Annotated in this window: 74 protein-coding genes and 2 tRNA genes (1 of these 76 cut by a window edge); 19 read left to right on the top strand and 57 right to left on the bottom strand. The window is 46.0% G+C overall.

Translation table 11 applies throughout. The features are described from left to right. Nucleotides 1-985, top strand: partial view of a hypothetical protein gene (locus tag A3C46_05270; protein OGQ22860.1) — the 3' portion only. It extends 1115 nt beyond the left edge of the window; the window shows 985 of its 2100 coding nt (coding positions 1116-2100); its start codon lies beyond the left edge, outside the window; its stop codon occupies nt 983-985. A 7-nt stretch (nt 986-992) separates the two neighbouring features. Here A3C46_05270 and A3C46_05275 read toward each other — a convergent pair. Beyond that, nucleotides 993-1068: transfer RNA gene (locus A3C46_05275), tRNA-Ala, on the bottom strand. Between the two features lie 7 nt (nt 1069-1075). Next, the gene (locus tag A3C46_05280; protein OGQ22861.1) at nt 1076-1321 is read right to left on the bottom strand and encodes a hypothetical protein; all 246 of its coding nucleotides are present in this window, start codon (nt 1319-1321) and stop codon (nt 1076-1078) included. Between the two features lie 59 nt (nt 1322-1380). On the opposite strand from A3C46_05280, the gene A3C46_05285 reads away from it, so the two are divergent. Continuing rightward, a complete protein-coding gene (locus A3C46_05285; GenBank protein OGQ22862.1) occupies nt 1381-3429 on the top strand; it encodes a hypothetical protein in 2049 nt (682 codons plus the stop codon). 216 nt (nt 3430-3645) lie between these two features. On the opposite strand, the gene A3C46_05290 is transcribed toward A3C46_05285, so the two are convergent. The 6 genes from A3C46_05290 to A3C46_05315 all read right to left on the bottom strand — a co-directional run bounded on the left by A3C46_05290 (nt 3646) and on the right by A3C46_05315 (nt 9690). Then, entirely contained in the window at nt 3646-5607 is a 1962-nt protein-coding gene (locus A3C46_05290; protein OGQ22863.1) for a hypothetical protein, read from the bottom strand. A 119-nt stretch (nt 5608-5726) separates the two neighbouring features. Beyond that, entirely contained in the window at nt 5727-6641 is a 915-nt protein-coding gene (locus A3C46_05295) for a hypothetical protein (GenBank protein OGQ22864.1), read from the bottom strand. Next, nucleotides 6638-7531: a hypothetical protein gene (locus A3C46_05300; protein OGQ22865.1), complete on the bottom strand. Its 894-nt coding sequence runs from the start codon at nt 7529-7531 to the stop codon at nt 6638-6640. The genes A3C46_05295 and A3C46_05300 overlap by 4 nt, the downstream gene beginning before the upstream one ends. Next, a complete protein-coding gene (locus A3C46_05305; GenBank protein ID OGQ22866.1) occupies nt 7528-7926 on the bottom strand; it encodes a hypothetical protein in 399 nt (132 codons plus the stop codon). Before A3C46_05305 ends, A3C46_05300 begins: the two co-directional genes overlap by 4 nt. Continuing rightward, nucleotides 7901-8140, bottom strand: a complete 240-nt coding sequence (locus tag A3C46_05310) for a hypothetical protein (protein ID OGQ22867.1) — start codon at nt 8138-8140, stop codon at nt 7901-7903. Before A3C46_05310 ends, A3C46_05305 begins: the two co-directional genes overlap by 26 nt. Nucleotides 8141-8292: 152 nt before the next feature. Continuing rightward, on the bottom strand, nt 8293-9690 hold the full coding sequence (locus tag A3C46_05315) for a hypothetical protein (protein OGQ22868.1): 1398 nt from the start codon (nt 9688-9690) through the stop codon (nt 8293-8295). Nucleotides 9691-9712: 22 nt separating this feature from the next. Here A3C46_05315 and A3C46_05320 point away from each other — a divergent pair, with 22 nt between their 5' ends. The 3 genes from A3C46_05320 (at nt 9713) to A3C46_05330 (ending at nt 12447) form a co-directional block, all read left to right on the top strand. Beyond that, nucleotides 9713-9997, top strand: a complete 285-nt coding sequence (locus tag A3C46_05320) for a hypothetical protein (GenBank protein ID OGQ22869.1) — start codon at nt 9713-9715, stop codon at nt 9995-9997. Between the two features lie 70 nt (nt 9998-10067). After that, nucleotides 10068-11186: a hypothetical protein gene (locus A3C46_05325; GenBank protein ID OGQ22870.1), complete on the top strand. Its 1119-nt coding sequence runs from the start codon at nt 10068-10070 to the stop codon at nt 11184-11186. Between the two features lie 67 nt (nt 11187-11253). Further along, nucleotides 11254-12447: a hypothetical protein gene (locus A3C46_05330; protein ID OGQ22938.1), complete on the top strand. Its 1194-nt coding sequence runs from the start codon at nt 11254-11256 to the stop codon at nt 12445-12447. A 62-nt stretch (nt 12448-12509) separates the two neighbouring features. Here the strand turns inward: A3C46_05330 and A3C46_05335 are convergent. The 3 genes from A3C46_05335 to A3C46_05345 all read right to left on the bottom strand — a co-directional run bounded on the left by A3C46_05335 (nt 12510) and on the right by A3C46_05345 (nt 19792). After that, nucleotides 12510-12584: transfer RNA gene (locus A3C46_05335), tRNA-Val, on the bottom strand. 173 nt (nt 12585-12757) lie between these two features. After that, the gene (locus A3C46_05340) at nt 12758-15394 is read right to left on the bottom strand and encodes a hypothetical protein (protein ID OGQ22871.1); all 2637 of its coding nucleotides are present in this window, start codon (nt 15392-15394) and stop codon (nt 12758-12760) included. A gap of 168 nt (nt 15395-15562) precedes the next feature. Beyond that, nucleotides 15563-19792, bottom strand: coding sequence for a hypothetical protein (locus A3C46_05345; protein OGQ22872.1), 4230 nt, complete (start codon nt 19790-19792; stop codon nt 15563-15565). Between the two features lie 447 nt (nt 19793-20239). On the opposite strand from A3C46_05345, the gene A3C46_05350 reads away from it, so the two are divergent. Together A3C46_05350 and A3C46_05355 are read left to right on the top strand one after the other, a co-directional pair. Then, nucleotides 20240-21058 carry a hypothetical protein gene (locus A3C46_05350; GenBank protein OGQ22873.1) on the top strand — a complete coding sequence of 273 codons (819 nt, stop codon included), beginning with the start codon at nt 20240-20242 and terminating at the stop codon, nt 21056-21058. A 223-nt stretch (nt 21059-21281) separates the two neighbouring features. Continuing rightward, the gene (locus A3C46_05355; GenBank protein ID OGQ22874.1) at nt 21282-22010 is read left to right on the top strand and encodes a hypothetical protein; all 729 of its coding nucleotides are present in this window, start codon (nt 21282-21284) and stop codon (nt 22008-22010) included. On the opposite strand, the gene A3C46_05360 is transcribed toward A3C46_05355, so the two are convergent. Further along, nucleotides 21927-23123 carry a hypothetical protein gene (locus tag A3C46_05360; protein OGQ22875.1) on the bottom strand — a complete coding sequence of 399 codons (1197 nt, stop codon included), beginning with the start codon at nt 23121-23123 and terminating at the stop codon, nt 21927-21929. The two genes, A3C46_05355 and A3C46_05360, sit on opposite strands and share 84 nt — an antisense overlap. Before the next feature lie 202 nt (nt 23124-23325). Continuing rightward, on the bottom strand, nt 23326-24279 hold the full coding sequence (locus tag A3C46_05365) for a hypothetical protein (protein OGQ22876.1): 954 nt from the start codon (nt 24277-24279) through the stop codon (nt 23326-23328). Nucleotides 24280-24317: 38 nt separating this feature from the next. Between A3C46_05365 and A3C46_05370 the strand changes: the two genes are divergently transcribed. Further along, nucleotides 24318-25403 carry a hypothetical protein gene (locus A3C46_05370; protein ID OGQ22877.1) on the top strand — a complete coding sequence of 362 codons (1086 nt, stop codon included), beginning with the start codon at nt 24318-24320 and terminating at the stop codon, nt 25401-25403. 169 nt (nt 25404-25572) lie between these two features. Here the strand turns inward: A3C46_05370 and A3C46_05375 are convergent, their stop codons facing one another. From A3C46_05375 to A3C46_05420, 10 genes are all read right to left on the bottom strand, one after another. Further along, nucleotides 25573-26682 (bottom strand): hypothetical protein, encoded by a 1110-nt coding sequence (locus A3C46_05375; protein OGQ22878.1) that lies wholly within the window; start codon nt 26680-26682, stop codon nt 25573-25575. A 107-nt stretch (nt 26683-26789) separates the two neighbouring features. Continuing rightward, nucleotides 26790-27041, bottom strand: coding sequence for a hypothetical protein (locus tag A3C46_05380; protein OGQ22879.1), 252 nt, complete (start codon nt 27039-27041; stop codon nt 26790-26792). 42 nt (nt 27042-27083) lie between these two features. After that, nucleotides 27084-28226 carry a hypothetical protein gene (locus A3C46_05385; GenBank protein OGQ22880.1) on the bottom strand — a complete coding sequence of 381 codons (1143 nt, stop codon included), beginning with the start codon at nt 28224-28226 and terminating at the stop codon, nt 27084-27086. A 121-nt stretch (nt 28227-28347) separates the two neighbouring features. After that, the gene (locus tag A3C46_05390; GenBank protein ID OGQ22881.1) at nt 28348-29703 is read right to left on the bottom strand and encodes a hypothetical protein; all 1356 of its coding nucleotides are present in this window, start codon (nt 29701-29703) and stop codon (nt 28348-28350) included. 76 nt (nt 29704-29779) lie between these two features. Next, nucleotides 29780-31759 (bottom strand): excinuclease ABC subunit B, encoded by a 1980-nt coding sequence (locus tag A3C46_05395; protein OGQ22882.1) that lies wholly within the window; start codon nt 31757-31759, stop codon nt 29780-29782. Nucleotides 31760-32063: 304 nt separating this feature from the next. After that, entirely contained in the window at nt 32064-39515 is a 7452-nt protein-coding gene (locus tag A3C46_05400) for a hypothetical protein (protein ID OGQ22883.1), read from the bottom strand. 62 nt (nt 39516-39577) lie between these two features. Then, complete coding sequence (locus tag A3C46_05405) at nt 39578-40099, bottom strand: hypothetical protein (protein OGQ22884.1); 522 nt, start codon at nt 40097-40099, stop codon at nt 39578-39580. 146 nt (nt 40100-40245) lie between these two features. After that, nucleotides 40246-41751 (bottom strand): cysteine--tRNA ligase, encoded by a 1506-nt coding sequence (locus A3C46_05410; GenBank protein OGQ22885.1) that lies wholly within the window; start codon nt 41749-41751, stop codon nt 40246-40248. A 181-nt stretch (nt 41752-41932) separates the two neighbouring features. Then, on the bottom strand, nt 41933-42442 hold the full coding sequence (locus A3C46_05415; GenBank protein ID OGQ22886.1) for a 2-C-methyl-D-erythritol 2,4-cyclodiphosphate synthase: 510 nt from the start codon (nt 42440-42442) through the stop codon (nt 41933-41935). Nucleotides 42443-42594: 152 nt separating this feature from the next. Next, nucleotides 42595-43269: a 2-C-methyl-D-erythritol 4-phosphate cytidylyltransferase gene (locus A3C46_05420; protein ID OGQ22887.1), complete on the bottom strand. Its 675-nt coding sequence runs from the start codon at nt 43267-43269 to the stop codon at nt 42595-42597. Between the two features lie 116 nt (nt 43270-43385). On the opposite strand from A3C46_05420, the gene A3C46_05425 reads away from it, so the two are divergent. Beyond that, the gene (locus tag A3C46_05425) at nt 43386-45779 is read left to right on the top strand and encodes a hypothetical protein (GenBank protein ID OGQ22888.1); all 2394 of its coding nucleotides are present in this window, start codon (nt 43386-43388) and stop codon (nt 45777-45779) included. A gap of 58 nt (nt 45780-45837) precedes the next feature. Here A3C46_05425 and A3C46_05430 read toward each other — a convergent pair whose 3' ends face one another. The 13 genes from A3C46_05430 to A3C46_05490 form a co-directional block, all read right to left on the bottom strand. Beyond that, on the bottom strand, nt 45838-47307 hold the full coding sequence (locus tag A3C46_05430; protein OGQ22889.1) for a hypothetical protein: 1470 nt from the start codon (nt 47305-47307) through the stop codon (nt 45838-45840). Then, complete coding sequence (locus tag A3C46_05435) at nt 47304-48965, bottom strand: hypothetical protein (GenBank protein OGQ22890.1); 1662 nt, start codon at nt 48963-48965, stop codon at nt 47304-47306. Before A3C46_05435 ends, A3C46_05430 begins: the two co-directional genes overlap by 4 nt. An 87-nt stretch (nt 48966-49052) precedes the next feature. Next, nucleotides 49053-50999: an NADH-quinone oxidoreductase subunit L gene (locus tag A3C46_05440; GenBank protein OGQ22939.1), complete on the bottom strand. Its 1947-nt coding sequence runs from the start codon at nt 50997-50999 to the stop codon at nt 49053-49055. Between the two features lie 150 nt (nt 51000-51149). Further along, nucleotides 51150-51455 carry an NADH-quinone oxidoreductase subunit K gene (locus tag A3C46_05445; GenBank protein ID OGQ22940.1) on the bottom strand — a complete coding sequence of 102 codons (306 nt, stop codon included), beginning with the start codon at nt 51453-51455 and terminating at the stop codon, nt 51150-51152. Between the two features lie 14 nt (nt 51456-51469). Further along, nucleotides 51470-51973 (bottom strand): hypothetical protein, encoded by a 504-nt coding sequence (locus A3C46_05450; GenBank protein ID OGQ22891.1) that lies wholly within the window; start codon nt 51971-51973, stop codon nt 51470-51472. Between the two features lie 2 nt (nt 51974-51975). Then, entirely contained in the window at nt 51976-53244 is a 1269-nt protein-coding gene (locus A3C46_05455) for a hypothetical protein (protein ID OGQ22892.1), read from the bottom strand. Next, a complete protein-coding gene (locus tag A3C46_05460; protein ID OGQ22893.1) occupies nt 53241-54749 on the bottom strand; it encodes a hypothetical protein in 1509 nt (502 codons plus the stop codon). Before A3C46_05460 ends, A3C46_05455 begins: the two co-directional genes overlap by 4 nt. A 66-nt stretch (nt 54750-54815) precedes the next feature. Next, a complete protein-coding gene (locus tag A3C46_05465; protein ID OGQ22894.1) occupies nt 54816-56168 on the bottom strand; it encodes an NADH oxidoreductase (quinone) subunit F in 1353 nt (450 codons plus the stop codon). A gap of 151 nt (nt 56169-56319) precedes the next feature. Then, on the bottom strand, nt 56320-56805 hold the full coding sequence (locus A3C46_05470) for a hypothetical protein (GenBank protein OGQ22895.1): 486 nt from the start codon (nt 56803-56805) through the stop codon (nt 56320-56322). Between the two features lie 3 nt (nt 56806-56808). Beyond that, complete coding sequence (locus A3C46_05475) at nt 56809-58551, bottom strand: NADH dehydrogenase (quinone) subunit D (protein OGQ22896.1); 1743 nt, start codon at nt 58549-58551, stop codon at nt 56809-56811. Between the two features lie 6 nt (nt 58552-58557). Further along, nucleotides 58558-59529, bottom strand: coding sequence for a hypothetical protein (locus tag A3C46_05480; protein ID OGQ22897.1), 972 nt, complete (start codon nt 59527-59529; stop codon nt 58558-58560). After that, nucleotides 59522-60010 (bottom strand): NADH-quinone oxidoreductase subunit B, encoded by a 489-nt coding sequence (locus A3C46_05485; protein ID OGQ22898.1) that lies wholly within the window; start codon nt 60008-60010, stop codon nt 59522-59524. Before A3C46_05485 ends, A3C46_05480 begins: the two co-directional genes overlap by 8 nt. After that, nucleotides 59992-60372 (bottom strand): hypothetical protein, encoded by a 381-nt coding sequence (locus A3C46_05490; GenBank protein OGQ22899.1) that lies wholly within the window; start codon nt 60370-60372, stop codon nt 59992-59994. Before A3C46_05490 ends, A3C46_05485 begins: the two co-directional genes overlap by 19 nt. 250 nt (nt 60373-60622) lie before the next feature. On the opposite strand from A3C46_05490, the gene A3C46_05495 reads away from it, so the two are divergent. The 3 genes from A3C46_05495 to A3C46_05505 all read left to right on the top strand — a co-directional run bounded on the left by A3C46_05495 (nt 60623) and on the right by A3C46_05505 (nt 64097). Next, entirely contained in the window at nt 60623-62398 is a 1776-nt protein-coding gene (locus A3C46_05495; GenBank protein ID OGQ22900.1) for a hypothetical protein, read from the top strand. 176 nt (nt 62399-62574) lie between these two features. Then, entirely contained in the window at nt 62575-63177 is a 603-nt protein-coding gene (locus A3C46_05500; GenBank protein ID OGQ22901.1) for a hypothetical protein, read from the top strand. Continuing rightward, on the top strand, nt 63177-64097 hold the full coding sequence (locus A3C46_05505) for a hypothetical protein (protein OGQ22902.1): 921 nt from the start codon (nt 63177-63179) through the stop codon (nt 64095-64097). The genes A3C46_05500 and A3C46_05505 overlap by 1 nt, the downstream gene beginning before the upstream one ends. 8 nt (nt 64098-64105) lie before the next feature. Here the strand turns inward: A3C46_05505 and A3C46_05510 are convergent, their stop codons facing one another. The 6 genes from A3C46_05510 to A3C46_05535 form a co-directional block, all read right to left on the bottom strand. Continuing rightward, nucleotides 64106-64501, bottom strand: a complete 396-nt coding sequence (locus tag A3C46_05510; protein ID OGQ22903.1) for a hypothetical protein — start codon at nt 64499-64501, stop codon at nt 64106-64108. Further along, complete coding sequence (locus A3C46_05515; GenBank protein ID OGQ22941.1) at nt 64485-64820, bottom strand: hypothetical protein; 336 nt, start codon at nt 64818-64820, stop codon at nt 64485-64487. The genes A3C46_05510 and A3C46_05515 overlap by 17 nt, the downstream gene beginning before the upstream one ends. Before the next feature lie 290 nt (nt 64821-65110). Next, entirely contained in the window at nt 65111-66367 is a 1257-nt protein-coding gene (locus A3C46_05520; protein OGQ22904.1) for a hypothetical protein, read from the bottom strand. Between the two features lie 14 nt (nt 66368-66381). Further along, nucleotides 66382-67311 carry a 2-oxoisovalerate dehydrogenase gene (locus A3C46_05525; protein OGQ22942.1) on the bottom strand — a complete coding sequence of 310 codons (930 nt, stop codon included), beginning with the start codon at nt 67309-67311 and terminating at the stop codon, nt 66382-66384. 68 nt (nt 67312-67379) lie between these two features. Continuing rightward, the gene (locus tag A3C46_05530) at nt 67380-68471 is read right to left on the bottom strand and encodes a pyruvate dehydrogenase (acetyl-transferring) E1 component subunit alpha (GenBank protein OGQ22905.1); all 1092 of its coding nucleotides are present in this window, start codon (nt 68469-68471) and stop codon (nt 67380-67382) included. A 129-nt stretch (nt 68472-68600) separates the two neighbouring features. Further along, complete coding sequence (locus tag A3C46_05535; GenBank protein ID OGQ22906.1) at nt 68601-69815, bottom strand: hypothetical protein; 1215 nt, start codon at nt 69813-69815, stop codon at nt 68601-68603. 177 nt (nt 69816-69992) lie between these two features. Between A3C46_05535 and A3C46_05540 the strand changes: the two genes are divergently transcribed. Continuing rightward, nucleotides 69993-70895, top strand: coding sequence for a hypothetical protein (locus tag A3C46_05540; protein ID OGQ22907.1), 903 nt, complete (start codon nt 69993-69995; stop codon nt 70893-70895). Between the two features lie 23 nt (nt 70896-70918). On the opposite strand, the gene A3C46_05545 is transcribed toward A3C46_05540, so the two are convergent. Next, nucleotides 70919-71953, bottom strand: a complete 1035-nt coding sequence (locus A3C46_05545; GenBank protein OGQ22908.1) for an alcohol dehydrogenase — start codon at nt 71951-71953, stop codon at nt 70919-70921. A 405-nt stretch (nt 71954-72358) separates the two neighbouring features. Between A3C46_05545 and A3C46_05550 the strand changes: the two genes are divergently transcribed. Together A3C46_05550 and A3C46_05555 are read left to right on the top strand one after the other, a co-directional pair. Next, a complete protein-coding gene (locus A3C46_05550) occupies nt 72359-73321 on the top strand; it encodes a hypothetical protein (GenBank protein ID OGQ22909.1) in 963 nt (320 codons plus the stop codon). Beyond that, a complete protein-coding gene (locus A3C46_05555) occupies nt 73318-73608 on the top strand; it encodes a hypothetical protein (GenBank protein ID OGQ22910.1) in 291 nt (96 codons plus the stop codon). The genes A3C46_05550 and A3C46_05555 overlap by 4 nt, the downstream gene beginning before the upstream one ends. A gap of 1 nt (nt 73609) precedes the next feature. Here the strand turns inward: A3C46_05555 and aspA are convergent, their stop codons facing one another. Next, nucleotides 73610-75001, bottom strand: a complete 1392-nt coding sequence (aspA, locus tag A3C46_05560) for an aspartate ammonia-lyase (GenBank protein OGQ22911.1) — start codon at nt 74999-75001, stop codon at nt 73610-73612. A gap of 253 nt (nt 75002-75254) precedes the next feature. On the opposite strand from aspA, the gene A3C46_05565 reads away from it, so the two are divergent. Beyond that, nucleotides 75255-76118, top strand: a complete 864-nt coding sequence (locus tag A3C46_05565; GenBank protein ID OGQ22912.1) for a hypothetical protein — start codon at nt 75255-75257, stop codon at nt 76116-76118. Between the two features lie 50 nt (nt 76119-76168). Here A3C46_05565 and A3C46_05570 read toward each other — a convergent pair whose 3' ends face one another. From A3C46_05570 to A3C46_05585, 4 genes are all read right to left on the bottom strand, one after another. Continuing rightward, complete coding sequence (locus A3C46_05570) at nt 76169-76615, bottom strand: hypothetical protein (GenBank protein ID OGQ22913.1); 447 nt, start codon at nt 76613-76615, stop codon at nt 76169-76171. 211 nt (nt 76616-76826) lie between these two features. Beyond that, nucleotides 76827-77882, bottom strand: coding sequence for a transcriptional regulator (locus tag A3C46_05575; protein OGQ22914.1), 1056 nt, complete (start codon nt 77880-77882; stop codon nt 76827-76829). Beyond that, complete coding sequence (locus A3C46_05580; protein ID OGQ22943.1) at nt 77879-79129, bottom strand: hypothetical protein; 1251 nt, start codon at nt 79127-79129, stop codon at nt 77879-77881. Before A3C46_05580 ends, A3C46_05575 begins: the two co-directional genes overlap by 4 nt. A gap of 213 nt (nt 79130-79342) precedes the next feature. Next, nucleotides 79343-79732: a hypothetical protein gene (locus A3C46_05585; GenBank protein OGQ22944.1), complete on the bottom strand. Its 390-nt coding sequence runs from the start codon at nt 79730-79732 to the stop codon at nt 79343-79345. A gap of 242 nt (nt 79733-79974) precedes the next feature. On the opposite strand from A3C46_05585, the gene A3C46_05590 reads away from it, so the two are divergent. Continuing rightward, complete coding sequence (locus tag A3C46_05590) at nt 79975-80430, top strand: hypothetical protein (protein ID OGQ22915.1); 456 nt, start codon at nt 79975-79977, stop codon at nt 80428-80430. An 11-nt stretch (nt 80431-80441) separates the two neighbouring features. Here A3C46_05590 and A3C46_05595 read toward each other — a convergent pair whose 3' ends face one another. The 4 genes from A3C46_05595 to A3C46_05610 all read right to left on the bottom strand — a co-directional run bounded on the left by A3C46_05595 (nt 80442) and on the right by A3C46_05610 (nt 84675). Beyond that, nucleotides 80442-81707: a hypothetical protein gene (locus A3C46_05595; protein OGQ22916.1), complete on the bottom strand. Its 1266-nt coding sequence runs from the start codon at nt 81705-81707 to the stop codon at nt 80442-80444. After that, nucleotides 81673-82035, bottom strand: a complete 363-nt coding sequence (locus tag A3C46_05600; protein ID OGQ22917.1) for a hypothetical protein — start codon at nt 82033-82035, stop codon at nt 81673-81675. Before A3C46_05600 ends, A3C46_05595 begins: the two co-directional genes overlap by 35 nt. Nucleotides 82036-82123: 88 nt before the next feature. Further along, nucleotides 82124-83992, bottom strand: a complete 1869-nt coding sequence (locus A3C46_05605) for a bifunctional homocysteine S-methyltransferase/methylenetetrahydrofolate reductase (protein ID OGQ22918.1) — start codon at nt 83990-83992, stop codon at nt 82124-82126. A gap of 95 nt (nt 83993-84087) precedes the next feature. After that, the gene (locus A3C46_05610) at nt 84088-84675 is read right to left on the bottom strand and encodes a hypothetical protein (GenBank protein ID OGQ22945.1); all 588 of its coding nucleotides are present in this window, start codon (nt 84673-84675) and stop codon (nt 84088-84090) included. A gap of 213 nt (nt 84676-84888) precedes the next feature. On the opposite strand from A3C46_05610, the gene A3C46_05615 reads away from it, so the two are divergent. Next, nucleotides 84889-85380 carry a transcription elongation factor GreA gene (locus A3C46_05615; protein ID OGQ22919.1) on the top strand — a complete coding sequence of 164 codons (492 nt, stop codon included), beginning with the start codon at nt 84889-84891 and terminating at the stop codon, nt 85378-85380. Nucleotides 85381-85527: 147 nt separating this feature from the next. After that, entirely contained in the window at nt 85528-88707 is a 3180-nt protein-coding gene (locus A3C46_05620; protein OGQ22920.1) for a hypothetical protein, read from the top strand. A gap of 25 nt (nt 88708-88732) precedes the next feature. Here A3C46_05620 and A3C46_05625 read toward each other — a convergent pair whose 3' ends face one another. From A3C46_05625 to A3C46_05645, 5 genes are all read right to left on the bottom strand, one after another. Next, nucleotides 88733-90016: a C4-dicarboxylate ABC transporter gene (locus tag A3C46_05625; protein OGQ22921.1), complete on the bottom strand. Its 1284-nt coding sequence runs from the start codon at nt 90014-90016 to the stop codon at nt 88733-88735. Beyond that, a complete protein-coding gene (locus tag A3C46_05630) occupies nt 90016-90558 on the bottom strand; it encodes a hypothetical protein (protein ID OGQ22922.1) in 543 nt (180 codons plus the stop codon). Before A3C46_05630 ends, A3C46_05625 begins: the two co-directional genes overlap by 1 nt. A 10-nt stretch (nt 90559-90568) precedes the next feature. Beyond that, nucleotides 90569-91564 (bottom strand): hypothetical protein, encoded by a 996-nt coding sequence (locus A3C46_05635; protein OGQ22923.1) that lies wholly within the window; start codon nt 91562-91564, stop codon nt 90569-90571. Between the two features lie 134 nt (nt 91565-91698). Continuing rightward, nucleotides 91699-92724, bottom strand: coding sequence for a hypothetical protein (locus A3C46_05640; protein OGQ22924.1), 1026 nt, complete (start codon nt 92722-92724; stop codon nt 91699-91701). 62 nt (nt 92725-92786) lie between these two features. Further along, nucleotides 92787-93737 (bottom strand): hypothetical protein, encoded by a 951-nt coding sequence (locus A3C46_05645; protein ID OGQ22925.1) that lies wholly within the window; start codon nt 93735-93737, stop codon nt 92787-92789. Nucleotides 93738-93784: the final 47 nt, after the last annotated feature.

Below are 93784 nucleotides of genomic sequence, written 5' to 3' on the forward strand. Positions count from 1 at the left end.
CTTTGGATATAATCTCTTAGGAACGATGAGTAATACAGCTTGCGCCATCGATACAACATTTGCGTCGACGCCTTCTGGAGATGTGATTGGCACCAACGCGACTCAAATTCGCTTCGCAAGTTTTATAGACAATGGGACGATCCCACCGTTTCGGCTCTTGTCACCAGGAAGCAATGCAATTGATGCAGTCCCACAGTCAGAATGTCGACGCTTTATTTCAAGTCCGCAACATACTCCTTTCAGCCGCAATCAAACCAACTCAGAAGATCAACGTATGGCCACACGTCCTGTTGGAAACAACTGTGATATTGGACCTGTCGAAGGATTTTGTGGTGATACCGTGACACAACCTGGAGAAGCTTGTGATGACGGCAATAGCATTAACACCGATCTTTGCACGAATGCCTGTGCTGCTCCGCGCTGTGGCGATGGATTTACTCAAGCTGGGGAAGCATGCGAGATGGGAGCTATGAATAGCAATACAACACCGAATGCCTGTCGAGTTGATTGCAGCGCGCCACGCTGTGGAGATAATGTGATCGACAATGGAGAAGAATGTGATGATGGCAACGCTCTCAGTGGAGATGGATGCAGTAGCCTCTGTAAAACCGAAACAGCTGGAACAGGAAGTGGGAGTGGTACGGGTGGAGGCGGTTCCGTAAATGGTGGTGGAGGAAACAACAATGCTCCACGCTGTGGCGATCGACGTGTTGACAACGGTGAACAATGTGACGACGGAAATCTCGTCAATGGCGATGGTTGTAGTCGCAGATGTCAGAACGAATCAGAAAATGGAACGGGCGATATTTCTGATCCAGATCTCGATCGCGACATAGATCCAACACTTGCTGCAGATGAAGGTGGTTGTGGATGTCATACTAGTGCCGGACACAATACAGCGCCTCTTTTTGTCAGCTTTTTCATGCTAAGCACCACCATTCTTTGCTTACGCCGCTATGCTGTCATGAAACGGCGAAAAAAATAATGTGAAATGGTGGAGCAGAAGGGATTCGAACCCTCGACCCCCACGTTGCGAACGTGGTGCTCTCCCAACTGAGCTACTGCCCCAAAAAAATTATTTTTGCTCTCCCAATCCCGACGTCCGCATCAATTTTCCTCTAGAAAATTGATTTTCGGCGTCGCGGATCCTCGATTCGGCATGCGTTTTCCTCTTGAAAAACGCGCCGAATCGGGACTGAGCTACTGCCCCAAAAATCATTCTCAAAATCATGCCGAAGTTTTGACGTAGGTTATTGCTCACCCATAACTTCGGTCTCCCTGAGAGAAGTAAATGCGCTATATCACCTTGATCTGTAAACACAATTTTTAAAACAGACCTCTTTCTCGCAATTGGCCTTCGAATTGCAAAAGAGTGTCTCTATGGTGAAACTTTTTTCATCTCCATTTCTTTTCTCTCTCATTATTTTATTCATGTGTAGTGCCTGTTCCCATGAAGAAGGTGACGCACCTCTTACGAGCAATTCAAATACTCCGGCTGTCGTCAGTGATGAACCAAAAGAGGAACCACAGTTAACTCCACAGCTTCAGTCTCCTGCTCAAGAAGAACCTCCTATCATGGAACAAGCACTTCCGTCAGTGCAGGCACCAGTTCAAGATCTGAACCAACTCGCAGTTCAAACACCGATTGATCAGAATCAGACACAACCACCAATAGAACTCCCTGCACCTGCACCTGCACCTGCACCTGCACCTGCACCTGCACCTGCACCTGCGGTCACGCGAACCACTCCCGTGGATAATGCAAGCGGAATTAGCACAAAGGCCCAACTTTTTGTGAATTTCAGTGAAGCCATGGATGCTTCTTCTCTCACCAATGCAACTTTTGTGGTGATCGATGATCTCGGAAACACAGTCCCTGGCCAAATCGTCTATGACGACTATACAGGATGGGACTTAAACCAATATCATACTCTCGAGTTTACCCCCAACGCGGAACTGCTTTATGGAAAACGCTATACCGCCACGATCAGAAACCAAGCAACAAATGTTGCAGACATTCCTCTTGCTGATAATGTTTCATGGTCATTTACGGCGGCACCGGCACCGGCCTTTCAAGGACCGCGTCAGATAATAAGTAATTTGGCAGATGTAGCGCTTACTCTTGCTCTTGACCGAGGAGGAAGCATCTATATCGGTGGCTATACGCATGGCGTTCTCCCGTTTCAACAGAGTCCTGGAGTTCGCACAGGGACAGAAGTCGACTCCGATCCTTTCTTTACGAAATTTGATCCCAGCGGAAGAGCACTATGGACAACACAAATTCGAACCGCAGGAAACAACGATCGCATCACCGATATTGCGTTAGATACGCAGCGCAATATTTACGTTGTGGGAACACAGCAAAGTACCACCAATCGGCTTGAAGGTTTTGTCTGGAAATACAGTCCCGATGGTCGAACTCGTCTTAACTCCTATACCATCTCTTCACCTGATGATGACCAAGTAAAGGCAATTGCAATCGACCCGGTAAATCATTTTGTCTATGTGGTTGGACATTCAGCAAATATGGTATCAGATACAACTCGATTTTCTCCGTCAAACCTTGGAGGACTTGAGGATATTTTTCTTTATAAGTTCGATGAAAATTTAAATGTGGTCGTGGGGCACATGATTGCATCCATTGATGTTAATCCAACTGTGTTTCAGTTCAATCCCACACCACGCAACTACCTTCGCAAGGATTTTGTCAATGATGTTGCCGTTGACAGCACAGGACAAGTACATCTTGTCGGATCTACAACCGGCGTGCTTGGCGCCATAGGAACAATCAGCAGTAATTTAGGAGCAGAAGATAGCTTCTGGATTTCGTTTCGTAATAGCGGAAGCAACAATCAATTTTTAACCCGCGCGGTGGCTCGTCAATTTGGAGGCGTTGGTTCAGATATAGCCACAGGTATTGGCTTTGATGCAAACGGAGATATCTACATCAGTGGTTCCACAAACGGAGCTTTGGGAAATATTCCCGCCCAAGGACAAAATGATCTTTTTGCCGTCAAATATAATCGCGCTGGTACACTTCAATGGATGCAAAAACATGGATCCAGTTCATATGATCACGGGAACGCCATTGTGGTCGATCCGACAGGAGATAATTATATATGTGGTGTAACCGGAGGCGCACTCTCTGCTCCTCAAGCGCGGGGAACCTCTGATGGCGTTGTTTTCAAGTTTGACGCAAACGGAAGCTTCACTCTTCCTGGCGGAAGAGTATGGAGTCGACAAACTGAACTCAGCACCGCGACGATGGACGATTTATGGGCTATCGGCATGGACGAGTCAGGCAATATCTATGTCGCTGGAAGTACTGATGGTCTCCTTCCTGGTGTGATACGACTTGCAAATGCCGTGTCACGAGACATTACTCTTTTCAAGCTCGATCCGAATGGGAATCTGATGCGTTTTCCCTAAGAAAAATTTCAGCGAGCATACAGCGCACACTTCCACCACCTATCTTTTTAATCGTCGTAAGATCGGGAGCCAAAATTTTTCCATGAGCTTCGCGCGATTTTGGAGCAGCGTGGGATCCACGAACGTGGGAGATTTTTCGACGTTGTACACCTGCCACAGCCGAAGGAAACCAAATCTGGGACAGACAATTGTAGAGTCTCTTTTAAACAACATGCATTAAACCGAAAAATTTCTTTTCCTTCGAAGAACGAATAAAAAAAGTGGAACGAGAACGAAAAGTAGTCCCATGAGCGATCTCTTCTTCTGAAAGAAAAGCGCATCAGGATTCAAACTACAACCTGCACCGGAAACAAAACCCTGGTTCAAAAGATTTCCCTGATCCATCTCCTGGGCACGAGAGTTGTCCGCATCCATGGTATCTGGTGCTGCTGGCGGTGGTGAAGGGAGAGATGCTGCTCCAGGTGGAGCAGGTGGTAAAGGAGATGTGCCTGATCCTGCAGGTGGAGCCGGTGGAGTTGGTGAAGGTGCTGGTGTTGAACCAGGTGATCCAGATGTGCTTCGTGGTAAATTGATATCTCGCATACGTGCAAAGGGATCAATTTCTCCAAGACCCGGAGTTACAGGGCTAGAAGAAGGAGTACCCGGGGGAAGTTGAACCTGTGGTTCATTTCGACAGTTGCCACTACAGCCATCCCCATCATTACGATTTCCGTCATCGCATTCTTCAGGTGCTCGAATGACACCGTTCCCACACTCGAATTGCAGTACAATTGTTGCCGTTGTCGCAGCTGGAGTAAAAGGAATTACTTGAGTCAGTTCTTGACACTCATTTGAGCAGGAATCGCTCTCACTGTGATTTTGATCGTCGCACATTTCTGTTGGTTGAACAACACCATCGCCGCAGCTGTGTTCAAACGCTCCCATATCAAGACGGCCGACTTCTCGAGGAAACTGAATTCCTCGCTGATCATACGTGATCACTTCTGAAAGTGTCAGTTGTCCACTTCCGTCGAGTCGAATGGCAAGAGCTAAACTTCGACTGCCAGCATTGCGAGCAGGACTGTTCGCTCGCAGAGCAACTGTGATTTGCGAAATGCCGCCCGGAACGGCATTTGAGACTAGCCCTGAATTATTGGCTGGAAGCATGAGACCAGGGGCTGCCACTCCTTTGATATCTGATCCTGGGGGAATGGGATCGCAGGAGGTTATATTTCCAATAAGATTATTTCCCCGTGAAAGAAAACTTGAACTTGGAATATTACAATCCGGATCTCTACGTGAAATATTGGCTGCAATGATGGTATTATAAATCCAGGTGAGAGGCGGAGACAAACGTGGGTCTCGTTGAAGCGGTTGATAAATACCTCCTGCTTCGCCAAACGTAGCAGCATGGTTGAACGCAATCGTACTGCTTGAAATTGCGAGTAATCCTTCATTATAAATTCCAGCACCACTTCCGTTGTTGATAACGTTTTCAGCAATCGTACTGTTATTGATAAGAACTGTTCCCTGTTCATTATAAATACCAGCCCCGTGAAAACCACCAAAATTTTCATTTCTCCAAATGGAACTATTATCAATCGTCATCGTACCCCGATTGTAAAGAGCTGAGACGACAATGCCTCCAGTCACAACACTGTTTCGGAGCGTCAATTCACCATCATTGGCGATGAGATTGGCACGAACATTGATATCAACTGGATCTTGTCGTTCTCCACGAATCGTCACTCCTTCAAGAGAGAGTCGTCCTCCTTGGTGAATCTGAAAGATTCGATGATCACGCATATTCCATGGACGGCGAATGACGGTCAATGCAGAACCATGACCACGAATCACAACGGGATTCGAACCAAAAACATCCAAGTCGCCGATATTGCCATTTTGTACATCGTCGGCTTCTTGCCCATCGTTTTGAAGGTCATAAACACCCTGAACGAGTTGAATCACGGTCGTTGTACGAGATGTGATTGTACGACCATGTTGAAGCGCTGCACGCAACGTACATTGTCCACCGGCCTGGGCGCTTGAGCAAATACGATCAGTATTGCTTCTGTCATTCCCATCAAGCGTTGTGTTTACCGTAATCACACTTTGAGCTTCTCCCTGTTGGGAGAGAAGAAAAGAGAAGAGCATCACAAAAACAACACTTCCTGAAACAATGATTTTTTGTCGAACCATTATGAAACTCCTTCAAACAAAGAGAGTTGCAAAAATGGCACCAAATAAAAAATCCTATAACCATTTGAATTTTCAGTGTTTATTAAAGATCGTGACAAAATAAACGGTGACTCTACTCCTCAATTTTGTGCACAAAAAATTTCAGCAAGCATGCAGCGAACACTCCCGCCCCCGATTGTTTCAATCGTCGTAATATCGGGAGCGAGAATTTTTCCATGAGTTTCAAGTTTCGCCAAAAGTGTTTTGTTTAATGATTGTTTGGCTATCTGCGACATCGCAATAAAAACTTCTCCCTGTGAGTTTTCCAATTCAAGCATGTTGCCCGCAAAGTTTTCAAGATGTACAAAGGAGAGGTCGAAGACCTCATGAGCACTTGATTCAAGCGCTTGTCTCACTTTTTTTCTCTCAGCTTCATGCGGAATCGATTCGAAGCAAACCGCAGCCCACTTCGTTCCAATGGCCATCATGACGTTCGTATGATAAATACTTTTTCCGGATCGATCGACGGCATCAAAAATAATCGGCTGATATCCAATCTCTGTTGCAAATTGTTTCACGAGTTCTGCGTCTGTTCGTGGAGAGAGCGAAGCAAAAACTTGTCGGCCACTATGATCGAACACCATGCTTCCGGTCCCTTCTAAAAATTTATTTTGATTTTCAAAATGGGTGTAATCGATGATGCGATCAACTGCATAATGTTTTTGCAATATTTCGACAATCATCACTCGTCGTTCTGCACGCCGATTTGGTGTCAGCATCGGAAAAAGTGCGATCCAGTTTTCACCGGTGGCAATCCAGTTATTCGGAAAAATCGCATCCGGTTTTTCAGGATAAAGCGTATCGTCAAAGACCAAAACTTTTATCTGATGTTGCTGAAGCAGTTTTGCGAATTGTTGAAATTCGATGTCGACTTGTTTTTGAATTTTATCGAATGAATCTTTTGATCGTTGCTGAAAGACGTTTGAGAGCGCCGTCTCTTCATTGAAACCAAACGCCTTCGGTCGAATCATGAGAACAGTGTTTGCTGAGGTCATAAATATCCTTTTACCAAAGCTGTTTTATCATCTGCAGAATACCAAATTTTATATTCGTGAAAATAATGTTTTACTAGTCGAATAAACTCATTCTCAGTATAGCGATACGATACAGCCGTAATAACAGTATCTCCCTTTTGTATCGGAAGATGATTGATCATTTTTTTAATCACAAATCGTATTTCGACTCTTTGTTTGCTAAAAATAGGAGTGAAAATCACCTGGTCCTCGCCCAATCCAAGATGACGCAAAGGACCAAATGTAAATGTCTGCATAGCGGGTCCTCTGTATGCCTCAATAATTTTTTCTGGGGGGTTATTGATCGAAATCATCTCACTGGCAAAAATGACAAAGCTGTTTTTGGTTCCAGACAATTTCGTTAAAAGATTAAGGATTGTCTTGGATGGAAAATTCATAAATGTTAACCCGATAAGTGTATAGACCGGACGAGTATAAGCATCTGTTGGGATTTTTTGATGGGCAATTTCAAACAGAGAATGAATTGGGGTGACCCTTTCACAATAAGGAAACATTTCATGTTCAGCAATGCTCAGATATTTCAAACTGACATCGACCGGATAATAAAAGACATTCTGGCCACGTTTTTTTAAAAATTTCGCCATCGGTAATGATTTGTCGGGATACCCTGGTCCCAAATCAATAAGACTTACTTCTGTTTTTTGATTGGGGAAAAGTTCTTCCAGATGATTCTCGATCAAACCTACGGTATCGTTGTGGAATGTTTGTGAATAATTCTGATCCTGCATGACCTGAAGATAATCAGCAGATTGTTTTTCATCCAGATAAAGCAAATGGGGTTCCGTAAGTTCCCATGTCATTGGAGCAACTTTTTTTAAAAAACGCTTCGTTTCTTCAAAACAATGATTCATACCTTTTCTGTAATAATACAGCCTCGGTTATAGCTGATCGTGACATCAAACTGTCTGAAAAAATCCAAACCGATAAGGGCATCAATGCCCCATTCTTTTTCAAATCGAGAAGCGAAGACTTGAAAGTTCTTGATCTCATGTCCACAGATTTCAATGGAAGGGAGAACAATTTTTCCATACTTTTGTGTTTGTAAACCCGGCTTGATTCGAATTTCTTTATTGGAGGATTCGATAAAATTGGCATATTCAAGAAACTCATCAGAAAATTCGGTGCGTGGAGCGCCGGTATCGATAACTCCGTCCAGAGCCCGTTTGATGCCAGAGCGATCAAAAACATAGAACTCTATGTGGATGTGATGTTTCTTTGTATTAAATGTAGTGATCGTGCTCGGCATGGCTTCTGAAACCCATAAAGGTCGATTCTCCTGTGTAACGAAAGGCAGTTGGCGTTGAAAGTGCCGGCTTTTGGTAAATTTCTTTTTTTGATGCGGAATGTTTTACAACCACACCGGAAAGAAGATGTCCTGAATCATCAGTATCAAAATCGGTAATTAAAAGCCATTCATCGGGGAATTGTTGTTTCATCTCTTCCCACGTCATTTTCTGCATGCGCCCTCCTCTTTTGATGTTCCAACCTTATCACTTCTCTACACATTCAACGAACAAAAATTTCATATTCATGGTCATTGCACCACAAAATTAAAATACCGATCCGGAAAGGGAGAGAAGTCTGTTTTTCATCGCATCACTCGTTACTGTTCCTAAAACCAATTTCGTCGAAAATCATGAAACATTTTATCCCAATGCTCACTTAAGGTTTTCGGCGGACGTTTTGGAGGATCGGGGAAATAACGTTCGCCACGAAACCAAGCGGGTCGCTCCAAACATCCGTTGGTTTTCCACCGTTCTTCTTTTGTCATAGAGGTACAGCCGAGATAAAACCGGGCATAGTATCGGAGTTCTCGATAGCTTTGTTGTGTAAACTCCGTCGCTATATCTGGAGGCTCTGGAAGATCTGCCAACATCTGAAGCTGTTCTCTTGCATCCTCAACTCCGCCTTCAAGCCAAGTTCGATAGAGTTCTCGAATATCTTCTTGACCGACATTGTAATCTTTTTCCAGTGCCCGCTTTATACGAGTAGCGTGAATGCGCGCTCGAACATACGGAGGAAGAGCTGAGAAATTTTTTATTTCATACCACTCTATATTCTCTCGCTGATCTCCTTTTTCCAGCATGTAAAGATACGCGCTCGCGAGTTCGATTTCAGCCGACGTTGCTGAGGCAATGCCTTCTTGCGTTTGTTCAAATCCAGAAAGTGTGGTCCGAACAACAAGAGGATACGTATGCGTTCGAAAGTGTTCGGCAGCAATATCGATATACTCTGTCTGACAAAATGCTGTTGCAGAACCACCATGTCCACACCACGAACCAACTGGAGTTCTCATTTGCATTGCCAATAATTGCAACGCTTTCTCGCGATCTGGTTCCATTCTCAGATAAGCACGTGTTGCACGCTCTCGAATGTGATTGTTGATGCCATTTCGCGCGAGATCTAAAAAAGTGGGAAGTACTTCTGGACGGTGACGAAAGAGGGGTGAGTGAAGCGCATCGATTGCCGTAGCAACGTGTCGCCAATCTTTCTCTCTGGTCATCGCCAACAGAGTTTGTGCAACGAGTTCAATCGCTTGAGGAGGAAACCCATCACCCCAATCCGTGTGCCCAGCAATTGCATACTGAATATCTAAATCACGTCCTTTTTTGAGTACATCGACAAAGAGACGATTGCGCTCTTCTCGAAGAGAGGGAGGAAGAGCCGTTGCTGAAGCCAAAGCATAAAGAGCATCCTGTTTTGCTTGTACTGACGCACGAGAATTTCTCACTATTCGAATATAATCACCTACAGCTTTTTGCGTCAGTCGATCGAGGTCAGCCATTTTCGTCCGCGAAATGGGCAAGCCGATTTTCCGCACGTCACTATCGTGAACACATGCGTACCGAGTAAGCTGTGGTGTTGAAACCACATAATGATCAACACGATTCCATCCTTCTTGCGATAGAGGATTGTTTTGACAGGGTTCAAAAAATTCTTGTGTGGACTTTGCAACACACACGGCTATGCGCGGAGAAACGTGGACAGGATTACATCGAGAAGAAACCATAAAAAAACTTCTTAATCTATGGATGTATTTATATCAACATACTCTATTTGACTACGGCATGTGCACCCTGCAGGATTTGAACCTGCGGCTACCTGCTCCGGAGGCAGGTACACTATCTGACTCCGCAAATCCTTCGGATTTGCTGCGCGGATTGGCAAAGCCAATCCTTGCTCCACTGAGCTCTGTGCCCCTGGTAGGAATCGAACCTACGCAGCTAGCTCCGGAGGCTAGTACTCTATTTGACTTCGCACATCCTTCGGATTTGCTGCGCGGATTGGCAAAGCCAATCCTTGCTCCACTGAGCTAAGGGTGTATCTTCACTGTCCATATCAAACACTTTACTTGAGGCAAATAAAGAATGTAGAAACCGCCGTATTATGCGAGCGGAATGGAAAAAGCATACCCTTGAATTTGTGAAGCCAATGGGAACATCGCGAGGAGTGATGCAGACGCATGATGTTTACATCCTCTCGCTCCATGATGAAACAACGGGTTGCACTGGTCTTGGGGAATGCTCTCCCCTTCCCGGCTTAAGCATCGATGCTCGTCCCGATTTTACTGAAAAACTTTCAGAAGTTTGTGACCATATCAATTCACATCTGGGGTCAAGTCTTGACTTTTCACTTTCATCACTAACACAAACAACTTTGTTGAATCGAAAAGTAAAAAGTCAAGACTTGACCCCTTTTGTGCTTGATACAGATTTAGAGAGCTGGCCAAGCATTCGCTTCGCACTTGAATCAGCTCATCGCGATCTGGAAACTGGAGGCAAACAACTTCTTTTTGAAAGTGACTTTACGCGAGGAAAACTTTCCATTCCCATCAATGGGCTTGTCGTCATGAACGATACAGAAACCATGCTTCGCGAAGCGATTGCCAAAGTTGAATCTGGTTTTGATTGCATCAAAATCAAAATCGGTGCTCTCGATTTTGAAAAGGAATGTAAACTCCTTGCTGAAATTCGAAAGCGCTGCGCGCCAGACAAAGTTCAACTCAGACTTGACGCTAATGGCGCATTCGCACCAGATGAGGCATTCGAAAAATTAGAACGACTGAGCTCTTTTCACATTCACTCGATCGAACAACCTATTAAAACTGGCGCTTTTTCTGTCATGGAAAAACTTTGTTGTGAATCCCCTATTCCTATCGCACTTGATGAAGAACTTATTGGTATTCATGATCGAGATGAAAAAGAAAAACTGATCACCACGATTCGTCCGCATTATCTGATTTTGAAACCAACACTCCTCGGTGGCATCGCTGCATGCGAAGAATGGATCACTCTCGCAAAGAAACATCACATTGGTTACTGGATTACATCAGCACTTGAATCGAATGTTGGACTGAATGTCATCGCGCAGTGGACAGCAACACTGAATCCCACGATCCATCAAGGCTTAGGGACTGGTTTGTTGTACAAAAATAATTTTGAAAATTCTTTGAAGATCAAGGAAGGCAAACTTTGGTATGTTTCCACGTCGTCCGGGCCAAAATAAAACGTAAACTTGACTTTGCATAATATATCTCTTATCGTAAAGTCAAATTTACGGAGATATTATGGATCTGGATCAACTTTTTGCTTTTCATGAAAATAGCTTAAAAAAAGTACCGCTCACACGTCGCTATCTCTACTCTCGTCTTGACTGGACACAACGAGCAATTTGTCTGTGGGGAGCCAGAGGGGTTGGGAAGACAACGCTCTTACAACAATATTTTTTAGAAAAATATAATGATGTAGAAAAGGGCCTCTATATCTCTGCTGACAATATTCAGGTCGCTTCACTCGGATTATTTTCCATTGCTGAAGAGTATTTCAAATATGGTGGAGAACTTCTCATGATCGATGAAGTCCACAAATATCCAAACTGGTCGCAAGAAATTAAAAATATTATTGATACCTATAAACAGAAACAGATTTTCTTTAGCGGCAGTTCTGCCATTGCCTTGAACCAAGGACTTGCAGATCTCTCCAGACGCATCGCAGCATATACCTTACGCGGTCTCTCATTTCGCGAGTTTCTGGAGCTGCAGCATGGTATCCATTTTCAACCGTTCACCCTCAATGATATTTTGAAAAATCATATTAAAATTGCCACAAAAATAATACGGCAGACAAATATTCTCAAAAGCTTTCGGGAATATGTATCGTGGGGCTATTATCCTTTCTTTTTGGAAAGCCAAGAGTTGTATCATCAGCGTTTATTGCGAGTTATCGAAAGGGTTTTGACAGAAGACATTCCAGCAATAAGTAACATTACTCCTCCCAAGATTCTCTCTTTAAAAAAATTGCTTTGGCTCATCGCTTCTTCCCAACCCTTTATCCCTCATATCGAAAAAATGAGCAGCGCCATTCAACTCTCTAAAGAGTATACATACCATTTTGTTGAGTACCTGGAAAAAGCAGGCCTGCTGCATAGCCTTTTTTCTCCTGCAAAAGGATACAAACGCATTCGAAAACCAGGTAAGATTTTTTTGGAGAATACAAACATGCTTGAAGCAATTAACGGCTCATTAAAACTTACAGGAGAAACAGGAACCATCAGAGAAACTTTTTTTGTAAATCAACTCAAAGAGTTGCCGATTTTTTTAGGAGATCGTGCTGACTTTATCGTTGATAAAATAACTTTTGAAATTGGCGGCAAGAGCAAAAAAGAAACACAATTAGAAAAGGTACAGGACGGATATTTGGTTTTGGATAATATTGAAATAGGGAATCAAAAGAGAATTCCTCTCTATTTATTTGGATTTCTTTATTAACAAACTGTGGGCATGACAGGGTTCGAACCTGTGACTTCCACTCCCGATGTGGCGCAGATTTTTTGTGGGCATGACAGGGTTCGAACCTGTGACTTCCACCGTGTGAGGATGGCACTCTTCCACTGAGTTACATGCCCACAAAAAACTGCACGCCACATCGAGGATCCTCGATGTCGCAAATGATTTTTGCAATACAAAAATCATGCGAACATCGGGACGTGTGAGGATGGCACTCTTCCACTGAGTTACATGCCCAAAAGAGGGATGGACGCTACTAACGTAAGTCAGGATGAATTTCAAGCAGAAGAAATCACGGCATATTGAGAAGATAAGCCTCTCCGCGACCTAAATTATTCCCCGAACAGTGAGCAGCTCCGAAATCAGAGGCAAAGATCGCGTAGCGACCATCGCGTGAAATACTGGCACGCGGTTGCACCCAGTAACCGCAACTTGTAGAACGATGATGAGCGAGTCTTCTGACACGACCATCGACATATTGAAGGAAAATTTCTCCTTCGAGTGCATTCCATCCGTTACTCTGATCAACGCTTGTCGTGACAAGACAACTCCCTGCTGGGCCACGACAGGAGATATGTCCTCCATGTCCCCAACTCATCTGCTGCACATAGGATGGTGCACTTGCAGTTGCTGATCCTGGAAGATCGCGCACGCCTAGGGAAAGCTGGCCGCTTGGATGATAGAGTTCAAAGACCATAAAAAATTCACTTCCATCAGCGCGTATTCCGAGATCCCCGTGTTGATGGCCATCATACACGCGGCCGACAAAGGTCCCTGTTGAAATGTCAAAACTCTCAAGTCCACTGCATCGGCTTGTTCCGTCACGTTTCCACTGCACCATTAAATATCTGCCAGCGGGCGAGACGCCGACCCAATCGGGCTCAAGGTTTCCCCACTGCGGATCTGGAGCGCAAATCGCGCTGTTGTATAAACCATTGAGTGAAATCGAAGCTCCAAGAGATTGCGTTTGAAGATTAAGCGCAAAAAGATGTTGATCGCCGTTTTGCATCGATGCCATGCCAGCCATCCACATTCCATTTTCGGAAAGTTCATCGAAGGATTGATTGCTACGAATTCGTTGATACGATGAAGGAAACGTAAAATGCGGCGTCACACTTCCACTATCGACATCAATATAAAGAACACCGAGCGATGTATCGCCGTTACTGTCATATGCCACGATCGTATGCGCAAGCATTGGATGCCAACGTGGAGCATTGATATTTGTTAAGTTCACGGACATCGCTGCAAGCGTATCACGACGACGGACCACATACGTATCATCTTCAATAAGAAGAAGGTACTGATTATCTGTAGAAAACGCTTGCAGTTGAGAATAGATCTGCGTTCCAAATCCTCCCTGACTTACACGATTGGTTACACGACGAAGTGACGTGCCAAAGACCGGATCGACAAAAAGAGAATCATAAGAAGGAAGTGAAAATGTTGATTGCTGTGCAATCACACTCGGATCATCGATCACATTCCCGGTTCCTGGAGCTGGCGATGGCGCTGGAGTTGGTTGTGGTATGGGAGATGGCGTTGGCGATGGATTTATCACTGGACCTGGTAATCCTGCGATCCCTTGAAGAGGGGCGACAGCCCCAGCAGCACTATGGACACCAACAGGAACTGTTATACTTTCAGAAAAATCAGCTTTGCTGACACGTAAAATAATATCGGTTGGAACTGTAATTCCCGCGACTTCCACAAGCACGCCGGTAATCGAACACCAGTCATACGTAAATGTAGCGCTTGGTGTTGTTGTTGCATCGATGCGTGTCCAACAACCACTTCCCGCTGGCGAAGCATAGACCTGATACGTCGCATAGCTCGTATCACACTCCGGTCGGAGATAATTATTAAAACTAAATTTGAAATGAGTTTGACCAAGCACACTCGGATACCACTGACTATCGGCTGGTGCTGAAACCACGAGACTACTTGCTGCAAGATTCCCCATATTCTGTGGCCATGGATTGCACACAGGTGCAGGAGCCGGCGGTACTGGCACTGGCGCAGGAGCTGGTAGCGGAGGTTCAGGAACTGGTTCAGGTTCAGGTTCTGGCTCAGGCAACGATGGCAATGCAATCGGTACAGGTCCAGTTGTCATCTCTTCAATCGGAGCACTGCAATCAGTTTGAGCATCATCAGCAGTGCTTGCGCACACGACCATACGATAGCGTGTGCCAGGAGTGAGGTACGTGAGCAAAAATCGAAAATTATTATTGGCAATGCTTCCAAAAATTCTTCCACGTGGAACTGTATCATTTTTTAGTTCCACACAATTGCCACCATCAAGCGCACATTGATAAAGTTTATAACTTCTATAGGACGGAAGCGCATTTGTATTTCGCGTCATTGAAAATTCGAGCAGATGATCCGCAGCAATCGTGCGAGTGATGTCAAAAGGGAAACTTAGCGCAGCAAGAGGAAGAGCGATAGCCCCATCGCTTGGATTGAGAGGAGCACTCCCCTGCGTCGTCGCCACAAAGATCGGATAGGTAAATCGCTGTACGCCGTTATTTCCCGTCACTTCGAAGTGATACGTTGTTCCGGGAATAAGTCGTTGCGCCTGTAATCGAAACGAACTCGTATAGGGTTCACTGAGAATATAGACCTGCGGTGTGGTCGTGCGATCGATGGAGAAAAATTGAGACGATCCTTCGTACGCAAATTTCACCGAAAAATGTCGTGTGCGATAGGTGCTTATTGGAAGTACTGAACTGTCGAGAGGGACGACGATCGAGTGATAGCCCGTTGTAGTAGAAGCTGTTGCAGAACTCTCGGCTTTCGTCAGAAGTGAATCGAGACTCAGCTCACTAAAATCTTCGTCAACCAGTTCATGTTCTGGGAATTCGCTCTCTGTCGCAGATCCGCATCCCGAAACGATCATACTGCAAAGAAGGATCACATAAAGACGCTTCATATTTTCCTCCATACTGCATCGTGACCAAAACTTTATGTCATTGCGAGGAGTCTCCCAAGATTCGTGGGGGACGACGAAGCAATCTCCTGCAGACAGTGTGCTCAGGAGATCGCCACGCCCGCCAGTGAACTATTGGCGGGCTCGCGATGACACCACTTGAAACAGACCTTAAAACCAGATTGGATTCTCATCGATAAAATCCATCACAGCATTGTACTTGGCGCTGCCTGGTTGATCCTGATATTCGAGCAATCCCCAATATCCGTGTTTTCCATAGGTGCCGACGCTGTCAAAAAGGACAAAGAGTTCTCCGCCGCGCGCCTTCCATCCGTTGAGATATTGTGTATAGAGTTGACCCATGCGCGGATCGCGATTCACATTGGCAAGCAGATCGTGAACATCTTTGTACTGATCGTCAAGAATAGCTCCGCGAACAACAAGATGCTGACCCCCTTCATACGCAAGAAGATCAACACCGTGCGCAGCAGCAACTTGAAAACTGCGGTCCATATATTGAAACGCAACCTGAAGTGTTGCAGGAATACCGCCTGGAGGAACCGGCGCTTGCGCACTATTCAGTAAACCTCCGGCAAAAAGTTCCTGGAAAACTTTATCAACACCGCCATCAGCATCAGCCATCCACGACCGCACAGCAGCAACGTTGCCAGTATCAACCATGAATCCAAAATAAGGAGCGATCGCGAGCGCGTCGATTTGGCTCCCACATGTCTTTCCGCCATTTTCTGCGGCATAGAGAGGACAGGAGAGTTCTTGATTGCTCACCCCAATACTCGCCGCCTGCGAACCCATCACGCAAACAACACGACTCTCTTCTCCTGTAAAAACCTGCTTCCAGATGTTGCACATTTCAACCGTCCGTTTTGCAAACCAGTTGAGCTTTGCGATATTCGGATCGGTCTGCTGTGGCCACTGTTGTAAACCCTTTTGCGTCATATAATTTCCACCGATGCTATAGGGATAAGCTCCGTTCCAGACTTCGTTTCCATATTCGAGATAAACTTTCTGCTGACTTCCGAGTAGTGATTTGGTGAGCAGCGCATACTGACGAACGAAATCATCTGACGCCGCATGTTGCATTTCAATCCAAGGATCAGCCCCAGTTTTGTTCGCCATTTCAATCATCACTTCTGGCGGAGCACCTTTATATGAGTCGCTCCAACGCGCATCGCTGATGAGCGTCCGCTGATCCCATTCTTGAATGAACATTTCATTCACTTGCGTGAAATGTAAAAATCGAAGCGTTTTAAATTTTGCTATCTTCTGTAAAAACAGAGGATGAAAAATTTGCGTTGCATAATTTTCTTCAAAACTGCTGAAGACTCCGGAGCAGCTGCTGGCATCTGCATGGAAGCTTAAAGAATCACCATCACAGGTGCCGCCTGGCGGAAGGACGCGAATATTTCGAATGTAATTTCCGGTATGATTCGGATCGGTCTTCCTGATACGAAGTAAAATGCCTGCATTGGGTCGCACATCGATCACATCGCGACCAAGTGAAGAAGCCGCAACATTTTTCACGGCATCCATCTCGTACTCGATCACTCCCTCACCATCATAGAGAACAATATATTGACCACCGGGATAGTGAGCTCCCTTGATATGGCCATGAATGAACGCTGATGCATATCGATACGCTGCATTTGCGTCATCGATTGCAGGAAGCGATTTCACCCAACCATCTGCATCGAGATCGAGTTTCGCTTGTTCTTTCGTATCCCATCCAGACGCAGGACAGGATGATGGATTTCCATCGGGACGATATTTATTGCACTGCGTATACCACCCGCCCGAAGATTTCATTCCATCAAGCACCACCCACTCCGGACTCCAATATCCAAAAGTTCCAAGGTTCACACCGAGCGGTGACGATGCGTTCACATAGGATGGATGAGGTGGTTGTGGAGTCGGCGTTGGCTCAGGATCAGGAGCAGGTTCTGGTTGAGGTTCTGGAGTTGGGGCTGGCGACGGCTCTGGAACAGGCGCCGGTATTGGTTTAGGTGACGGGACGGGTGTCGGCTCTGGTTGTGGAACTGGTGGTGGTTCTGGAACCGGAGTCGTCTCTGGTGGCAAACCTTGTCCCGGCACAACATCGCTTACAAGTCGGAACGAATCAGCGATATTCCCATCAATATCTTTGAAGTAACAAGCAGCTTCGTTCGCAACACCATCTTTATTGAATTCGCAAAAGAGCGCTCCAAAATTTCCATTTTGTAGCGTGCCATAGTTGGCAGCAAACCACGCCTCTTGGCCGAGCCATTGATTCTTGAGAAACTCGACACTTCTTCCGCCAAGACCTGAGATAAATCCAAATGTCTGGCCATAGTCGATATGCATCGTGTTGTTCGTAGAAACAACATGACGTGCTGCAAGATTATCAAAGAGATACGAGCGCGCATAAACGTGATTATGCGCTGTGGCGAGAATCGCGCCAGCGTTGCGACATTCTTCCTGAGGCAGATTGATCGACGCTTTGTAACTATCCAAATTGTTATGCATCGAACAAATTCTCCACATCGAAGCGCTGGCAGCAAATGCATTTCGGATATAGCTTGTATGATCGGTTCCAGCGATTCCGGCTCCTGAAAGAACAAATCTCATTCCACGATAATCACAGGTTTGATTCACCCCGAGACCTCCACTACACGTGAGGCCACTGATGCGACTGATGCGTGACTGCATTTTACTGAAATACGTATCCCACGGCACATCATGATGACCCATCGAAATGAGAAGCGGAAAATCACTTCCAAGATATTGGTCGATCAATCGTTCCCATTCGCCAGGATCATTATTGTAATTGAGATCGCCCTGAATCATCAGAAGATCAGTCCCTTCGTCATGGATCAATTGAAGGAGAGCTTCACCACCAACGGTGCCATTCATGTCCCCCGTAAAGGCGATCTTGAAATTGACAGGCGTTGCATTTGGATCAGGCGCTGGAGGTGGAGGAGGAGGCGGTGGAGAAGATACAGGAGGCGATTCAATCGTGCCGCGTCCATGCAGAAAACCGACAAGCTGTGTCCCATCACCGAGTTCTCCGTTGGTGCAATCGAGTCCAGCATTGAGACACTTCGTCACAAAGGTTCGAACGATCTCATCATCCCATCCGTTAAACCAATCTGCGTGACCAGTCATCCCACCAGGTGAGAGAGGATCAACGTCAGAAGAGATCCTCCATCCTGTTGTTCCTTCTGGAACGGTGACAGGAAATTTAAACTGAAACGTAATGCGCGGAAGCGGTACCGGATGAGATGCAGGACAAATTGATATTTTTGTGATTGGATCATGGACTGGCTGCGCCATATGACTCTTGTGATCAGCAGAGTCGAGATTCACTCCATCCCAACACTGCGGGAAAATAACGCTCCACATGAGCGTATCCCCTTGAGCACATGAGGGAATAAAGGATGAAAAATCTTTAGAACTCGTAATCGGTTTTGAGAGACAATTAAACTGATTGATTCCGACACTCTGCGGTTCAGTCGCTTTTCCATTTCCAGAAATCATTCGAAGTCCAACTGGCATGGCTTCAATCAAACGATGATCCACGGCACCATGTTTATAATAAATATTCGCCGGCTTGGGATGCACAACATTGCCATCGGCATCAAAAAGAGCAGGGACCCAATAGGACGAACGGTTCAGTGTTCCACCCTGACAGGTCGAGCCACCACTGGTGCGAATACTGACATTGGTCGAAAATTCGTCGATCGCATCATTGCCGAAAAAAAGGTGAAGATGCGAATGACCTCCTTGTCCCGGAAAAACAATGGGATCGTTGTAGCTCCCATGTGAAAAGGCGCAGATCGTTCGAAAGTTTGCGCCAAACGGCGCTGCGGGAACAAAGGGTCGATCGGCTTTGCGAAGGCCTTGTCTTAAGTTCAGACTATTATCGACATCGATTTTGCGCGACGCACTTGTCGTTTCATTTCCGGATGTATCGCGCGCTTTGACGATGACCAGATGCGAGGTTCGATCCACAAATATTTTTGTATCGAGTGATATTTCGTAAGGAGCAGTGGTGTCAGTATCGATGACCTGTCCATCGACGAGAAAACTCACACTCTCAACACCAACATCGTCGAGAGCTTTTGCCTGAAGCAGGATCGTATTGGAAACATCTTCTCCATGATACGAAGGTGAAAGTATAAAGACGATCGGCGCAACGATATCTGGGCCAGAGACTGGAGGATTGAGTGGTGACGGTGGCGCTTCCGGTTGAAATTCTTTAACGAGAAACCCATCAATCGGATCGATCGCTATGGCTTTGTGATCAACATCATTCTCGAAAAAATCGATTCCCCCTTCTCCTAATGAACCACACGATGTGTTTAGACAAAACGACACCCATAGGGCAAGCCCCAAAATCCTCTTCATACTCCCCCCTCTCCCTTTTCTCGAAAACAGTAGCTCCTCGTGCTACCAAGAGAGAAAGTCGAGCAACACCCATGCCAATAAATTTTATAAGTGCTTATTTAAAAAGTGGAATGATAAACAGAGGTTCATTCGGCTCAAAAAAAACCCAGATGATCAACCGATCAATGTGAGAATAAAAAAAACGTCAAACTTCTCATATTGAAAGAGAAAAATCGTTGGCAGACCAAAAGGTGCCTGACATCTTTTTGGCACGGTATGAGTGCAAAAAAGTGTCTGGCACTGCTTTTGGTCTGCAACGATCGCCAAAAGAAGTGTCAGGCAGTTTCTTGCATAAACCCCATGCCAGAAATCACCCAGACACCTTTTGACTCACAGAAAGTCGCTTGACCAGCTAGATGAGATTCTCTATGTACGCCAGACCGCGCGCGAAGAAGCATCATCTCGTTCATGCTGAGCTTGTCGAAGCATGGGCCCACCCTTCGACAAGCTCAGGGTGAGCGGAATCTAAAAAGAGGAGCCATTGTGACTCAAACATTTGACCATCTTTTACTTTTAGGCCGCCCGGCTGCGGGAAAAAGCGAATTCATCGATTTCATGAAAAAAACGTCAGATAATGATCGTGCTCGCGATTTTCACATCGGAAACTTCGAAGAGCTCGACGATTTTGTCTGGCTTTGGGAAAAATTTGTCGAAGACGATCTCTGGCAAGCAGCTGGGTTTCCGCGCCTTTACTCCGATAAATTCGATGGAGGTCGCAATTGTGGTCTCAAATCAAACAAAGGCGAACTTTTCGACTTCATGTTTGCTCGTTTTAATCATGAGGCCAAAAAGCATTTTCTCAATCGCTCTGATTTTTACCACGATGGCACGCTCGTGATTGAATTCGCACGTGGCGGCAAAGATGGCTACACTCGTGCACTCCCACGACTCTCCAATGAAATCCTGGAACGAGCCGCGATTCTCTACGTAAAAGTTTCCTACGAAGAATCGTGTCGTCGCAATGAAGCTCGTTACCGAGAAAAATTGGCTCATTCGGTGTTAGCACACAAAGTTCCAGATGAAACACTCGACCATTTTTATCGTTTGGATGATTGGGACACACTCACTCAAGAACGAAAAGAAGGAGTGCTCGACATCAAAGGCATTCACATTCCTTTTGTCACGATGCTGAACGAACCTGAACTGACAGAACGCGAACCCCTTGCGAAGCGCTATGGTTCTGCACTCCAAAAGTTATGGCAATTGTACAAGCATTCCCCCTCTTAGGATAAGAGGGGGTAAGAGGGCGTTACGATCTCGATCGTATTCGATCTTTTGCGAGCCAAAAGGTGTCTGGCAGATTTCTGGCATGATGTTAATGCCAGAAACTGCCTGACACTTCTTTTGGCGATGAAAGTACAGACCAAAAGAAGTGCCAGACGCTTTCTGAAACAACAAACGTTCCAGAAAGTCGTCAGGCACCTTTTGGTCTGTGCGAGAAAGGAATATTGTGACCCGAACATTTGACCGTCTCTTTGTGCTTGGCCGTCCTGCTTCAGGAAAATCAGAATTTCTCGATTTCATGAAAAAAATTTCAGATGCCGAACGTGCTGAGCGTTTTCATATCGGCAAAATGAAGATCCTTGACGACTTCGTTTGGCTTTGGGAACATTTTGAAGAAGACGATATGTGGGAAGAGCTCATCGGAAAACGTTTTCATTCAGAGCGATTGGAACATGGCTATATGAATTCACCTGAAATTTTCGATCTCACGATGAAAAAATTTAATCATCTTATTTCACGTGATTTTCTCGACAAAGAGGATTTCTACAAAGACCATACACTTCTCATTGAATTTGCGCGTGGGGGCGAAAAACCTTACAAAAATGCGCTTTCTCTTTTGCTCCCCGAAATTTTTCAGAGAGCTGCCATCCTTTATATTGAAGTCCGCGGAGAGGAATCGGTTCGGCGAAATAATGCTCGTTACAAGGAAAAGTTAAAACATTCTATTTTGGCGCATAAAGTTCCTGACGAAGTCATGGCTCGTTATTATAAAGAAGATGATTGGAAAATGTTAACGGAAAAAAGGGATGATGGATTCTTAACATTGAAAGGAGCGAAGCTCCCTTTCGTTACGATGAACAATGAACCTGAATCAGTTGACCCGAGCGTCCTCGGTTGCCGCTACGAAGCTGCGCTTTCCCATTTGTGGGGTCTCTTCTCGGGAATGAGAACCTAACCCAACTCCTTTTTGAGACGATGCGTTCATGGCAGGATTCGTGATTTTTCCTTGTCGAGCCTTTGCTCTTTTCTCTACGACAGCACGCCATGCAAGGAAGAAAATAGCTCCAAGAATCAACGCCACTCCCGCGAGTTGAGAGACATCGGGGCTTTTGGATCCGAAATAAAATGCCAATAAATAGGTTGAAATCACCCCCGAAACCACACTTGACGCGCGATTGGCAGGAACCGTAAAGGTATTCTCGCGTTTATCGAGGAAAATAAGGCTTCCAAAGAGACCAGTCCCATATGAAAAAAAGCCGATGAAGAAAATCGGCCAGAAGTATTGCGTCAAAGGAATGGCACTAAAACCGTACCAGAGCATTCCTGGAACCGTATCGGCATTCATGTTCCTGCCAAAAAGTGCGATGACAAGAAGAGAGCCAAAGAGGACGATATTGGCTGTTAACTGCTCTTCCGTAAAGTAACGACGACGTTCAATGGAATCATCACTCTTCGCGCGATTACTCATAAAGAGAATGCGAATAAAATAGGAAAAAAGATAAAGACCGATGTTGATCCCTGCCGCAACGGTGAGCGCCGCTCCTGCCTTGCTTAAAAACGAAACCAAAAGGGCTGCAAAACTTAATCCCGCCGCAACCCATGAAGGCCAATAGATGTGGCGTTTTCTCTTCCGTGCGAGAAAATCAATCATCGGCGCCATCACCAGCACGCCTCCACGCATGAGGAGCATGGCAAAGACAATCGAAATCCCGTCAAAAGTATAGGCAAGGGTTGTCGTCATAATCACGCCTGCAGTACAGAGACCGGAAATAAACGTGAACCATTGTGGACGAGGAAGGGTGAGATGACCCACGCGAAATTTTGTCGTGTATTTCCACCAACCAGCAAGCGTAATAAACATCAGCATCCCAAAGCTGCTGGCAAAAACAACGACGGGTTGAATTTGAAAACCGGTGAAACCAACTCCATTCATCCCTTCAAACATGCCCTTCGTAATCATTTTCGTCATCATGGAATAAGGAATGTAGGAAGCGAAATAGCCAAAACAGAGGCCGAAGATGCCGATCGCTGCAAGGCGTTTAGCCCAGGTTGATGTCTGTTGATTCATATTTTCTCCTTCATGTTTAAGCCTGTTTCAAGGAATGTCATCGCGAGCTTCCGTAGGAAGCGTGGCGATCTGACCGAAGGTCATCCTGAGGCAAAGCCGAAGGATCTCCCGGAGATCCCTCGCTTCCGCTCGGGACGACACCTTGTGTCGGATTGCTTCGTCGCTGACGCTCCTCGCAATGACAAACGAAGTAAAACAGACCTTACTCTAATCCTGCAATAATCGATGTTTTATAATACGGTTCACCACCAGGAATCATTTCCTGAACGGTCTTCCCATTTTTTGAAACAATACGACGCACTTCATCATAATCTTCATCGCTTGTCGGGATGAATCCTTCTATATTATAAAGTTCGCGAAGCGATGTTTTCCCGAGATCTGTCGTTGCAAATTCCTGCAACGCGGTCACAAGTTTCGTCTTCACTTCAGGTGAAAGATTTCGTCGTAGAGCTATAGCGCCTGTCGGCATCTGCTTCGTAATATCCAGAATCGCAACCTTCCTCACTACATCAGGATAAAGATCGACCACGCCGATACGAGCATCTGTGGCACTACCATCAGGAGCTGGTGATGCATAATAAACAAAAGCAGCATCGGCTTTTCCGGTGTAGACATCGGCAGCAGCTTGATAGTGACTCCCCGCAAAATATTTTTCCTTCAGTTTAATTCCCTTTTCCTTCAAATAGTCGAGGGCATAGAGATAACCGGTAGTTGAGTAGACATCGACAAACGCAATCTTTTTTCCATTCAGGTCTGCTGGAGTTTTGATGTGAGCATCAGCACGAACAAGCACTTCTCCTTGATAATAGCTCTGCTGCGGAGCATAGACATAACGAAGACTTGCTTCGACCTTGGCATAATCACGGGCAAGAAGATAGCCAAGCGTATTCATAAAAGCCACATCAGTTTTTTTCTGACCAAAGTCTTTGACGATCGTCACAAAATCAGCCGTTGGAACGGTTTCAATCACCAGACCAGTTTTTTCTTGAAGAAAATTTTTCAGCAGAAATGCATTTTTTTCGACGGTTTCATTACTTTTCAATGGCATGAGATAGAAGCGAACAGGATTTGCGCTCGTTCCAACTTCTCCCTTTCGTCCTGAACAACCCGCAGCAAGAAAGAGAAGAAGGATAAGAGAAATATTCTTTAAACGCATAGCGCCTCCGAAATGTGGGAAAGTGAAGATGACCTATCATGCAAACGCTTTTTTGCAAGCTTTCTTGCTCTCATCATCTTCCATTGATACAAGCGCTCATGACCTCTCTACAACGAACCTTTCGGGCATTTCGCCATTATAATTTTCGACTTTATTTCGGTGGACAATTTATTTCTCTCATCGGCAGTTGGGCACACTCAACTGCTCTTTCATGGCTTATCTGGAGAATGACGCAATCCTCGCTTCTCCTCGGCGTTATCGGTTTTTCGAGCCAATTCCCCATTCTTCTTTTGGGATTGTTTGGGGGCGTCATTGCTGATCGTTGGAATCGACATCGTATTCTTCTCGTCGCCCAAACGCTCGCCATGATCGCCTCTTTTCTTCTCGTTTTTTTAATGGTCACGCATAAACTTAATCTCTGGAATGTGGCCATCATCAGTTTTTTTCTCGGCATCGTCTTTGCCTTCGAATTTCCAGCGCGACTCACCTTTCTCATGGATGTCGTAGGTCGCGGCGATCTTCTCAATGCTATATCGCTTCACTCAGCAATGTTTCATATCTCTCGTATGATTGGACCTGTGGCTGCAGGATTTATTGTTGCTTGGAAAGATGAAAGTCTCTGTTTTCTTTTCGATGGTTTTACCTTTCTCATTTTCATCGTGACTCTTCTCATGATGCGTCGCAGCGATCTGATGCCGATGGAAATAAAACAGGAACAGAAACACGTCATGGAATCCATTTGTGAGGGAATTCGCTATGCGTGGAGAGATCCCACCACGCGCCTTGAAATATTTCTCGTGATCATTATGGGTTCAGCAGGATTTTCATTTATAGCGCTCATGCCTGTCTTTGCCGATCATATCTACGGAGGTTCAAGTATCGAATTTGGCGGCCTCATGGCAGCTTCAGGCATGGGCGCGATGGTGAGCGCACTGAGTCTTGCACGTCGTGAACACTCTTCTCATCTTCTTTCCGTTGCAACGAAATCGATGATTCTCTTTTCTCTTCTTCTTTTGGTGTTCTCTCAGATAAAAATTTTATGGATGGGGATCTCGCTTCTTTTCATCCTCGGTTTTTTTATGAATCGCGTTGTTGCACATCAAAAACTACGTATAGTGAATTAACTTTTAGTATGTCATCCTCGCGAAAGCGGGGATCCAGAAAAGCTGATGCTACCTGGATTCCTGCTTTCGCAGGAATGACACCGTACTCATGAAAAAAAATGAATTCACTATAGAAAAATAAAAGGCGACCAGGTGGTCGCCTTGAGTAAAACATCTCTATAACTTTTCCTTAGAACTTTGCTTCTAACTGAATAAGCGCTCGATGATGATTATCGTTATTTGCGCCGCTGATATTATCGTAATCTTCTGTCCAGAAATAAGCGACCTGAGCCTTCAGTCCTTTCACGATAAACCAATTCAAACCACCACCAAACTGATTTGCATTATTATCTGCTCCTTCACGAAAAATTTGTCCCACTTGCACCGCAACCTGCAACTTTTCCGGAAGAAGATAAAACGAAGGAACAATATGATATCCAAAATCCGTGAGACGCGCTTCACGCAATTCAACTGGCAACGCTCCAAAACTTTGGAAATCGGTCCATCTCCAATAGACATCACTTCCAACTGCAAATCGTTTCCAGGTAAAAAGAAGTCCGGTTGACGTCTGAACAATCCAATCAATGACAGGAGGATTATTGTTAAAAGCATCCGGGTCATCAGTTCGTTTTCCGGAATAATTAATACCGGCAGAAGCTGCAAGAGATGGGGTCTCCTGAAGAATATTTACTCCCGCTTTCGCACCATAAGAAAATTTATAACTATCATTAAATGTATATTGATCTTCATTGGAGTTAATCGCTGCAACATCGTAGAAAAATCTTCCGACTTCACCGGCAAGATCGACTCCAAGTCCCGCTGGATTACCGAAGCTTGCGCGCGTAACGGTTAACTGGGTTGCCGTATCATATTGTGTAACAGTAACGGGTGGTTCAGGAAGGACTTGATTTTCTTCCATTCCGAGAGGGAGCCCCACAAAACCGACACTTAATTCAAACTCGGGACGGAAAGTATAGGTAATTGCTCCGCCGCTAATATTGACCGTTCTGAAATTTGCAGATTGTGTGGAATGTGCCAGTTTGATCGTAAATTTAAGTTTTTCATACATCGTTGCTTTAAAACTGACGTATGCCGTGCGAAGACGAAAGCCGAGCTTTGGTTCTTCTGTCGTGCTGTCAGTGAATTCTAAACGAGGAGTAACACCACCTCGAATCGTTAATTGAAAATTTTCGTCATCACTTTTGAGGTAAAAACCATCTTTATATCCAACTGATGCTTGCACAGGGAGTGCAAAGAGTATGACGACACACAGCGTTCCCCACGAGACAATCCGCTTCATAATGACAAGCTCCTTTCAACTTTTTGAACGAGAAATGGTGACAACACCTTATCGGAGAGGTTTAAGGGAAGTTGCGTGGTTTTTTGTAAGACTGTAACTATTTGTTTTTATTTGGAAATAAAAGGTTTTAATTCCAATGAAGGTCCCAATTCGATGGCATTTTTCTCCATTCGTCTTAACGATTCTTCAGTAGAAAAAATCCAGTTGGTTACATTTTCGAGTTGATTCAACCAAAAGCCGCGTTGTTCCTCATCCTCACTTTTTTCCACAAAAATAATCAATGCTGACTTTGGACGCTTCCACAGCTCCTGGATCCATGGATAATGCGGTTTCGAAAGTTTGATTTTTGCAGAAGTCACATTACTGTATCGATAGAACGAGGGAAAAGTTTCCCGAAAATTTTATGATATTTGCTGGTGGAGAACTTTCTGAATTTGATCAAGGGGAAGAGCTGTTATTTTTTGATGCAAGGGATAGGAATCTCCTTTTGGATAAATGACCCAGAGATGTTCCAGAGGTAATGCTTCAATTGCAGAAAGCATCGACCGCGTACGTCGGGGAGCGTCGGAATATTTGACTTCGATTCCCCAAAGCTTCCCCTTTGCTTTCCAGAAAAGATCAACCTCAGATCCTCCGTGTGTTTTCCAAAAAAAACATTCATCGGACGAAAGCCGCAAGCATCGAATCGCCATTTCGAGCGCAAAGCCTTCCCAAGATGCACCGAGCTTGGGATGAGCTGTAAGCTCTTCAAAATTTTCGATATTTTGCAGCGTGTGAAAAATACCAGAATCCTGAAAGTAAAGACGCGGTTGCTTCACCACTCGCTTTCCGACATTGGTAAACCATGGCTGAAGAAGTCTCACCATAAAAGTCCCTGCAAGGATATCAATGTACTTCCGAGCCGTCATATCAGAAACGCCGAATGAACGACCAATTTCGGAAACATTCAAAATTTGTCCATGATAGTGACTCAGCATCATCCAAAATCGTCGAAGCGTTTCAGATGGAATACTAATACCAAGTTGTGGGATATCACGTTCAAGAAAATCCCGAATGAAATCACGCCGCCACTGAAAACTGACACGATCATCAGACGCAAGAAAGGATCGAGGGAAACCACCTCTGATCCAAAGTTTCGTGAGGTGATCCATCCCAACTTCTTCGAGATCAAATCCATGAAGCGATACATAGGAGATACGACCAGCAAGCGATTCAGAACTTTGTCGAATAAGATCGCGAGAGGCGCTCCCAAGAATGAGATATCGTTGATCGGAGCGATAGTCGACAAGATGCCGAAGGAGCGGAAACAAATCAGGCTTTCGTTGAATTTCATCAATCACGATAGTTCCGCGAAGTGGTTCGAGACAGAGCTTTGGTTCATCAAGCTTTGCGAGATCGACTGGATTCTCCAGATCAAGAAAGTGTTCAGCCGAAATCTGCCGCGCAAGCGTTGTCTTTCCGCATTGACGTGGTCCAAGCAGTCCAACGACACGAAAATGCTTCAGCCGCTCTTCGACCTCTTTTTGAGCATGTCTTGAAATCATGCATTAAGGATAAAGAATAACTATGAAATTTCAAATGATTTGTTTGAAATTTCCTTGATATAGAATAAGCCATTGAATTTAATAGATATTTTTAACAGATCGCTATGCCATTCAAACCTATTTAGGGTTTAGGAGTGAGCTGCAAGGTACCGCCGCCGTTTAAGAAGGTGATGTTGCCGCCGGCGAGGGCTGATGGAGTTAAGGCCGATGTCTCGGCAAGTGTGGTTGGGGTTTTCGCAAGCGCTGCGGGGCATTTCAGACCATCGGTTCGCTCAAGAAGTTTAACTGTCACTTGCTTCCAACCAAAAAGTTCTTTTTGTCCTGTGGATGCCACAAGTGAAGCATTGAGATTCGAATAATTTGCAGGAGTGTTGACCGAAGTGAGTCCCTGTTCTGCACCAGAGCATGCGAAAGAATACGAAGCATTATCGCCAAAAAAATGAACTTCGACGGTCGCATTTGCAGATGGCGCTAAAGAATAGGTCAAGCTCCTCACCTGATAGCTTGTGACATCTGCAAGACGCACAACACTTGTTTCAAATGCTTTGGTGGCAATAGACTGAAAACTGATAAATCCTTTTCCGTTTTTAAAAGAGAGGCGCTCGCCAATCATCTCTCCAATAGGCTTTGTTTCTGTCTCCGCCACAAGTTCCGGTCCTTGTGTTTTCTGGATAAAGAGACTGAGTTTCGCGATCATATTTGAAAACTCAGGATCAGTAGAAGAAAAACATTCGATCGGAATATGCAGACCTGCATAGAGAATATTCCCGAATTTTACCGGCAACAAATATTTGTCATCGACTTGACAGTTCTGAACCGCATTTCCACTACTGTCTATTCGCGTGGCAAAAAGAAAATAGCGATGTTCAGTACGCGCATCAGCGCCACTGTCAAAGAAAAGTTTGTCGATAAAAAGTCCCGTCGTAAGCGAAGGGGCTAAAGCAGGAATCGAAATCTCTTCTTCGCTATGAACACGGAGAGTAACGCTCGAAAGACCGTTCGCTGTCCAAATGGGAGCGTTGGTGAGTTCTTCAAACGTAAGTTCTTCAGACATGCCAACGATATCATCATCTCGTGAAATCGGTTCAGGACAATTTTCACTATCTTTTTCCACAACGACAATTTGAAAACGGGCGGCACTGTCAGGCTTGTCATCATTCACCGCTTGCATCGGAATATCGAGCATGCCGTAATAAACGCCGGGCGTGGCAAGTTGACTGATGCCATCTGTCCCACTTGCACAGGTGAGATCCTTTCCCTCTCCGCCAACATCTCGAAGATAAATTGCAAACTCCCCTTGAGAACTGAACTCGTCATCAAGACCACCATTGACATAAAAGTGATCCACGACAAGCGCTTTAGCTTCATTGATATCCAGAACAGGACCTTCGATCGAAGAAGGAAACCCTCCATCGCTGCCACAAGAGAGAAAAAGAGCATATATGATACACACAAGGAATCCTGTTTTCTCTCTCATGCTCTTCTCTCCTTAAAATAATGCCAAAAATTCGAGGTATCATAGCAAAAGGAGAAAGAGGTGGCGACAGAAAACCCTAGCCTCCGACGATTTTTTTCTCAAGGCGGAGAAGGCGATCGCGGATATTGGCCGCTTCTTCGAATTCGAGTTTTTTTGCATATTTCATCATTTGCCGCTTGAGGGATGCGATTTCCTTATCGAGTTTCTCAAGAGGAATCTCTTCTTCTTCAAGAGGAGGAGTGACGTAATCAAGCTCATAAATGGAATGCATCACATTACTAATCTCTTTTTGAATCGATTGAGGGGTGAGGCCATGCTGAAGATTATACGCTCCCTGCTTTTGACGGCGCCGATCCGTCTCATCGATCGCTCGTTTCATCGAAGCGGTCATAACATCGGCATAAAGAATCGCTCGGCCATGGACATTTCGTGCTGCACGACCAAACGTTTGTATGAGCGAGCGTGTCGAACGCAAAAACCCTTCGCGATCTGCATCAAGAATGGCAACCAGCGCCACTTCAGGAAGATCAAGCCCTTCGCGTAATAAGTTGATACCAACCAAAACATCAAACTCACCCAGTCGAAGGCTCCGCAAAATCTCCATACGCTCAAAGGATTCGATATCAGAATGAAGATAACGAACACGAATTCCTTTTTCGCGAAAATGTTCTGAAAGATCTTCTGCCATCCGTTTGGTAAGCGTCGTCACTAACACCCGCCGCCCTACACTTGTCTCTTTCTGAATTTCTCCGATCAGATTGTCGACTTGGCCTTTGGTCGGACGAACTTCAATTTCAGGATCCATCAGTCCGGTGGGACGAATCACTTGTTCGACCACTTCACCGTGTGAATTTTTTAATTCATAATCCGCAGGCGTTGCAGAAACATAGACAACTTGCTCCACAAGTTTTTCAAATTCATCGAAGCGAAGGGGACGATTGTCGAGCGCTGATGGGAGACGAAAACCGTATTCCACAAGCGTTGTCTTCCGCGATCGGTCGCCATGATACATTCCGCCGATCTGCGGCACGGTGACATGACTCTCATCGATGACCAGCAAAAAATCGCGCGGAAAATATTCAATCAGTGTTGGAGGAGCTTCGCCCTCTTTACGTCCCGTCAGATGCCGTGAATAATTTTCAATCCCCTTACAAAAACCCATCTCTTCAATCATCTCGAGATCAAATTTTGTTCGCTGCTCGATGCGCGCTCTTTCAAGAGGTTTGTTCAGCTCATGTAATTCTTTGAGTCGCGCTTCAAGTTCGAGTTTGATATTGACCACCGCTGTTTTTCTGCGTTCTTCTTCCGTCACAAAATGGCTTCCGGGATAAACATCAATCTTCTCCATATCACGTTGTACTTGACCCGTAAGCGCATCGATTTCCACGATTCTTTCGAGATCATCCCCAAAAAATTCAAATCGAAGCGCGCGCGCATCTTCATACGCCGGAAAAACTTCCACCACATCACCGCGAACGCGAAACGTTCCACGATGAAAATCATAATCGTTTCGTTGGTATTGAATATCGACTAACTCATGCAAAAACTTTTGCCGCTCGAGGGCTGCGCCCTTCTTCAATTCAATGTGCATACCCTTATAAGATTCTGCAGAACCTAATCCATAAATACAGGAGACACTCGCCACAATAATCACATCGCGACGGGTGAGGAGTGAATGGGTTGCCGAATGGCGCAACTTATCAATACGTTCATTGATGGCGGAATCTTTTTCGATAAACAGATCTTGCGCAGGCATATACGCTTCGGGCTGATAATAATCGTAGTAACTGACAAAATATTCGACCGCATTTTCAGGAAAGAGCTCTTTGAACTCAGCATAGAGTTGTGCCGCGAGCGTTTTATTGGGCGCCATCACCAGTGTAGGCTTCTCGATGTTAGCGATCACGTGCGCAATCGTAAATGTTTTTCCCGAACCAGTCACCCCCATGAGTGTCTGATGTTTTTTTCCTTCGCGAACCCCTTGCGTAAGCTTGGCAATGGCTTCCGGCTGATCGCCTTTAGGAGTGAAGCTTGTGGTAAGTTTAAAAAGAGACATACGTCAAACCCATAAGTGACCGGCAGATATTGGTCAAGAAGGGCAAACACAAGAAAAAATAGAAAGTTTTTCTTTCCTCGACCTTGTTTATCTGTCGCTCATTCCACGATCGCAGCTCGCGATGCCTCATCGACGCGGGAAACGATGGTTGCTCAATAAAAAAAGATTGAGAGAGTTCGGGAAGAAACTCAATTACCCCCCCTTGCTCGACAAACTCACGACATTGGGGATGTGAGGAGCAGGAAGTGTGCAATGCAAAAGGAAAGGGTCCCTTTGAGCCCTTCTTTTCCCAGAAGCATTTTATTTATTTTCCTCCAAGCTCGAGGAACTTCTGCCACTCATCGGGACTGAGGGTGTGAATTCCACCTTCCTCAACGTCGCCCCAACTCGCCCCTCCACCTTGCTCAGACTGCAACGGCTTTGTCGGCGTTCGATCAAGTGGAATACGCATTGTTGGATACTCATCCGCCGCCATAATTTGCCGTCCCACTACCTCATCGGCAGGTGTCCGTTCAACGCCTCGAGTTGTAACTTTTACCCCTGGTTCATGAACTAAATAACTTTCTTCAAAAAGACGCGTTTCATTTGCAGCGCGCTTATCCATTTCTCGCCTAAGGGCCCTGACATCAACTATTCCAGCACGAGCTGAGCGATCCATCATAATAGGAGGTAGCTCAGGAATTCGAATTCTTATAGTTTCTTCTGCTATCAGAGCTACCTTTTCTTGTACTCGTCTTGTGGCTGCTCGCGCTAAGCTCGTGGCCCCTAACGGTGAAATCGGAATCGGAATGCCTGTGCCTGCAGAAAATGCTTCCATCGCAAGGGTTTCTCCTGCCGCTGCCATTCCTTCGGTAGCTGCCATGCCAACATTTTGAACTATGGTCATTGCCTGGAGTGCATATCCCGCCACCTTCATTCCGACATAGGTCTGCGGAGCCATGAGTCCCTGTCGATTTCCCGGACCAAAAGTCCCTGCACCAAACGCCCGTTCACCCGGGACCATGATCGGGATGATCGGTTCTTTCGGTGCATGCCCTGTCGGATCATTGTATTTGATCGGATTATTAAAGGTATACGCATACCGATTCCAGGCCTGGGCATTCGTTGGAGAGGGCAAGACACTATCAGCCTGTGTAAACCGCCCCATCACTGGATCATACATCCGCGCCCCGTAGTCATAGAGCCCCGTTTCTTCATCCAGCTTCTGCCCCGTATACCGCTGCGCGATCACCACTGATCCCTCACTCCCCGCCATAAACGTTTCCCCAAACGGGAAGTGCGCTTCCTTTGTCACCGCCTCTCCATCGGTTCCCGATGTAATCACCTCGCTCGATCCCAAGTGATTGGGCCACACAAAGTACCACTGCGCATTCGGCGATCCATACTGCGATGTCCCGCTCAGCCGCTGCTGTTTGTTTGCCGTGACCTGCATCCCAGTCGGCTGGCCGGCCATGCTCCCAAATCCGTACCACCCCAGCCTTCCCACCCCCGGCGCCGAGACAAATCGCGTCTCTGCCTGAGCACCATCGCGTCTTCGAATTTCATGCCCAGCAACGAAAAACGTCCTCACCGGACTTCCCGATGTCGGATACATCATTTTCCGAATGCGTGTTCCTCCAAAGTCATAGAGATACTCCGCTACCTTTCGATTCGCGACATCGTCCCACACTTCGGTCAGTTTGTTCTCTCCATTGTAGACATACCGGAATTTCTTCCCTCCGTTCTCCGCACGATGGGTCATGTTTCCCGCATCGTCAAAAATCGCTCCCATCGCAATCCCCGGCGTCGTCACCGCCTGCATCAGTCGTTGCAAACGTTGCTGCTGGGACGAACCCTGCTTTCCGCCACCAAACAACGAATGCAGGATGGATCCGACCACTCCGCTCTCTTTCTTCGAAGCTCCCAGCGGGTTTGCTCCGGTGGCGGCCATCCCACCTGTCATCACCTGCCCCGTACCCCCTGCCGTTTTCCCCCCTGTCGTCTTCCCCTTGCCGTTGTTTCCTCCGCTGTCCATGACCTCCATCCCTGGATCCGCTTTCACCTGTTGTTGCTTTCCCCCCTCGTTATTCCCCGAAACCGTCCCCACGATCACATGCCCGTTGTCTTCGTAGCGAAATCCCCTCGGCCCTTTCTTTTGGATATTCCCGATTTCATCGTAGTCGTACTCCTCTCTTCCGTAGATCCCGCTCGCCGTCTTCAACCGACTGAGCGCATCATAGGTCATGCCCTGCGTCTTCCTCGCATCCAGCTTGTCTTCAATCCGATCGATGTTCCCGATCGGATCGTAGGTATATTTCACCTCCTGCAACTTGGTTCCTCGCTGATTCGTCGTCTGCAGCGTGTCCAAAAAATGTTCCTCAGTATACGTATACGTCGCCGTCGCCTTCCCCATCACTTTCCGTTTCATCTGCCCTAACGCATTGTGGTCCTCAAACAGCGCAAAAGGAACCCCTCCCACAAGCACGCTCGCCAGATGTGATCCTTCCGCGGAGTACTGATACTCCACGTCACGCGACCCCTGCACGCGCACCTTCTGCAGTCGATTGAGACGGTCGAATTCTCTCTCTTCCGCCCATTGAGCAAAACGCCCCCCCACATCCTCGATCTTCGTCGTCTCCTTCTTTACGTTCCCCATCACGTCATACTCAAACCACCACTGCCGCTCCTTCGGAAGCATCCGCACACTCGTCAACCTCCCCTTCGCATGCGGTTCATTCGGCTGCGTTCCATCGTAAAAGTAATACGTCACTTCCAACGGTTTTCCCGGAGCCGCCACCTCCTTCTGCTGCAACCGATGAATCTGATCATAGAAATGCGTCGTCACATTGCCCAGCGCGTCGGTCACCTGGGACAGCCGGTCGACATCCGTATACGTATAGTTCGTCGTTCCTGTCTGCGAATCGGTCCCACTCACAACTCTTCCGCGACTGTCGTAAATAAACGTCAATTCTTCGTTATTGGGAAGGACCACTCGCTTCACCCGATATCCCGCATCATAATCGTAACGCAGCGGTTGATTCGCCGCATCGAAGATCACTTCCAACATACCCTTGGCATTAAATTGTGCCGTCGTTTGCTGCTGCTTTGCATCGGTCATGCTCACTTCCTTGCCATCATACGTGATCGTTCGAATCGTCTTCGGTCCGCTTGCCAATAACTTGACTACCTGCACAGGTCTCCCTTGACTGTCGTGAGTCACCTCAATCCACGTCGGCGTACTGCCGCTCCAATGCGGTTCCGTATACCGCAGGACTTTCCTCCGGCTCCGATAGACCTCCTCGTAGAGGGTGACAACCTGTTTGCCACCATCGTCCGATTTCTCCGTCTTATAGACCCTCCCCAATCCATCCAAGTACTTCCGCTGCCACGGGCTCGCCTCAATCGTTGCCGCAGACCCGCCTGTTCCTCCGCTTCCTGCAAGGGACGCGCCTCCGACTCCCCCCGTCGGCGAGCCCAAACCTCCAACTCCTGGTGCCGGCGCAAGAACAGATCCAAAAGCCCGCTCTTCAAGATATTGCCCCTGCACATCCCCCAAATGCTTGTACTCCACACGAACCTCTCCGCCGCTGGGAAGGATCGTCTTCTTCAACCGCCCGAGAGGATCGTATTCCAATCGCGTCTCTTCTCCATTCGCCCCTCTTTTCTTCACCGCTCTCCCCGCATGGTCGTACTCCGTCGTCTCCGTCAACCGATGCACCACTCCTCGCTTCCGATACACCCGCGTCACCGACCTCGGATACACCCCAAAATCCGGATCATACTCAATCTCCGTCTGATACCCGTATGCATCCTGGCGCTGAACCACCCCTCCCCGATCATTATAGAATTGATTCTGCACTACCGTCACCCACCGCGCATTCCCGCCTGTCACCGCACACCAACTCCCCCCGTTTGCCCCCTGGCACTGCGCTGCATCAGCGCACAAAAGCTCCTCGCTCTTCACGATCCACCACTGATCCGCGTGCTTCACATTGGCCGGATGATATGTGTGTTTGCTGCAGCTTAAAAGAAGCCCGTTCCCCTTCGACACCTTCACTCCATCCACCCTCCCAAAGAGCCAGTTCTGATCATCCGCCGGCCCATACTGCGTCGTCGTCACCACACAGTCATTGTCCGTACATGTCCGGATATCGGTCGGCAGGCCATGTGCATCATAGGCCTTTGTCACCGTCGTTTGATACAAGAGCTCACCGCTTCCATCCCCGTCAAAGATCATTGCCGTCTCCGTCGTCGGCCGAACATCGGTCACCCCCGCAATCGTCGTTACCGCCTCGTACCGACGGCTCGTCTCCGAAACCATGAATCCCTCTCCATTCAATATCTCCACCTTCGCAATGGCCCCATCAAACGGCTCATCCTGATAATACGTCGTCCTCACCTTCTCCCCCGTCTCTTCATTCGTCACCTCGTGCTCCTCAAACCCAAGATCGCGCGAACGCTGCCCCGCAAAAAGATACCGGGCATTCTTATAGCTATGCGTCTCCTTCCACTCTTGTCCCCGCCCGTTGCTCCTCACAATCTCCGTCACCACCGGCACGTACTGCGTCCGCACTCCCCCGCAGCCCCCGCTCGACTCATGCTTCGTGCACGTCGTCCGCAAAGGATCGATCGCCCCCGTTGCCACAATCGCCTCGTGCGTCACCACGATCCGACCGCCAAGGCTCGTATGAACCTCTTTGATGAGGTCGGGACGCTCTCCCTGTGACAGCATCACTTTCATCCCATGGTGTGGAAATCGTCCTCCACCAAACACATCGTCTAAACCATCTCCGTTAAAATCTCCCACCGTCATCGACATCAGATCCCCTTGATCACTCCACGACACCTCTGGCCGTTCCACAAGACCCTGCGGACCTCCCATCAATACCCGCAGATAAGCATCACCACTGTTCCAACCCGTGCTCCCCAGCACCACATCCATCGCCCGATCCCCGTTCAGATCTGCCAATTCCATCAACCACTGCGGCTCATGAATCCGCCGCCAGCCGCCATGCAGGGACAACTGGGGCAACTGCGTCTGGGAAAAACCGGCTACCCCTCCAAAAGCGATCTCAAGAGGACGATCGCCGTTGGACTCGTGAAACAGAACCTGGTCTCCGACCCCATCTCCATTGACATCTCCGATTCGATGCTGCCAGCGCTGGGCAGGATAGATCGATTCACGATAGATAAAGCGATCATTGGAATGGGTACAGTCGCGCGCGCCGCTCTCGTCGCCTTCGTGGCGAAGGCAAATAACATTGGTCCTCGGTTGAACATAAGCTCCCCAAGACTGCTGCACTTGCCACGATGGATCTTGTCCGCTTGATATTCCTCGCCATGGATCGCCGTTAAAACGCAAAATCTCCCGCCCTTCGGTGTGCGATGACCAAGTCCAGGGAATCTGATAGGTGACACCTGACCTCGCATTCCAGTTCCCTCGCGTGCTCTCCACCTCATAATGTCCCAGGTTCATCAAAAAAATCTCGTTCAAACCATCTCCCGTCACATCCCCTACTGCCATCTCAAAGCTCTTTTCCACATCGAGATACCGCCATCTTCTTTGTCCTTCTCGCCCCACAAGATACAAAGGGTTTACATCGCGCCACTCCAATGCTGTGTGGTACCCCTGCTCACTTCCAAGAAGATAAGTCATCGCTGCCACATTGTCCCCGGGTGGACTTCCTTGAGGAGATGGATTCACATACTGGGCATAGTGCCACATCAACAGATCCGTCTTCCCGTCGTTGTTCACATCGGCTGGGACGACTGCCAGGGCCGGCGGCAATAGCCTTCCTGCAGGAGGCGCCCAGGAAGGAGTTTGTTCCACTATTGGTCCCAGTCCACTAGCACCACCTGTCATCAAATACAGTTGATGGGTTGTACCGTTGACGATCGCCAAGTCCACACGACCATCCCCATTAAAGTCCACCGGCATCGTCTGCCAATGCAGAAGATTATTATTATAGTTTGTAAACGCGGGGAAAACAGGATTGATCCTTCTCATCTCCTGCATCAACCCAAGTCCAGAGCTTCCTCCCATTGCTCCCGATATCGTCACCTCTGACTCGGGCCTCCCCACATCTCGGTGCTTCATCACGACTTCTATCAGATCGCTCAACCCATCCCCATTGATATCCAGTACCATTGCTTGCCGTGAGTATGGCGATGCCTGCTCCCGCCACCGTGAAAAGAGTTGAGGTGCTTGAAGGCCAGTCGCACTCCCCATCAACATGTAGATCAACCTCTCTTGGTCTTGACCAGCTCCTCCCTCAATATCTGTTTCGTAGCTCGATCCCACATGTTGAAGATTGTAATATGCCAGGACATCGTCAAAACCGTCTCCATTGAAGTCTCCACTAAAGAATCTCTCTGGATGGGTCACAAGGCGGAGATTATAAGTGCGGACTGTTTCAACCGGTACCTGCCAATTTACATCGAGAACGGTCGTCGTGTAAGGCACTAGCAAAGGCTCTTGTAGACTCTTTTGCGGACGATCGGTTGGCGTAAAAGATGCAAACGATGTCGACGTCATCGGATTCACCGCCCCATCGCTCCATACAAATAACTCCGCTGGCATCACATTCCCATTGGAACAACTCACGTCGCTATTCGCCGGCAAGATCTCCGGCAGTGACACCCGATTCGTCTGCGACGAAAAACAATCGGCCCCCTGCTGCTGCACTGACACAAGTCGACTTCGACCGCTGGTACCTTGTTCATAGGTGAACACGTACCGATGGATCGGCAAGAATCCCCCCGTCGTCTCCCCGTAGAATCGGATCTCCTTCACTCTCAAATCAAACTGGTTCGGATAGGGACTCGTGTCCGGCCGCGCCTCATACACAAACTTTGCAAGCTGTTTCTTCCGCGGTTGGCTGGTATGTTTTGGTGAGACGATCTGCAGAGGATAGGATATCCCGTCCTGCACAAAATAATCGACTTGCGTCGTATTTCCATTCACATCCACGAGTTTATAGAGGTGCCATCGATAGATTCCTCGAGGTCTCCCTGTCTGCTGCGCCTGCATCTTGTCCCACGTCACCGCCCCCCATTCTTCCCCCTGATTCCACGGATTGCCATCATAACGACATGCCGGATTATTCAGATAATATCCGCTCCCCCCTGTATCCGCGTTGCAACTCGCATCTCCCCCATAGTAGATCTTCGTCCCGTCCTTCAACGACTTCACGATGTAACTTCCCCTGAACTCATACGTTGCCCACGTCTCGCTCTTTGTCCGATAGAGATAATTCGGCAATCGCACCAGATGCAGGCTCGGGCTCGCCGGCACATCCCACCCTGCGGGATTGAATGCGAACGTGTCGCTCGCCGTGTAGGTGATCCCCATTCCGGCATCGACACGCTGGATCGACGACACCCCCGCCCCCGACATCCGGGCACCCATCCCGAACAACCCGTTTCCCACCTGCGAATCGTACGTGAGAGAGAGGCTCAACGCCTGTGATGGGCCCGTCAACGGAAGATTGTACACAAACGACCCACTGGGACCGGCTGAAGCGCTCCCCGAAGAAACAGAGGCCATCGTCGGTTCTGCATTCTTGATTTCACCGTTTTGAACGACGCTCTCGCGATCTGCCACTTTCGGTTGCGCCGTCGATTGCGCCTGCGGCTGCCCTGAAGTCCCTGAACCACTTCCATCGTAGTTTGTCGTCCCGGTTCCACCCCCCTGCGCCAAAACTTCAAGGGGAAAGGCGAGCATGACAGAAAGCATGATCGCCAAGAATTGTCGGGGCAAATCGCTACCGCGTGACATTGTCTACTCCTTCTCGCCTCATACCTCACCCAACTCTCTGCTGCTGTTCGGTATGTATATTGCTAATCCCGCACGAACCAACTGCTCGGCCCAGGGGGAACATCCCAAACAGAACTGACCCCAAACACATCTTCACTCCAATAGGTGATCCCCTTCCCCGTATTCACCCGCTCGATGACCGTCGTCGCCAATCCGTTCAGCCGAAATCCCATCCCCACAATGCTGTTCCCCGCATGCGAACTGTACGCCAACGACAGCCCAAACGACGATGAAGGAGAGGCCAACGGAACATTGTAGACAAACTCTCCATTGTGACCGACCGACTCCTCCCCCACTCGCGACATCGCAACTGCAGGCTCCGCCCCCTTCACCAACCCATCCTGGACCACGCTCTCTCGCGTGACCGCACCAGCCTTCACCGCCTCCCGACCTGCACTCCCATCTCCTCTGTAGCTTTGAGATGAACTCTCCGATGAACTGACCGCACTCCCTCCTCCTGCCTCACCAAACACCTCAACAGGGAGCGCAATCAACAGCGCAAGCGTGAAAGCTAAGAAACGATGGAAGAATGTAAAATAAAACATCGGGGTCGCTCCTGAGAAAAGATAAACGATGGATAATAAGCAAAAAGAGTGCCAAAAAAATGAACGTATAAATAGTTCATATTGAAAGATATCGATGTTCATTCACTCAATAAGTCGTCAAATATATGACGGGAAAAAGTTTTATTTTACCCCTGCGTTTTCCACTCGGTCGTACCATTAGGACGGTCTTTGAGTTCAACACCCATTTTTTGGAGTTGGTCGCGTATTTCATCGGAACGTTGAAAGTTTTTTTGGTGACGCGCGAGCCTACGTTCTTCCAAAAGTCGTTCGATTTCTTTGGGATCAATGTGTAATTGAGTCATTGCTAACACATCGCTTTGCTCGCGATATTTTTTTGGATCTGAACCAAAAAAACCGAGAACATTGCCGAGAAGTTTTTGCATTTGGTGAAAACCATCGATCAATTCTGTAGGGGCGTGTGGCACACGCCCGGGCGAACGCCGTTCGCCCCTACTTTCGTTTTCATCGAGCATTTTATTTGTAAGCCGCACGATTTCGAAAACATTTCCGACAACAGCTGCAGTGTTAAAGTCATCGTTCATTGCTGATTGAAAATCGTTTTCAAAAGAGCTCAATCGTTCCAAAAGTTTTGATTGATGAGTAGAATTTGAAAGCGGGCAGCTGCGATGGTCCTCGTCAGCACCCGCTGAGGAAACACGCGACACTGTTTCATAAAATCGATCAAGCGCTGTTTTGGCTTCGCTCATCGCTTGCTCACTATAATCAAGCGGCGAGCGATAGTGATTGGAAAACATAAAGAGACGAAGCACTTCAGGATGATATCGTTTTAACAACTCGGAAATATTGGCAACATTTCCAAGACTCTTACTCATCTTTTGATCATTGAGAGTAATAAGTCCATTGTGCATCCAATAGCGTGCAAACTCTTTTCCGTGAGCGCCTTCGCTCTGCGCAATTTCATTTTCATGATGCGGAAAAATGAGATCCCGACCCCCGCCATGAATATCAAAGGTTTCACCTAAATATTTTGTACTCATCGCGGAACATTCGATGTGCCACCCAGGACGACCCTCTCCCCATGGACTTTTCCACGAAGGTTCTCCCGGCTTCGCTTTTTTCCATAACGCAAAATCCAAAGGATCTCGTTTTTGTTCATCGATCTCAACACGCGCTCCGCTTTCGAGTTCTTCGATGTTGCGATTGGAAAGTTTTCCGTATGAAGGAAAGGCGCGCACCGAAAAGAAAACATTACTCTCAACTGCATACGCCATTTTCTTTTTGATCAGCGTTTCAATCATCGCAGTCATCTCTTTGATATGCTTTGTCGCTTTCGGTTTTTTTGTTTCTGTGTCGATACCAAGCGCTTTCATATCCCGTTCATATTCGTCGATATAACGCTGGGCAATATCATCTGCGCTGACACCTTCTTTGTTGGCGCGAAGAATAATCTTGTCATCCACATCGGTATAGTTGCGAACAAAGGTCACCTCATAATCGAGATAACGTAAGTATCGCACAACAACATCATAGGTCAGCGCCGCCCGGCCATGGCCGATGTGGCTTGAATCGTAGACCGTCACACCGCAAGCATAGATACCAACTTTTCCTTTTTTGAGAGGAATAAATTCCTCTTTTTTGCGATGAAGGGTATTGTGAATTTTAAGAGTCATAATTTTATACCAAACTGATCTCGCATTTTCTCTCGGGGTACAGACGCTGCGGTTCTGCTCCTCGCGTCTTCTGTTTTCCTCGGCGCGATCTTTTAAATTGCATCGACGCGCCTCAGTCAAAGGCCCCCTGCGAGAAAATCCTCGTCAGTTTGGTTCAGCATCTAGGGTCTTCATATAATAGTTATGTAATCGAAAATGGATGTTTCGATCGCGGTCGCAGTTCCAAGAGCACGACTACTTGCGCGGCAATCGCTTCGCCGCGACCGATTTCACCGCATTCTTCGTTTGTCCCTGCCTTGATATTCACATCCATTTTTTCCATTTGTAAAATGTTTGCGAGATGTTCGCGCATGGCAGGAATATATTTTTTCAACTTTGGTTGTTCTGTCAAAATTGTTGCGTCCAAATTATTCACCGCCCATTCACGTTCGTAAATTGGCTTGAAGACTTGCACGAGCATGTCGGTGCTCTTTGCATCTTTCCATTTTGCATCGGTGTCGGGGAAATGCTGACCGATATCACCTTTGCCCGTTGCTCCAAGAAGCGCGTCGATGAGCGCGTGGAGTAAAACATCACCATCAGAGTGAGCCTTTGGCCCTTTCGTGAACGGAATTTCGATTCCGCCAAGTTTCAGTGGTCGTCCGATAATTAACTTATGAATGTCATACCCCATACCGATTTTAAATTGCATGAGTTTACTCCTTGTTGAGTCGTTATTTTAAAACAGATGGGATACGGGTGACGCCGGAGCGTGTTCCGGGAGGTCTCCGCGTTTAGTGGAGGGCCGGAATACCGCAGGCGGCAGGACCCGCATCATTATTAATAAAGTTTTAAAATAATGACTCATCGTTGACTCAACCAAAACTCAGCTAAACGTAAATCCTCAGGTGTTGTGATCTTAATGTTTCTTTCACTTCCTGGAACAATTGCCACTTTCTCTCCGATACGTTCAATCAGACTTGCTTCATCAGTTCCATAAAAATTGTCGCGATATGCTGCATCAAACGCTTTTTTCAAAAGTGAATATCGTGCAGTCTGCGGTGTTTGCGCTCGCCAGAGCTGCGCTCTTTCTATTGTCTGTAAAATATTTTTTATTTCATCGACGTGCTTAATCGTATCATTGACCGGGACAGCAACAATAGCTGCACCGACCTCAGCAGCCTTCGAAATGCATTGTTCAATCAACTCATGCGTTACAAAAGGTCTCACTCCATCGTGGACAACAACGATTTCAGTATCAGATGAAAGAGCGTTCAAACCATTTCGTACAGAATCTTGTCGCTTCTCTCCCCCTTCGATCACACTCCACTGAGGAAAATCGTAGTGCTGCAAAATATCTGTTTGAAATGAATCGACTCTTTCAGGTGCAACCACAATCACCACCTGGTGGAATGAGCGAAAGCGCTCCAGGGTATGACAAATTAAGGGTTTACCAGCAATGTCCAAATACTGCTTGGGACAGTTTTTTTTCATCCGGGTGCCAATACCCGCGGCGGGAATGATAATCGCTATCTTCATGAAACCACGGCAATAATCGAGGCTGCGCCTCTAAAGCAAGATGTTTTCACCATGTTGATGATCAAAATCATAAAATCTTTGGCAACTGAACACCTCTTCATGCCGATATAACAACCATGTCAGCTATTGCAAAAAAACCTGGGTATTGGGCACCCCCTCCAAAGTCCCTTATTCCTTTATCAGAGCATATTGCTGAACTCATGGCGGAACACTCGAAATTGCGCCCAAATACATCGGTCCAAGTAGGACTCGCAGACCTTCTCAATTATGTTGTGGTTCTTGAAGAAGGAGAGAATATCGCGCTCGCTCTTCCGAAAAAGAATCCTGAATTTCTGAGTGGCATTTCAAATTTACAAGTTATCTTAAGTGGAAATGCTGCTCGCCAATTTGCAGAAGAACATCAAGGATGGATGAACCATGTTCGGCATTCATATCAATTTATTCCTATCAGTGATGGTGAAATTACAGCCGCACGTCAGCCAACAATTGGTCCTGCATCTGAAGAAGAAATGATTGAACACTTTGTCTCTGAAGAGCTCACAAACTGGGGTCGCTTTTCATCGGCATTCACCTGTGGTGTCGGTTCGGGTATTTGGACGATTGCATACGGTGGCATACAATACTTTGTCATCCAAGCAGGAGTTGCTTGGGGAAGCATTCCTGAAGCTGCTGTAGGAACATCCGTCCTTCCAGGACTATTATGGATTGGAGGAACTTCTTTATTTGTAAGCAGTACCAAAATAGCAACTCAAGCTGTACAAGGAGAGATACCCGAAGAAATGGCGTGGTGCCAAATCGGCGCAATTGCGGGAACTCTTGCAGCAGCCAAAGTCGCAAGAGCAAGAACTCCGAATGCTCCTCCCATCAAGTGGGACTTTGGATCACAAAGAGGATTTCTCGCACCACTTGGAGCTCCCACAGATACGACATATATTTCTCCCACGTGGATGATGGCTCTTCATCGTCTTCCTCCGATCATTCCTTCACTCCATCCTGATTGGATAGAAAATGCAGTTCGTGGTTACATGAGCGAGCTTCGTACTGCGCGCGGAGAAATTTTATCGCTGCGCGACGATGTCGTGACTCCTCTTCCAACACCATCGCCAATCGATCGACTTCGACAGATACTTCAGGATTTCGTTGATCCGCTTCTGCTCGACGATTTCCTTGCAGAGCTTGATCTTGTTACTGCTGAAGAAATTCTCAAAAATCTCGATATCGACGCTTTGGTGGGGGAACTCAATCGTTTGCAGGTGCCAACAGAACTGCGTGCGACTATTATCACCATCGCCGTCTTATCTCCGAACACCATTCTCACAGATCTTCGCATCTTACAAAATCTTGCAAATCTCGGTCGGTGGATTATGAATCGATTTACCGTTCCTCTATTTTCTATTCTCGGCGCTGCTTCTGTTGAAACAGAAGAAGAAAATCGGGATTTGCATAACGCGGTCCAGCAAACGCGTCGCATTTTTTCCCTGTTAGATCAGCTTGTTCAGACTTCGCCGAGCTCTCCCATTTTAATCAATTTTCTTTCTCAGGGTTCCCCCCAACTATGGAGAGAGGTTGCTCAGGTTCTCTCTCATCTCAATTTAGCCGGCTATCATTTCCCTCACTTAAATCGATTTTTTATCGAACATCTTCGAACTACTTATCCCGGAAACGCTACAACGCCCATCATTAAGGAGCTTGAAAAACTTCGGCCACAAGCGCTCACACCAAAAGAACAACTTGGAAATAAACTCCGAGATCTTTTTTCTTCATCAGCAGCACTGGATGAGTTCCTCGCAGGCATCACTGAGGAAATGGCAACTGAGCTTTTAAAATATGATGTTTCATACCTGAAAGCTCTTTTCAACGGACTGAATATTCCTAACAGCGATCGTGGCATCATCATTCTCGCAGCACTGATTGGGATTATGGACGCAAGCGAGGTTGAAGAAACAAAATCGCGACAACTCAGAACTGAATACGATATTGGCGTTTGGTTAAAAGATCATTGGGCTCAGCGTGCAAACCGCGTTTCTTTTTCTCCTTCCATGAGTCCAGGAGAACAGGTACGACTTGGGCTCACTGATCTTTTTATGACGCGACTGATGCAATTTCTGGATCGGCTGAACACATCCACAGAAGCATCTCCCACACTGACTGGTTTTATCAATGCACTTAATAGGGACCAATGGGGCCGCTTCTCTCGTTCTATCGCACATCAATTCCCAAATTTACAACGTTTCTGTCGAGAGGGGAATGAACGTTTACAGCGCAATGAAGGAGAGATTGGCTCTGAGGAAGATTCACGCTTGCAAATGTCGGTCGTCGTAGCACTTTTGAATAGAGATTTCAGTGGTCCTTATCTCGCATTCTTACTCCCTCTTCTTCGTCGACTAGATCTGGTCACCAATGGAAGAAAACCTTCAGATGCAGCAAGACAAATTCTCGATGAAAACACAGGAGACCCCAACGCTGAAACAGTTGCAAATGCTATTCGCACCTCCACCACAACTCGATAATCTTTCTATAAGATGTACCAATAACTAACTGTCAGTTATTGATAAATGCGTAGAGCAGCTAAAAAGATTTTTCCACAATGGCGAGAAGTTCGGCAGGGAAAATACCAAAGAGAATCACGATGAGCGCGGTTACGGTCACGACCGCAACAAGGCCTGAGGGAAGAGTTTCAAATTGTTCTCTGTCGGATTGCCCCCCACTCAAGCTTTGGGGGGCATGATGGAAATACATCACCACCACGGGACGCAGATAGTAGTAGGCTGAAAGAACAGAATTCAGAAGCGCAATCACCACGAGCCATACAGAACCTGCTTTGATCGCTCCATAAAAAAGAGAGTACTTCGCAAAAAATCCGATCGTCGGAGGAAAACCGGTGAGCGAAATCAAAAAAAGCGTTAAGAGCGCCGCGAGCACTGGCCGTCTTTTCCCAAATCCTGCAAAATGAGTCACGTCGGTTGACTCGCGATTGCCTTGAGCCACGATGAGAATCGCAAAGGCTCCGGCGGTCATCGTGACATAAGACAAAAGATAGAAAACGATAGTGTGAGCATTGTGGGGAAAAGATGCTAAGGCTGGAAATCCAACGAGAATATAACCTGCATGCGCAATGGAAGAATACGCAAGCATGCGTTTGACATTGTCCTGCATAATAGCGCCGAGATTTCCAAAAAGCATCGTTGCCACTGCTAACGCAGCAATGATGTTGCTCCCCTCTCCTCCCTGACTCAAAAAATAACCCTGGTTTCCAAAAAGAGTAAGAGCAATACGCAAGAACGCCAAAAATGCAGCTGCTTTTACTGCGGTTGCCATAAAGTTCGTGATCGGAGTTGGGGCTCCTTCATACGCATCTGGCGCCCAAGCATGAAAAGGGACTGCAGCAATCTTAAACGCGAAACCGATGAGTACCAACGCAAAGCCAAAGAGCTGCGCCGTCTCTATGGTTGCTTTCCGAAAAGTTTCAGACATGAGCGTAAGATCGGTCGTTCCACTACTTCCAAAAAGAAAGGCAATGCCCATGAGCAGAAAAGCAGAAGCAAAAGCGCCGGTAAGAAAATATTTGAGCGCAGCTTCATTCCCTTCAGGACGCGCACGATAAAATCCGGTCAGCGGATAGAGTGCAATTGACATAATTTCGAGACCTAAAAATAAGGTCAGAAGATCACTCGCGGCAACAAAAACTCCCATTCCAATCGTCGAGAAAAGAAGGAGCGCATAATATTCTGGTTGGGCCATAGCTCGCTGATGCACATAATCAGGAGAGATGAGAATCGTCAGCGCAACCGCAAAGAGACAGATCATCCATCCGAGAAAACTCAGGCGATCAAAAAAGAGCATGCCGAGAACTTCGCTGCCACCCGCAAGCCACAACTGCCATGAAAGAAAAAAGGCAATCACGACACCGACACAAGAAAGGAGTGAAAGAAGAGAACGAGACTGGCGCAAAAAACTTCCTAAAAAAAGGACGAGAAAAGCAACAGCGAGAATCACCAGCCATGGGGAAAAAAGAGAAAAGAAGTGAATCCAATTCATGGTTGCGTCACCTCGACGAGACCTTTTTCAAAGAGACCTCTTTCAAAACTCCATGATTCGGGTGACGCCGGAGGTGCTTCCGGGAGGGGCTCCCGCGATAAGTGGGAGTGCCGGAACACCGCAGGCGGCAGGACCCGTAACAATGAAACGTTTTGAAAGAGGTCTCTTTGTGCATTGGAAATTTCAACTCTTTTTGACAATTTCAAAAATGCTTCAGTGGAACGATCGATTTTTTCGAGCCACGGTTTTGGCCACACCCCAATGAGCAAGATGATCACCATCAAGGGGACAAGAATCAGATATTCACGAGCCGTGAGATCTGTAAGTCGTTTATTCTCTTCGTTGGTAAGTGAACCAAAAAAAACGCGCTGAATCGCCCAGAGCATATACCCAGCAGCTAAAATAACTCCGATCACCGCAAAAGAGGCGTACCACGTTTTGGTCTGAAAAGCGCCCAGCAGAATGAGAAACTCACCGACAAAATTATTGAGTCCCGGCATTCCGACTGAAGCAAAGGAGATAAAAAGAAAAACAGCAGCAAAAAGAGGAACAACTTTTGCAATCCCACCATAATCAGCAATGAGACGTGTATGACGTCGATGATACAGCATGCCAATCAGGAAAAAGAGAGCTCCTGTGGAAAGGCCGTGATTCACCATTTGCAACACCGCGCCACTCACCGCGTGAGGTTCGAGGGCAAAGAGTCCCAGCATCACAAAACCAAGATGAGAAACAGAGGAGTAAGCAACAAGACGTTTGATATCGGGCTGAATCATGGCGACAAGCGCTCCGTAAATAATTCCGATGACGGAGAGTGTCAGCATCAACGGTGCAAACTTCACGACTGCCAAAGGAAAAAGAGGAATGGCAAAACGATAAAAACCGTAGGTTCCCATTTTGAGCAGCACGCCCGCTAAAATCACGCTCCCTGCTGTTGGCGCTTCAGTGTGGGTATCCGGCAACCACGTGTGAAAAGGAAAGAGAGGAACTTTGATCGCAAACGCCAAAGCGAAAGCCCCAAAAAGCCACAGCTGCGCTGTTACAGGAAAACCCTTCTCGTACCATGCAATCAAATCAAATGTTCCACCACAGTACCATGCAGCATAGAGAATCGCGGCAAGCATTAAGACTGATCCGGTCATCGTATAGAGAAGAAACTTAAACGCGACACGAATGCGATTGCCACTCCCCCAAACACCCACCAAAAAATACATCGGGATAAGCACGAGCTCCCAAAAAATGTAGAAGAGAAAAAGATCAAGCGCCGCAAAAACTCCCATCATTCCGGTGGAGAGAAGAAGCAGAAGCATATAAAAGAGTTTGCAACTCTTTTCTATTTCGTTCCATGCGCTGAGGATAATAAGTGGAAGAAGAAATGCGGAGAGCAAGATAAGAATCATCCCCACCCCATCAACGCCGAGTCGATATGAGATCCCCAGGGATGGAATCCACGAAACCAATTCTGTGAGTTCAAAAGCACCAGAACCTGTAACGCGATTCCATGCCACCATCGATAAGGCAAACGTCACGAGACTCGTGAGCAGCGAAAGAAAACGAATTTCTCGGACGCGTGTTGCAGGGACAAAAAGAATCATCACCATTGCAAAAAGCGGAAGAAAAATAATCGTCGTTAACAAATGTGCATGTATCCAGCTCATATATACGATTCCGTGTCATCCCCGTGAAGACGGGGATCTCATGAGATTCCCGCTTTCGCGGGAATGACAACTTTTGAACTCCATTTTCTACAATGCCACATATCCCACAATCAACACCGCGCCGATTAAGAAATACAATAAATACTGTTGCAACACACCATTTTGACTCATCGACACCAAACGTGCCCAGAGTCCAATGGTGCGTGCGCTGCCATACACGAACAGACCATCGAGCGTCATCTCATCAATCCCTTTCCATAAAAAACGACGCGAACACCACAGAAGTGGACGAATGATGACCCGATCATAGAGTTCATCTACAAAATAACGATTCGCGATGAGCCAATAAAGCCGAGAAACTTTCTGAACCACTCGATCTGGAAAGCCACGCTTTTGTGTGTAGATCACCCAACCGAAAATGGAAAAGTGAAGCCCCCAAAGTGTGGTCACCACCATTAAAACAAGCTCAGTTGCGTGTGACGCTTCTCCACCATGTCCCATGGCCGTGGGAACAATATCGCGTAACCATTGCGACAGCAGATCTCTCCCTCCTAAAACTTCTGGAATTCCTAAAATACCGGCAAAGAGAGAGAAAAACGCAAGAATGAGGAGCGGAAGTGTCATTGACACAGGAGATTCGTGTATTTTTTTCCATTTCTCAGGAGGAAGTTCTGTCTTTCCAAAAAAGACTGAACCAACCAAACGAAAAATATAAAAGGAGGTGAGTCCCGCTCCTAAAAATCCAACAAACCATAAACCGACATGGCCACTGTTATACGCACTCCATAAAATAGCATCTTTAGAAAAAAAACCTGACGTCGGGAGAAGCCCTGCAAGCGCGAAAGAGCCAAGGACAAAGGTCCATGTCGTAATCGGAAGTTTTTTCTGTAAGCCTCCCATGCGACGCATATCTTGTTCGCCGTGCAGCGCATGAATCACACTCCCAGCGCCTAAAAAGAGAAGTGCTTTAAAAAAAGCGTGCGTCACAAGATGAAAAATGGCGCCAGAAAAAGCTCCGACACCACAGGCAAGAAACATATATCCGAGTTGCGAAACCGTCGAATAGGCGAGAACTTTTTTGATGTCGGTCGCGGTCACACCCATCGTCGCGGCAAAAACGACTGTCGTCGTTCCTATAATAGCGACAATATCCATTGCGACAGGAGAGAGAACATAGAGAAAATTGAGCCTCACGATCATATAGATCCCCGCGGTCACCATGGTCGCTGCGTGAATCAGTGCTGAGACAGGGGTCGGACCTGCCATAGCATCAGGCAACCAGACATAGAGGGGAATCTGCGCCGATTTTCCGCACGCTCCGATAAAAAGAAGAAGACAAAGAATGGTGGCAACAGGAGTAAAGTAAGCCACATGACGACTCATGGTTTCAAAATTAAAAAATCCAAGACTCGGATCTGCGCCCGTCGCAGACATCACCCCAAAGATCAGAAACATTCCTAAGAGAAAGGCAGCATCCCCAATGCGATTGACAATAAATGCTTTCGATCCCGCTTTTGCCTTTTCTGCATCTTCAAACCAAAAGCCGATCAGAAGATAAGAACAGAGCCCAACCCCTTCCCATCCCACAAACATCAGAAGAAGATTATCAGCGAGCACCAAAATCAACATGAAGAAGAGAAAAAGATTGAGCTCCATGAAATAACGCGCATATCCCGCATCGTGACTCATGTAGCCCACAGAGTAGAGATGAATAAGACTTCCGACACCCGTGATAATGAGCGCTAACACAAGCGAGAGCTCATCGACATTGAGCCCGATATCAATGACGAGCCCTGGAAGTGCGGTCCAGGTGAAAAGTGGGCCGGTGATGAGTGACGGTGTTGTCCCCTCAAAACCGATGAGCGTAAAATAACAGACAATCGTTGCCGCAAAACCGAGAAGCGGCATCAGCACTCCAATAAAAGAAACAATTGATCGATGACGATCGGTTGCTTCATGTGAAGAGATCGCTGCAAACATGCCATTCAGAAGAGCGCCTAAAAGTGGAAAGGCGACAATAAGCCAGACCAGCATTTGAATCGAAAGATGGTGATAGATAAACTCAAGCATTTGAGTACGATGTCATTCCTGCGCAGGCAGGAATCCAGATGTTTATCTTTTCTGGATCCCCGCCTGCGCGGGGATGACAATATCCTAGTTGAAAGTTAAACCACTATAAGTACATTATCCTTTTAATAATCTCACATCATCGACATAAACCGTTGAACGATGACGAAACAGCGCAATAATAATGGCAAGTCCAACACCAGCCTCTGCTGCTGCAACGGCTAAGACAAAAAAGACAAAAAGCGTTCCATCGGCAATACCGTTCCAACGAGAGAATGCCAGAAATGCAATATTGACCGCATTCAGCATCAACTCAATCGACATAAAAATAATGAGAGCATTGCGGCGAATGACAACGCCCATCATACCGATCGCAAAGAGAAGAATACTTAAAAAGAGATAATGTTGTAACGTGATCATCATGACATCTCCCAACGCTAGCTCAGTTTTTTCTTTCCCATCGCCACAGCTCCCACAATTGCTGCGAGCAATAACAGAGAAGCCAATTCAAAAGGAACGGCATAAGTTGTTAGCAATAAACTCCCGAGCGTTTTCGTCTGCGTGTAATGTTCAGGAAGTGGCATCGGCAGCGCAAATGGTGGCCTCCAAAAACTCATGACAAGTAACGCAGCGAGGTAGAGCGAGAGCAGAACGCCAAGAATTTTACTGAAACGAACGATCCGCGGTTTTAAAGCGCGCGGTCCAAGATCAATAAGCATGATCACGAAAATAAAAAGGACCATCACCGCTCCGGCATAGACAAGCACTTGAATGACCGCCAAAAAAGGAGCAGCAAGAAGTGCAAAGAGTCCGGCGGACGCTGCAAGAGAGACCACAAGCCAAAGAGAGCTGATGAGCGGATTCACGCGTGTGATCATGAGCAACGCCGACAGAGAAGCAGCGGCAGCAAAAAGATAAAAAAGAAGAGTATCGAGCATCATGGTTATGGCCTCAATAAAACCATCACCGCTGCAATGACGACATTCACAATCCCCAGCGGCAAAAGGACTTTCCATCCAAGTCGCATCAGTTGATCATATCGAAATCGCGGTAATGTCCAGCGAACCCAAATAAAAACAGAAACAAAAAAAAGTGTTTTCGTCAGCAGCACAATGAGTTGCAAGAAAAAAAGAAAGAGGGCTATCGCCCCTTCTGGAATGGCATGCGAACTAAAAATAAAATAAGTTCCGAAAAAAACAAAACCCATGAAAAGGGCGCCAGCCCCGAAGAGGAGAGGCTCTAAATCTCGTTTATCTCCCCAATATCCACGACGTTTAAAGTATCGACGTGTTAAAAAAAGACCGACAAGAAAATGAAGAACGATAAGTCCGATCCAGGTCATCGGAATGATAGAGTGAATATGTTCGCGCATCAGGGTCGTGGAGACAAACGGAAGATGCCATCCTCCAAAAAAGAGGAGAGAAACCAGAAGCGATCCCACAATAATATGCGCATATTCTGCCATGAAAAAAACCGCGAAGCGCATGGAACTGTATTCTGTATGAAAACCAGCGGTGATCTCCGCTTCTCCTTCAGGTAAATCAAACGGAAGACGATTCGTCTCGGCAAAAAGAGCAACGAAAAAAAGAAGAAAAGCGAGCGGGAGACGCACCGCATTCCAAGAAAAGAGATTGGAACCTTGATCAGCGACAATATCGTTCAGACGAAAAGATCCTGCGACTAAAAAGAGCGCGACGACAGAGAGCGCCATCGCAAGCTCATAGCTGAGCATCTGCGAAGCGCCGCGAAGCGCACCAAGCAAAGAATACTTATTTCCCGAAGACCAACCCGCAAGTAAAAGCGCATAGACACTGAGCGACGAGAGGGCGAGCACATAGAGAAGTCCCCCTTCCAGATCAGCAATCTGAAAATGAAAGATCACATTTCCAAGGTGAAGAGGTTCTGCAAAAGGAATCACCGCAAGCGTTACCACAACGACAAACAGAGCAATCATCGGAGCAAGAATAAAAAGGGGACTATATGCTTGTTCGTTGGTGGTATCCCCTTTGGTGATCAGTTTGATCGCATCTGCAAGACTATGAATGAGTCCACCTAAACGAATGATGCCAAAAAGTGCAGCGCGATTCGGCCCACGACGGTCTTGAATATATGCGGCCCCTTTTCGCTCCATCCAAATGAGAATCGGCACGAGGTTCAGCACCATCATAATAACGATCACCACTTTTGCGATAGCAAGTCCGTGCTCGATCATAATCCTATCGCTTTCTTTCCGGTGGCTAAAACTTCAGCGGCAGATGCATATCCAAAAGAACTTCCGAAAGCTGATGCCAGATGATTGAGAATTCCCCAGGTCGGAAGCGATTCCATTTTCGGATCAAAGGCTTTCGAAAAACGTTGCCATCGTCCATCACGATTTACAAACGTCCCCTCTTGCTCTGCGTGACTTGCGCGCGGAAGGAGAAGATGCGCAAAGGGCTGTATGCTTTCGTTTCTGATATCGGTCATGAGCACAACATATTCTGGTTTTAGAGAAATCAGTCTTTTCTCATCAGCATCAGAAAGTGATCCCAGGATGACAAAAACTTTTCCTTTCGATTTTTCCGAAAAACGTTCTTGCGTCAGAAGTTTCACCCCATTCGTATTGGGATTTCGATCGTGATCGCGCAAAATGTCATCCGCAAACGAGGGATCATGTTCATCACCACTCCAGACAATCGAAGAAGTTTTCAGAACTTCTTTGAAGAAACGAAGTGCTGCCATATTTTCTTCGAGCGACTGCTGAACTGAGAGGACACCGACAATATCTGATGGCTGATACGTTTTCAGTTTTGTCGCCATCTCTGCGGTTGCGCTCTCCCAGCTGATGCGCTCATAAATACCATTCACCTCTTTCATCGGAAAGAGGACACGTTCATCAGCATTGATCCGTTTATAGGTCATGCGCCCGGGATCGCACATCCAGCATTCATTCACCTCTTCATTCTCTCGCGGTCGATAGCGATAGGCGATTCCGTCATCGTGATCGAGCCAGATATTGCACCCTGTTGCGCATCCCGTGCAGATGGAGGGAGTACTTTTTAAAAACCAGACACGTTTTTGAAATCGAAAATCGGAAGAGGTCAGCGCTCCAACGGGACAGATGTCGACCGTACAGAGCGAATACGGATTATCGAGTTGCTTTCCGGGAAAGACATCGATCGTCGAGTGATCACCCCGCTCGCACAGAATCAGTTGATGCTCTTTCGCAATCTCATCGCAAAAACGAATGCAGCGAGTACAGAGCACACAGCGTTCATCATCGAGCACCACATAGGGACCGATCGGTTTTGCTTTCGGTTTGTGCACTTTCGGATAACGCATGCGGGAGGGCTGCAGCGAGTGATCGAAATATTGATCTTGAAGTTTACATTCTCCCGACTGATCGCAGACGGGACAGTCGAGTGGATGATTGATGAGAATAAATTCGAGCACATCTTTTCGCAGCTGCGCTGCTTTCTGGGAATTTACATGTACAATCATACCGTCACGAACTCGCTCACGGCACGAAATCACGGGAGCGCGGGCCCCTTCAACGTCGACCTGGCAGAGACGGCAGTTGCCAGCGATCGAAAGTTTTGGATGATAGCAGAAATGCGGAATTTCGATCCCAATATCTTTTGCAGCATTGAAGATCGTGACACCAGCATCGACTTCCACGTGCTTCCCATCAATCGTCATTTTCACTTTTTGTGTCATAACACTTTCAAGTTTTTGCAAAAAAATATTTCAAAACATTTCTCTTTTGTTACGGGTCCTGTCACCTCCGCCGTTCCACCTCCCCGCTTACGCGGGGCACCCCTGGGATCCGGCGTTGGTGCCACCCGAATTATTTGTCAGTTTTGAAATATTTTCTCGACGCACATCCAACGTGTTTCGCTTCATCGGACATCGTCGTAAACGAACATGTTCTTCAAATTCATGTCGAAAACAGTTAATCCACGATCGAATCGGCATCGCCAGCGCATCTGCTAGCGTACAAATCGTTCGTCCTTGCATATTGTCAGCTAACTGAAAAAGGACCGAGAGGTCCTGTGCATCTCCATCACCTCGCTCCATCCGATCGACAATTTTCTTTGCCCATCCTGTCCCTTCGCGGCACGGTGTACACTGACCACACGACTCGTGCGCATAAAAACGTGCGAGATCCGCAAGCACTTCGACCGCACAGACGCTGTCATCAAAGATAATCACCCCACCACTTCCCAGAAGTGTTCCCGATTGTTGCAGCGATTCATAATCGAGTCGCGATGCTAAAATCTGTTCGCCCGTGAGAACCGGAACTGATGATCCACCAACAACAACCGCCTTGAGTTTACGACCACCACGCACACCGCCACAGTATTCATTCATAAACGTCGCAAACGGAAGACCGAGCTCTACTTCATAGACTCCCGGTTTTTCGACATGACCGCATACAGAGAAGAGTTTGGTTCCAGGACTTTTTTCCGTTCCGAATTTTCGATAAGCGCTTGCACCCTTCGCCAAAATAAAGGGAACGGCACAAATAGTTTCGACATTATTAACAATCGTCGGACAGGAAAAGAGACCCTCCACCGCCGGAAATGGAGGCTTGATACGTGGGAATCCTCGATATCCTTCAAGCGACGAAAGAAGTGCGGTCTCTTCCCCACAAATATAGGCGCCAGCTCCACGATGCGTGTAAATTTCAAGATCATACCCAGAACCTAAAATATTTTTGCCAAGAAGTTTTGATGCATAGGCTTGAAAAAGCGCAGCTTCAAAAAGTTCGCATTGATGAAAAAATTCTCCACGAAAATAAATATACGCCGTATGCGCACCGATCGCATACGAAGCAGCGATCATTCCTTCGATGAGCAGATGCGGATCTCGCTCCAGCAGATGACGATCTTTAAACGTTCCTGGTTCGCTCTCATCGGCATTGATGACCAGATAGACTGGCTTTCCGGTATTTTTCGGAACAAAACTCCATTTCATTCCGGTTGAAAAACCGGCACCACCTCGACCGCGAAGGCCTGCGGCCTTTACTTCTTCTGTCACTCGATCAGGTTGCATCTGAAACAGTTTTTCAAGCGACGCATAAGCGCCATGTTTTTTGGCAACAACGATGTCGTCCATCTTTTCGACATTCCAGTTTTTATTTAAGACAAGAGTCATTTTAGTTATGTTGAAAAATCATTTCGAAACGTTTCCCATTTGATACGGGTCCTGCCGCCTGCGGTGTTCCGGCCCTCCGCTAAAGACGGAGACCTCCCGGAACACGCTCCGGCGTCACCCGAATCTTGATCTGTTTCGAAATGATTTTTCATTATTTGGAATCTCTTCTTAATTCATCTAAAAGTTTATCCACCTTTTGAGGAGTCAAATTTTCATAATAGTCATTCCCAACTTGCATCATCGGCGCTGTACCACACGATGCCAGACATTCCACCGTCGAGAGGTGAAAATTTCCGCATGGAGAAGTTTCTCCCACATTGCAGCCGATTTTTTCTTTCACATAATCGACAAGCCAATCAGCTTCTCGCAGTCGACAGCAGACACTGTTACAAATTTGAATATGGTGTTTCCCAATCGGTGTGCGATTGAACATTGTGTAAAACGTGACCACTTCCTGGACATCGCCTGCAGAGAGTTCCAAAAAGTTGGCGACATATTCCATCGCCTCTTTTGAAACCCATCCCTCTTGTTCTTGCACAAGCCACAACACCGGCAAAATCGCCGCACGTTTGGTCGGATATTTGGCCAAAATCTTTGGAAGCTGCGCTTCCCGTTCTTTTGTAAACTTGAAGTTCATATATTAACGATCAATTTCGCCGGCTACTATGTTCAACCCACCAAGAATTGCAATGGCATCTGCAATCATTCCACCTTCAATGAGCGCGGGATACGCTTGATACAGCGTAAAGCAGGGACCACGGACCTTGATACGATAAGGATTTTTGGAACCGTCACTCACCACATAAAAACCGAGTTCACCATTCGCAGCTTCCGTATACGAATAAATTTCTCCTGCTGGTGGAATAATGCCATGCATCACCAATTTAAAATGTTGCATCATCCCTTCAATCGAACCATAGACCTCATGCTTTGGAGGAAACGCCACACGACGATCATCGGTCATCACTGCACCAGTTGGAATTTTTTCTAAAATTTGCTCGACCATACGCGCTGACTGTTCCATCTCTTCCATACGCACAAAAATACGATCGTATGAATCGCCATGCGTTCCGATCGGAATATCCCACTCGAGCTGATCATAATAATAATAAGGATGCGCTTTGCGAATATCATAATCAATACCGCACGCGCGTAAGCAGGGACCGGTAAAACCAAAACTGATCGCATCCTCAGATGAAATGGCTCCAACCCCTTGTGTGCGATCCATTAAAATACGATTGCGTCGAAGAAGACCGTTCACATCATCAAGCGCTTTCCGAAGATCTTTCAAACACTGTCTTAAATAAGAATGCGTGTTCGGAGGCATATCGCGCATCACGCCACCAATCCGAGTGTAGGATGTCGTGAGCCGCGCACCACACAGTGCTTCCACCCAATCGGTAAACTGTTCGCGCATGTTGAAGAAATACCAAAAATTGGTGAGCGCGCCGATATCGACTAGATTTGTTCCGATGCAAACCAGATGATCCATAATACGAGAAACCTCGCAAATGAGCATGCGAATCCACTTTGCGCGTTCTGGAATATCAAGTGAAAGCAAATCTTCCACAGCTTTACAGTAACCAACATTGTTCATCAGTGATGAAAGATAATTCAAACGATCGGTATATGGAATCACCTGAAGATAATCGTGATTCTCCGCTTCTTTTTCGAAACAGCGATGAAGATAACCAATTTCAGCAACCGCCGTTTGAATTTTCTCTCCCGCAAGATCCACAAGCACACGAAAACATCCGTGCATGGCAGGATGCGAAGGACCGATATTGAGAAGATTCGCTTGTGTTGCCAAATCTTGCATGCCTCGTTCTTCTTTCTCAGCATGCTGCAACATTTTTTCAATCACTTCGTGTTGTCGTGTTTTTTTACGCGCAAGCTCGTCGACTAAAGGTTCTGGAGTCGGAACAACACCTCGACGATTATACGGAAAATCTTTTCGAAGCGCGTGACCTTCAAACTCATGATGACAGAGAATGCGTTTGAGATCTGGATGACCCGTAAAACGAATGCCAAAAAGATCGTATGCTTCACGTTCGTACCAATCAACGGTCTTATATAAATGAGAAATCGAAGGAAGAGTCGGATCATCTGCCGGACATCTCGTTTTGACGCGAATGCGTTTTCGAGTTGAGAGCGAAGAGAGATGCACGATCACTTCAAATCGTTCATCTCTTTCCGGGTAATCAGCGCCGCAGAGATCCATCAAAATATTAAAGCGAAGTTCTGGATCATCACGCAAAAACTGAATGACGTCGATCCACACATGACGAGGGAACACAGCCGTCTCATTGCCATAAGCGCTTGAGGTTTCACGACACTCGTTTCCAAAACGGGTTTTCAGCCTTTCAAGTACATGTTGTGACATATTTTTTTACGGAAATGTTAATCCCCACGCACTCCAGGTTCCGCCAGACGAGTCGTTGGTAATGCTGTAAATATTTCCATCATCTCCTTCTTGTAATAAAAGTTCGAGATCGCGTTTCGCAATGACTCCTTCTGGAGTATTTTTCCCTTTTTCGATCACTTCATGAAATGCTTTGATCGCTGCCATGCGATACGGTTGTGATTTAATAATCAATTCATCTTCCGTAATTTTTCCGTTGTAGACAACCCATGTCCATTTGCGCCAAATATACGAAATATCTTCATTCACTCGCCCCCGCAGCAATGTCGCACGACGATTCCATTCTCCGCTGGGAAAACGTCGAAGATATCCTTCCACTCGCGGAAGAACTTCATCAGGATGTCCTTTGAGACGTCGAAGTAAAAGATAAAATTCAGCTTCGGCCGCATACTTACTTTTTGCATAACGTGCAAGAATTCGTTCGTAGTGAGCGCCGGTATATTGAATAAACGCAATGCCGGTTCCGCCGGTGTATTCAAAAGCTTGATGACCAAAACGTTTATTAAACTGTGTAACGTGTTCTTGCATACACGCTGGGGTTTTAGGAGCCCCTTTACTCCAATAACATTTCTTTTCTGCAGCCTCACTTAAACTGTCTTGAAATTTATCGAGAAGACGTCCTGCAGAGGCAAGCGCTTCAGGTGCATTCTTATGTCGTGGCGATTCATACGCAAAAGCCGCAAAATAAATCGCCGCCTCTTCATGACGACCTTGTTTCAAAAGCGACATCGCATCATCATAGTGATCGGCGAAAAGTGGTTGAACAAAAAATGTAAGAAAAAAAAATATCAAAAACTTAAAAACAATTTCAAAACATTTCTTATTTGATACGGGTCCTGCCGCCTGCGGTGTTCCGGCCCTCCGCTGAAGACGGAGACCTCCCGGAACACGCTCCGGCGTCACCCGAATCTGATCAGTTTTGAAATTGTTTTTATGCATGCAGTATCTCTGGTTTCTTTTTCCCTAAAATACCTTCTTGAATTTTCACCAGCGCATCGAAAAGTTGTTCAGGTCTCGGCGGACAACCAGGAATATAAACATCGACGGGAATAATTTCATCGATCCCCTGAATCGTATGATAGTTGTCATAAAATCCACCGGTCGACGCACAGACACCGTAAGCAACAACCCATTTCGGATACGGCATCTGATCGTAAATACGTTTCAAAATAGGAGCTTGTTTATAACTCACGGTTCCCATGACGAGCAAGAGATCGGCCTGGCGCGGAGAAAAGCGGACGAGCTCAGCACCAAAACGAGAAATATCATAACGACTCGAAACAGCCCCCATAAACTCAATCGCGCAGCAGGCGGTTCCAAAAGGAAAAGGCCAGAGCGAATACTTTCGCGCCCAGTTTAAAAGGTCTTCGATTTTCGAGGTAATAATATCGGTACCGCCACTCATGACTTCTCCTCCCATTCAAGCGCTCCTCGTTTCCAGACATAGAGAAGACCCAAAAAGAGAATTCCAACAAAGACAATCATTTCAAAAAACATCAAAAATCCATCTCCTTTGATGACAAAATCGCGAAAAACAACCGCCCATGGATATAAAAAGACAATTTCCACATCAAAGATGATAAAAAGAACCGCAATGAGGAAAAAATTAATGGGAGTTCGAGGACGCACGGTCCCGACGGGATCAAGGCCACATTCATACGGAATTTTATGGGCTTTTGTGCGTACCGGCTTTCCGAGAAGCGCTGAAAGTCCAATGATTGCTCCCGCGATCACCGCTCCCGCGAGAAAAAGAAAAAGAAGTGAAAATGCCGTTACATTCATGAATAGCGTCGATAACAAGCTTCACTTCTATTGACAACAAAATCTCTCGTCCACATGATGTGAATACCTCCCCTCTTTCATGATGGAAGAAAATGACCTCTCAGAATGAGAATTTCTCAAGATGAGAAGGAGTCAAAAAAGAATTATTTTCCATAAAATCAAAACCTTACCTCTTTAAAGCCGTGGGCATGTAAATTGCACTTTAAACTCATGAACAAAAAAAACTTTAACGTTGGCGGGAGGAATCACCATGAAAAGTGAGAGACACACAGCAATCTCTGTCGTGATGATCAGTCTCCTTTTTTTGATCTCAGGCTGTAAAGCTGGATTCATCGGTCTTACTGATCCTGATGCACCCACGAAAGCAGAGGAAGAGGCGGCCGGTCAACTTGCCGCGAACGATGAAAAGAAACCGCAGCAAGCTGCCGAAGGAAACCCAGCTCCAAGCCCCACCACGGTTGATAACACACTCGCATGTCTCGCGCCTCCAGCGATTCAGACACCAGATATCACACCAATCGTTTCGTGCGAACCGTGCATGGATCTACTTCCGAGTGATGCACACACTGTGATTGCAATCGATTTCAGAAACACGTCGAATGCTTTACTCTGGCAGCGCATTGTGGCTGACAATGGAACTCTTTTAGGACGCATGGCAAATAGCATGCCCGAACGCGCGTGTATCGCGATACGTTACAGAGCGGCTTCCCGAACTCCAGTCCCTGATCCAGCATGTTCCGCAGCGCCTCCTGCAGACATGGACCGTATTTCTCAAATTATCTTTGGTCCGAGCACTCCATCAACAGGGAGCCTTACAAACAATCAACTTTTTCTTCTCAACCCCGTAACTGATCCCGAAGTGGAAGAATCAGTCATGGTGCTTGACTATGGAAGTCAGAGCGTTCCGGTATTCTTAAATAATCTTATCAGTCTTCTTCGTTCTTCGATCCGACAGGGCGATCCTGTAGTGGATGGTTTACAAAGTCTGCAACAAGGTTCTCGTTTTAGTCACATAAGCACTCTTCCTTCGGGACAGAATGTCTATGCCTATCAAGCAACAAACAGCAGCGCACTGATACTTGGTACATCACGTTATCTCCTTCGCGCGACGAAACCAGATGCGCTTGCCTGCGCTTCGCATCCGATGGCAGAAGTCATGCAACAATTTGCGCCATCGCACTTCAAAATTGCGTCGCAAATCTCTCCAGAACGTTTTCAACAAATCGCGGATCTTCTTTTCGTTCCGGGGTTCCAAAGCGGTCAATATCGTCATCTTGGCGCAGCGCTGAATCTCGGAACCAATCGAACAATGCTTAATCTCAAAGCATTTGCAGGAGATCGCCTCGTTGATCCTGCATTCGAACTCCTAGTCGCGCTCAATCTCGAACAGATTGAAGTGACACGAGTTCTGGGAACATTGGTGGGGAGCCAAAACACGCTTCCACCTCCAGTGTGTCCTGGGCTTCCCTCGGGAGCAGCAACACCTTCACCAGCAACGCCACCAACACCGGCAAAAGGATCACTTCGCATTGTGGAACTTCCTGGAACCATCCCCCTGTGGTGCGTCCTCAATCCCACGGGAATTCCTGAATATTATACAGGTGGTACGATTCAATCTCTCGATTCTGTCGGATATCAAATTGACAGTCTCAATAATAATGGCACTACTTACGAATGGAGCATCCGTCATCCTGGCTCTCTTTTCATTCAAGCGAGCCAAACCTTTCAATCATCACCGATTACGATGCAGATCACGACCCCCGGTCCTTCTGTCACTTTTGGCGAGGGAAGTGTGAATCCATGGCGCTTTGGTCCGAATGGCGAACAATATACCTTTGGCGATGTTTCCGTTGATCTCGTCGTTCGCGATGCAGCGGGAAACTCGATTGAAACCTCTTCAACCACTATTAACATTGAATATCTGGGCAACAACGCCGGCCAACAACTGCTCACCAGCATGGGAGTGACCGATCCACTGACAAATCGAACAGCGCAACGTCTCGGGCTCTGTTTTGATCCTACTTAGAGTCCATCTCATAAATGTCTTTTCATTTGTTGTCATCCCTGCGGAGGCAGGGATCCAGTGCTTTCAATGTCTTCTGGATTCCCGCCTACGCGGGAATGACAAAAAGCATACTCTCAAAAAGTTAAACCACTATATCAATTGACCTAACGTGGAATCTTTAGCATGAAGATTCTTCGATGAAGAATCCAAAAAATATTATTGTCTACGATCTGGAAACGAAATACGCCTTTAATGATGTTGGCGGCAGACATGCCTTTGAAAAGCTCGGCATCTCTGTCCTGGGGGCTTACGATTACGCAAACAACATGTACACGGTCTATGAAGAACCAGAACTCCATCTCTTCTTTGAGCGTCTTCAACATCGTCCCTTACTTGTTGGTTTTAATAGCAAAAAATTTGATACGCCGATCCTACAAGCTTATTCGCGATTCGATCTGAATAAAACACTTCCGCAACTCGATCTCCTTGAAGAAATGGTTCGCGCGCTCGGTCATCGAGTGAGTCTCGACAGCATTGCAGAAGCCACACTTGGAAAAAAGAAACTTGGGAATGGACTCGATGCCCTTGAATATTTTCGCACAGGGCAGATCAAAAAATTAAAAGCGTATTGTCTGGAAGATGTAAAAATCACGAGAGAGATTTTCGAATATGGCGCGAAGCACCAAGAAGTTTTCTATACTCCAAAATTTGGGACTGAAAAAGGACGCGCTCCTATTTCCTGGAAAATGCTTCATCCTCATGAATGCTTAGAACCAGATCCGCAGAGGAGCCTCTTTTAATGTCAGAACTTTATGATGTCATTATTATCGGAGGAGGAAGCGCTGGAAGTGTGGCAGCCACCTTTCTTGCTGCGCATCGATGGAAAACCCTGCTCCTCGATAAGAACATCGACGAAGGATATCTCGCAAGCTTAGGCCATATCCATTTTTTCCCGGGCCTTCTTGAATCCATTACAGGGCATGAACTCACAACTCGCCTCCATCAACAAGCACATACTGCGGGTGCCATCTTCACACCGGCAACCGTGACTTCAGTCATGCTGAAAAGTTCTCCTTTTGAAATCCAAAAAGAGGACGGCAAACAAGAACAGACAAAAGCTCTTCTTCTGACAACGGGCGCAGCTTCACGCACTCACTTCGCACCAGGAGAAAAAGAACTTCGTGGCAAAGGTGTTTATTATGATGCGCTCTTGGATGGGCCCTCTGTTCAAGGAAAAACAATGGCAGTGGTCGGAAAATCAGCTCACAGCGCAGAAGAGGCGATTCTTCTCGCACGATTTGCTTCAACCTTATACTTTATTATTCCTTCGTCGAAACTCGATATTCCCGATCATCTTTTTCATCTTCTCGAAAAAAAATCGAATATAGAATTTCTTTTTTCAACAAGTCTCAAAAGCATTGAAGGAAAAGATCAAGTTGAAGGCATCACGGTTTTAAGCGCAGGAGCAGAAAAAGGAATCGCGATCGATGCAGTTTTTTCTTATCTCTCTGACTATCAGACAACTCACTCTTACCTTGAAGGAACAGTAGAACTTGCCGACAACAAAACAGTTCTGGTTGATACGACAATGAGCACTTCCATCAAAGGAGTGTTTGCTGCTGGCGATATCCTCTGCGGGCAACCACAAATTCCAACGGTCGCTGCAGCACAGGGAATCATCGCTGCAATCAATATCGATCATTTTTTGAGATCCCTGTAGATTGTAAATCACTTCTTTTTTGAAATGTATTCCGTAACCGCTTCAAAAATCTCTTGTGCTGTGGAAAGAGCTTCTTTTGCTTCTTGTTTATTTGGCGGACCAGAAGCTTTCATACCAGGAGCAGCATCAGGATAGCGCAGAGGAATATAGTAACCATCGATCACCGAAAGCATTTCTTTCCATTTCCTAAGATTCAGCTCGGAAAACAATGAAGAGAGTTCGCGAAGACTATGTGTTTTCGGATAGGCCTTGCCTAAAAAAACAAGCGCGCCTTTCAGTGATTTTTCAATGCTCTGTTGAGAAAGAAAACAGACCTGTGCATGAAAACCTTCACGTAAACCGATTTCAGCAAATTGAAGATCATCTTCTGCTTTGTCCATCCATGCTTCATACCGTGCATTCATAAAGGATTTTTCCCTTTTTGAGAATCTCTTCTTTGAGAAAATTATTTTCTGAAAGTTCTTTGTTGAATTCTTCTGGAGTCCAAATGACATAATCAACTCCAACATCCGTATTTTCAGAAAGAATGGGCGCTAGTTCTTTCACACGATCCCAATAACGCTTCGGAATATTTTTTTTGACAATGCAGAGGTCAACATCACTTGAAGGTGTCACACGTCCTGTAGGGAGAGATCCAAATAAGATTATTTTTTCTGGATGATACTCTTTTTTTAATACTCGTAGAAGTTTTTGAACATTTTTCTCTAGCTTCATCCGTCGCATCTCTCGTGACACAATACTTTTTAATTCCTCCATATAAGGATATGTTTCGTCGAACTGATAATATTTCAACATCCCTTTTCGTACACTTTTTAAGATGCGATTTTTTTCGAGCTTTGTTAACTGTCGCTGAAGTGAACCTACCGCTTGTGAAGTGAGGTCTGCAATTTCTCGAAGGTAAAAATTTTCCCCTGGTCGTGAAAAAAAGAGAAAAAGGACCTTCTGGATCCCTTCTGATGGAAAGAAGAATTGTTCCATATATGCATACAATTGTATGCATAATGAGTACAATGTCAAAGTTTTTCTGGATGCTGTAATTGTTCAATAATATGATTCACAAAGCGTCCGGCATCAGCGCCGTCGATCAAGCGATGATCAAAGGTGAGCGAAAGCGGAGCATCTTTGCCGATCACAATTTTTCCACTACGAACAACCGGTACTTCGCGAATTTTTCCAATCGCAAGAATCGCTGACTGCGGATAATTCATAATCGGTGTGGCAAAGATTCCGCCCACGGCACCGACATTGGAAATCGTGAAACTGCCGCCGCGCATCTCTTCAAGAGAAATTGCGCGAGTGCGCGCACGTTCCGAAATCCCCTTCAAATCTGCGCCGAGTTGATCCAACGATTTTTTATCGGCATCTTTAATCACCGGAACCATGAGTCCATTTTCCGTATCCACCGCAATGCCGATATTATAGTACTTCATATAGACAATCTGACTTGCCGCTTCATCAAGTACAGCATTGATCTGCGGATATTGTTTCAACGCACTCACCACGGCTTTGATGAAAAAAGGCATATAGGTGATTTTTTGTTTTTGACGAAATTTTTCAACTGCATCCATATCTGCAACATCAAAATGAGTTACCAGCGGCGCGGAAGTCGTGGTCTTCAATAAACGTTCCGCAATACTTTTGCGCACTCCTTGAAAGGGCTCTTTTACGACTGGTCCATATTTCTCCAGGCCTGCGGCCATTCCTGGTGAAGATGCGGTTGACGTTGCAGAAACTTTTTCTGTTCCTTTTGAGGTTGAGGCTCGTTTGACATCCTCTTCCGTAATTCTTCCTCCAGGCCCAGACCCTTCCAGCGTATCGAGATCAACACCGAGCTCTTTTGCAAGCTGACGAATACGGGGCATCACCGGTGCTGCTGATTTTTGCGTCTGAGATGTTGTCGAAGAAATTGAACGCCGAACAGGAGAGGACGGAGTCCCAAACGAAAGTTCTTCAGCAATAGCTCCCACAACAGTTGGAGCTTTCGCTCTTTCTGCATCTGGCGCTGTTTCTGTGGTTATTATTGTGGGACCTGTCCCATCATCGAAAGAGACAATGACTTGTCCGACTTTGATGGTTTGATTTTCTTGCGCATGAAGCTTCAGCACCTTTCCTGTTTTTGGAGATGGAACTTCGACGATTGCTTTGTCGGTCTCGACTTCAGCAAGGACCTGGTCTTCTTTCACCATGTCGCCCTCTTTCACGCGCCATTTGACGAGAAGCCCTTCGGCAATGCCTTCGCCGACATCAGGAAATTTAAAATCGAATGCCATCTGTTGCCTCCGTCCTATCCGTGTTCCATCACTTTTCTAATTGCATGTACAAGTCGCGCTTCACTTGGAAGTTGCATCATCTCACCTTTGGGAAGCGGCATGGTAATATCATAACCGGTCACCCGTTCAAGAGGTGCTTTCAAAGAAAACATCTCTTTTTCTGCGCACAGCGCTGCAATTTCAGCTCCAAGTCCACAAAAACGAGCAGCTTCATGCAGCACAATTAATCGACCGGTCTTTCTGACCGATTCCAAAATCATCTCTTCATCAAGCGGAACAATGGAGCGAATATCAATGACTTCAATGCTCACTCCTTCTGCCGTAAAACTTTTCGCAACATTCGCTGCCAGATGCCGCATAAATCCCCAAGTGACGATGGTGACATCTGTTCCTTCGCAAACACGTTCCCCTTTTCCGATGGGGACCGTATAAAATCCATCAGGAACTTCATCTTTTACCGCACGATAAATGCGTTTGTGTTCCAGAAAAATAACAGGATCGGGATCTTCAATGGCAGCGAGCAAAAGTCCTTTGGTATCGTGTGGTGTAGATGGCATCACAATTTTTAAACCGGGAATGTGCGCATACGTCGCTTCGAAACTATCGGAGTGAAGTTCTGGTGCATGAATCCCGCCACCACAGGGCATGCGCACGACCATCGGCACGGTCCAACGTCCCCGCGTGCGATTGCGCATACGCGCAGCATGCGCCATCAGTTGATTGTGACAGAGAAAATCAAATCCCATAAATTGAATTTCAGCAACGGGCTTGAGTCCATAGATCGCCATGCCAATAGCCATACCGACAATACCGGCTTCAGCAAGGGGTGTGTCCATCACGCGATCTTTTCCAAATTTTTTCTGCAGCCCTGCTGTAGCACGAAAAACGCCGCCGAGCTTCCCCACATCTTCTCCCAGAACAATAACACGCTCGTCACGACTCATTGCCACTTGGAGGGCATCAGTAATAGCTTCGATATTCGATCGCTTTGGCACCGCTGACTCTCTTTTCTTTAATGATAATTTTCTTCATGAACTTCAGAAGCAAAAACTTTTGCGTCTTCTAATTGCTCACGGAGTCGCGGAGAAGTTTCGGCAAACGTAAAATTAAAAATCTCTTCGGGTGTCGGCTTGGCATAGGTTTCAAAAGCATGTACAGTCTCTTCTACAAAGACTTGCGCTTGTTGTTGAATTTCTTCGTCATCTTTTTTCTGCCAAAGCCCTTTCTTCTCTAAAAAACGTCTCAGGCGCAACACGCCATCTTTTTCTTTCCACATGGCCACATCTTCAGCACATTGATAGATGCTCGCATCATCGGCGGTTGTATGATCGCAGAGTCGATAGGTTACGGCTTCGATAAAAGTTGGTCCCTCACCACAACGCGCTTTCTCTAACGCTTCGGTCATCACCTGATACATCGCGAGAATATCCATCCCATCCACCGCAATGCCGTGAAATCCATATCCAAATGCTTTCTCCGCAAGCGTCTGCGACGCTGTCTGCATTTCCCGTGACACAGAAATAGCCCACTGGTTATTCGTGCAAAGAAAAACAACAGGCGCTTTGTAGACACCTGCAAAGTTCATGGCTTCGTGAAACTCCCCTTCTGACGTCGCTCCGTCACCAAAAGTTGCCACCACCGCGAGATTTTCTTTGCGAAGTTTCGCTCCCCAACCAATCCCAACAGCGTGTGGCAGATGCGACGCAATCGGAATAGAAAAAGGGAGAACGTTTGCCTCTTGTGGAAAGTGACTTCCCATCTCGTTTCCGAACCAAAAAAGTAAAACTTGATAAAAAGGAACGCCGCGAAGATGGGCCAGCGCTCCTTCACGATACGAAGGGACGAGCCAGTCTTGTGGTTTCATGGCATGCGCAGCGCTCACTTGAATTGCTTCATGTCCTTTAATTTGTGGATAGGTATTGAGTCGACCTTGGCGTTGAAGATTGAACGCTTTGTCATCAATCGCACGCAGTCGCACCATGTCACGATAAAACTGTTTGAGCATCGCATCAGAAGGGAGGGTCGCCCCTTTGGCGAGCACACCCTTTTCATCTAGGACTTGATAGATTTTTCCTTCACGTGGATCGTACTGTCCAAAAATCATAGCTGCTCCTGAGAGAAAAGTAGCCCTTTCCATCGAAAATAGCGGCATTTGTCAATGATGTCGTCTGACACAGAAAGTTATACTTTCAACACAATCTTCCCGAACAGATCACGAGAAAGCATTTTCTGATTACACCTTGTTCCAGGAACGAACATAGGAATTCTTGAAGGAAAATGTTTCTTCGCCACCATAGACACATTCCCCGAGAGGTTCGTCTTTTTGTTTCAATCCTTGAAGTTTCTGAAATGTATCGATCGGTTTCAAAAAACTCGGATCGAATGTTTCAGCAGATTTAATGGTAATCGGATACAAGACCGTTCCCTGGTCAATGATGAGGTCCACTTCATTTCCTTTGGTATCGCGCCAAAAATAAAGCGGTGGCTCGAGACCACGATGATAATATGATTTCATCCATTCTGAGATAATCCAATTTTCAAAAATAAAACCGCGCAAAGGATGTGTCTCAAGCGTTTCCGCTGTCTGTATTTTGAGCAGATAACAGAGAAGTCCCGTATCAAAAAAATAGAGTTTTGGTGATTTGATCATACGCTTATTGAAATTTCGAAAATGAGGTTGAAGCGTAAAACAGAGAAAGCTCATTTTCAGAAGAGAAAGCCAGGCATTAGCTGTCGGCTGAGAAACACCGCAATCATTCCCAAGCGAAGAGAGATTCAAAAGTTGTCCGACACGACCAGCGCAGAGCCTGACAAAACGATCAAAGAGATCAACATCGCCAATGTTCATGAGAGTACGCACATCTCGTTCAACGTAGGTTTCATAATACTGCTGAAGCCATTGCTGAGGAGCGAGTTGTTTATCGTAAATACGGGGATAGCCACCAGTAAAGAGTTGTGTCTCGAGTGAACGTTTTTGTGTTGAATGCGTCTGTTGTTTTTCTTTTACTATCAGTTCACCTCCGATTGGGATTTCTGATTTTTCATTCTCAAGTTCTCGTCTTGAAAAAGGGAGAAGCTTTGCAATCACGGTTCTCCCAGCCAAAGACTGTGTGATCTTTTCCATCAGGAGCAATTGATGAGAACCGGTCAGAACAAATTTTCGTGTTGATGCCGGTTCGTCAACGAGCGTTTGAATATAAGAGAGGAGTTCAGGAGCACGCTGAACTTCGTCAAGAACTAAAGGTCCTGAATGAAGACGAAAAAAACCCCGTGGATCTTCGATGGCACGACGACGCTGATCGACATCTTCTAATGATACATAGGCATAGGAAGGAAAAACCATCCGGCATAACGTCGACTTGCCTGATTGCCGTGGTCCAATAAGAGTGATCACTGGATATTTTTGAGCGTTTTCAGCTATATAATGAGCCAAATGTCGTTTATACATACATGAATATACTAGATTTTTTGTTTATTGGTGTCAATTGAAAGTTTAACTTTCAATTAGACCACAATATGACCAATAACTGACAGTTAGTTATTGGTCATCAGGTCATCATGACGATGTTATAAATACACAACTTCTTTTTTCATTTCTCGATAAGGAACATGAAAGTGAGGATTTATGGCATCGTCTGGCTCCGTGAATGTGATTGCTCTGAAAAATCATCTTGAAGAGATTGTGCATGAAAGCGGTGGTCATCCGCTGGATGAAGGATATCAGCAAGGCAGACTCATTGTAGATATTGCGCTTAGCGATGGTAATCCTGAGTTTTCACTCGTGGAACAAACAAAGTTCGGATCAGAGTATGCGACAGTAGCTCGTTGGATTGACAGTGAAACTTTTCGTCATGATATCAATCCTGCAAGTCAAGCAAGCTTAGAGCGTCGAGTAAATGCTTTGGCAGAGAAAGCTCTCAAGGCTTTACACCAAAGCAATGATCCCGAGATTCAACGAGCTTTGGCATTGGCAGAAGGCATTACCGAAGTTATTCAAGCTCACGGTGATGTTGAAGCCTATCTTGAACACATGACGCCTGAAACAAAAATTCCTTCTTTTCTTGGTTCGCTCTTTGAACTCCCACAACCTCTCACCAATCAACTGCCAACAAATTTGATGTGGATCGATCCTTCAGCTGAAAGAATTCTTCCCAATGCTGATATTGTGAACATCGCGACCAAACTTGCTCGAGGGCAATCCATTGATGGTGAGCTGCGAAACATAATTGTAAAGAGCGGAACTCTTCCTCAGATCCAAAGTATTCTCGGTCCAGAGAATGCAGCAATCGTCACCAAGCTCATCAATGGTGAAAAAATTTCAGCCCATGAAGCAAATCGGTTCATGACACAAGTTGAAACTGGTTATGTTCTCGATACAAACAGTCCTGGATGTGAACCCGTTCTAATGATAATTGCGGTAATGGGACTGCTAATAATAGTTTATTTCGCAGGAGTTTTTGAGGTTGGTGAATTAACTCCTAAGGGGGGGTCGCGCTTTTGTGCGTCGGGCTTTTGTTCGCCTTCTTGATATATTCAGCATGTAAATGAGGGTTAGACCATTTTCAGCACAATCTTCCCAAACAGATCGCGGGAAAGCATTTTTTCCTGGGCACTGCGGGCCTCGTCGATGGGGAAAACTGAATCGATAACGGGATGAACTTTTTTCTGTTTCAATAAATTGATCACTTCAAGGAGTTCAGATTTATATCCCATATAGGATCCGAGAATAGAGAGTTGTCGCGTAAACGCAAATCGGAGATCAATTTCCACGGTTGGTCCAGAACTTGAACCACAGAAAACAACACGACCACCGCGAGCAAGCGACGCAGAGCTTGAGTGCCACGTCGTGGGGCCAATGTGTTCAAAGACCACATCGACTCCAGAACCATTCGTCATTTTTTTCACCTCTTTGTGAAATTCAGGATGTCGTTTGTAATTGATAACTTCGTCAGCTCCAAGGAGCTTCGCTCTTTCTAATTTCTCGTCTGTACTTGCGGTGGCAATGATGAATGCACCTGCGTTCTTCGCAAGTTGAATTGCGGCGGTTCCAATCCCACTGCCAGCTGCGTGAATCAAAACTTTTTCCCCAGACTTGAGCGAAGCTCGTCCAAAGAGCATGTGCTGTGCGGTGAGAAAAACAAGTGGAGTTGCTGCCCACTCAACCGCAGTCCATGCATCATTGATTCGAATCAATTCTTTTGCAGGTGCTGTTGTAAATTCTGCGTAACCACCTTGACGCTGAAAGCCCATCACCTGATATTTCGGATCGAGACTTTCACGTCCTTCATAGCCGGGAGTCGGATCGCCTGGAATCTGACCTGGTGAAACGAGAACGCGTTCACCTTCTTTCCAGCCACTCACTTTTTTTCCGAGAGCCACAATGGTTCCGACTACTTCACAGCCCAAGATATGCGGCATCGGCACTTCAAGGCCAGGCCATCCTTGACGGGTCCAGATGTCGAGATGATTGAGCGCACAGGCTTCCACTTGAATGAGAGCTTCGTCATCAAGAAGCTTCGGGTCAGGGAGATCCATTTTTTTTAAAACATCAAGATCACCGTGCTCTGTAAACGCAATGGCTTTCATAAGTATTCTTTCGTTACCAAAATGTAGGGGCGTGCGGCGCACGCCCACATTATGGGCTAATCAGCAATTCGGCCTCATACGGAAACATATAAACTTCACAAGCATTTGCTAAAACCTGTTCTATTTTTGACGCCCCGAACAAGAAAACGCTCGGTTGAATTATGAACCGCTTGATAATATGTATCCATCCCAACTCGGTTACCGTCCACATCTGTTGGAATGATTCTTACATTTGTCATGACTGGATTACCCATAATTCCCTCCTTTAAGGAATTTGATTTCCCGTACTTTATTGAAAGACAAAGAAAAAGGTTGCTAAAAATTCTTGATTTTTACCGGGAATTAGGCAAATTAAAAAAAACACCGGGATTCCCGGTAATTTTATGACTTTAGAAACGATTTTCTATGCGAATACATTTACCAAACAGTGCCTTTTTAGGGAACATTGACCCCTTTTTAAGGTCATTTGAGACCTCTGATCCAGAGACATTGCAAATCACCGCAAATAAAAAATGGATTTCGATTCACCCTGTCATCCTTTCCATGATCGCTGCATTGGGTTTAAATCTCGATTCAAATCACATCACGTGTGAAAAATTTGAAGCCAAATCGAAACACTATCTCGAACGAATGGGGCTTTTTAAAATTTGGGGAATCGCATCAGGAATGACGATTACCGAACATGAACCAGCTGGGCGATTTATTCCCCTCTCTCTCATCAAGAACTCAACGATGCTCACGAAATTCATTACAGACATGACCCCTTTACTTCATCTGGAACCAAAACATGCTGAACCCATTAAATACATTGTCAGTGAATTGGTAAGAAATGTATTGGAACATGCTTTCTCAAAACATGGCGCTGTTCTCTGTGCACAGTACTTTCAAAAAAGTAACACCATAAGAATTGGAATTGCTGATACTGGAATTGGAGTTAAAAAAAGCATCAATACCTCTTATGCCGCAAAAACAGATCTCGAAGCATTGCAATTAGCACTGACTCCCGGAATTACAGGCACAACACGCAAAGAAGGTGGAACCGAACTGAACGCAGGAGCAGGTTTATTTTTTATAAAATCGATTGCGAACGTCAATCGCGATTTTTTTATGATTTATAGTGGGAACGCTCTTTATAAACTTTTGAAGAGACCTCAAAACTCAAAAATAAAACTGTATGCGGATCCATTCAGAGATAGACATTCAAAAGAAGAAAATCTTCCATACTGGAACGGAACTGTTGTTGGGATTGACATCTCCTTACATGCCACAAAAGAATTTTCATTGCTTCTCGATTTAATCAGAACGACGTATACCAATGCGGTGAAAGAACGAAAAAAAACAAAGTATAAAAAGGCTCACTTCATATGATTGAAATTAAAATATTCAAGGAAACAGGAAGTTTTGCCGAAAACAAGGATAAGGCACGAGATATACGACTTCACACCATTATTCCTGCTCTTGAGAAAAAACAAAAAGTCATCCTCAATTTTGAACATGTTGATTCAGCGACACAGTCCTTCATTCATGCTTTAATCAGCGATTTGTTAAGAAAATATGGAACTGAAGTGCTTGACGACATTTCATTTAAGGCCTGCAACACGACTCTCCAAAAAATTATTACGATTGTTGTCGATTATATGCAGGAAAGTGAATAATTCACTTTGGCTCCATCATGGAACGAACATCGAGAATCTGATTGAGCTTGCGTTCATCCAAAACTTTTTCTTCGAGCGCTACTTCGCGGATGGTTTTGCGTTCGGTATATGCACGTTTGGCAAGCGCTGCGGCACGATCATAGCCGATCTCTTTGGCAAGAGGAGTGACGAGCATTAAACTCTGTTCCACGAATTGACGACAGCGTTCTTTGTCAGCTTCAATACCAGCCACACATTTCTTTGCGAGGAGCTGCGCTCCTGCAGTTAACAAACGGATTGAATCGAGGAGATTGATCGCAATCAGTGGCATCGTCACATTGAGTTCAAATTTACTTGTCGATGCTCCCATCGTAATCGCAGTATCGTTGCCGATCACTTGACATGCGACTTGGCAGACCACTTCGGGAATCACGGGATTTACTTTTCCCGGCATAATCGAAGAACCAGGTTGCAACTCCGGAAGTTTAATCTCAGCAAGCCCTGCACGAGGGCCACTTGCAAGCCAGCGAAGATCATCAGCAATTTTCATGACGGCTAACGCCGTCATCTTTAACAAACCACTTGCTTCAACACACGCATCTTTCGCTCCCTGCGCTGCAAAATGATTGGTCGCCTCTTTCAAATCGAGACTCAAACGTTTTGAAAGTACGCTACAGACTTCATTCGCAAACTTTGGATGCGTATTGATTCCAGTTCCCACTGCGGTTCCACCAATGGCGAGTTCAAAAAGTGATGGAAGCACTCGCTCGAGCGCCTCTGTCACATGCGCCACTTGCGTAGCGTACCCGGAAAACTCCTGGCCAAGTCGAATGGGTGTTGCATCCATCAAATGTGTGCGCCCAATTTTGACGACATCATCAAAAGCTTTCGCTTTTTGGCTCAGTTCTTTTTGAAGTTCGCGAAGCGCAGGAATGAGTTCATATTTGATGCCATACGCAGCGCTCAGATGAATGGCGGTCGGAATCACATCATTCGAAGACTGGCCGTCATTCACATGATCATTCGGATGGACCGGAGTTTTTGCGCCAAGTAAACTCCCAAGAGCAACGTTTGCAAGATTCGCAATGACTTCGTTGGCATTCATATTGGTCGACGTACCAGAGCCGGTCTGAAAAACATCGATTGGAAAGTGTTGATCGCACTCTCCTTTGGCCACGCGTTCTGCGGCTTGCATGATCGCATCGGCAAGTTTTTTATCGAGACGTCCGAGTTTTCTGTTGGCGCTTGCGGCTGCATATTTGATTTCGCCGAGCATGCGAATGAAGAGTGAGGGAAACGTTCTGCCGCTCACCGGAAAATTATCAACCGCGCGTTTAGTCTGCGCGCCATAGAGAGCATCAGAAGGCACAGCCACCTCCCCCATTGAATCGCGTTCAGTTCTGGTATTTGTCATGCTGACTCCATTCATTTCATGTCACAACCGCGCGAGTGGTAAGTTTTTCGAGGACATCTCGTAGGCAATTTTCTCAAACGGGAACTCATAAATAAAATTGCTGAGAGAAGAGCGGTCGATTTGGGACGACCCAAATCGAACCGCGTTCCGAGAAAACTTACCCGAAGCAGGTTGTGAAAAAACATTTTGAATGGCGTTTTAACCCGAAACGATTCGGTTTTGCAATTGCTCTGCGAAAAACTTATAAGTCCTCATGGCCAAACAGCAGAATCAACTCTTCGGTATTATCCTCATGATCATCTGCTCGATCTTTATCACGATCAGTTGGGCAGGAGTGAAGCTCGCTGGCCAAACACTTCCGCTTTTTGAAATCGTCTTCTTTCGCGCATTTTTTTCATGTCTTTTTCTGCTTCCTCTTATGCTCAAACGATCACATTCACTCAAACCAAAGCAGCCGAAACTCCTTCTCATCCGCTCTTTTTTTGGCGCTGTTTCGATGATCATGATTTTTTATAGTCTCAAGTATTTTGAAATTGGAAACACCTCGGCTCTCTTTAATACCATGCCGATTTTTGTGGCACTGCTTGCACCTCTTCTCTCCACAGAATCCTTTCATCGAAAATCTTTTTTTATGATTCTCATTTCCTTTGTAGGCATCTGCTTGATTGTCAAGCCAGACAGCAATCTTCTTTCCAATGAAGCTTTGATGGCTTTGGGTTCTGCTTTTTTCATGGCCATTGCTACCGTTCAACTTCGAAAACTGTATACCACTGAAAACACGGCCATGATCACTTTTTACTTTGCAGCGATGATGGCGCTTCTTTCATTGATCTCCTGCATCTTGGACTATACACACCCTTCGCTTTTTGAGTGGGGATTACTCCTCACCGTTGGTGTCACGGTCACGATCGCACAATTACTCGGAACCAAAGCGTATGACTATGGCGATGCCACGATCATCACTCCCTTTAGTTATGTAACCGTGATTCTCTCGTATCTCTTGGGAGTTCTCTTTTGGAACGAAGTTCCAGACCTCGCCTCAATCTTCGGCGCTCTTATCATTACGCTTTCAGGAGTTCTGATTCTCCGCGGGAGAAGCGGGTCAAAGCTGCAATAGCCTCTTTCTTTGCGTTGAAAAATCATAGGCTACAAGAATGTGGCGAAACATTACGGCCTCCTTTCAGAGGAGGGAAGAAGAAGGAGAGGACATGAAATGCGTTCGAGCATATGCGATATCCTCCGCATAAAATCGTCATCTCCAAAGGGGAGAAGCACAAGCGCAACCTTTTCGGTTGCAGCAACGTTTGAAATGACATTTTCCCAGGTTCCCAAATGGGATCTTGTCTCAAACGTCATATTTCCATTTGAAACAATGTTCTTTAAAGTTTTTTTGAGCGCTTCAAGACCTTCATGTGATTGTCGTTTCACTTCATCATTTTTTTGAATAAGTTCTTTTTGATCAACATGAGGGACAAGATACGCATGCAAAAGAAGGACATGATATTTCTCTCCAAAAGCCTTGAGGAAAGTAATTCCTCTTTCAGCAACTTTTTGGAAAGAAGGTGAGAGATGTATTGGCATTAAAATCGTTTTCACAGAAACACTATGAACCAAAACAACTCATTCAAGAGATGATCTGGAACAAAAAATGAAATGATTTTGATCATGTGAAAACGGCTGCAGGAGGCGTTTGTCGAGCGGCGTCCGCAGGCACTGCGGACAGCAGCCTTTATAATCGCGGTGCCAAAGAGCAGGCAGCGAGACGGCGACTGAGTCGAGCTACCGTAGCAAGACAATGCCTCCGAGAGACGTTTTCAACAAACTTTTACTGAAGCTCTTTGAGTCCTTTGACATTCAAAATGATAATCTGACGACCATCAATCGAGATGAGCTTTTCATCTTTAAAGTCGCTTAAACAGCGAATAAGCGTCTCCGTTGCCGTTCCTACCATGTTTGCCAGATTTTCACGCGTCAAAGGAAGTTTTGTCTGTCGCTCTCCATCGATGTGGTATTTCTTCTGCGCCATGAGAAGCGTTTCGGCAACCCGCTTTCTGACCGAATCGTAGGCCAAACTTAACAATCGCGTTTCTGTTTCCCGCACGGAGTTGGAAAGCATTTTGATAAAGGTTTGCGCCACATCGCGATTTTTTGAAATCAGGGAGAAAAAATCCTCTTTTGGAATCTTGCAAATTTTTGCGGCTTCAAGCGTCACGGCTGTATCTGTATAGGGAATCTCTTCCAGGAGCGCAGTGTATCCAAAAAAATTTCCGGCTGAATAGAGATTCGTCACCAGTTCTTTTCCCTCATCATGCATCCGACAGGTTTTTACTTTTCCCTCTTGCAGAAAATAAAGATGAGCTGGAATCTCACCTTCATGAAAAATGGTTTCCTGTGGACGATAGCGCACAAGAGGTCTCTCCTCTGAAAGCGTTGCAAGTTCTTTCATGCCGCGCGCCTGATCCAGAAATTCGTGAAGACCTTCAAGCGTTGCAGTAAAAGTTTTTTCTGCAAAAGCCCGTTTCTTGAGACGCGTTTCAATTGCATTCAAAAGTTCCGTTTCATCAAAAGGTTTTGTGAGGTAGTCGTCTGCTCCGAGCTCCATCCCTTTTCGAAGATCGCTCTTTTCCGCTTTGGCCGTTAAAAAGAGAAAGGGAATACTCGCGGTTTCAGGATCTTTGGAAAGGATATGGAGTACACCATAACCATCCAGTTCAGGCATCATGATGTCGCAAAGGATCACATCTGGTTTCATCTCCTTTGCTTTCTGAATCCCCTCTTTTCCCTGTTTTGCTGTGGTCACCTGATATTGGGCAAGTGTTAAAATTTCAGCCGTATTTTCTCGCAACACCGAATCGTCTTCGATGAGCAAAATCTTCTTCATGTTCTTTCTCCTTTTGGAAGGATCACCACAAATGTTGTCCCCTTTCCCTCTTCACTTTCAAAACGAATCGACCCTCCCATGAGATCGAGATAGTTCTTCACAATATTGAGACCAATGCCGGTTCCAGGGACTGAAAGCACATTCTTTCCTCGATGAAATCTTTCAAAAAGACGCTTTTGGTCAACCTCCGGAATCCCAATTCCCTGATCTTCAACAATGAGCTCTATTTTTTCTCCATCAACACGTGTCTTCACCGATACGATTGTCTCATCCGAGCTATATTTGAGCGCATTAGAAATGAGATTCGTCACAATATTCCGAAGCATCTCTTGATCGACCATGACCGTCACCATATCTCCTTCATGAACGTAGACGATACGATTTTTCTTCGACATTCCACGCTCCGTATCATTGATGCAACTTTCAACAAAGGAAGCGAGTTGCAATGAAGAGGGTTTCGCTTCGACATTTCCCTGTTCCAATTTATCCATCGAGAGAAAATCATTGAGAATGCTCGTCAAATGTTGCACCAGCCGCTGAATTGTTCTCACATGCTTGTCGCGTTGTTCCTGTTCTTTCTCTTTTTGATATTTTGTGATGAGTGAAGCCGACGACGCAATTCCCCCGAGCGGAGTTCGAAATTCGTGCGAGGCAAGTGAAACAAAACGCGATTTGAGTTCCCCAAGCTCGCGTTCTTTTTCAAGCGCAACATTGAGTTCCTCTGCGATTCGCTTTCTCTCTGCCATTTCTGTGTGAAGATTCGTATTGATGTGATGAAGCTCCATTAAGGCTTGCGATAACTCTCTTGTTCGTTCTCCAACCTTGTGTTCCAGGGTAATATTGAGCTGTTTGAGCTCGTCTTTGATTTTCTTTCTCTCCGTAATGTCACTGACAAATCCAACTGTCCATCGCCTTTCATCGATTTCATAAGAAGCAAGGCTTATTTCAACTGGAAATTCGGTCCCATTTTTTTTGAGCGCCAAGAGATCCATGCCAATACCCATAGGACGCGCAACAGGGTGCTCATAATAACGGGCACGATGTTCCACATGTTTTTTTCGAAATTGGTGTGGAATGAGCGCTTCAATCTTTTGACCAACAAGTTCTCGTGGCTCATATCCAAACAAAGAACAGGCATGAGGATTCACTTCTATAATTTCACCTTTGTCATCGCAGATGATAAGGCCAAGACTTGAATGCTTGAAGAGTAAAGCCGAAACAACATGTTCATCATGAGGTTGTATCATAGTTTTATGCGCACCTTGCGATGTAGCAGGAATCACATAACTCGCAAGTTTTAAGAACATCTCAAATGACCGATGGGCAGGAGTAAAGAACCCCTGCCCATCGTATTCTGCCGTAAAAAGTCTCAATACTCTTTTTAAGAATGGACCAAAATCTTTTTGCTGTGCGCCTCAGCTTCAGGAGATTTTGGTAGCGTTACCGTCAACACCCCGTTTTTATACTTGGCATCGACTGCGTTTGCATTCACCTCGCATGGAAGCTGAATCCGCATGTTTCTTCACAAACCGTCTTCTGATACGAACATGATCCTGAAGCTGACGTCGCGCAGCATCAAAAGCATCGCGAAGAGCAACATAAATATCTTTGTGAGCAAAATTTTTCCCGGGATCGCGATTGGTCACAATTTCTTCTCCAGGGATATGCATCTGAACGGTGACATGAAACGTGTTTCCCTGATGATGTCGGTGAGGAGACTCGATAACCACATGACATCTCAGAATCTTGTCGGCAAAGCGGTAAAGTTTTTCCGCCTTTTCTCGAACAAAAGTTTCAACCGCGTCTGAATGTGGAACATCTTTAAACGTAATTTGTAATGGGATCATGATAGAAAACCTCATAGTTGTGCATCACCGTCTTCTCCCGCAAATACTATTTAATGACGAGCCTCATGATTCTCGGCATTACCTTTTGGCATTCCTTGATGTTCTCCCTCTTGTTGTGTCTCTCTTATGCAAAAAAAATCGTTGTCGTGGGGATGATAAAAATCATCCTTCATTATGATTCTTCTTATCGCTCTCTTTTCTTCATTCAGAGATACGGAAAACAGAACTTCTAAAAAGGAGGAACGATGACAGAACTACGTGCAAAAGATATTATGACTACAGAAATCTTAACGGTCGCAGAAGAGATGTCAGTAAAAGCGTTGGCGGAAGCGCTCGTTGAACACGAAATCACAGGAGTTCCTGTCACCAACTCAAGAGGCAAACTGATTGGTGTCGTTTCTACAAGTGACATCGCGCAATATGAAGCTGGTCGCGGTGAAATAACCGAAACCATGTCGCCTTCCCTTTTTTGGATGAGCAGTGGCGGCTATGTGCCGGATCTTCGAAATCTTCCTGAAGAGGATGTGCTTGTCCGCGACATTATGACTCCAACGGTTTATTCGGTGAAGGAAGAAACCAAAGTTCGCGATATCGCACGCACCATGATTTCCGGACGCATTCATCGCGTTTTGGTCACGCGTAACGATCGCTTTGTGGGAATTGTCACGAGCCTTGATCTTCTGAAAGTGCTGTTTGATTAAATAAAATTTATCTACGACTCACTCTGAAATAAAATGAGTTCTTCAGTGCCAATATTACTATAATAAAAAAAGTCCGGTTTGCTCGTGAGAAATGAAAATCCACAATGCGGACACTGAATAGTGTTGTTGAAAAGTTCGCTCTTTTTTAATGATGAGATCATTCCCTGCATCGGTGATGGGAAAATTGTTTTGCAGCGTGCACAACGAAGCATGAGCGCCTGACAAATAATGTAGGAGAAGAGCTGTAATCTTTCAACAACCAGAGCAATAAGTTGTTCGACGGAATAATCTTCTAAAGGTTTTAACGCTGTACCATACGGAGCAAACACCGGAATTTCATGATGGTTATCGAGTATGGGAAAAAATTTATCCTGAAATGTAACAATATGTGATTTGCAAATAGCCTCATCTTGTATTTCCATCAGTTCAGTGTTGAGGATCAATGCTGCTCGCAACAATCTATTGATATCTGACCAATAAACAATTCCGTGATCGAAATACTTATCGCTTGGAAGAAAAACATGGTTCTGAAAAGACCAGGTCATAATATGGGGATTGTGTACCGAATCGCGGGAAGGAGAAAGGAAACCTCCTTTTTCAAAATCATTTTTAATACGATGAACCGTTGAGAGATTACAGTCGAGGAGGTAGGCAAGTCGAACTGATGTATGATAATCTTTCTCCTTCTTGTGTTTTATCTTATGACTCACCGACAACAAATAGAGAACATCAGCTCGTAATGAAACTCCACAGAGATACCTATATCGGAGCTGTGCATTTGTGCGCAAAATCCAGTCGTGATCCTGCAGTTTTTCTCGTGGTAACACGTCGTGAAAAAGAATTCCCCATTTTAAAAAAAGGGTGTCTTTATCTCCCCAACCCTTCTGAGACATCGTTGTTGAAAGGGGAATCTCCTTCCAGGTCGGTGTACACATTCGCTGGCACTGCTTGATGACGGTTTTCCACTGTGATGGTGACTGCTTCTCCAAAAAAGCGCCAAGAAAACGCGCGACCCATTCATCCTTTTCTTTTTGAATAAGTGTTTTTAACCTTTCTTGATTTACAACGTCACCATATCGCTTGAACCAATACCAAACTCCATCATACAAACGACCATCGTATCGAACCACATCAGCAAAAAGAAGTATCGAAGCTTCAATATCGGTCGAAAAGAGATTCGTTCCAGATGCGCCAAGAAGTCCGAGGCGATTCCATTGAGCCCACGCAAGATCGAGAACGATCTTAAGAAGTTCTTTGTGATATTTTTTCTGCGACATCGGAATACCCCAATTTCAACGCTCGTTGATAAAAACCTTCAGGAAGTCCCATTGATGTCAGGATTTCAGGACCAGCATTCATCCAGCGTTGTGGTAAGCCATAATTTTCGGAAATGATCTTTACTGCTTCAGACAATTGTTCAGGCCATGGTGTCGGAAAAATGGTATCGATATCTTTTGTAGTGATCCGATCGGTTAAATCCAGAAACATCAACGCTGCACCGCCGCAAATGCCAAGGATGAGAGATGGACCATCAAGCTGATCATAAATCCTTCCCACTTCACGAAGATATCGAACAATCTGTTCTTTGTTGATTTCAGAAGACATGAATGAATGCTCTCATTGAATTGTGTAATACGCAATATATAATTGCTTAATAAGCAATATTTTAGTGCGAAAAACGCAAATAAAAATTCTACCGAATCACGTTTAAAAGATCGCCGATGGCGGCGTAAGATCTGAAAGGCGGGAAAATATAAGCGCCGCCGGTGACTTCTTTCATCGCATGAATCGCTTCGAGCATTTCAGAGGCAACACTCATGCCGACTTGACGCTGTGTCTCTGTTGTTTTCGCTGATTCCATGCGACTCATGACCTTCTTCGGAATTTGCATGCCAGGAACTTCGTTATGAAGAAACTCAGCGCTGCGAAGTGAGGTCAACGGTAAAATGCCAACAAAGATCGGAATTTTTGGAATAGAGTGAATGCGCTTAAAAAATTCTTCAACGCGCTCCACTTCATAGACTGGTTGCGAGAAAACAAACTCAGCGCCCGCAGCAACTTTGCGCGCAAAGCGATCAACTTCAAGGTCAATATCCACAGCGCCTGGATTCACACCACAACCGAGAAGAAACTTCGTCGAGCCTTTGATCGGGCGGCCCGCAAAATCGAGTCCTCGATTGAGATTAGCCGCAAATTTGATAAGTCCAATCGCATCAATATCAAACACCGCTGTTGCTTCGGGATAGTTTCCCATCTTCGGAGGATCGCCGGTGATCAACATGAGGTTACGCAGCCCCAACGCATTGGCGCCGATCAGATCCATCTGAATGCCGAGCAAGTTACGATCACGACAACAATAATGCGTAATCACTTCGATCCCGACTCTCTCTTTGATGAGCAGCGACATCGCCGTCGAACTCATTCGGGCCATGGCGCGCGGTCCATCTGAAATATTGATCGCATCCACTCCAATCTCTTTGAGGAGCATCGCTCCTTCGAGAGCTTTCGAAGGATCCGTGCTTACCGGTGGTTCGATTTCGACAGAAACCGAAAACTTTTTTCCAAGCAGCGCTCCGAAGGGACTTTTTTCTTCAACGGGAATGGGAGATGGAAATCGAACTTGATGCAGTTCATACGGCTTATCCTGTTCATCTTTGATCACCTTCGTTTTGCCCGTATCATCGACACGAATCGCTTTGATGAAATTTTTCATTTCATGAATGTGCGCAGCAGTAGTTCCGCAACAACCACCGATGAGCTTCACCCCTAACTGCGCAAAGCGTCGCGCATATTCTGCAACATATTGAGGAGTCGCCATGTAGAGAAGTCTCCCCTGTTCCATCTGGGGCAGACCTGCATTGGGCATGGCAGAGAGAGGCTTCTTCGTCACTTTCGTCATCCGTTTCAACGCTTCGAAAACCCCAATCGGACCGTCAGAACAGTTGACACCGATGACATCAGCTCCCCAGATGTCCATCTCCTCTGCAGCGACTTCTGGCTGAAGTCCTTCAAACTCACCCTCACCCCCATATTTGAGCGACAGATGGCAGACAATGGGAAGGGAGGTGACAGAGCGCGCAGCTTCATAAGCGATTTTGAGCTCATCAAGCCGCGTAAAGGTTTCGAGAAAAATGGCATCCACCCCACCATCAGCAAGCGCTCTTATCTGCTCTGCAAACGCATCGTGGATTTCTTTTGGATCCATGACCCCTGCATTTTTTTTGGTCCACGACACAGGTCCGACCGATCCGGCTACAAAAATATTTTCTCCTGCTACCGCACGAGCAAGCGTTGCACCTGCCATATTGATCTCGCGCACCTTTGTCTCTAATCCAAAACCAGAAAGGGCCAGACGATTGGCGGTAAACGTGTTGGTTTCAATGAGCTCAGCCCCTGCGGAGACATATTCGCGATGAATCTCTTTCACGATCTCAGGACTTGAAAGACAGAGTTCATCATAACAACGATTGATAAAAATACCGCGACGATAAAGCTCCGTCCCCATCGCTCCATCTGCGAGAATTCCTTTTTCTGTAAGTGTTGTGAGAAAGTCGCGTTTCATTTTTTTCTCTTGGATATTACCGTTCATGCTGAGCCTGTCGAAGCATAACTCACCCTTCGACAAGCTCAGGGTGAGCGCGGCTTATTCAAACTTCATTACTTTCTCAAATACGGATTCGTTTTTTTCTGCTCCCCAAGCGTTGCGGTCGGAGTTTCACCATAGTCATGGCCTGGATACACCACAAGCTGCTCTCGAAATAAGACCAACTTTGCAAGCGATGTCTTCATGGCTTTCGGATCGCTCCCCGGAAGATCGATACGACCACAACTATCGATAAAAAGGGTATCGCCGGTCACAAGAATATCGTCAACTTCAAAACACTGACACCCTGGAGAGTGACCTGGCGTGTGATGGCACAGAACTTCGCTCTTTCCCAAAACAATTTTACTCCCATCTCGCGTTGTCACCGTCTTCGCAGACGATGGGAGAGTTTTTGCTTCATGTTCATGGACATAGACAGGAGCAGAGATCTTGCGCAGCAGTGGTTCCAAGTCTTGGAGGTGATCAAAATGAGTGTGGGTCAGCAAAACTGCAATGATGCGAAGGCCTAAACGCTCCGCTTCTTTCAGAAGTTTTTCATGCTCCCACCCCGGATCGATGATCGCCCCTTCTTTGGTGTCATGATCCCAAAGAAGATATGCGAAGTTTTGCATGGGACCGACAACTATTTGTTTGATATGCATAGACATCGTTATTTCTTTAGTAAGCGCCGCGCGAGGGTAAAGTTTTCGCAGGGCATCTTTCAGCGATTTTAACAAGCGGGACAAAACCTAAAATCGCTGAAAGCTAAGCGAACGTCATGGGACGACCCATGACGGAGCGGCCCGAGAAAATTTACCCGAAGCAGGCGCTTCAGAACAATTCATAACGTCTTGACTTCACTTGTCAATCAAGAGATGTCATTCCTCATGTCAGACCGAGTCCCCATGACCCCTCGCGGCAAAAAAATGCTCGAGGAAAAGTTAAAGCATCTCAAAAGTGTCGAGCGCCCCAAAAATATTTTGGACATCGAAACCGCTCGCGCGCATGGCGATCTTTCAGAAAATGCTGAATACAGTGCAGCCAAAGAAAAACAGGGGCAAATCCACGCGATGATTCAGGATATTGAATATCATCTCGGAGCAGCTCATGTCATCGATCCCGCCACCATCGAATCAGATAAAATCGTTTTCGGCGCTACGGTCACCCTTCTCAATCTCGATACCGATGAAAAAGTGACCTATACGATCGTCGGTAAACATGAAGCCAAAATCGAAGAGGGAAGTGTTTCGATTGAATCCCCCATTGCCCGAGCTTTGATCGGAAAAACAGAAGGTGACGAAGCACGTGTCCAAACCCCCAAAGGGATCCGCGAATTTGAAATCATCGACGTGAAATACGGCGAATAAATTCTCTCACCAACGCCAATATTTTTTTGACGCTTTGATCATTTTTACCCACCTGCGATCGGCTCAATTACAAAAAAATATATGTATTTCAATGTGATACCAGCTTTAAAATGTTGGTACATTTATTGAAGAGTTCTCCTTGCAGATATGAAAAAAAACTTTTTAACATCTCTGGTTCTTTTGTTCTTTTTCACTGCCTGCGGTGCGGGGGTGGATGGGATTTCTACCTCTTCGACCATAGTTATCAAAAGTGTAACACTCAATAGTACAGTTCTTGTTCCCTCTTCAACGAGCGCCAACATTAGCAAATCAGTTGTAAAATCGGCTGTCCACAAAGCTTCAAGTCAAGTGGCTGGAAATGGACTCACGGGAACCTTCTACAATATGAAGGGAGAAACCTGTGGCACCTGTACTGTCAGTGATGGGGTTTGCAAAGTAGACGCTCCTCTCACCTGCGTCACTTCAGCCACCAGCGGTTCCGCAATTGCGAAACTCGTACTGGTGGTTAAAAACAGTTCGGGGAGTATTCGTATTGAAAAATATACAGAACTCTCCATCGATACCGATAATCTTGTCGAAAAGAGTTTTGGCACAGCTGATACTACATCCACGCTCGCCGCTCAGGCTTTTTGGAAAAAAATTGGTTGTAAACCAGGAGAAGATTGTTTCAGCAAAATCGAAACCGCGAACATCGACGTTCTCTGTTATGTCAAAGCTCAAGAAAAACTCTGGGGAGAATCTTCACTGGATGGCACAGGCCTCAAAGATGATAGCGCTCTTATAAAAGAACTCATTTTTAGCGCCATGACCTCAGGCCTTTCTGCTGCTGATTATGGATATGAAGACTGGTTATCGGTCCTGCTAAGCGACACGGCTCCACCCATAAGTGTGGTTGAGGCAATGGCAAATGCTGCAAAAGATGTGACCGGAAAAGATGCAGACTATTTCATGAACGGATATGACGACGCTGTCGCAGCATTTGACGCTTTGGACATTGTGCTTCACGATGAACTTGCTTCTGGAGAGGGGCTCAGCTCTCTCTCATCTTTAAGCAAGGCAAGTAGCGCCGCAACCGGTAGCGCTTGCGATAGCATCAAATCCGACTCCGCTCAAGGAACCGCCTTTAGCGATGTTTTTATCGGAAGCCTTCTCGCTGCTGAAAGTGCGGGACAAGTTGAAACCTTTTCGGCTGATGGATTTAAAGTTTTCCTCGGCGTTCTGGATCACGCCAGCGGGGCAGGAACGCTCATCGATATGGTTCCTGGCGCTCTCACGGGCCTTATGATTGGCATGACCGGTAAGTACGAAAGTTTCTTTGATCCCTCCGGATTTATCAATCCAGATGAAATTTTTGCTTTTCATGGACTCGTTGATCGCGCCAAAGACGAAGAGTTTGATACTATGGAAGACTTTTTCGATTGGGGTTTGAGCATGGGAAGTACCATAGCAAGCAATGAAGAAGGTCTTGATCTTTTCATTTCGGATGACGGCTCTATAGATTCCGATGTCATGGAATATTATGCTGGATATTTTGGCCATGTTATCGATTCTGACCTCTTTAATGAAAACAATCTCAATTCAGAACTTTTTGAAAATCTCAACACTGATTGGGTCGATCTCGGTGTCCACAAAAATGACTTCGAAGAATGTATAGGTGGAGGTTCAAACTATCTGACCTGTGTCAGCTATCTCGGTGGACTTGAAGACGGAGAACCGGAAGAAGAAGAAGAAGAAGAAATTGGTGACAATAATGACCCTGAACCAGAGCCGCAACCTGAAGAAGATGATGACGATCCTTTCTTTGATAGCGCCTTCCGATGGGCCTTTGGCACAGGATCTGGCGGTCCTTTTAGCGCTCTTATCGACAATGATGACGACGGTGATCTGGATATCATCACTGCAGAAGCAAGCTGGGACGATGATGGCGGTTACTCGATTCTTCCGAATTTTGGAAACGGGATTTTCACCTCTGCTCCGAACACCCCAAATTCGCTCTTTAACTCCCTTGGAACTGGTTCCGACACCGGAATGGGCCTTGGCGTTCCCGATTGGGATGAAGATGGAGAGTTGGATTATCTCTATCTCGAAGACAGCCTTGGCGCATGCGATTTAAAACTCGCGCTCGATTTTGATTTTGATAATCTCGAATCCAAAAGTTTGGATAACATCTATTGTGATTATCGAAAAGCCGTGGGCGATCTTGATGGCGACGGCGATGAAGACCTTTTCATGTTTGGCGCTATTGATGATGATTCAGAAGACCTTATGGGTTCTGCATTTCGAATCCTTCTCAACGATGGCGCTGGCGATGGGTTTGCTGGGGATACAACTCCTGCCCGCGTTGATTTGACACTTGCGGCGGAAGATGGAGAAAGCATTACCGAAATAGGTCAAGCTCTTGGCGATATTGATGGTGATAATGATCTTGATCTGATGTTCATTACGAGCGAAAATAGCGTTCAATGGCGCGTTTATGTTCTCCTCAATAATGGCGATGCAACGTTTGCAAATCCGGTGCGGATGGATATTGACGATGCAAATCTTACGAACATCAAAAACACCACACTGGTCGATCTTGATGAAGATGGAGATCTCGATCTTGCCGTTATTTCCGGTCCTCTTGCTGGTAATTCACCGGATGATCTCAACAATGTATTGTATATCTTCTACTGGAACGCAGGAAATTACATCCTGGATGACACGTATGATGTTATTGATGAAACTTTTGAAGTTGAGAGAGAAGATTTCAACCAGGATGGTGATCAAGACCTCGTCACGATCAGCATAACAGGCGTTATTCAGGTTTTTCCGGGAGATGGACTTGGGAAACTTGGAACGCCAGTTAATTACGATGCCAACAACATGGCAACTTTTCCATCCAATGCCGAGATCATCGCCGCTGATGTCAATGGAGACAATTATCCTGACATCGCGTGGCGTGAAAGCAACAACATTTGGGTCTTTTACAATATCAGAGGCAATCAACAGACTCTTTCCACCATGTGTTTTGAACAAAGCTCATGCAATGACAATGACGGCGCTCCGCTTTGCCTCCAAGGCGTTTGCAGTCCTCTTTTGGCAGACGGAACAGCCTGTGCAGTAAATAGCGAGTGTGCAAGTGATTTCTGCTTGAACAGCCTCTGTTTTCAGCCCCTGGATGATGGAGCAGTATGTACAGATGATGCTGAATGCTTAAGTGGTCTTTGTTTCAACAATGCCTGCTCACAACCTCTGGATGATGGATCTGCTTGTACAGACGACGTTCAGTGTTCAAGCGGTCTCTGTACAAATAATATCTGTTCGCAGCCCGCTGGGCCCGCTGGCTGACGGCGAGGATTGCACTATAAATTCTTTATTCCAACCCAAACATTCGTACCAGAAAAAGTGACAGATCTGGAACATACGTAATAATCAGCAGGGCCAGCAATAAAACTGCGAGGAATGGAAGTGACGCCTTGCACAGTTCCGGAATTTTTTTCTTGAAACGATAGCTTGAAATAAAAAGATTGAGCCCCACCGGCGGTGTTGAATATCCAATTTCAAGATTGGTCAGAAAAATAATCCCAAGATGAAGGGGATGTATTCCGAATTCTTTCGCGATGGGGAGAAGCAGCGGAACCACGACGATAATCGCAGAAAAAATATCCATGAGGCATCCCACCACCAGCAAAAAAAGATTGAGCATAATGAGAAACGTTACCTTTGAGGTAATGTACTGCCGCATCACTTCCAAAATTTTCATCGGCACTTGTTCATCGACAAGATAATTGGTGAGCCCAAGCGCACAGGCAAGAATCATCAGAATGCTGCCGACAAGCACCATTGATTCGGAAACAATGCGCGGCACATCGCGGAAGAGTTTCAGATCCCGATAAATACAGAGCTCAACAATGAAAACATAGGCAACTGTCACCGCAGCAGCCTCTGATGCCGTGAAAATGCCTCCGTAAATACCTCCGAGGACAATCGCAGGAAGGGGTAAAATCCAGATCGCATCACATACTGCTTTTTTTATTTTTCCCCATTCCGGTTTTTCACGTTGCACACGTGAAACCTGTCCGCGCAAGATGCTATAAAGCGAAAGAAACAAAATAAGAAGTGTTCCGGGAATAATACCCGCCAGAAAAAGAGCATCGACATTCACCTGCGCCACGAGCGCATAGAGAATGAGCGGGAGGGAAGGAGGAAACAAAAGTCCAAGACTCCCGCCAGTTGTGAGAAGGCCTAAAGAAAATTTCTCTGAATATTTTTCCTTGATGAGCATGGGATACAAAAGTCCGCCAAGCGCAATGATCGTCACACCTGAAGCTCCAGTGAACGCAGTGAAAAAGGCACATGCAATAAACGAAACAATGGCAAGGCCACCTGGCATCCAGCCAAAAAGAGCACGGTAGAGATTCACAAAACGTTGTGGGGATTTCGACTCTGCAAGCAAATATCCAGCAAAGGTAAAAAGCGGAATAGCAATGAGCATGGGAGCGCTTGCCATGCGGTACATTTCAATGACAACTGCAGAAGAATCGATTCCAACTGAAAGAAAAAAGACGAGCGCGAGGCCGCCAATCACCACAAAAAGTGGCGCCCCACAGAAAGCACACAAAAGAAGTCCTAAGACAAAAAAAGTTGTCGAGGTCATTAGTTGCTTATGTACCTCCGCCAATCGCCCGCTGTATGCCGATCTCCTACTTCACGAATACGCTTGATATCGAGCACAATGCCAATAGCATATTCAAAGGAAATGACCGCAAAACCAAAAGGGATCACCGCTTGTGCCCACCATGTTGGAATATTTCCCACAAGCATGCCTCCCATCATTTTTTCATCAAGCACAAAAGCATAGGATGCTTTCATCAAATAGTAGGAGACAATACAGGCAACAGCATCAAGCAGAATACGTAGGGCATTGCGCGGTCGACGCGGCAATAAACGCGCTACCATATCAATCGCAATATGCCCGCGCGTTCTTGTTCCGAGCATAGCTCCAAGAAATGTAATCCAGAGGACCATGTGTCGCGAAAGAATTTCTGCATTGGCAATACCGGAATCAAAAACATCACGGAGAATCACTTGCAAAAGCGTCACTCCTCCCATGAAAAACAAAATCAACATCAGACAAAGCTCCACAGCCCGCGCAAAAGAGCGATCGATCTGGTTAAAAAAGTGAATCAACCATCTCATGTTTTTATCCTCAAGATCTGAATGCTTGTAAAATTTCTTTCACGTTGAGGAGAAGGGACGAAGGATAAAGTTTCCCTGCAAGATCATCCCAAACCTTTACCGCATTTGCGCGAATCGCTTCTTTCTCATCTTCCGAGACAGTAACAGTTTTGAGGCCTGCCTTGGCAAGTGACGCATAGGAAGTTTGATTTTCCTTTCGCGTTTCATCGATGATACGGCGAGCATAACGTCGTGCTGTTGAGCGAAAGATTTCCTGATCTTGCGGCGTCAGAAGCGCAAATACTTTTGACGTCATCATAATACCGCCCGTGGAGTTCGCAACCTGCAGATCAGTAATATACGGTGTTCGGGTAAACCATTGCAGCGCAATGGCTCCAAGCGGCGGAGCATAGACCGCATCAATTAATTTTGTTTGAAGCGCCTGGTACACATCAGGAAGAGCCAAAGGAACAGGAACAATTTCAAAACGTTTGTAAAGAGCCCCAACTAAAAAATCGCCTTCCCATGCCCACATCTTCATTCCCTTCATATCTTTTCGTGAAGCAATCGGTTTTCCGGAAAAAATATTCACGAAACCGGTTTCTGTCCATGCGACCAACACAAATCCCTTTTTCTGAAAAGCAGGCTCAAGTTTCGGCTGAATTTTTTTGGCAACAGCATCAACTTCTTCATAATTTTGATACATAAAAGGGAGATCTAAAACACGGACCGCAGGATTGATAAACCCAAGGCCGAGACTGGTGAAAGCTCCTGCATGCACCTGGCCAATGCGCATTTTGCGGATGATATCGCGCTCATCGCCAAGCACTCCTCCCGCATAAATTTTGAGTGTCACGCGACCGCTGGTTTTTTTTGTGAGCTCCTTATTCCATTCTTGAATCAGTTTCTCCCACGTTGAACCTTCAGGGGCCAGAAGCGCAAATTTGATTTCGGTTGCTGCGTGCACTGATGAGGCGGTAAAAAAAATGATGAAGGAAATAAAAAATATTCTGAAAATAAAATTCATGTGAACCTCTCATGTCACTAGGACCAAAAACCCTTGTAAGTCATCCCTGCGGAGGCAGGGATCCAGTGTTTCCGATGTTCTGGATTCCCGCTTTCGCGGGAATGACAACCTCTCTTTACCTTTGCAAACAGATCTTAAAATAATTTCTCTTTCATCCCCCATAAAAGATCAGCTCGCCGTTTCGCTAACTGATTTGCCAGTTTCTGCTCTGGAAAGTTATTCACGTCTGCGATTTCCACTTCACGCAAGAGTTGTTCAAAGAGTTTTTTATCCTGCACTTGCACGGCATAATATTGAGCATAGAGAAGTTTGGTCATGAGATAGCGCGGTTCAATCTGGATCGCTTTCTCAAACGAGGCTTTCGCCTCTTCTGGTTTTCCTCCAAGTACCGGAGGGCGTGAAGCTGCCATCACCCCACGAAAAGCATGAGCCGCTCCAAATTCATACGTCGGCATCAATTCAATGACGCGATCGATCATCGCTTCGATACGCGGAAGATCGATAATCGCCATCGGATCATCGCGATGGAGATTCAACCATCCTCCCCATGAAAATGCGGTCCAAAAGAGTGTAGAGACATCTTTTTTGCCAAAAGAAGAAAGCGCAGCTTCAAACTCAACTTGCGGCTTTTCTAATGAACGTGCAAAACTCTTCTTCCGTTTGAGAGCGGTCAGCCCCACATCCCGACCACGTTCATAAAAGTGCTGCGCACGTTCTAAACTTTTTTGATCGTGCTCTCCTTTGGTTGCTTTGAATCGAAGAAGATCCTCTTCATAGAAACCATAAGCATATTGACCATAGGCTTTTGCCACAAGCGCTGCATACCGAGGCTCTTGAGGATGCGATTGTCGAAGGACATCGAGGGCAATAATCAAGGGAGGCGTATTTTGACGAGCAAGTTCAACATCTTCTTCCTGTTCAAGCACCCCTTGGCCATCCCATGCCATTCCACCGATAGCAGAAACAGCCGCTTTTTTGAGGCTACAGCTGGTAAAAATAAGAAAAACTAAGGAAAATTGAGCCACTCTTTTAAAATGTTTCGCTGTTACGGGTCCTGTCGCTTCCGCCGTTCCACCTCCCCACTGCGTGGGGCGCCCCTGGGATCCGGCGTCTGCGCCACCCGAATGATGAGCTATTTTAAAATCGTGGCTCAATTTCATAAGATTGAGTTGCTACCAAGAAGAAGATGAGAGTGCAACCGACCCAAATGACGCATTGCATTTTAAAGAAAATTGGAAAGAAATCGATCTGCAGAAACAATCACATTTTTTTTCCCAAAAATGCTCAAGACATTCGGTTTTGAAACGAGCTGGACAAAGGGAATATTTCCCAGTTTCGATGCATGGAGCAGATGATGGGAAGAAATCTCCGAAGCCTCCAGTTTACATTCAAAAAGAATCCATGGTTTCGCATCTTTCACGATGAGAAAATCGCTCTCTTTTCCATCCTTCGTGCGAACATAGTAAAGATCATATTTCCCTACACCTGCATCGCTTAAAAACGCGCAATACGAAAACAATTCAACGGCCACATAATTTTCAAATGCGGATGCGGATGTTTGTGTTTGAGACCAATCAAAAAAATAACATTTCTGCTCTTTTTTTATTCCACGACTCAAATTTTTTGAATAGGGAGGAACCCAAAAAAGCACATACACCAGTGTCAACGCGCGAAGCCAATTACGTACCGCTGTATGACTTACCTCCAGGTCTTCCCGAAGCGCGTTGATGGAAAGAGGAGATCCGATGCGTGGAGGAAGAAGTTGGATGAGATGAAAACAGTGTTCTACATTGACGATTTCGGTCAGATCGCGAAGATCTTCACGCACATAATGATCAAGATAATCCTGTCTCCACTTCTGAATAAAAACGTCTGAATCCGCAAGAAAAGGATCCGGGAAACCGCCTGAACGAAGCAAATGCTCAAAAGCATCCTTTGAACCCTGATGCTGTAAAAAGCAGGATTCAATGAATTCCCATGCCGGCATAGTTTTTTTGCGGGGAAACTCAAAATGTGAATGGCACACTTCTGCAAGTGAAAGAGGGAATAATCGAAACGTAAAATAACGTCCGAGCAAACTTTCACCAGTATATTTCAACAAGTCAACACGTGCGCTTCCTGTAATGATAAACTGACACAGTTTCTCATATGAATCGAAAATTCCTTTGAGCACATTTTTCCAGGGAATGTGCCAAAGCTAGTTGAAATTGGATAAAGAAA

The sequence above is a fragment of the Deltaproteobacteria bacterium RIFCSPHIGHO2_02_FULL_44_16 genome (assembly GCA_001798185.1).
Lineage (GTDB): Bacteria > UBA10199 > UBA10199 > 2-02-FULL-44-16 > 2-02-FULL-44-16 > 2-02-FULL-44-16.

What these genes read in the sequence shown, in the direction of transcription:
- A3C46_05340 (OGQ22871.1), bottom strand. Translation starts at nt 15,394, where the DNA reads ATGAAGCGTCTTTATGTGATCCTTCTTTGCAGTATGATCGTTTCGGGA.
- A3C46_05595 (OGQ22916.1), bottom strand. Translation starts at nt 81,707, where the DNA reads ATGTCGCAGAAAAAATATCACAAAGAACTTCTTAAGATCGTTCTCGAT.
- A3C46_05520 (OGQ22904.1), bottom strand. Translation starts at nt 66,367, where the DNA reads ATGGCATTCGATTTTAAATTTCCTGATGTCGGCGAAGGCATTGCCGAA.
- A3C46_05545 (OGQ22908.1), bottom strand. Translation starts at nt 71,953, where the DNA reads ATGAAAGCCATTGCGTTTACAGAGCACGGTGATCTTGATGTTTTAAAA.
- A3C46_05410 (OGQ22885.1), bottom strand. Translation starts at nt 41,751, where the DNA reads ATGACTCTTAAAATTCACAATACCCTTCATCGCAAAAAAGAGGAATTT.
- A3C46_05535 (OGQ22906.1), bottom strand. Translation starts at nt 69,815, where the DNA reads ATGTATAAACGACATTTGGCTCATTATATAGCTGAAAACGCTCAAAAA.
- A3C46_05615 (OGQ22919.1), top strand. Translation starts at nt 84,889, where the DNA reads ATGTCATTCCTCATGTCAGACCGAGTCCCCATGACCCCTCGCGGCAAA.
- A3C46_05505 (OGQ22902.1), top strand. Translation starts at nt 63,177, where the DNA reads ATGTCAGAACTTTATGATGTCATTATTATCGGAGGAGGAAGCGCTGGA.
- A3C46_05500 (OGQ22901.1), top strand. Translation starts at nt 62,575, where the DNA reads ATGAAGAATCCAAAAAATATTATTGTCTACGATCTGGAAACGAAATAC.
- A3C46_05350 (OGQ22873.1), top strand. Translation starts at nt 20,240, where the DNA reads ATGCTGAGCTTGTCGAAGCATGGGCCCACCCTTCGACAAGCTCAGGGT.
- A3C46_05455 (OGQ22892.1), bottom strand. Translation starts at nt 53,244, where the DNA reads ATGATCGAGCACGGACTTGCTATCGCAAAAGTGGTGATCGTTATTATG.
- A3C46_05465 (OGQ22894.1), bottom strand. Translation starts at nt 56,168, where the DNA reads ATGACTCTTGTCTTAAATAAAAACTGGAATGTCGAAAAGATGGACGAC.
- A3C46_05360 (OGQ22875.1), bottom strand. Translation starts at nt 23,123, where the DNA reads ATGAATCAACAGACATCAACCTGGGCTAAACGCCTTGCAGCGATCGGC.
- A3C46_05405 (OGQ22884.1), bottom strand. Translation starts at nt 40,099, where the DNA reads ATGTTTTATTTTACATTCTTCCATCGTTTCTTAGCTTTCACGCTTGCG.
- A3C46_05470 (OGQ22895.1), bottom strand. Translation starts at nt 56,805, where the DNA reads ATGAACTTCAAGTTTACAAAAGAACGGGAAGCGCAGCTTCCAAAGATT.
- A3C46_05450 (OGQ22891.1), bottom strand. Translation starts at nt 51,973, where the DNA reads ATGATGCTCGATACTCTTCTTTTTTATCTTTTTGCTGCCGCTGCTTCT.
- aspA (OGQ22911.1), bottom strand. Translation starts at nt 75,001, where the DNA reads ATGACAAATACCAGAACTGAACGCGATTCAATGGGGGAGGTGGCTGTG.
- A3C46_05600 (OGQ22917.1), bottom strand. Translation starts at nt 82,035, where the DNA reads ATGTCTTCTGAAATCAACAAAGAACAGATTGTTCGATATCTTCGTGAA.
- A3C46_05395 (OGQ22882.1), bottom strand. Translation starts at nt 31,759, where the DNA reads ATGTCTCTTTTTAAACTTACCACAAGCTTCACTCCTAAAGGCGATCAG.
- A3C46_05310 (OGQ22867.1), bottom strand. Translation starts at nt 8,140, where the DNA reads ATGCAGAAAATGACGTGGGAAGAGATGAAACAACAATTCCCCGATGAA.
- A3C46_05400 (OGQ22883.1), bottom strand. Translation starts at nt 39,515, where the DNA reads ATGTCACGCGGTAGCGATTTGCCCCGACAATTCTTGGCGATCATGCTT.
- A3C46_05475 (OGQ22896.1), bottom strand. Translation starts at nt 58,551, where the DNA reads ATGTCACAACATGTACTTGAAAGGCTGAAAACCCGTTTTGGAAACGAG.
- A3C46_05445 (OGQ22940.1), bottom strand. Translation starts at nt 51,455, where the DNA reads ATGATGATCACGTTACAACATTATCTCTTTTTAAGTATTCTTCTCTTT.
- A3C46_05390 (OGQ22881.1), bottom strand. Translation starts at nt 29,703, where the DNA reads ATGAGAGAGAAAACAGGATTCCTTGTGTGTATCATATATGCTCTTTTT.
- A3C46_05625 (OGQ22921.1), bottom strand. Translation starts at nt 90,016, where the DNA reads ATGACCTCGACAACTTTTTTTGTCTTAGGACTTCTTTTGTGTGCTTTC.
- A3C46_05420 (OGQ22887.1), bottom strand. Translation starts at nt 43,269, where the DNA reads ATGAAGATAGCGATTATCATTCCCGCCGCGGGTATTGGCACCCGGATG.
- A3C46_05435 (OGQ22890.1), bottom strand. Translation starts at nt 48,965, where the DNA reads ATGAGCTGGATACATGCACATTTGTTAACGACGATTATTTTTCTTCCG.
- A3C46_05365 (OGQ22876.1), bottom strand. Translation starts at nt 24,279, where the DNA reads ATGCGTTTAAAGAATATTTCTCTTATCCTTCTTCTCTTTCTTGCTGCG.
- A3C46_05490 (OGQ22899.1), bottom strand. Translation starts at nt 60,372, where the DNA reads ATGAATGTAACGGCATTTTCACTTCTTTTTCTTTTTCTCGCGGGAGCG.
- A3C46_05305 (OGQ22866.1), bottom strand. Translation starts at nt 7,926, where the DNA reads ATGCCGAGCACGATCACTACATTTAATACAAAGAAACATCACATCCAC.
- A3C46_05620 (OGQ22920.1), top strand. Translation starts at nt 85,528, where the DNA reads ATGAAAAAAAACTTTTTAACATCTCTGGTTCTTTTGTTCTTTTTCACT.
- A3C46_05580 (OGQ22943.1), bottom strand. Translation starts at nt 79,129, where the DNA reads ATGATACAACCTCATGATGAACATGTTGTTTCGGCTTTACTCTTCAAG.
- A3C46_05590 (OGQ22915.1), top strand. Translation starts at nt 79,975, where the DNA reads ATGACAGAACTACGTGCAAAAGATATTATGACTACAGAAATCTTAACG.
- A3C46_05630 (OGQ22922.1), bottom strand. Translation starts at nt 90,558, where the DNA reads ATGAGATGGTTGATTCACTTTTTTAACCAGATCGATCGCTCTTTTGCG.
- A3C46_05295 (OGQ22864.1), bottom strand. Translation starts at nt 6,641, where the DNA reads ATGACCTCAGCAAACACTGTTCTCATGATTCGACCGAAGGCGTTTGGT.
- A3C46_05415 (OGQ22886.1), bottom strand. Translation starts at nt 42,442, where the DNA reads ATGCAATTTAAAATCGGTATGGGGTATGACATTCATAAGTTAATTATC.
- A3C46_05385 (OGQ22880.1), bottom strand. Translation starts at nt 28,226, where the DNA reads ATGATTTCAAGACATGCTCAAAAAGAGGTCGAAGAGCGGCTGAAGCAT.
- A3C46_05370 (OGQ22877.1), top strand. Translation starts at nt 24,318, where the DNA reads ATGCAAACGCTTTTTTGCAAGCTTTCTTGCTCTCATCATCTTCCATTG.
- A3C46_05565 (OGQ22912.1), top strand. Translation starts at nt 75,255, where the DNA reads ATGGCCAAACAGCAGAATCAACTCTTCGGTATTATCCTCATGATCATC.
- A3C46_05640 (OGQ22924.1), bottom strand. Translation starts at nt 92,724, where the DNA reads ATGAAATTGAGCCACGATTTTAAAATAGCTCATCATTCGGGTGGCGCA.
- A3C46_05510 (OGQ22903.1), bottom strand. Translation starts at nt 64,501, where the DNA reads ATGAATGCACGGTATGAAGCATGGATGGACAAAGCAGAAGATGATCTT.
- A3C46_05480 (OGQ22897.1), bottom strand. Translation starts at nt 59,529, where the DNA reads ATGCATAAAAACAATTTCAAAACTGATCAGATTCGGGTGACGCCGGAG.
- A3C46_05515 (OGQ22941.1), bottom strand. Translation starts at nt 64,820, where the DNA reads ATGCGACGGATGAAGCTAGAGAAAAATGTTCAAAAACTTCTACGAGTA.
- A3C46_05555 (OGQ22910.1), top strand. Translation starts at nt 73,318, where the DNA reads ATGATTGAAATTAAAATATTCAAGGAAACAGGAAGTTTTGCCGAAAAC.
- A3C46_05610 (OGQ22945.1), bottom strand. Translation starts at nt 84,675, where the DNA reads ATGCATATCAAACAAATAGTTGTCGGTCCCATGCAAAACTTCGCATAT.
- A3C46_05635 (OGQ22923.1), bottom strand. Translation starts at nt 91,564, where the DNA reads ATGAATTTTATTTTCAGAATATTTTTTATTTCCTTCATCATTTTTTTT.
- A3C46_05345 (OGQ22872.1), bottom strand. Translation starts at nt 19,792, where the DNA reads ATGAAGAGGATTTTGGGGCTTGCCCTATGGGTGTCGTTTTGTCTAAAC.
- A3C46_05605 (OGQ22918.1), bottom strand. Translation starts at nt 83,992, where the DNA reads ATGAAACGCGACTTTCTCACAACACTTACAGAAAAAGGAATTCTCGCA.
- A3C46_05325 (OGQ22870.1), top strand. Translation starts at nt 10,068, where the DNA reads ATGCGAGCGGAATGGAAAAAGCATACCCTTGAATTTGTGAAGCCAATG.
- A3C46_05375 (OGQ22878.1), bottom strand. Translation starts at nt 26,682, where the DNA reads ATGAAGCGGATTGTCTCGTGGGGAACGCTGTGTGTCGTCATACTCTTT.
- A3C46_05485 (OGQ22898.1), bottom strand. Translation starts at nt 60,010, where the DNA reads ATGGGAGGAGAAGTCATGAGTGGCGGTACCGATATTATTACCTCGAAA.
- A3C46_05575 (OGQ22914.1), bottom strand. Translation starts at nt 77,882, where the DNA reads ATGAAGAAGATTTTGCTCATCGAAGACGATTCGGTGTTGCGAGAAAAT.
- A3C46_05440 (OGQ22939.1), bottom strand. Translation starts at nt 50,999, where the DNA reads ATGCTGGTCTGGCTTATTGTCGCCTTTCCACTTTTAGGCGCTCTTCTG.
- A3C46_05540 (OGQ22907.1), top strand. Translation starts at nt 69,993, where the DNA reads ATGGCATCGTCTGGCTCCGTGAATGTGATTGCTCTGAAAAATCATCTT.
- A3C46_05285 (OGQ22862.1), top strand. Translation starts at nt 1,381, where the DNA reads ATGGTGAAACTTTTTTCATCTCCATTTCTTTTCTCTCTCATTATTTTA.
- A3C46_05495 (OGQ22900.1), top strand. Translation starts at nt 60,623, where the DNA reads ATGAAAAGTGAGAGACACACAGCAATCTCTGTCGTGATGATCAGTCTC.
- A3C46_05525 (OGQ22942.1), bottom strand. Translation starts at nt 67,311, where the DNA reads ATGAGTCGTGACGAGCGTGTTATTGTTCTGGGAGAAGATGTGGGGAAG.
- A3C46_05300 (OGQ22865.1), bottom strand. Translation starts at nt 7,531, where the DNA reads ATGAATCATTGTTTTGAAGAAACGAAGCGTTTTTTAAAAAAAGTTGCT.
- A3C46_05530 (OGQ22905.1), bottom strand. Translation starts at nt 68,471, where the DNA reads ATGATTTTTGGACAGTACGATCCACGTGAAGGAAAAATCTATCAAGTC.
- A3C46_05550 (OGQ22909.1), top strand. Translation starts at nt 72,359, where the DNA reads ATGCGAATACATTTACCAAACAGTGCCTTTTTAGGGAACATTGACCCC.
- A3C46_05315 (OGQ22868.1), bottom strand. Translation starts at nt 9,690, where the DNA reads ATGGTTTCTTCTCGATGTAATCCTGTCCACGTTTCTCCGCGCATAGCC.
- A3C46_05430 (OGQ22889.1), bottom strand. Translation starts at nt 47,307, where the DNA reads ATGAATTGGATTCACTTCTTTTCTCTTTTTTCCCCATGGCTGGTGATT.
- A3C46_05320 (OGQ22869.1), top strand. Translation starts at nt 9,713, where the DNA reads ATGTATTTATATCAACATACTCTATTTGACTACGGCATGTGCACCCTG.
- A3C46_05290 (OGQ22863.1), bottom strand. Translation starts at nt 5,607, where the DNA reads ATGGTTCGACAAAAAATCATTGTTTCAGGAAGTGTTGTTTTTGTGATG.
- A3C46_05425 (OGQ22888.1), top strand. Translation starts at nt 43,386, where the DNA reads ATGTCAGCTATTGCAAAAAAACCTGGGTATTGGGCACCCCCTCCAAAG.